The sequence below is a fragment of the Martinezella sp. CNPSo 3957 genome, from assembly GCF_057784395.1.
On the sequence record NZ_JBXSOU010000004.1, the window covers coordinates 401,672 to 499,250 of the forward strand.

96 protein-coding genes and 1 pseudogene (1 of these 97 only partly in view) are annotated in these 97,579 nt (G+C 59.8%); 46 read left to right on the forward strand and 51 right to left on the reverse strand.

Annotated elements, in window-relative coordinates; translation table 11 throughout:
- The 7 genes in view from AC13QE_RS13250 to atzF (AC13QE_RS13280) are tightly spaced (at most 53 nt apart) and all read left to right on the forward strand, a layout consistent with a single transcriptional unit that may run on beyond the window.
- A protein-coding gene (locus AC13QE_RS13250; protein ID WP_015343544.1) for a putative urea ABC transporter substrate-binding protein crosses the window boundary here: on the forward strand, positions 1–526 show its final stretch. Its footprint begins 548 nt before the window's first position; the window shows 526 of its 1,074 coding nt (coding positions 549–1,074); its start codon lies off the left edge, out of view; the stop codon is at positions 524–526.
- Positions 527–579: 53 nt separating this feature from the next.
- Positions 580–1,398, forward strand: a complete 819-nt coding sequence (locus tag AC13QE_RS13255; protein ID WP_488484020.1) for an ABC transporter permease — start codon at positions 580–582, stop codon at positions 1,396–1,398.
- Complete coding sequence (locus tag AC13QE_RS13260; RefSeq protein WP_488484021.1) at positions 1,395–2,216, forward strand: ABC transporter ATP-binding protein; 822 nt, start codon at positions 1,395–1,397, stop codon at positions 2,214–2,216. Before AC13QE_RS13255 ends, AC13QE_RS13260 begins: the two co-directional genes overlap by 4 nt.
- A gap of 2 nt (positions 2,217–2,218) precedes the next feature.
- On the forward strand, positions 2,219–3,037 hold the full coding sequence (locus tag AC13QE_RS13265; RefSeq protein ID WP_488484022.1) for an urea amidolyase associated protein UAAP1: 819 nt from the start codon (positions 2,219–2,221) through the stop codon (positions 3,035–3,037).
- Positions 3,038–3,052: 15 nt separating this feature from the next.
- On the forward strand, positions 3,053–3,703 hold the full coding sequence (locus AC13QE_RS13270) for an urea amidolyase associated protein UAAP2 (RefSeq protein WP_488484023.1): 651 nt from the start codon (positions 3,053–3,055) through the stop codon (positions 3,701–3,703).
- A 1-nt stretch (position 3,704) separates the two neighbouring features.
- Entirely contained in the window at positions 3,705–7,241 is a 3,537-nt protein-coding gene (gene uca, locus AC13QE_RS13275; protein ID WP_488484024.1) for an urea carboxylase, read from the forward strand.
- The gene (atzF, locus tag AC13QE_RS13280) at positions 7,241–9,052 is read left to right on the forward strand and encodes an allophanate hydrolase (RefSeq protein ID WP_488484025.1); all 1,812 of its coding nucleotides are present in this window, start codon (positions 7,241–7,243) and stop codon (positions 9,050–9,052) included. The genes uca and atzF (AC13QE_RS13280) overlap by 1 nt, the downstream gene beginning before the upstream one ends.
- A gap of 235 nt (positions 9,053–9,287) precedes the next feature.
- Here atzF (AC13QE_RS13280) and AC13QE_RS13285 read toward each other — a convergent pair whose 3' ends face one another.
- From AC13QE_RS13285 to AC13QE_RS13300, 4 genes are all read right to left on the reverse strand, one after another.
- Positions 9,288–10,079: an amino acid ABC transporter ATP-binding protein gene (locus AC13QE_RS13285; protein WP_488484026.1), complete on the reverse strand. Its 792-nt coding sequence runs from the start codon at positions 10,077–10,079 to the stop codon at positions 9,288–9,290.
- Positions 10,076–10,744, reverse strand: a complete 669-nt coding sequence (locus AC13QE_RS13290) for an amino acid ABC transporter permease (RefSeq protein ID WP_112608565.1) — start codon at positions 10,742–10,744, stop codon at positions 10,076–10,078. The genes AC13QE_RS13285 and AC13QE_RS13290 overlap by 4 nt, the downstream gene beginning before the upstream one ends.
- The gene (locus AC13QE_RS13295) at positions 10,741–11,382 is read right to left on the reverse strand and encodes an amino acid ABC transporter permease (protein ID WP_488484027.1); all 642 of its coding nucleotides are present in this window, start codon (positions 11,380–11,382) and stop codon (positions 10,741–10,743) included. The genes AC13QE_RS13290 and AC13QE_RS13295 overlap by 4 nt, the downstream gene beginning before the upstream one ends.
- A gap of 97 nt (positions 11,383–11,479) precedes the next feature.
- A complete protein-coding gene (locus tag AC13QE_RS13300; RefSeq protein WP_015343554.1) occupies positions 11,480–12,307 on the reverse strand; it encodes a transporter substrate-binding domain-containing protein in 828 nt (275 codons plus the stop codon).
- Between the two features lie 230 nt (positions 12,308–12,537).
- Between AC13QE_RS13300 and hutC the strand changes: the two genes are divergently transcribed.
- The 4 genes from hutC (at position 12,538) to AC13QE_RS13320 (ending at position 16,206) form a co-directional block, all read left to right on the forward strand.
- A complete protein-coding gene (gene hutC / locus AC13QE_RS13305; RefSeq protein WP_488484028.1) occupies positions 12,538–13,281 on the forward strand; it encodes a histidine utilization transcriptional repressor HutC in 744 nt (247 codons plus the stop codon).
- Positions 13,278–14,219 (forward strand): LysR substrate-binding domain-containing protein, encoded by a 942-nt coding sequence (locus AC13QE_RS13310; protein WP_488484029.1) that lies wholly within the window; start codon positions 13,278–13,280, stop codon positions 14,217–14,219. The genes hutC and AC13QE_RS13310 overlap by 4 nt, the downstream gene beginning before the upstream one ends.
- Before the next feature lie 110 nt (positions 14,220–14,329).
- Positions 14,330–15,670, forward strand: a complete 1,341-nt coding sequence (locus AC13QE_RS13315) for an LLM class flavin-dependent oxidoreductase (protein ID WP_488484030.1) — start codon at positions 14,330–14,332, stop codon at positions 15,668–15,670.
- Positions 15,671–15,681: 11 nt separating this feature from the next.
- Entirely contained in the window at positions 15,682–16,206 is a 525-nt protein-coding gene (locus AC13QE_RS13320) for a flavin reductase family protein (RefSeq protein ID WP_488484031.1), read from the forward strand.
- Here the strand turns inward: AC13QE_RS13320 and AC13QE_RS13325 are convergent.
- Positions 16,198–17,361, reverse strand: a complete 1,164-nt coding sequence (locus AC13QE_RS13325) for an aminotransferase (protein ID WP_488484032.1) — start codon at positions 17,359–17,361, stop codon at positions 16,198–16,200. The genes AC13QE_RS13320 and AC13QE_RS13325 overlap by 9 nt on opposite strands.
- A 96-nt stretch (positions 17,362–17,457) precedes the next feature.
- Between AC13QE_RS13325 and speB the strand changes: the two genes are divergently transcribed.
- Entirely contained in the window at positions 17,458–18,513 is a 1,056-nt protein-coding gene (gene speB / locus AC13QE_RS13330) for an agmatinase (RefSeq protein WP_488484033.1), read from the forward strand.
- 154 nt (positions 18,514–18,667) lie between these two features.
- Entirely contained in the window at positions 18,668–18,964 is a 297-nt protein-coding gene (locus AC13QE_RS13335; RefSeq protein ID WP_488484034.1) for a hypothetical protein, read from the forward strand.
- An 88-nt stretch (positions 18,965–19,052) separates the two neighbouring features.
- Here the strand turns inward: AC13QE_RS13335 and AC13QE_RS13340 are convergent, their stop codons facing one another.
- Both AC13QE_RS13340 and AC13QE_RS13345 read right to left on the reverse strand, forming a co-directional pair.
- The gene (locus tag AC13QE_RS13340; protein ID WP_015343562.1) at positions 19,053–19,427 is read right to left on the reverse strand and encodes a VOC family protein; all 375 of its coding nucleotides are present in this window, start codon (positions 19,425–19,427) and stop codon (positions 19,053–19,055) included.
- Positions 19,428–19,648: 221 nt separating this feature from the next.
- A complete protein-coding gene (locus AC13QE_RS13345) occupies positions 19,649–20,560 on the reverse strand; it encodes a LysR family transcriptional regulator (protein WP_488484035.1) in 912 nt (303 codons plus the stop codon).
- A gap of 154 nt (positions 20,561–20,714) precedes the next feature.
- Here AC13QE_RS13345 and AC13QE_RS13350 point away from each other — a divergent pair, with 154 nt between their 5' ends.
- The gene (locus AC13QE_RS13350; protein WP_488484036.1) at positions 20,715–21,563 is read left to right on the forward strand and encodes an alpha/beta fold hydrolase; all 849 of its coding nucleotides are present in this window, start codon (positions 20,715–20,717) and stop codon (positions 21,561–21,563) included.
- A gap of 225 nt (positions 21,564–21,788) precedes the next feature.
- On the opposite strand, the gene AC13QE_RS13355 is transcribed toward AC13QE_RS13350, so the two are convergent.
- From AC13QE_RS13355 to AC13QE_RS13395, 9 genes are all read right to left on the reverse strand, one after another.
- Complete coding sequence (locus AC13QE_RS13355; protein ID WP_488484037.1) at positions 21,789–22,244, reverse strand: hypothetical protein; 456 nt, start codon at positions 22,242–22,244, stop codon at positions 21,789–21,791.
- A 103-nt stretch (positions 22,245–22,347) separates the two neighbouring features.
- Entirely contained in the window at positions 22,348–22,536 is a 189-nt protein-coding gene (locus AC13QE_RS13360; RefSeq protein WP_488484038.1) for a hypothetical protein, read from the reverse strand.
- A gap of 86 nt (positions 22,537–22,622) precedes the next feature.
- A complete protein-coding gene (locus tag AC13QE_RS13365) occupies positions 22,623–23,618 on the reverse strand; it encodes an aldo/keto reductase (RefSeq protein ID WP_488484039.1) in 996 nt (331 codons plus the stop codon).
- Positions 23,619–23,892: 274 nt separating this feature from the next.
- Positions 23,893–24,792, reverse strand: a complete 900-nt coding sequence (locus AC13QE_RS13370; RefSeq protein ID WP_488484040.1) for a carbohydrate ABC transporter permease — start codon at positions 24,790–24,792, stop codon at positions 23,893–23,895.
- 15 nt (positions 24,793–24,807) lie between these two features.
- Positions 24,808–25,743 (reverse strand): carbohydrate ABC transporter permease, encoded by a 936-nt coding sequence (locus AC13QE_RS13375; RefSeq protein WP_041678257.1) that lies wholly within the window; start codon positions 25,741–25,743, stop codon positions 24,808–24,810.
- A gap of 65 nt (positions 25,744–25,808) precedes the next feature.
- Positions 25,809–27,125, reverse strand: coding sequence for an ABC transporter substrate-binding protein (locus AC13QE_RS13380; protein WP_488484041.1), 1,317 nt, complete (start codon positions 27,123–27,125; stop codon positions 25,809–25,811).
- 154 nt (positions 27,126–27,279) lie between these two features.
- On the reverse strand, positions 27,280–28,347 hold the full coding sequence (locus tag AC13QE_RS13385; protein WP_112335954.1) for a sn-glycerol-3-phosphate ABC transporter ATP-binding protein UgpC: 1,068 nt from the start codon (positions 28,345–28,347) through the stop codon (positions 27,280–27,282).
- A gap of 169 nt (positions 28,348–28,516) precedes the next feature.
- Positions 28,517–29,260 carry a FadR/GntR family transcriptional regulator gene (locus tag AC13QE_RS13390; protein WP_132719096.1) on the reverse strand — a complete coding sequence of 248 codons (744 nt, stop codon included), beginning with the start codon at positions 29,258–29,260 and terminating at the stop codon, positions 28,517–28,519.
- Positions 29,261–29,420: 160 nt separating this feature from the next.
- Complete coding sequence (locus AC13QE_RS13395) at positions 29,421–30,584, reverse strand: GGDEF domain-containing protein (RefSeq protein ID WP_488484042.1); 1,164 nt, start codon at positions 30,582–30,584, stop codon at positions 29,421–29,423.
- Between the two features lie 187 nt (positions 30,585–30,771).
- Here AC13QE_RS13395 and AC13QE_RS13400 point away from each other — a divergent pair.
- A pseudogene (locus AC13QE_RS13400) lies at positions 30,772–30,896 on the forward strand (amino acid ABC transporter substrate-binding protein); the annotation flags it as partial.
- A 75-nt stretch (positions 30,897–30,971) separates the two neighbouring features.
- Here the strand turns inward: AC13QE_RS13400 and AC13QE_RS13405 are convergent.
- The 10 genes from AC13QE_RS13405 to AC13QE_RS13450 are packed head-to-tail and all read right to left on the reverse strand — an operon-like array spanning position 30,972 to position 38,335.
- On the reverse strand, positions 30,972–32,006 hold the full coding sequence (locus AC13QE_RS13405) for a Gfo/Idh/MocA family protein (RefSeq protein WP_488484043.1): 1,035 nt from the start codon (positions 32,004–32,006) through the stop codon (positions 30,972–30,974).
- A gap of 5 nt (positions 32,007–32,011) precedes the next feature.
- A complete protein-coding gene (gene aroQ, locus AC13QE_RS13410) occupies positions 32,012–32,461 on the reverse strand; it encodes a type II 3-dehydroquinate dehydratase (RefSeq protein WP_112335959.1) in 450 nt (149 codons plus the stop codon).
- 30 nt (positions 32,462–32,491) lie between these two features.
- Entirely contained in the window at positions 32,492–32,860 is a 369-nt protein-coding gene (locus tag AC13QE_RS13415) for a 5-carboxymethyl-2-hydroxymuconate Delta-isomerase (protein ID WP_488484044.1), read from the reverse strand.
- A 15-nt stretch (positions 32,861–32,875) separates the two neighbouring features.
- A complete protein-coding gene (locus AC13QE_RS13420; RefSeq protein ID WP_488484045.1) occupies positions 32,876–33,736 on the reverse strand; it encodes a shikimate dehydrogenase in 861 nt (286 codons plus the stop codon).
- 12 nt (positions 33,737–33,748) lie between these two features.
- The gene (locus AC13QE_RS13425) at positions 33,749–34,510 is read right to left on the reverse strand and encodes an amino acid ABC transporter ATP-binding protein (RefSeq protein ID WP_112398945.1); all 762 of its coding nucleotides are present in this window, start codon (positions 34,508–34,510) and stop codon (positions 33,749–33,751) included.
- 19 nt (positions 34,511–34,529) lie between these two features.
- The gene (locus AC13QE_RS13430; RefSeq protein WP_488484046.1) at positions 34,530–35,354 is read right to left on the reverse strand and encodes a transporter substrate-binding domain-containing protein; all 825 of its coding nucleotides are present in this window, start codon (positions 35,352–35,354) and stop codon (positions 34,530–34,532) included.
- A gap of 44 nt (positions 35,355–35,398) precedes the next feature.
- The gene (locus AC13QE_RS13435) at positions 35,399–36,049 is read right to left on the reverse strand and encodes an amino acid ABC transporter permease (protein ID WP_015343583.1); all 651 of its coding nucleotides are present in this window, start codon (positions 36,047–36,049) and stop codon (positions 35,399–35,401) included.
- Between the two features lie 9 nt (positions 36,050–36,058).
- Positions 36,059–36,727, reverse strand: a complete 669-nt coding sequence (locus AC13QE_RS13440; RefSeq protein ID WP_112341966.1) for an amino acid ABC transporter permease — start codon at positions 36,725–36,727, stop codon at positions 36,059–36,061.
- A gap of 49 nt (positions 36,728–36,776) precedes the next feature.
- Entirely contained in the window at positions 36,777–37,598 is an 822-nt protein-coding gene (locus AC13QE_RS13445) for a sugar phosphate isomerase/epimerase family protein (RefSeq protein ID WP_488484047.1), read from the reverse strand.
- Entirely contained in the window at positions 37,598–38,335 is a 738-nt protein-coding gene (locus AC13QE_RS13450) for a GntR family transcriptional regulator (protein WP_112335964.1), read from the reverse strand. The genes AC13QE_RS13445 and AC13QE_RS13450 overlap by 1 nt, the downstream gene beginning before the upstream one ends.
- A gap of 252 nt (positions 38,336–38,587) precedes the next feature.
- On the opposite strand from AC13QE_RS13450, the gene AC13QE_RS13455 reads away from it, so the two are divergent.
- From AC13QE_RS13455 to AC13QE_RS13470, 4 genes are all read left to right on the forward strand, one after another.
- Positions 38,588–39,481 carry a dioxygenase family protein gene (locus tag AC13QE_RS13455; RefSeq protein ID WP_132719082.1) on the forward strand — a complete coding sequence of 298 codons (894 nt, stop codon included), beginning with the start codon at positions 38,588–38,590 and terminating at the stop codon, positions 39,479–39,481.
- Positions 39,482–39,501: 20 nt separating this feature from the next.
- Positions 39,502–40,284: a 2-oxo-hept-4-ene-1,7-dioate hydratase gene (hpaH, locus tag AC13QE_RS13460; protein ID WP_488484048.1), complete on the forward strand. Its 783-nt coding sequence runs from the start codon at positions 39,502–39,504 to the stop codon at positions 40,282–40,284.
- A 7-nt stretch (positions 40,285–40,291) separates the two neighbouring features.
- Entirely contained in the window at positions 40,292–41,056 is a 765-nt protein-coding gene (hpaI, locus tag AC13QE_RS13465; RefSeq protein ID WP_488484049.1) for a 4-hydroxy-2-oxoheptanedioate aldolase, read from the forward strand.
- Between the two features lie 126 nt (positions 41,057–41,182).
- The gene (locus tag AC13QE_RS13470) at positions 41,183–41,881 is read left to right on the forward strand and encodes a transporter substrate-binding domain-containing protein (protein WP_488484050.1); all 699 of its coding nucleotides are present in this window, start codon (positions 41,183–41,185) and stop codon (positions 41,879–41,881) included.
- 42 nt (positions 41,882–41,923) lie between these two features.
- On the opposite strand, the gene AC13QE_RS13475 is transcribed toward AC13QE_RS13470, so the two are convergent.
- On the reverse strand, positions 41,924–42,949 hold the full coding sequence (locus AC13QE_RS13475) for a questin oxidase family protein (protein ID WP_488484051.1): 1,026 nt from the start codon (positions 42,947–42,949) through the stop codon (positions 41,924–41,926).
- Positions 42,946–44,409 (reverse strand): FAD-dependent oxidoreductase, encoded by a 1,464-nt coding sequence (locus AC13QE_RS13480; RefSeq protein WP_488484052.1) that lies wholly within the window; start codon positions 44,407–44,409, stop codon positions 42,946–42,948. The genes AC13QE_RS13475 and AC13QE_RS13480 overlap by 4 nt, the downstream gene beginning before the upstream one ends.
- 250 nt (positions 44,410–44,659) lie before the next feature.
- On the opposite strand from AC13QE_RS13480, the gene AC13QE_RS13485 reads away from it, so the two are divergent.
- From AC13QE_RS13485 to AC13QE_RS13495, 3 genes are all read left to right on the forward strand, one after another.
- Positions 44,660–45,934 (forward strand): ABC transporter substrate-binding protein, encoded by a 1,275-nt coding sequence (locus AC13QE_RS13485; RefSeq protein WP_488484102.1) that lies wholly within the window; start codon positions 44,660–44,662, stop codon positions 45,932–45,934.
- 170 nt (positions 45,935–46,104) lie between these two features.
- On the forward strand, positions 46,105–47,049 hold the full coding sequence (locus AC13QE_RS13490; protein ID WP_488484053.1) for a carbohydrate ABC transporter permease: 945 nt from the start codon (positions 46,105–46,107) through the stop codon (positions 47,047–47,049).
- Positions 47,049–47,867, forward strand: coding sequence for a carbohydrate ABC transporter permease (locus AC13QE_RS13495; protein WP_488484103.1), 819 nt, complete (start codon positions 47,049–47,051; stop codon positions 47,865–47,867). Before AC13QE_RS13490 ends, AC13QE_RS13495 begins: the two co-directional genes overlap by 1 nt.
- A gap of 135 nt (positions 47,868–48,002) precedes the next feature.
- Here the strand turns inward: AC13QE_RS13495 and atzF (AC13QE_RS13500) are convergent, their stop codons facing one another.
- The 7 genes from atzF (AC13QE_RS13500) to AC13QE_RS13530 are packed head-to-tail and all read right to left on the reverse strand — an operon-like array spanning position 48,003 to position 55,241.
- Complete coding sequence (gene atzF, locus AC13QE_RS13500) at positions 48,003–49,841, reverse strand: allophanate hydrolase (protein ID WP_488484054.1); 1,839 nt, start codon at positions 49,839–49,841, stop codon at positions 48,003–48,005.
- An 11-nt stretch (positions 49,842–49,852) separates the two neighbouring features.
- A complete protein-coding gene (locus AC13QE_RS13505; RefSeq protein ID WP_488484055.1) occupies positions 49,853–50,485 on the reverse strand; it encodes a cysteine hydrolase family protein in 633 nt (210 codons plus the stop codon).
- The gene (locus tag AC13QE_RS13510) at positions 50,478–51,149 is read right to left on the reverse strand and encodes a cysteine hydrolase family protein (RefSeq protein ID WP_488484056.1); all 672 of its coding nucleotides are present in this window, start codon (positions 51,147–51,149) and stop codon (positions 50,478–50,480) included. Before AC13QE_RS13510 ends, AC13QE_RS13505 begins: the two co-directional genes overlap by 8 nt.
- Positions 51,146–51,757: an HAD family hydrolase gene (locus AC13QE_RS13515; protein WP_488484057.1), complete on the reverse strand. Its 612-nt coding sequence runs from the start codon at positions 51,755–51,757 to the stop codon at positions 51,146–51,148. Before AC13QE_RS13515 ends, AC13QE_RS13510 begins: the two co-directional genes overlap by 4 nt.
- Positions 51,754–53,241 carry an FGGY-family carbohydrate kinase gene (locus tag AC13QE_RS13520; protein WP_488484058.1) on the reverse strand — a complete coding sequence of 496 codons (1,488 nt, stop codon included), beginning with the start codon at positions 53,239–53,241 and terminating at the stop codon, positions 51,754–51,756. The genes AC13QE_RS13515 and AC13QE_RS13520 overlap by 4 nt, the downstream gene beginning before the upstream one ends.
- Positions 53,242–53,255: 14 nt before the next feature.
- Positions 53,256–54,419 carry an ABC transporter ATP-binding protein gene (locus AC13QE_RS13525; RefSeq protein ID WP_488484059.1) on the reverse strand — a complete coding sequence of 388 codons (1,164 nt, stop codon included), beginning with the start codon at positions 54,417–54,419 and terminating at the stop codon, positions 53,256–53,258.
- Positions 54,420–54,461: 42 nt separating this feature from the next.
- Entirely contained in the window at positions 54,462–55,241 is a 780-nt protein-coding gene (locus AC13QE_RS13530; protein WP_488484060.1) for an SDR family NAD(P)-dependent oxidoreductase, read from the reverse strand.
- A gap of 185 nt (positions 55,242–55,426) precedes the next feature.
- On the opposite strand from AC13QE_RS13530, the gene AC13QE_RS13535 reads away from it, so the two are divergent.
- Together AC13QE_RS13535 and AC13QE_RS13540 are read left to right on the forward strand one after the other, a co-directional pair.
- A complete protein-coding gene (locus AC13QE_RS13535; protein ID WP_488484061.1) occupies positions 55,427–56,281 on the forward strand; it encodes a DeoR/GlpR family DNA-binding transcription regulator in 855 nt (284 codons plus the stop codon).
- Positions 56,282–56,335: 54 nt separating this feature from the next.
- The gene (locus AC13QE_RS13540) at positions 56,336–57,136 is read left to right on the forward strand and encodes a BtpA/SgcQ family protein (protein WP_132719059.1); all 801 of its coding nucleotides are present in this window, start codon (positions 56,336–56,338) and stop codon (positions 57,134–57,136) included.
- Between the two features lie 377 nt (positions 57,137–57,513).
- On the opposite strand, the gene AC13QE_RS13545 is transcribed toward AC13QE_RS13540, so the two are convergent.
- Entirely contained in the window at positions 57,514–58,362 is an 849-nt protein-coding gene (locus AC13QE_RS13545; RefSeq protein ID WP_488484062.1) for an oxidoreductase, read from the reverse strand.
- Between the two features lie 192 nt (positions 58,363–58,554).
- Here AC13QE_RS13545 and AC13QE_RS13550 point away from each other — a divergent pair, with 192 nt between their 5' ends.
- Complete coding sequence (locus AC13QE_RS13550; protein ID WP_488484063.1) at positions 58,555–59,490, forward strand: AraC family transcriptional regulator; 936 nt, start codon at positions 58,555–58,557, stop codon at positions 59,488–59,490.
- Positions 59,491–59,705: 215 nt separating this feature from the next.
- Positions 59,706–60,632, forward strand: coding sequence for an alpha/beta fold hydrolase (locus AC13QE_RS13555; protein ID WP_488484064.1), 927 nt, complete (start codon positions 59,706–59,708; stop codon positions 60,630–60,632).
- Positions 60,633–60,762: 130 nt separating this feature from the next.
- Here AC13QE_RS13555 and AC13QE_RS13560 read toward each other — a convergent pair whose 3' ends face one another.
- Together AC13QE_RS13560 and AC13QE_RS13565 are read right to left on the reverse strand one after the other, a co-directional pair.
- A complete protein-coding gene (locus AC13QE_RS13560) occupies positions 60,763–61,944 on the reverse strand; it encodes an epoxide hydrolase family protein (RefSeq protein ID WP_488484065.1) in 1,182 nt (393 codons plus the stop codon).
- A gap of 180 nt (positions 61,945–62,124) precedes the next feature.
- On the reverse strand, positions 62,125–62,472 hold the full coding sequence (locus AC13QE_RS13565; protein ID WP_132719053.1) for a winged helix-turn-helix transcriptional regulator: 348 nt from the start codon (positions 62,470–62,472) through the stop codon (positions 62,125–62,127).
- Between the two features lie 149 nt (positions 62,473–62,621).
- Between AC13QE_RS13565 and AC13QE_RS13570 the strand changes: the two genes are divergently transcribed.
- The 6 genes from AC13QE_RS13570 (at position 62,622) to AC13QE_RS13595 (ending at position 67,885) form a co-directional block, all read left to right on the forward strand.
- On the forward strand, positions 62,622–63,476 hold the full coding sequence (locus tag AC13QE_RS13570; protein WP_488484066.1) for an SDR family oxidoreductase: 855 nt from the start codon (positions 62,622–62,624) through the stop codon (positions 63,474–63,476).
- Positions 63,477–63,953: 477 nt separating this feature from the next.
- A complete protein-coding gene (locus AC13QE_RS13575; RefSeq protein ID WP_075852595.1) occupies positions 63,954–64,163 on the forward strand; it encodes a cold-shock protein in 210 nt (69 codons plus the stop codon).
- A gap of 110 nt (positions 64,164–64,273) precedes the next feature.
- Complete coding sequence (locus AC13QE_RS13580; protein WP_132719050.1) at positions 64,274–64,555, forward strand: DUF1918 domain-containing protein; 282 nt, start codon at positions 64,274–64,276, stop codon at positions 64,553–64,555.
- A gap of 28 nt (positions 64,556–64,583) precedes the next feature.
- A complete protein-coding gene (gene rpsU, locus AC13QE_RS13585; RefSeq protein ID WP_488484067.1) occupies positions 64,584–64,826 on the forward strand; it encodes a 30S ribosomal protein S21 in 243 nt (80 codons plus the stop codon).
- A 43-nt stretch (positions 64,827–64,869) separates the two neighbouring features.
- Complete coding sequence (locus tag AC13QE_RS13590; RefSeq protein WP_488484068.1) at positions 64,870–65,079, forward strand: hypothetical protein; 210 nt, start codon at positions 64,870–64,872, stop codon at positions 65,077–65,079.
- Between the two features lie 631 nt (positions 65,080–65,710).
- Positions 65,711–67,885 (forward strand): CHASE2 domain-containing protein, encoded by a 2,175-nt coding sequence (locus AC13QE_RS13595; RefSeq protein WP_488484069.1) that lies wholly within the window; start codon positions 65,711–65,713, stop codon positions 67,883–67,885.
- A 136-nt stretch (positions 67,886–68,021) separates the two neighbouring features.
- Here AC13QE_RS13595 and AC13QE_RS13600 read toward each other — a convergent pair whose 3' ends face one another.
- A complete protein-coding gene (locus tag AC13QE_RS13600) occupies positions 68,022–69,062 on the reverse strand; it encodes a FecR family protein (protein WP_488484070.1) in 1,041 nt (346 codons plus the stop codon).
- A 397-nt stretch (positions 69,063–69,459) separates the two neighbouring features.
- Here AC13QE_RS13600 and AC13QE_RS13605 point away from each other — a divergent pair, with 397 nt between their 5' ends.
- From AC13QE_RS13605 to ehuR, 5 genes are all read left to right on the forward strand, one after another.
- Positions 69,460–71,139 (forward strand): FAD-dependent oxidoreductase, encoded by a 1,680-nt coding sequence (locus AC13QE_RS13605; RefSeq protein ID WP_488484071.1) that lies wholly within the window; start codon positions 69,460–69,462, stop codon positions 71,137–71,139.
- 279 nt (positions 71,140–71,418) lie between these two features.
- Positions 71,419–71,913, forward strand: a complete 495-nt coding sequence (locus tag AC13QE_RS13610) for an Lrp/AsnC family transcriptional regulator (protein WP_132719044.1) — start codon at positions 71,419–71,421, stop codon at positions 71,911–71,913.
- A 119-nt stretch (positions 71,914–72,032) separates the two neighbouring features.
- The gene (locus AC13QE_RS13615; RefSeq protein WP_488484072.1) at positions 72,033–73,529 is read left to right on the forward strand and encodes an NAD-dependent succinate-semialdehyde dehydrogenase; all 1,497 of its coding nucleotides are present in this window, start codon (positions 72,033–72,035) and stop codon (positions 73,527–73,529) included.
- Between the two features lie 30 nt (positions 73,530–73,559).
- Positions 73,560–74,939, forward strand: a complete 1,380-nt coding sequence (locus tag AC13QE_RS13620; RefSeq protein ID WP_488484073.1) for an aminotransferase — start codon at positions 73,560–73,562, stop codon at positions 74,937–74,939.
- A gap of 148 nt (positions 74,940–75,087) precedes the next feature.
- Positions 75,088–76,518 carry a MocR-like ectoine utilization transcription factor EhuR gene (ehuR, locus tag AC13QE_RS13625; RefSeq protein WP_488484074.1) on the forward strand — a complete coding sequence of 477 codons (1,431 nt, stop codon included), beginning with the start codon at positions 75,088–75,090 and terminating at the stop codon, positions 76,516–76,518.
- Between the two features lie 38 nt (positions 76,519–76,556).
- On the opposite strand, the gene ehuA is transcribed toward ehuR, so the two are convergent.
- The 9 genes from ehuA to AC13QE_RS13670 all read right to left on the reverse strand — a co-directional run bounded on the left by ehuA (position 76,557) and on the right by AC13QE_RS13670 (position 84,964).
- Complete coding sequence (ehuA, locus tag AC13QE_RS13630) at positions 76,557–77,321, reverse strand: ectoine/hydroxyectoine ABC transporter ATP-binding protein EhuA (protein WP_488484075.1); 765 nt, start codon at positions 77,319–77,321, stop codon at positions 76,557–76,559.
- Positions 77,318–78,010: an ectoine/hydroxyectoine ABC transporter permease subunit EhuD gene (gene ehuD, locus AC13QE_RS13635; RefSeq protein WP_488484076.1), complete on the reverse strand. Its 693-nt coding sequence runs from the start codon at positions 78,008–78,010 to the stop codon at positions 77,318–77,320. The genes ehuA and ehuD overlap by 4 nt, the downstream gene beginning before the upstream one ends.
- Positions 78,007–78,672, reverse strand: a complete 666-nt coding sequence (gene ehuC / locus AC13QE_RS13640; protein WP_488484077.1) for an ectoine/hydroxyectoine ABC transporter permease subunit EhuC — start codon at positions 78,670–78,672, stop codon at positions 78,007–78,009. Before ehuC ends, ehuD begins: the two co-directional genes overlap by 4 nt.
- Before the next feature lie 93 nt (positions 78,673–78,765).
- Positions 78,766–79,623: an ectoine/hydroxyectoine ABC transporter substrate-binding protein EhuB gene (ehuB, locus tag AC13QE_RS13645; protein WP_488484078.1), complete on the reverse strand. Its 858-nt coding sequence runs from the start codon at positions 79,621–79,623 to the stop codon at positions 78,766–78,768.
- Between the two features lie 104 nt (positions 79,624–79,727).
- Entirely contained in the window at positions 79,728–80,747 is a 1,020-nt protein-coding gene (doeB, locus tag AC13QE_RS13650) for a N(2)-acetyl-L-2,4-diaminobutanoate deacetylase DoeB (RefSeq protein ID WP_488484079.1), read from the reverse strand.
- A gap of 9 nt (positions 80,748–80,756) precedes the next feature.
- Positions 80,757–81,935, reverse strand: coding sequence for an ectoine hydrolase DoeA (gene doeA, locus AC13QE_RS13655; protein WP_488484080.1), 1,179 nt, complete (start codon positions 81,933–81,935; stop codon positions 80,757–80,759).
- A complete protein-coding gene (eutC, locus tag AC13QE_RS13660) occupies positions 81,932–82,948 on the reverse strand; it encodes an ectoine utilization protein EutC (RefSeq protein ID WP_488484081.1) in 1,017 nt (338 codons plus the stop codon). The genes doeA and eutC overlap by 4 nt, the downstream gene beginning before the upstream one ends.
- Positions 82,945–83,931: a hydroxyectoine utilization dehydratase EutB gene (eutB, locus tag AC13QE_RS13665; protein WP_488484082.1), complete on the reverse strand. Its 987-nt coding sequence runs from the start codon at positions 83,929–83,931 to the stop codon at positions 82,945–82,947. Before eutB ends, eutC begins: the two co-directional genes overlap by 4 nt.
- 469 nt (positions 83,932–84,400) lie before the next feature.
- Positions 84,401–84,964, reverse strand: coding sequence for a flavin reductase family protein (locus AC13QE_RS13670; protein ID WP_488484083.1), 564 nt, complete (start codon positions 84,962–84,964; stop codon positions 84,401–84,403).
- 288 nt (positions 84,965–85,252) lie between these two features.
- Between AC13QE_RS13670 and AC13QE_RS13675 the strand changes: the two genes are divergently transcribed.
- The 6 genes from AC13QE_RS13675 to AC13QE_RS13700 all read left to right on the forward strand — a co-directional run bounded on the left by AC13QE_RS13675 (position 85,253) and on the right by AC13QE_RS13700 (position 91,719).
- A complete protein-coding gene (locus tag AC13QE_RS13675; protein WP_488484084.1) occupies positions 85,253–86,263 on the forward strand; it encodes a LacI family DNA-binding transcriptional regulator in 1,011 nt (336 codons plus the stop codon).
- Between the two features lie 46 nt (positions 86,264–86,309).
- Complete coding sequence (locus AC13QE_RS13680; protein WP_488484085.1) at positions 86,310–87,584, forward strand: ABC transporter substrate-binding protein; 1,275 nt, start codon at positions 86,310–86,312, stop codon at positions 87,582–87,584.
- Between the two features lie 72 nt (positions 87,585–87,656).
- Entirely contained in the window at positions 87,657–88,508 is an 852-nt protein-coding gene (locus AC13QE_RS13685) for a carbohydrate ABC transporter permease (protein WP_488484086.1), read from the forward strand.
- Positions 88,505–89,365, forward strand: a complete 861-nt coding sequence (locus AC13QE_RS13690) for a carbohydrate ABC transporter permease (RefSeq protein ID WP_488484087.1) — start codon at positions 88,505–88,507, stop codon at positions 89,363–89,365. Before AC13QE_RS13685 ends, AC13QE_RS13690 begins: the two co-directional genes overlap by 4 nt.
- Positions 89,366–89,378: 13 nt before the next feature.
- Entirely contained in the window at positions 89,379–90,437 is a 1,059-nt protein-coding gene (locus AC13QE_RS13695; RefSeq protein WP_488484088.1) for an ABC transporter ATP-binding protein, read from the forward strand.
- A gap of 31 nt (positions 90,438–90,468) precedes the next feature.
- Positions 90,469–91,719 (forward strand): MGH1-like glycoside hydrolase domain-containing protein, encoded by a 1,251-nt coding sequence (locus tag AC13QE_RS13700; RefSeq protein WP_488484089.1) that lies wholly within the window; start codon positions 90,469–90,471, stop codon positions 91,717–91,719.
- Positions 91,720–91,809: 90 nt separating this feature from the next.
- Here AC13QE_RS13700 and AC13QE_RS13705 read toward each other — a convergent pair whose 3' ends face one another.
- Positions 91,810–92,709: an AraC family transcriptional regulator gene (locus AC13QE_RS13705; protein ID WP_488484090.1), complete on the reverse strand. Its 900-nt coding sequence runs from the start codon at positions 92,707–92,709 to the stop codon at positions 91,810–91,812.
- Positions 92,710–92,883: 174 nt separating this feature from the next.
- Between AC13QE_RS13705 and AC13QE_RS13710 the strand changes: the two genes are divergently transcribed.
- Positions 92,884–93,837 carry an aldo/keto reductase gene (locus tag AC13QE_RS13710; RefSeq protein WP_488484091.1) on the forward strand — a complete coding sequence of 318 codons (954 nt, stop codon included), beginning with the start codon at positions 92,884–92,886 and terminating at the stop codon, positions 93,835–93,837.
- Between the two features lie 118 nt (positions 93,838–93,955).
- Here AC13QE_RS13710 and AC13QE_RS13715 read toward each other — a convergent pair whose 3' ends face one another.
- Positions 93,956–95,179: a multidrug effflux MFS transporter gene (locus AC13QE_RS13715; RefSeq protein WP_132719009.1), complete on the reverse strand. Its 1,224-nt coding sequence runs from the start codon at positions 95,177–95,179 to the stop codon at positions 93,956–93,958.
- A 193-nt stretch (positions 95,180–95,372) separates the two neighbouring features.
- Between AC13QE_RS13715 and AC13QE_RS13720 the strand changes: the two genes are divergently transcribed.
- Positions 95,373–96,023 (forward strand): TetR/AcrR family transcriptional regulator, encoded by a 651-nt coding sequence (locus AC13QE_RS13720; RefSeq protein ID WP_488484092.1) that lies wholly within the window; start codon positions 95,373–95,375, stop codon positions 96,021–96,023.
- Positions 96,024–96,255: 232 nt separating this feature from the next.
- Here the strand turns inward: AC13QE_RS13720 and AC13QE_RS13725 are convergent, their stop codons facing one another.
- Positions 96,256–96,834, reverse strand: a complete 579-nt coding sequence (locus tag AC13QE_RS13725; RefSeq protein WP_488484093.1) for a TetR/AcrR family transcriptional regulator — start codon at positions 96,832–96,834, stop codon at positions 96,256–96,258.
- A gap of 139 nt (positions 96,835–96,973) precedes the next feature.
- On the opposite strand from AC13QE_RS13725, the gene AC13QE_RS13730 reads away from it, so the two are divergent.
- Positions 96,974–97,579, forward strand: a 606-nt coding sequence (locus AC13QE_RS13730; protein ID WP_488484094.1) for an SDR family NAD(P)-dependent oxidoreductase, incomplete at its 3' end; no start/stop codon positions are given.

The following is a 97,579-nucleotide window of genomic DNA, read 5'->3' on the forward strand; positions in this document are numbered from 1 at the left end:
CTCGGCTGTTGTCACCTGGAACCCGCTGGTTTCGACCATTCTCGAGGACCCCAGCGCCAAAAAAGTCTTCGACAGTTCGCAGGTCCCCGGCGAGATCATCGATCTGATGGTCGCCAACAGCAATGTGCTCAAGGACAACCCGAATTTCGGCAAGGCACTCGCCGGCATCTGGTATGAAACGGCCGCGCTGACGAAGGCCGACACGCCGGAGGGCAAGGCTGCCCGCGAGGCCATGGGCAAGGCATCGGGTACCGACCTCAAGGGCTTCGAGGCGCAGCTCGCCGCAACCCGGCTTTTCGACAAGCCTGCCGACGCGCTTTCCTTCACCGCCTCGCCAAACCTGCCGAAGACCATGGATCTGGTGCGCAACTTCCTTTTCCAGAAGGGGCTTCTCGGCAATGGCGCGCCTTCCGCCGATGTCATCGGCATCGAAATGCCCGACGGCAAGGTCCTCGGCGACGGCAACAACGTCAAGCTTCGCTTCACCGAAGCCTACATGAAGTCGGCCACCGACGGGTCGCTCTGAGCTTCCTTGAACGGCGGCGCGCCAGCGCCGCCAGCCTTTTCGCGGAGCCTTTCATGCGCTGGATCAATACCAAGCCAAGTCCCGGTGCGCAGCTTGCCTTGACGCTTTTGCCGTTTGCGCTGCTCATCATTGCCTATGCGATCGGCTCTGCCTCAAGGCTTGCCGAAAACGCCAATGACAAGCTGCTTCCAAATTTCGCCGGCTTTGCCGACGCCATCAACCGCATGGCCTTCCTCGCCGATCCGCGCACGGGAGATTACCTTCTGTGGTCCGATACCGGGGCAAGCCTCGTCCGGCTGCTCTCCGGCCTTGGCATCTCCACAGCGATCGCGCTTTGCCTGGGCATGCTGATCGGCATGCTACCCTATCTGAGAGCGCTTCTGTCTCCTTTCGTCGCCGTCATTTCCATGGTCCCGCCGCTGGCATTGCTGCCCATGCTCTTCATCGTCATGGGCCTTGGGGAAACCTCCAAAATTGCCCTGATCGTCATCGGTGTCGCACCGACGATGGTCCGGGATCTGGCCCTGAAGGCGCTGGAACTGCCGCGCGAACAGATCGTCAAGGCCGAGACGCTTGGCGGCTCATCCTGGCAGATCGCCCTTCGTGTCGTGCTGCCGCAGATCCTGCCTCGGCTGATAACCTGCCTCAGGCTGCAGCTCGGGCCGGCCTGGCTGTTCCTGATCGCCGCCGAAGCGATCTCATCCGATTCCGGCCTCGGCTACCGCATCTTCCTCGTTCGCCGCTACCTCTCGATGGACGTGATCTTTCCTTATGTCGTCTGGATCACCCTACTTGCCGTGCTCATGAACTACCTGCTCGATCGCATCCGCATTGCCGTCTTCCCCTGGTCCGAACTGGAGAAGCAGGCATGAGCGAACTCAAAATCGAGAAGGTCTGGAAGGAATATGGCGACCAGATCGTGCTCGAGGATGTCTCGCTGACGGTCGACTCGCGTGCCTTCGTCGCGCTCGTCGGGCCCTCCGGCTGCGGCAAGTCCACCTTCCTGCGCATGCTTTTGGGGCAAGAGCAGCCGACACGCGGGACGATCCTGCTTGATGGCGCGGTCTTGCCTGCGGAACCCGGCGCCGATCGCGGCGTGGTCTTCCAGCGCTATTCGGTCTTTCCGCATCTGACAGCACTCGGCAACGTGCTGCTCGGCAAGGAGCTCGCCGCTTCGCGCTACAAGGCGAGGTTGTTCGGCTCGGCACGCCGGAACGCCATTGAGGAGGCGCGTGGGCTTCTTGCGGAAGTCGGTCTTGCCGGCGCCGAGAACAAATATCCGGCCCAGCTTTCCGGCGGCATGCAGCAGCGCCTGGCGCTCGCCCAGGCGCTCATCATGCGGCCGAAAGTGCTGCTGCTCGACGAACCCTTCGGTGCGCTCGATCCGGGCATCCGCGCCGAAATCCATACGCTGATGAAGCGCCTCTGGCACGAGACGCAGATGACCGTAGTCATGGTGACCCATGACATGCGCGAGGCCTTCACGCTTGCGACCCGCGTCGTCGCCTTCGAGCGCCGCCGCGACAGGCCCGAGGAGAAGGAGCGCTACGGCGCCACCATTACCAAGGACATTTCCATCTGGCCGCCGCGTATTGCCGGCGCAGCCTCGATCTTTGGCCCCGACCGGGACGGCCCGGTCTCTTCCCTGGGGCACCGCCGGGACGACCTGGCACCGTCGGGAGATATTTAGCCATGCAGCACGTCAGACGTTCGCCGGAAGAAATCGCCGCCAATCGCGCGCGGTATGAAGACCACCAAAGGAAGGGGCTGGAATTCGCGCCAAAGGCATTGCCGGCGCCAAGCCCGCTTCCCGCCCCGCCCATCGACCCGGCCCTTGTCCTCCACCGCGAGACGCTGCCCGGCGGCTGGTACTGGTCGACGCGTGTCAAGACGGGCGAGACGCTGCGCATCGCGCAGGAGCAGGGCTTTTCCGCCATATCGCTGATTGCCTGGAACGCGGCGGATCCGAGCGAGCGGCTGAACCTTGTCGATACGGTCAAGGTGCAATGGACGACGGCGCTGTCGAAGGGCCGCGTGATCTTTTCCGACATGGGCCGCGTCATGTTCTCGGTGACGGAAGATTCCTCCGGCGCCCATGATTGCCTGATGGGAGGCTCCACCGCCGCCTCCAACGAGGCAAAATATGGCCAAGGCCTGCGCAACAGCCGCGATAACTTCATCCTGCTCGCAACGAAAGCAGGCTTGGATCGGCGCGATATTCCCGCCGCCTTGACGCTTTTTGCACCCGTCCGGGTCAATGCGAACGGCAAGTTCGCGTGGAAGCCGGAACTACTGCACGATGGCGACTATATCCATCTTCGGGCCGAAATGGACATGATCGTCGGCTTTTCCAACTGCCCTCACCCGCTCGATCCAAACCCGCATTACGCGCCGAAACCAGTGACCGTGACCCGCATTGCCGCCCAGCCTATCGCTGAAGACGATCTGTGCCGGACAGCTACCGCCGAAGCCGTGCGCGGCTTTGAAAACAACGCCTTCGCCAATCTTTGAGCCGGGAGAACGATCATGAGCGATTTCATTCAGACCGCGCCGTCCCGCACGCTCGACAAGGCGGTGCAGGATCATTTCATCGCTGCCGAGGCGCCATTTTCGACGATCGTGCGCAAGGGCCAGACGCTGCGCATCGAGGATAGCTACGGCCAGCAGGCGATCGACACGCTGTTCTACAATGCCGGGGATTATTCCGAGCGCTACTCCAACCAGGATACGATGCGCGAACAGGGCGCCGCCTATATCACCACGGGCACCCGGATCATCTCCAACGAGGGGCGCGTCATGCTGACGATGACTGCCGACAGCTGCGGCCGTCATGACACATCGGCGGGCGCCTGCTCCTGCGAGAGCAATACCGTTCGCTTCGGCCATGACACGAAATATCTTCACGCCTGCCGAGACAATTTCGTGCTGGAAGTCTCAAAACATGGCATGGGCAAGCGCGACGTCGTGCCCAACATCAATTTCTTCATGAACGTGCCGATCGAACCATCAGGTGAGATGACGATCGTCGACGGCATCTCCGCGCCTGGCGACTATGTCGAGCTCAAGGCCGAAATGGACGTGCTCCTGGTCATCTCCAATTGCCCGCAGATCAACAATCCCTGCAACGGCTTCGACCCGACGCCGATCCGTGTTCTCGTATGGGACGGTGAGGCCTGAGATGTTCAAGAAAATATTGATCGCCAATCGCGGCGAGATCGCCGTCCGGATCATCGGGACGCTGCGGCGCATGGGCATTGCCTCCGTCGCCGTCTATTCCGATGCAGACCGTTTCTCAAAGGCATCCCTGATGGCCGACGAAGCCGTCAGGCTCGGCCCGGCGCCGGCCTTGGAGAGCTATCTCAATATCGACGCCGTCATTGCCGCCTGCAAGGCAACCGGCGCCGAGGCGGTGCATCCTGGCTATGGCTTCTTGTCGGAAAACATCGGTTTTGCCGAACGGCTGGCAAAGGAAGGCATCGTCTTCATCGGGCCGACGCCGGACAATATTGCCGCCTTCGGGCTCAAGCACACGGCGCGCGAATTGGCGCGCACAAGCGGGGTGCCGCTGCTTCCGGGTAGCGACCTCGTCGAAACCAGCGAAGCGGCGCTCGCTGCCGCGGCGGAGATTGGCTATCCGGTTATGCTGAAGTCTACGGCCGGCGGCGGCGGCATCGGCATGCAGCTCTGCGACGATGCCATGAGCCTGAAGACCGCCTTCGACAGCGTGCAACGCACGGCAAAAGCAAGCTTTGGCGATGCCCGTGTCTATCTGGAGCGCTTCGTTTCCAAGGCTCGGCATGTCGAGGTACAGATCTTCGGCGACGGCAAAGGCGGTGTGATCGCGCTTGGCGAGCGCGATTGCTCGTTGCAGCGCCGGAATCAGAAGGTGATCGAAGAGACGCCCGCGCCCGATCTTTCGCCTTCGGTGCGCAAAAATCTCCATGCAGCGGCGGTGGCACTCGGCACCTCCGCCCACTATCAGTCCGCCGGCACGGTCGAATTCATTTATGACCCCGCGCGCGAGGAATTCTACTTCCTCGAGGTCAATACGAGGCTTCAGGTCGAACATCCGGTCACCGAGGCCGTCTACGGCATCGATCTCGTCGAGTGGATGATCCGCCAGGCGGCCGGCGAAGAGGTGATCACAGGCAACGATCGACGTGCTCCGAGGGGCGCGGCGATCGAGGCGCGCATCTATGCCGAGATGCCGCATGCGGGCTTCAGGCCAAGCGCCGGCCTTTTGACCGAAGTTACTTTTCCGGAGGGCACGCGCGTCGACGGCTGGATCGAGACGGGTACGGAGGTCACTCCCTATTACGACCCGATGCTTGCCAAGGTGATCGTTGCGGCCGAAGACCGGCCGGCCGCGATCGAGAAACTCAAAACCGCACTTTCGCAAAGCTCCATCTCCGGCATCGAGACCAACCTCGACTATCTGAAGGCTATCGCCGGATCGGAACTGCTCACCAGCGGCAAGGTGGCAACGACGGCGCTGAAGGATTTTCCCTTCGTGCCCGACGTCATCGAGGTGGTGGCACCCGGCGCGCAATCGAGCATTCAGGAGCTTCCCGGCAGGCTGGGGCTCTGGCATGTCGGCGTGCCACCGAGCGGGCCGATGGACGAACGCTCGTTCCGCCAGGCAAACAGGCTGGTCGGCAATGCCGATGAGACCGCGGCTCTGGAGCTGACCGTCTCGGGCCCGGTGCTCAAGATCTTCTCCGACGTCACGATCGCGCTTGCGGGCGCCCATATGCCGATGAGCCTCGATGGCGTTCCATTACCTCATGGTGAGGCCGTCATCGCAAAAGCAGGGCAGACGCTTGCCATCGGCGCCATAGAAGGCCCGGGCCAGCGCTCCTATCTCGCCGTTGAGGGCGGTTTCGCCGCGCCGCTCATGCTCGGCTCCAGGGCAACCTTCGGCCTCGGCCGCTTCGGAGGCCATGCGACCGGTACTCTCCAGACCGGCCATGTATTGCGACTGGCACGCGCACCCCAGCCTCAGGCCAAGCCGGCGGACATGCCGGCAGCCCTCACGCGCACCTGGGAGGTCGGCGTCGTCTATGGACCACACGGCGCGCCGGACTTCTTTCTGCACGAAGACATCGAAACGCTGTTTTCGACCGAATACGAAGTGCATTTCAACAGTGCCCGCACCGGCGTGCGCCTGATCGGCCCTGCCCCCAAATGGGCACGCAGCGACGGCGGCGAGGCTGGTCTTCACCCCTCCAATCTTCACGACAATGCCTATGCGATCGGCGCGATCGACTTCACCGGCGACATGCCGATCATTCTCGGCCCGGATGGGCCGAGCCTTGGCGGCTTCGTCTGCCCGGCCGTCATCGCGCGCGACGAGCAATGGAAGATGGGCCAGTTCAAGCCGGGCGACAAAATCCGTTTTCACCCGGTGGCGCGCAGTCAGGACGCTATCGCCGGTCCGACAGTTCGCCGTGCACTCGAGGAAACCGGATCGGCGATCGTTGGCCAAAGCCAGGATGGGCCGGTGCCTGTCGTCTATCGCCGGCAGGGTGATGACAACCTGCTTATCGAATACGGGCCGATGACACTTGATATCGCCCTGCGTTTGCGCGTGCATCTGCTGATGCAGGCAGTCGTCGAGGCACGCCTGCCGGGGATCATCGACCTGACGCCCGGCATCCGTTCGCTGCAGATCCATTATGACGGTACGACGCTGACGCGGAAACGCCTCGTTGGCCTTTTGACCGAGATCGAGGCAAAACTGCCGCCGGCGCAGGAGGTAAAAGTCCCAAGTCGGATCGTGCATCTGCCGCTTTCCTGGAACGATCCGCAGGCCGAGCTTGCTATGCGTAAGTATCAGGAGCTCGTACGCCCGAATGCGCCATGGTGCCCTTCCAACATCGAGTTCATCCGCCGCATCAACGACCTGCCCGATGAGCAGGCGGTGCGCGATATCGTCTTTGATGCAAGCTATCTTGTGCTTGGCCTTGGCGATGTCTATCTCGGGGCGCCGGTTGCCACGCCGATCGATCCGCGGCACAGGCTGGTGACCACCAAGTATAATCCGGCGCGCACCTGGACACCGGAAAACGCCGTCGGCATTGGCGGTGCCTATATGTGCATCTATGGCATGGAGGGACCGGGCGGCTACCAGCTCTTCGGCCGCACGATCCAGGTCTGGAACAGCTGGCGGCAAACGCCGGTCTTTGCCAAGGACAAGCCATGGCTTCTCAACTTCTTCGACCAGATCCGCTTCTTCCCCGTCACGCATGAGGAACTGAATGAGGCGCGTGCGGCCTTCCCGCACGGTGGCTATCCGATCAGGATCGAGGAGACGGAATTCTCCTACGCTGCCTATGAGGCGGACCTCGCACGCGAGGCTGTAGCGATCGGTGTTTTCAAGTCCAGGCAGCAGGCAGCCTTCGAGGCGGAACGGCAACGCTGGAAGGAGCTAGGGCTCGACAGCTTCTCGGTCGACGAAGGTGCCGGCCCTGCCCTTGCCGGAGATATACCGGAAGGTTGCTTCGGCATCGAAAGCGCGGTGCCCGGCAATGTTTGGAAGATACTTGTCGAGGAAGGCCAGCCGGTCGCAGCCGGCGATACTTTGGCCATCATCGAGTCGATGAAAATGGAAATCAACGTCACCGCCCACGCTGCGGGACGCGTCCGCGATCTGCGCGCAGCACCTGGGCGCAACGTCAAGGCCGGCGACGTGCTTGTCATTCTGGAGGAAATCTGATGCTGCCTACTATCCTCGACCTAACCTCGTTGAAAGAGGCTTATGGAGCAGGTCTATCGCCGCTCGACCTCGTGGAGGAGATTATCGCCCGATGCGGGGCGTCAGATGATCCGGCAATCTTCATCACGCCGACATCTCCTGAGGCCTTGCGAGCGGCGGCGACGGAATTGCTGACGACGGCACCCGAGCCCAACAGCCTGCCGCTTTGGGGCATACCTTTTGCGGTCAAGGACAATATCGATGTCGCAGGCCTGCCAACGACGGCCGCCTGCCCAGCCTTTGCCTATCATCCTGAGGAGGACGCGGCGGTGATAGCGCGTCTGAGGGCCGCCGGCGCAATCATCATCGGCAAGACCAACCTCGACCAGTTCGCAACCGGCCTCAATGGCACACGCTCGCCCCATGGCGCACCCCGCTCCGTTTTCGATCGCGCCTATGTCTCCGGCGGCTCCAGCTCCGGCTCCGCCGTAGCGGTCGCTGCTGGTCTTGCGAGCTTCTCGCTCGGAACCGATACTGCAGGCTCCGGCCGGGTGCCGGCTGCTTTCAATAATCTCGTCGGCATAAAGCCGACGCCGGGCCTCGTTCCCAATGTCGGCGTGGTGCCGGCTTGCCGCAGCGTCGATGTCGTCACAGTGTTCGCCGCAACCGTCGGTGATGGCATCGCCGTTCGCCGGATCATGGAAGGCTATGACGCACGAGATCCGTTCTCGCGGGAGGCAACACCAACGACCCTGCCATCAGCACGCCCTCGCGTCGGCGTGCTCGCCGGAGCCGAGCGCGAATTCTACGGCAACAGCCAAGTCGAAGCCCTCTATGATGCCGCAATCGACAGGGCGAGATCGCTCGGCGCGGAGATCGTGCCTTTCGACTACACCCCTTTCCGGCAGGCCGCCGAACTGCTCTACAGCGGCCCCTGGGTTGCCGAGCGCCTGGCGGCGGTCAAGGATTTCCTCGCAAGCAATGCCGACGATTTCGATCCGACGGTCAGAACCATCATCGAGGGCGCGAAAGGCTACGACGCGGTCGCCGCCTTCGAGGGCAAGTACCGGCTGGAAGCATTGCGGCAAAAGACGAAGGGGGAATGGGAGAAGGTCGATTTCCTGATGCTGCCGACATCGCCCACGACCTATACCGTCGAGGAAATGCAGGCCGATCCGATCGTCAGGAACAGCCATTTCGGCCGTTATACCAATTTCGCCAATCTGCTTGATTGCGCAGCGATCGCCATACCCGCGGGCTTCGACGGCGACGGCCATCTGCCAGCCGGCGTGATGCTCGTCGGGCCGGCCTTTACCGACGATGCTTTGGCGCCTTTCGCCGATGCCATGCATCGAGCGGCAAATAGCGGAATGGGTAGGGATCGCATGGCGGCACTGCCGGTCAGAAGCCGCGTGACACCCGAAGCCGCTGACGTCGTTCCGATCGTCGTTGTCGGCGCGCATCTGACCGGTATGCCGCTCAACCACGAGCTCACCGGAAAAGGCGGATACAGAATGAAGACGGGTCGAACGGACGGCAGTTACCGACTTTTCGCCCTGCCGGGGACGATACCACCCAAGCCGGGTTTGGTGCGCGATCCGAACTTTGCCGGCAACGGTATCGAAGTCGAGGTATGGGCGTTACCGCCGGCCGCATTTGCCCACTTCGTCCAGAATATTCCCGCCCCGCTGGGGATCGGCAAGATCCAGCTTGAGGACGGCAGCCATGTTTCCGGATTCCTCTGTGAAGCCCATGCCACAGCCGGCGCCAGGGATATCACCGGATTTGGCGGCTGGCGAAATTTCATTCGCGACGCGAATGCCACGGCTTAAAGGAGATACGAGATGAGAAAGATTCTCCTGCAGGCATTGCAGATCGTCCTTCATGGCCTGATCGCGAGAACCCAGGCAATTGGCAGCCATGAGCTGCCTCGCTCGCAGCAAAGCAGTCTCGGAAACCGATAAAATACTTTGTACTGAGCGGGTTCACCGATGCCGAAGGGAAAACGCCGACGAGTGAGTGCCGTCATACGGGATGATTGCACTCACTCCGGTCACCACATCAGCATCAGAGCAACATCGATGCACCACGGTCGAGATAGGTGTCGAGGAATTGCTCGAGACGAGGATTTCTCGGCTTCTTGAACACTTCTTGGGGCGGCCCGCTAAACAGCACCTTGCCGTGATCGAGAAAGATGATCTGCTGGCCGACGGTAGCAGCGAAACCGATTTCGTGTGAAACGACAACCATGGTCATGCCTTCGGCTGCCAGGTCGCGCATAACGTTCAAGACCTCGCCGGTCAGTTCCGGATCGAGCGATGATGTCGGCTCATCAAACAGCATGATCTTCGGCTTCAAAGCCAAAGCGCGGGCGATCGCAACGCGCTGCTGCTGCCCGCCGGAAAGCTGCGAGGGATAATGCCCCGCCCTCGCTTCGAGCCCGACCTTGACGAGTTGCACCATGGCCGCATCCTCGGCTTGCTTTCGGTTCATCTTGTGAACCATCTTCAATGCCTCGCTGACATTGCCGAGCGCCGTCATATGCGGCCAAAGATTGAACTGCTGGAAAACCATGCCGATCTGGGCGCGGATAGAACGATTGGCGGCTGCGGAGATACGTTCACGACGCCCCTGAGAATCCTCGGCAAAGCCAAGGACCTCGCCATTGATGGAGATCGTCCCGCGCGTTGCCTCTTCAAGAAAAGCCATGCATCGCAAGAGCGTGCTCTTGCCGGAACCGGATGGACCGATGAGGCAGGAGACCTGCCCCGGCTCGATGGCAAGATCGATGCCGTGAAGGACGGTGGTCTCTCCGAACGTCTTGACGAGATTCCTGACTTCTATAGCGGGGACGCTCATGCGTTGAAAAACCTGAATCTGGAAAGTTTCGTTTCGGCAAGGTTGCCAAGCCAGCCGGTGACTTCGACCAGCACCCAGTAAAAGAGCGCCAGGGCCGAAAGCGCCTCGACGAAGGCATATTGCTGCGATCCGATCGCGCTCAGCGTCGCCGTCAATTCCGGCACGGTGATGATGGAGAGGACCGCCGTCTCCTTCATCAGGATGACGGTCATGTTCACGCAAGGCGGCAGCACCAGCATCGTCATCTCCGGCAAGAGAATGCGCCTGATGATCTGCCCGCGCGTCAAGCCGACGCATTCGCCAGCTTCGATATGGCCTTTCGGCACGGCCCGAAATCCGGAACGAAAGATTTCGCTGAAATAGGCCGCGCCATAGATCGAAATGCCGATCAATCCTGCAGGCACTGGATCGAGCTCGAGGCCGACGAAAGGGCCGCCATAATAGACGAGGAAGATCTGGATAAGAAACGGCGTGCCGCGCAGCACCGCCACGATGGCACCCAGCACCTTGTCGACCACCACGCCGCCATATTGCCGGGCAACCGCCATCAGGAAACCGATAACGGCCGCGGCAATGGTGCCTATAATCCAGATCATGATCGTTACGCCGGCACCGCTGAGGATGGCGGGCCACTGCCCGATCAGGACGTTGATGTCGAAGGTCATCGCGGCACTCCGGGCAATCTGCTTTCGATCAAGCCGCCGGCAAGCGCCACCACCCAGTTGATCACGAGATAGATGAGGCCTGCCGAGGCGAAGATCTGCAGTGGCAGAAAGGTGCTACCGGCAAGATCCTGGGCCATACGGGTCAGTTCGACGATACCGACAACAGAGACCAGCGACGATGCCTTCAGAATGAGAATCGCCTCGTTGACAAGAGCCGGAAATGTCAGGCGCAGTGCAATGGGAACTTTGATGCGGCGGAAGATCTGGCGCGGCGTCAGGCCAACCATCTCCGCCGACTCCACAAGGCCGACAGGCACGCTGGCAAAGCCACCGCGCAGGTTCTCTGCCTGGTAGGCAGCCGTGCAGAGCGACAGGCCGATGACGGCGGCAACGATGCTCGGCACGTTGAGGCCGACAGCCGGGAGCAGATTGTAGATCAGCAGCAACTGCACCAGCAGCGGCACGCCGCGAAAAAAGCTGATGAAAAACTGGGCAGGTCGCACGAAAAGGCTACGCCCCGTCAGCAACATGCCCGAAATCAGGATCGCAATTGCAAAACCGATAAAGATCGACACAAAGCTGATCGTCACCGTGTAGATGGATGCCTGCACAAGCAATCCAAAGAGCTCGATGGACATTGTTGAGTGTTCGCCCGTGTGGTGACCAGGAAGCTGGGATCTCGGTCGTCAGCCGTGCCCGACAACAAAGTGGGCACGGCCGGTTTCCGAGGGCTGATCAGAATGCCGGGTCCTTAACGGCATCAGGCGTATCGAAGCTTGCGCCGAACCACTTCTTCTGCAGCGTCGCCATGCGGCCGTCAGCCTTGATCTTCAGCATGGCTGCGTCGATAGCGTCCATCAACGGTGCATGATCGGCGTCCTTCAGGCCGATGAAGCCGAAATAGGACTTCTTGCCGAAGGGCGGCAGCACGACTTCGAACGTGCCTTCGCGCTGTTTGGCAACGAACGCAATATTCGGCAACGAGTTGGCTACGCCGGCGATACGGCCGGCTGCGAGGTCGGCGTAAGATTCCGTAAAGGCTGGATATTCGCGGATATCGACCTTGGTCGGCAGGGTTTCGGAAAACTCCTTCAGCTGATCGAGCTGCGCTGTTGCCTTGCCGACGCCGATCTTCTTGCCGGCGATGTCTTCCGGTTTGCTGATCGTCTTGTCACCGGCCTTTTTCAGGATCGCGATGGTTGCTTCGGCCAAAGGCGGCGTGAAGCGATAGCGCTCCATGCGCTTCTTGGTGATGGTTGCCGGGCCGGCAACGACGTCGAACTTGCCGGCTTCAAGCGCTGGGAATACGCCGTCCCATGGAAGCGTGACCCATTCGATCTTCACGCCCAACTCCTTGCCGATCTCATCGAAGAGGTCGACGTTCAAGCCGACATGCTTGCCTGCATCGATGAAATCGAACGGGGCGAAGGCCGTCTCGGTGCCGACCTTCAGGGTGCCGGCGGCCTTGACCGCGGCAAGCGTATCAGCCGCATGGGCCGAAATCGTTGCGCCAAACAAAAGCGCGGCGCCAACCAACCCCTTCAGAAGCGAATTCTTCGTCATGTCTTTCTCTCCAGTTTTGTACCCTTCCTTCGGAAGGTTCAGGTTCCCCAAGCATTGTCCCGTCAGGCCGATTTCTATGACCTTTTTTGTCTATACAAATAGATACAGCCTCGCCTACACTGTCAAATACAAAACATAACGAACGCAAGAATTATGCCGTATGATGCCCGATGGATCTGGCAGAAGCGGTTTTCACGGACATTGAATTCATTGCCGGAGCAAGGCGAGCGTTGGTCCCAATTCATCAGAGAATTCTGAAGGATATCGAAAGCAGGATCGTGAGCGGCATCTGGCCGCCGGGGTACCGAATACCTGTCGAACATGAGCTGCTGAAAGAGTATCGATGCTCTCGGATGACCGTGAACAAGGCGCTTTCAACCCTGGCTGAGCGTGGCATGATCATACGTCGTCGCAAGCTCGGCTCCTTTGTCGCTTCGCGGCAAATCGACCGCACGGTCATGGACATCCAGGACATTTCCACGGAAGCGGAGTTGGCGGGACATGAACATAGCCACACGATGTTGATGCGGAAAGTCGAAAGGCTCGATTCTGCCACGGCGATGCGGCTCGGCGAAACCATGGGAGCGGAGATCCTGCGGCTCCATTGCCTGCATGCAGTCGACGGCAAGGCGAATGCGCTGGAGCGGCGCATCATCATGCTGGACCTGGTGCCATCAGCAAGAACCGAGAGTTTCGCGTCGGTACCACCAGGCAAATGGTTGCTGGACAGGGTGCCCTGGTCGAAGGCCCGGCATGTCATTCGTGCCGTCTCGGTCGATGCCGCGACGGCACGCCTGCTTGAGACCGAACGCGGTGAAGCCTGCCTGACGCTCATCCGTCAGACGTGGCAGAGCAGTCGCACGGTCACCTATGTCGAATTCATCCATCCCGGCGATCGTTTCCAGTTCGCCGGCGACTTTCATCCCAATGAAAGAGGTGTCATCGATCAACGACCGCAAGGAAGCACTTCTTGAACGACAAACGGATCAACAGGGCAGTTCCGCTCAAGGGCTTGCAGGCCTTCGAAGCCGTCGGCCGTTGCGGCGGCGTGAGCGCCGCAGCCTTGGAGCTGAAGGTTTCGCCCGGAGCGATCAGTCAGCAGATCCGCAAGATCGAGAGCTTTCTCGGCGTCACCTTACTCGAACGCAATGGTCGCACGGTGGAGCTCACCCAATGGGGACGGCTCTATCATCAGGAAATATCGAAAGGTTTCGAACAATTCGCAGCCGCGGAGCAGATCCTGGAACGGGCTCGCAACGAGAATGCCCTGGTTCTCAGCGCGCTATCTTCCGTCGTCAACAAATGGATCGGGCGCCGGATCTTCGACTGGCAAGCCCTGCATCCAAACGCGCATGTCAGGATCGTCGGTCGCGACAAGGAACCGCGCATGGGCTTCGACGACATCGATTTCCGTATCAGCTACGGATCGGACGTATTGCAGCATGAACATTATACCGAGCTGTTCCGCGATTGGGTGGTTCCCGTCTGTTCACCGGCCCTGATCAAGGGCAAGGCGCCTTCCGCAGCACAACTTCTTCAATATCCGCTCTTGCATGTCGAATGGGAGCGGCATTTCACGCCCTATCCAAGCTGGCTTGAATTCGCCGCGAAGACGGGGGCGACGCTCGAGGAAACCGCCGCCGGCCTTTCCTTCACCCTGTCGAGCAGCGCAATTGATGCCGCCGTCAACAAGCGCGGCGTCGTTCTCGCGCAGATGTCGATGATTGCAGATGAGCTCGAGGCGCAAACGCTGGTCATTCCCGTCGACATACGCATTCCCCTGCGCGAAAGCTACTTTCTCGCCTGGGACAGGGCCGCCCTGGAAAAACCGCACGGACGCCAGTTTCGCGATTGGCTCGTCGCCATATCCCGCCAGCAGGGCCTGGTATCGGCGCCCGCACCAACATTTTAGAAAAACTAAAACGGAACTCAGCTCTACGATATTGATGAAATTTTGCGCCTGGCGATAATTTACGCATCCGCCTTCAAAGGAATGCGAGACCGACATAAAGGGAGAATTCGATGGCACGGACCGACAAGATGAAACTGGGAACTTTCGTCTACACGTTCGGCTTCCATCCGGCCTCCTGGCTGCATCCGGCAAGCGATGTCAACGGCGCCAACGACTTCGCGCATCTGCTCGATGTCGCCAAACGATCCGAGGCGGCGAAATTCGATTTCATGTTCATGGCCGATTCTCCGGCAGCGGCCGTCGGCGATCCGAACGCACTCGCCCGCATTCCCACAAAGATGAACCGCTTCGAGCCCCTATCGCTGCTCTCGGCACTCGCGGTGACGACCAACGATCTCGGTCTCGTGGCAACGGTCTCGACGAGCTACTATGAGCCCTACAATGTAGCCCGTCTGTTTGCCTCGATCGACCATCTGAGCAAGGGCCGCGCCTGCTGGAATGTCGTCACGTCAGACCATGACGAAACCGGCTACAACTTCAATCGCGAGGGGCTGGATCCGCACGCGCTGCGCTATGAGCGTGGCAACGAGTTCGTCGACGTCGTCTTCGGCCTTTGGGACAGTTTCGAGGAAGGCGCACTCCTTCTCGATCGCGAATCCGGCGTCTACTATAACAAGGACAAGCACCACACGCTCAACCACAAGGGCAAGCACTTTCAGGTTCGCGGCCCCCTCAATATCGCGCGCACGCCGCAGGGTCGCCCCGTCATCGCCCAGGCGGGCGGTTCCGAACCCGGAATGGATATGGCGGCACGCACCGCCGAGATCGTCTTCAGCCTCGCATCGAACATCGAGCGGAACCGGTCCTTCTACGACAAAGTCAAAAGCCGGATGGCGGCCTATGGCCGTGATAGAGACGATCTGAAAATCATGCCGGGCATCGTCATCAATGTTGGTGAAACCGAAGCCGAGGCAAAGGCGAAGGTGGCCTATCTGATCGACAAGATGCATCCCGATGTCGGGCGGTTGATGCTCTCGGAGTTCCTGGAGGCGGACTTGCGCGGCGTGGCTCTCGATGAACCCTTCCCGATGGACCGGCTGCCGGCGGCGCCAAAAGGATCGCGCGCCTTGTTCGACGAGTTGGTCGATTTCGTGAAGAGCGGCCACACGGTCGGCGAACTGATCCGGCACTATGCAGAGAAGCACACCGGCAATGGCATAACGGGTACGCCAGCCCAGATCGCCGACTACATGGAAGAGTGGTTCGAGACGCGAGCCGCCGACGGCTTTATCCTGATGTTTCCGACCTTGCCGTCCAGCCTCGACGATTTCGTACGGCTCGTCCTGCCGGAGTTGCGCCGCCGCGGACTGTTCCGCGAGGAATATGAAGGCAAGACCCTGCGCGAAAACCTCGGCATTTCAACGCCGGCAAACCGCTTTGCCAACAACTGAGGGCCTGTCCAATGGGTGAAGAGGCTCTGATCAGCGATGCGGAATTCAGACTATCGATGCGTCATCTGGCCGGTGCGGTCAGCGTGATAACGGTCGGTGATAGCCAAGACCGCACCGGCTTCACCGCAACATCGGTTTCCTCATTTTCGGCTGATCGGCCTTCCGTCATCGTCAGCATCAACAGGACCTCTTCCTCCTGGCCGGCGCTGCAGCGGTATGGCTGTTTCTGCGTCAACGTGCTTGCGGCCGACCAACAGCACGTCGCGCAATCCTTTTCCGGCATTGGCGGACGCAAGGGCGCCGACCGCTACGAGGGTGCCGGGTGGTATCGCCTCAAGACAGGTGCCGCCGCACTTGAAAATGCCCTGACAGTCCTCGACTGCAAGCTCGAAACCGCATTCCATCACCATTCCCATGCCATTCTGATCGGGCATATCTGCGCGATGGAAATCCGGCGGGACGCCGGGCCACTGCTCTACTGGCAAGGCGGCTATCATGACCTTCCGGCGGCGGTTGATGAGCGCTGTCTAGCGTAGACGATCCGGCAATAACCTGATCGAGGCAACATCGACATTGGCAAAGGCAAATCTAAGATAGCGCTCCTGCCCCTGGCCGAAATATGCCCCGGGTATGCAGACCACGCCGCGTTCCCTCGCAAGTTCTTCGGCCACCTCGGACGACGATCGGCCCTCGAAAGGATGGCGAACAAAGGCGAAATAGGCGCCGATCGCTGCAATCTCCCAGCCAGCCAGCTCGGAAAACGCTCCCCTCAAGGCATTGGCACGACGGGTGATTTCCAGCCGGTTGCCGGCCCGCCAGTCGGCAAGGATAGGCAGAGCCGAGGCAACGGCGATCTGAGCCGAACGCGGGGCGCAGATCTGCATATTGTCCATGACCTTCGCGATCTCTGAAATGAGCCCAGGACCTGCCGTGACGGCACCGAGGCGATGACCTGGGATGCAGAAGGATTTCGAAAAGCTGTAGAGAAGAACGAGCGTATCCTCCCAGCCCGGCTCCGACAGCAGGGCGTGCGGCGGGCCGTAATCTTCGGCCAGGAAATCGCGGTAGGTTTCGTCAACAACCAGCCAGGCGCCATATTTTCGGCAGAGCCTGAAAAGCGCGTGAAGCAGCTCGGGCGGATAGACTGCTCCGGTAGGATTGTTGGGCGTAACGACGGCAAGCATCTTCACGCCGGCGGAAAGCGCGGCCTCAGCTAAACCGAGATCCGGAAGAAAGCCGGCTGCGGGATCGCAGTCGACCAGCATCCGCTCGATTCCCAGCATCGATAGCGTCGTGTCATGATTGAAATAGAAGGGATTGGTGAGCGCGACCGTATCGCCGGCGCCAGCAAGAGCAATCGCCGTGCACATGAACGCCTGATTGCAGCCCGCCGTGATATGGATGTTGCCGGCAGATATGTCCGCGCCGTAGATTTCTGCGACATGGGCGGCGTAGGCCTGCCGCAGCAAAGGCTCGCCCTCGATCGGGCCGTATCCCGTCATCGCCTGTTGTGCAGCCGTCTCGCCGAGAAGACGCAGCATTTCAGGATGCGCTGGATAGCCGGGAACTGCCTGCGACAGATCAATGAGTGGACCCTTCAATCCCTTGTATTCGCGACCCCAGGCAACGACGGAAGGGATGGGTGGAGGGGAGAGGCGGGCAACGAGCGAATTGGATTTTGCAGCGGTCATATCGATTTCTCTTTGATACCGATTGCTACAACGATACCAATTGCTTTCTCAACCTCTTTGTTGAGTGATACGGATCTCAAGTGGAGACGGATGCGCATGGTGTGGGACAAGATGCGGCTCGAACAGCTGCGCGCGGAATTTGCAGATAGCAATGGCGGCGAGATATTCGACGAGAAGTTTCGCAAAGTCGCGGAGAAGATCATCTCCAAGAGCGGCACGAGACTGGCACCATACGCCGGTGTGCCGACTTTCCTCAGCGCGCCCTACATGCAGGTCGCAGCCGACGAGCCGGATTTCGGCAATCTCCAGGTCGCGATCACGGGAATTCCGATGGATCTCGGCGTCACCAACCGCCCCGGCTCCCGCTTCGGACCACGCGCCCTTCGCGCCATCGAGAGGATCGGTCCTTACAACCATGTTCTGGGAACGGCGCCGGTCTTCGATCTTCGCGTTGCCGATATTGGCGACGTGCCGTTCCAGAGCCGCTACCGGCTGGAACTCAGCCACGACGATATAGAGAAGCGTATCGGCCAGATTGTCGACGCCGGCGTCGTGCCGCTCTCGGTCGGAGGTGACCACTCTATTACCCATCCCATTTTGAAGGCGGTCGGACGGAAGGAGCCGGTAGGCCTCATTCATATCGATGCGCACTGCGACACCAGCGGCGCCTTCGATCAGACGAAGTTTCATCATGGCGGACCGTTTCGCAACGCCGTGCTGGACGGCGTGCTCGATCCGACAAGGACCATCCAGATCGGCATCCGTGGTTCGGCGGAATATCTATGGGAATTCTCCTATAAGTCGGGAATGACCGTGATCCACGCGGAAGACCTCAGCGGAATGGGGATGGAAGCCGTCATTGCCAAGGCCAAATCCATCGTCGGTGACGGCCCGACCTATCTCTCCTTCGACATCGATAGCCTCGATCCAAGTTTTGCGCCCGGTACGGGCACGCCCGAAGTCGGCGGGTTGACGACGCGCGAGGTTCTTGAACTGATACGCGGGCTGAAGGGTATAAATCTCGTCGGTGGCGACGTCGTCGAGGTTGCTCCCCAATATGACGCGACGACCAACACCGCACATGCCGGAGCTCAAGTGCTCTTCGAGATCCTGAGCCTCATGGTGTTCAGTCCGTCGATCGGCAACCGCTGAGCATTGTGTTCAGCGAAAGACAATTTCGCTGCATAGGCTGGGTTTTCATGGCGATACGGAACAGACAACAGTGTGTCGCCATCGATCCTCCTGGAACGCATGTCGAATTCTGTTGTCGCGACGTCTTTGAGTCAGTGGACATTGGGGTGACGCGATGAGTGATACGTTGGTCTGCATCTCATGCGGACTAGACAAGACCGAATCGATCGTCCACGGAGGCTCATACATACTTCGATGCGCCGCTTGCGGCGAAGCAATCGTCGCAACGTCGTTCATGGCGATGCTCGATTCCGAACACGACTGGGCCGCCTTTATCGATGCGGGTCCTGGAAAAGTCCCCCAACCCGAGGCGCTCGTCGCGCGTGGACCGCTTCGTGAGATATCGACGGCGATCAAGGTCTCGGCACGTGACGGAAATCAGATACGCCTGATCCCCGAAAGAAGGGGTTGACCACTATCGGCGTGATGCTGCCATGACAGAGATCCGCTCGAACTCGACATTATTGTGGCTGTCCACCAGGCACGGATTGACGCCTATTTCATTTCGTCGGCTGAGATCGCGCGGACAATTTATTGCCGTCAGGATCGCGAAGATATGCGACGAATGCTCCGTTCGGACGCTCGGAGGGCGGGCTTTCGATTGCCATGCCACCATGCGCGACACCAGCGGCATGCCACGCCAGAACGTGGCCGGGGCTCGCGGCGGCTATACCGATAGTCCCACCGTTGGCCGCGGTCGCCGGCTTGCCATCGATCGGTTTCGTAATCATCAGCCGACCACCCTCGTGGATATAGACCAGCCTGCCTCGCTCATCCATCTCGCCGGGATTGCCACCTAATGCAGCGAACGTGGCGTCGTAGAAACTTCTGGCTCGCTCCAAATCGTTGCTGCCGATCATGACGTGAGTGAACATGCTTCATCTCCGGTAAATACCCAATAGGTCTCATCCAATGCCACCCCAACCTCGCTACGGGCCAGCCGCAAAGCTCCCGATTGAGGGCCATATCCTGCTCATTTTGCTTATCTCGGCGATGAAGTCGAGGCCATTATGGCCCAGTTATTTCGGCTGCCGATCATGATGATGGGATAATCTGCAGTTGATGAAAATAGAACTCGCGCGCCCAGGTGGCGCCTCTAGGCGTAAAGTGCCTTATCCGCAAATCGGGAATGCGTTTGGATGTAGTGCCAGAGTCGGTTGGCGACGGGTCCGTGCGGGCGGTCGCGGCGGCGTGCCGCCACAAGGTCGATATCCATGCCCGGGAAATGCTGTCCCGTGATGGAGAGCAGACGTCCGTCACGCAACTCCTCCTCGATCATGAAGCGGGGCAGATGCCCCCATGCCATGCCGCGAAGGACGATCTCCTTCTTCATCGCGTGATCGGCAACCGTGCATTGCGGTGCCCCCTCGACCACGTAGAAACTGGGTTTTGCAATATCGCGCGCCGTGTCTCGGATGATACATTGGGTCAGCCCACGCATTTGTTCGGGAGTGATCGATCGCGAGGGTGCGAATGGCAGGAAGCCGGGAGCTACCACCGGCACGAAGGAGATCGCACCAAGATCGATCCATTCGAGCCGCGGATCGGATTTATCGATCCAATGGAGGATCAGGTCGGCTTCGTCTTCGAAAAGCCGCTCGGATGGTCCACCGATCGTCTCGAAATGCAGATCGAGCCGCGTATTCGCACAGCCGGCGAAGAAGCCGCCCAGCAATTGCAGGCCATCATGCAACGGGCAGGTGTCGCCAAGGATCACGCGCAGATGCGTCTCCTCTCCCATCGTGAGCTGACGGGCATGCACCCTTAGCGCTTCCATTTCGCCGAGCAGGGCCTGCGCCTTGCGATGAAAGGAGCGACCCGCTTCGGTGAGATCGACGCGATAGCCGGTACGATCGAGGAGGACGACGCCGAGATTGGCCTCAAGCTTGGCGATCGCTGCAAACACGGCCGTATGCGACCGGTTCAACACGGAGGCTGCCGCTTGAAAGCCGCCTTCGCGGACCACCGCATCGAAACATTGGATTTCCTGGAGCGTGAATGGCTGCATTGTAGATTCTATTTACAATGACTTTCCAATCTTTTCAATTTTTTTGGAAGGAAGAGAGAATTAGCGTCGGACTGTTCTCGACCCCGCCCCGCTTTCCGGAACCAGGTTCTGCGGCGATGCGGCAGGTGCCAACAACAAGAGAAGGACCATATCGATGACGAATAATTCCGCGGAACTCGCCACGCTCAATTCCGAAGACCCGGCCGCCCTGTCGTTCTTCACCACCGGCGATGGCGTCCGGATCGCCTACAGGATCGATGGGCGAGACGACCGCCCGGCATTAATCCTTGCCAATTCCATTGCAACCACTCTGCAGATGTGGGATCTCCAGATTCCCAAATTCGCCGAGCACTTTCAGGTCATCCGCTATGATTACCGCGGTCATGGCGGCTCGGACGTGCCGGCTGGCGCCTATTCCGACGGAAGGCTCGGCCGCGACGTGCTGGAGCTGATGGACTGGCTCGGGATTGAGAGAGCGCATTTTCTTGGCCTGTCCCTCGGCGGCTGGGTCGGCCAATGGCTTGCCATTCACGCACCGGAACGGATCGACCGCCTGATCCTCAGCAATACCTCTTCCTACCTCGGCCCCGCCGAAACCTTCGACAGGTCGATAGCCGCAACACTCGCCGCGCCGGACATGAGGGAAGCCGCGGAGACCTTCCTCGGCAACTGGTTTCCGAAAGCGATGATTGCGGCGAACGGACCGGTTATTCGCCAGTTTCGAGAGATGTTGCTGAACATATCGCGCCAAGGCCTTGCCGGCCTATTTGCCGCCGTACGCGATGCCGACATGCGCCGCACGAGCGCCCTCATCCAGAGCCCGACGCTCGTAATCGCCGGCGAGTTCGACACTGTGACATCGCATGCCATGGGTGAAGCAATCGCCACCACGATCCCCGGAGCAAAGCTGAAAACCTTTCCGTCTGTGCACTTCTCTAATATCGAGTTTGCGCAAGCCTTCAGCGAAGAGGTGGTGGCGTTTCTCAACCAAAAATCCGACTGAGGTCCTGGCAGAACCGAGACAAGCATCGTCTGCGGAATCCATGCAGGCGGCGCTTGTCCAGATCAGCATCTCGCCGACTTCGTTGTCGCCTACAACTTCGGTCGCCGACCCAGGACAACCCAGCGCCTCACATTACCTCCAACCCATAGACCAGCCTCTGTCGGACTAAGAAATGTCGGTTCGCAAACATAGTTCGGGATTCACAGGCGATCGTTAGCCGGCCGCCTAATCATATTGTTCGCCATGACCGATCTGCTCGCGTACAACATCGCTGATGGCCGGATCTTCGGCGGGATCAGGATCGGCGGCGCTGGCTTTCTCGAGGAACCGTCCTGCCTCGAGGATCGCGACAACAATTTCGCGCGTGCTCCAGCCCGCTTCATTCGCCGATGCGACCAGACTGTCCAAAGCATCGCGCACGGCAGTCTGTGCTTCCTTGGCGCGATCAGCCTCTATGTTAGTGGTTGGTGAAGGAAATACACGATTTGCAGCGTCGTGACCGACCACGGGTTTTAACGCTTCACGGTCGCCAGTACCTGGGCCGCCATCCGAGGGAGAGACCACGACATCAAGATCATCCGAAAGTTTGGTCGCCTGGCTGGCGTTCATGATGCCCATCGGCACCGCTTCGCCCTTGTCCGTCCTCACCTTCACTTCAACGATCTTCTTTTTCTCGGTCATGGCAGTCTCCTTCAAGGGGAAACTTCCCGCGCTGTCGTCGGTTCCATTGGGCGGCACCCGATCATGTGCACAGAGCGATGACTATGGCGGTCCCAGCAGGGCTTCAAAGCGATCGAACGACCTCCACAAGACGCTTCATATCGGTGGGTTTCCCGAGATTGGGCACCTTGGCGAAAACATCATGCCGGGCAAGTTCGGCCGGATCGCTCGCACTGGCGAGGACGAGCGGGACGCCCCATGACTTTAAAAGGAGAGCGACAGGCGTGATCTTCTCGCCACTGACCATTGCCAACCGGCTCAGCCGCCGGATGGCGAAGGACGAGTTTTTGGGAATATGTGATACCGACGATCCGCCTCTCGGCATATGTATGGACCGCTCTACAAGCCGGCCAACGCTTGATCGATCGCCGCCATCACATCTGCTCGCAACGATCCCTTTGCCAGAGCACCGGCGTTTTCCTCGACTTGGGCAACCGTACGGAAGCCGGGAATTGGCAGCGTGCGGGGCGAACGCGCCCATAACCAGGCAAGCGCACCCTGCGTAAGCGTGCGTCCGTCCTCGGTCAGCAGATTGCGGACCGCCTCTAAGCGAGCAGCAAATTCAGGCGCGATCCTGCCGTCTTTGAAGTAGACCATCCAGTCAAGGCTTGCACCGCGCACATCCTTCTCGCCGATAGCCTTGTCAGGCGTGAACTTGCCGCTAAGAAGCCCCATGGCAAGCGGACCGCGATTGATGGAAATCAAGCCGTTGCGCTCGATGACATCGATCATCGCCGGAACCGGCTCGAAGACGTTCATCGTATGTTGAACCGAGACGAACCCTCCGCGATGCACATGACGTGCCGCACGATCCGGGTGGTCAGTGCTCCAGCCGAACGCGTCAATCTTGCCTTCAGCCTTGAGCGTTTCGAGTGTCTCAAATACCTCGTCAGACGCTTCAAGCGGAAAATCGTTGAGATGGAACTGCAGCAGATCCAGACGATCGCGGCGCAGACGGCGCAAGGATGTCTCGGCGGACCGCCGGATAAAGGCGGGATCGGAGAAAGCGCCTGTCGCCTGCTTGGTCTTCTCGTCCGTCGCGAAGCCGAATTTGGTGGCGATGATGACATCGTCGCGATTGCCGAGCGCTCTGCCGACCACCTCTTCAGAATGCCCGGCCCCGTAATTCGAAGCAGTGTCGAAGAAGCGAATGCCGAGATCCACCGCCCGGTCGATAGCGCGGATCGATTCATCGTCATCGACTTCGCCCCAGCCGAGAGGCACGTCGCCAGCGTAAAATGGTCCACCGATTGCCCAGCATCCCATGCCAAGGCGTGGGATTTCCCGGTCATTCCAGAGCGTTATTGTGGTCGCCCTATCGGCTTTGGTCAGCATGTCACCCTCCACGATCATCCACCGTTGCAAGCAGACATAGGCAGAGATCCCCGAGTGATAAACAGCCAAATCTGCAGGGTGTTTTTCATTCATGAAAAGCATTTGGCTCGATCGGTCCGAGGGGCGACACAACCAAGACAGACCGCCGGTGTTTAATGGTTATGTCGAACGAAGCCTTCACCTTGTCTGGCAACGATATCGGAGCGATGGCCTGAAGCCAGAAAGCCCCGAGGAAGCGGACCGCTGCATCAGCGATCCGCCGTGGCGGTATTCGTCATTCCTTCACGGCACCGGTCATCGACGAAACGTAGTAGTCGACGAAGAAAGAGTAGAGGATGACGACCGGCAGTGAACCGAATAATGCACCTGCCATGAGCGACCCCCACTCGAAAACATCGCCGCGAACCAACTCCGTCAGAACACCGACCGGGATCGTTTTGTTTTCCGACGATTGAATGAAAGTGAGCGCATAGATGAACTCGTTCCAGGACAGCGTAAAGGCGAAGATACCGGCCGAGATCAGCCCGGGTACCGCCAACGGCAGAATAATTTTGACAAGGATCTGCCAGCGGCTGGCGCCATCGACCAGTGCGCTTTCTTCCAGCTCAAAGGGTATCGACCTGAAATAGCCCATCAGCAGCCAAGTGCAGAATGGAATGAGGAAGGTTGGATAGGTGAAGATGAGAGCAAGTCTGGAATCGTAAATTCCCAGCTTGAAGACGATGAAAGCCAAGGGGATGAATAGGATCGAAGGCGGAACGAGGTAGGCCAGAAAAATCAGCAGCCCGATCGAACGGGAGCCGGTAAAGCGCACGCGCTCGATTGCGTAGGCGCCAAAAATTGACGCCAGCAGCGACAGCGCCGTCGATCCCACCGCCACCAATATCGTATTCCAGAGCCAGCCTGGATAGGAGGTCTCAAAGAACAGGTACTTGATGTGATCGAGCGTCGGCTGCACGACCCAGAAGGGGCTGTAGTTATTGTAGTCGGTCAACTGTGCGTTCGGCTTGATCGCCGTTATGGCCATCCAGTAGAAGGGAAACAGAAGAACGAAGACAAAGACCGCCATCGGCAGATAGAGCATGACGATACGGCGAGGCAGGCGGTTCAGATAGCCCATGCCTTGGATGTCGTCGGTCAGAACGGCATTCGCCGTTTCGGTTTTTATGGTCATGACATTCTCCCGATCTCAGTCCTGTCCGCCCTGCTGCCATTTGCGGCGCTGCAGACCGAAGAAGCTGAACATGATGGCGGCAAGCAGGAAGGGGATCATTGCCACAGCGATTGCCGCACCTTCGCCGAGCTGACCGCCCGGAATGCCGCGCTGAAAAGAAAGTGTCGCCATCAGATGCGTCGCGTTGACCGGCCCGCCCTTGGTCAGCACATAGATCAACTGGAAATCCGTGAATGTGAACAGCACGGAGAACGTCATCACGACGGCGATGATCGGCGTCAACATCGGCAGCGTTACATACCGGAAACGCTGCCAGCTTGTGGCGCCATCAAGGGACGCCGCCTCCTGCAGCGAAGCGGGAATCGTCTGCAGGCCGGCAAGCAGCGAGATCGCGACGAAGGGAATGCCGCGCCAGACATTGGCGATGATCACCGAGATCCGTGCATTGGTCGGATCGCCGAGGAAATTGATCGGACTATGGATCAGGCCAATTTTCATCAGGGACCACGAGATAATGGAAAACTGGGAGTCGTAGATCCACCAGAATGCCAATCCCGAAAGTACCGTCGGCACGACCCAGGGCAGGAGCACGATTGCCCGGAAGAAGGATTTGAACGGGAGGTGCTGATTGAGAAGCAGCGCCAACCAAAGGCCCAGCACGAATTTCAGGACGGAAGCTACGAAAGTGTAGAGCAAGGTATTGAAGACCGACAGCCAGAAGACGGAATCATTGGCCAGATATTGATAATTCTCCAAGCCGATGAAACTGCCGGCGCGTCCGATCCGCGTGTCCGTGAAGCCAAGCCAGACCCCAAGTCCCAGTGGGTAGGTGAGAAAGCAAACCAGAAAGATGGCTGCCGGCAACATGAAGAGAAAGCCGAGCATATTGTTGTTCTGCATGAGCGATCTGATTGGGCCGCGCGTCGTATCGCCGGATGTCACGGTCGACATGGCATTATCTCCTGATGAACGGTCGCAGCATGCCGGCGCCGGCATGCTGCAGATCTTCTGGGGGATCAAACCTTGTAATAACGGTTTGCGCGCCGCTCAGCCTCTTTCATCGCATCCTCCGGCGTCATCTGGCCGGTTACGGCAGCCGCGAACATGTCGACGAGCACGTAATCGGCCATCACACCTGCCGAAGCATAGCCCAGTGGACCGGCATAGCCGTTCGGGCGCAGCGTTTCCGAGGCGCGTGCATAGGGTGCGTGGACGGGATCGGCGGTCCAAACAGGATTGTTGGCAAAGGCCTTCAACGGTTGGCAGCAATAGGCGCTCGATCCTTGGATCCAGGCGTTCATCTGGTCGCCTTCCATCATGAACTTGATATAGGCCTTGGCTGCTTCCGGATATTTGGTATGGCTGAACAGGACCAGCGAGCTCGTCTGGTGCAGTTCGACACTCTTGCCGACCGGGCCGATCGGGAAGTTTGTGGTTCTGATATCGGCCGCGATTTCGGCAAGCTTAGGGTCTTTTTTAGCGGCATAGTAGACGGAAACGCCGTTTGCGATCAGCGATACCTGCCCGGCAAGGAAGGCCCGGTTGTTGTTGATGTCCTGCCAGCTTTCCGTGCCGGGGATGAAGGTTGCATAAAGGGCTTGCGCATAGTGGATGGCCGCCAGCGTTTCAGGGCTGTTGATGGTCACCTTGCCGCTTTCATCCACCATCTTGCCGCCATGACTCCAAAGCAGCCAATGGGCGTAATTGTTGCCGTCACCGACCGCCTTGCCATGCGGGAAGCCGGCGGGCGTGCCTTTCGCCTTCATGGCCTTGCAAAGCTCAAGGAACCCCGCGGTATCCTTGGGGAATTCGCTGAAACCGGCGGCCTTTACATGGCTGTCGCGATAAACGACGGCGTTGCCGATCGCCGTCAGCGGCATGGCGATGAACTTGTCGCCGCGGGTTGCATAACCGCGCACGCCGTCATACCAGCCGCCGTATTTATTGCCGAGATAGGTGGCGAGCTCCGTCAGGTCGACGAGTTTGTCAGGATACTGATGAGCATCGTCGAACCAGCACATCACCATGTCAGGCCCGGAACCGACATTGGCGGCGACGGCGGCCTTCGGTCGGATGTCTTCCCAGCTTTCCTTGTCAACACGAACCTCGACACCCGTCGCCTCGGTGAACTTCTTGGTATTGGCAAGCCAGGCATCCTCGTCTCCCTTGACGAAGGGTGTCCAGCGAAGCAGCCGGAGACTTGCGCCCTTTTCGGGCGTGTAGCCGGGTTCGGCTTGGGCGAAAGATGGGCGTATTCCGAGCGGCGCGAGGCCGGCGATACCGGCGGCGGCCGCCGCCGATGCGGCTAGAAAGTCACGTCTCTTGAATGGCATGATACTCCTCCTTTGAAAAACGGGAGCAAATTCCCCCGGCGCCCACCTTCCCGTTTGGTGAACGACGACTATCGCATTCGAACCGGCCGAATGCTTCCGCATCGATGGGTGAGCAGGAAGACTCCTCTTCTTCCGGCTCCGCGCCGAAGCGGCATCAAATCGTCAATCTCTGACCGCTTTCGGCGTCGAAGAGATGGACATGCGGCACATCGATGGAAATGCGCAGCGTATCGCCGGGCTTGGCATTGATCCTCTCCCGGAAGATGCAGTTGACATCGCTGCCGCCAAACCGAACCGTCATCTGCGTTTCATAGCCCGTCGGTTCGATCACGATGATTTCCGCGGGAAGCCCCTCGGGGTCGAGCGTGATGTATTCCGGACGCAACCCATAGACGAGGTCGCGCGCCCTGGCGCCAGCGGGCGGATTTGCGATGGGCAGGACAGTTCCGTCCGACGCGATGAACCGACCATCGCTCTCCGTATCGAGGCGGCCTTTGATCATGTTCATCGCCGGCGAACCAATGAAGCCCGCGACGAAAAGATTGGCAGGCGTGTCGTAGAGATCCAGCGGCTTTCCCACCTGCTCCACGACGCCGTCATGCATGACGACGATCTTGTCGGCCATCGTCATGGCCTCGATCTGATCATGCGTGACGTAGACGGTCGTGGTGCCGAGACGTTGGTGAAGCTCCTTGATTTCGGCGCGCATGGCGACCCGGAGCTTGGCGTCAAGATTGGAAAGTGGTTCGTCGAAGAGGAAGACCTGGGGATCGCGCACGATCGCGCGGCCCATGGCGACACGCTGGCGCTGACCGCCGGAAAGCTGGCGGGGATAGCGGTCGAGAAGTTTGGTCAGACCCAGGATTTCCGCCGCCTTCTTGACACGCTGATCCATGTCCGCTTTCGGCGCGCGTTTGAGCATCAGCGAGAAAGCCATGTTCTGGGCCACCGACATATGCGGATAGAGCGCATAATTCTGAAACACCATGGCTATGTCGCGGTCGCCCGGGGCCATTCCATTGACCACGCGATTGCCGATACGGATCTCGCCGGCGGAAATATTCTCGAGCCCGGCGAGCATTCTGAGAAGCGTGGACTTTCCGCATCCGGACGGTCCGACGAGGATTACGAATTCCCCGTCCGCAATATCGATATTCACACCCTTGATAACCGGGAACGCCCCGAATGATTTCCTGACATCGACAAACTCGACACCTGCCATAAAAGTCCCTCCCAGAACCTTTTACCTGCCTGATTTGCGATCAGCCCTCCTCCGAGGCACGAACCGCCAGAATGCATTAATCCGACTTCGATGTCCTATCCCCCGCCGCCAACCGGCATCTTTATCTCTCTCACGTGCATCTCAGCCATATCTCCTCATACTGGCCAGATCAGACCGAATTGCCGCTTGCCAGTTGAACCTTGGTCGTGTCGTAAATACGCGTCAGATGATGCTCGAACGCCGCGACGACGGCATCTTGGTCATGGCGAGTGAGCGCCTCAAAAATCGCCAGATGATCGCTGTAGCTCGCCTCGACGGCACCCGGCTTAGCCATGGCGTGGCGGCGGTAATTCATCATGTAAGTGTATAAATCGGTGACGAAGGCGGCGAGGAGCGGATTTCCGCAGGCCCGATAGATGGCCACGTGGAATTCGCGGTCGCAGATCAGGAAACGCATCGCATCGTCGCCCCCGAGACGCTGGGCCTCCAAGAGCGCCTGCAGCTTTGCCAGGGTGACGTCATCGATGCGCTCGGCGGCGTCGCGGACGACCTTGAGTTCGATATGAAGACGGGCAGCGTGGACGGATTCCAGATCATAGCCGTCGATTGCATTGGGAGAGGCGATCGTCACCGTAATATGGCTGAGATCGACCTCACAGACGCGGCTGCGGCTGCCATGCGAAACTTCGATAATGCCCTGAGCGGCGAGCGCCTGAATAGCGCCACGCACCGTTTCGCGGCTGACATGAAGAACGTTGGCCAATTCACGCTCGCCCGGCAGCTCGTCGCCCGGTCGCAACATGTTGGTGGCGATCAGGACCATCAGCTTCTCGGCGATGACATCACGCGCCGTTCGGCGGGCGAGACTCCGCGCGATATTCGGCACCTCTGTCAAGATCGGACTTTCGTCCATAGCGCCCCCCGGTCCACTGGTTGGTCCAGCAGATCAGTTAATTAAAGATCGTTGAGGAAATCCGTCAAGACAATTTCGTTGCCGCAACCAACGGTACGATGGGCTAGGTCTTGATTCCACAATTAACCCGATCAAAAAGCGCTGCCGCCTCGGTCTTGCGTTAAGCCAATCGCAGGCGGTTTTGCGGAACTGCGTCGAGGTCAGCGTCGCATATGCGATTTCGTCCCGCAGCTTTCGCCAGATACAGTGCTCGGTCAGCCTCCCGACAAAGGCTCGCAAGTTCAGTCCCGTGGAAAGCTCTTGCAACCCCGCCACTTATCGTCACCGTAATCTCGGGATCAAGTGTAGGAAAGCGGAGTTCGGCCACGGTCTTGCGGATTCGCTCCGCGTAAAATAACGCGTCCCCCGCCTTTGCCGGAAGGAAGACGATAAACTCTTCTCCCCCTTGGCGCGCTAGCAACGCCCCTTTCGGTAAGGTTGACTGCATCGCCTGCGCCATCGTTGAAAGAACCTCGTCGCCCGCTGCATGCCCCCAGCGATCGTTCAATTGCTTGAAATGATCTATATCCAGAAAAAGAACCGCGTCTCCCGGATGTGGCTGGCTAGGCGCGTTTGCGTTAAAAAAGCGACGATTGTAGAGGCCTGTGAGGTGATCGCGGTCAGCAAGGTTTTTAATCTTGGCATGCTGACGCTCGCTGATGAAGATCACGATTGCAATCGCAAGCACGAACTTGGAAATGATCATTAGTAGGAAGCCGTTAGCCACATCGAGCACAGGAAAGGACCTGGAGGAGAATTCCAGCGCCATAATTAACGAAAGCAGACTGGCGGCGGCAAGCAGTCCTACAATCCACCTGCGGATCGGCAGCGGCTCACGATATGCATCCCGAAACACGACAACAGCAGTGGCAGCCATCGTCAAACAACCGAGAACCGTGAAAGTTGTCGCCCGGTAGGTGTTAGTCAGATGGAATGCTGTGATCAATCCAGCCGCCAAAGTTCCGATTGCTGGCAGGAATACAAGCCATGGGTTGATTTTACGATCGGGATCGCTGATCAGGACAAAGGCCAAGGCAAGAAGGCAATACCCCAAAACCGCAAGCACGATATTGACGAGACTTAGAAGGCCGTAAAGTGCTGGATAAAGCTCTGCATACCCCGCCAGTGTCGATCCCGCCGCAAGCACTATAAAGCTCGCTGCGAGAAGCCCGACCCCACGGCTTTCCGCCGAGGTGAGCCGCAAATAACCTAAAGTCAAAGCGCCAGCAATATAGGACGTTTTCTGCAAGAAGAGGACAGTCGGAAGATCAAGTTCGTTGGTCATTCAACACCAAGGGGTCATTCGTCAGCACCGCAATATCCAGTATTCTTGAATTTTTTGCGAATATCCCAAGAGGAATGGAATTTTGTTCTAATTCTGAGGGCTTTCTGGAATTACAATTGATGTGACGCGCGATCTCGCGTCGGCCCTCGTCGGTTAGGCGGGGCGATCGCATATGAACTGACGTAGGTTCACTGGCCAGGAATTTTCCGCCCCGCTGCCGTCGGTTGCTAATCGGCGCTTCGACATCGCTGTGGCTGTGATCGGAGCGACCGAGGCAGGCAAGAGAAGGTCGATTTCCCTGATGGCTATCTCACTTACACGCCTTTTGCGGCGAGGAGCTATTATGGAACAGCTATGCGTTTTCTCGCCGCTTGCCTTCACTGCTGGCTAGAGGACGATGCGTCCTCCCATCGCGGCCGACCGTTTGACGGCCTCAATGACTTTCAATGTCTCCAAGCCTTCCCGGCCGCTGACTAAAGGAGCTTCCTCGCCCCGGATGACGCTGCAGAACTGACGGATCTGCATGACAAGCGGGTCCTCGTTTTCGAATGCGGCCCTGTCGCGCTCAAATGCCTCGGTCCAGCTTCGCTTCTCGGCATTGCTCCATATTTCCAGCGACGGCACGGCCAGAGATCCGTGTGTTCCGCCGATCATGTAGCAAATCTCCCGAGTTTTCGGATAAGCGGGATTTTCTCCCGTCGTCATCTCCCAACTCCATGGCGCGACAACGGAATCGGACACGGAAGCAGTACCGAGAACACCGCTTTTGAACTCGATGAGGATAACAGCGGTTTCCTCGACGGCATTGCCTCGCACAGCGTTGGATTCACGCGCCTGTACCGCGTTTATATCGCCGCAAAGGAAACGGAGGTTGTCGATATCGTGAATTAGGTTGAGGAAGACCGGCCCCGCTCCACGCTCTCGCCGCCAGGGGATGTCAAAGTATTCGTCCGGCTTGAACAGCCAGAACATCGCATTCACGATCAGGATCCGACCGAGCGTCCCGCTGTCGATGATCTCCTTCGCTTTCTGCATCATCGGATTATGCCGGCGGTGATGTCCCGTCAGCAGCGCCACGCCTTTGGCCTCAGCCATTTGCACAAGCTTCTCGCCGGCAGCGATATCGTCCGCGATCGGCTTTTCGATCAGCGCCGGGACGCCCGCCTCCACCGCTTCCAACCCATTTTGAACATGCACCTGGTTCGGCGTCGCGATGATCACTCCGTCGGGGCGCTCGGAAATCATCATGTCGGCAAAACTGGGGAACCATCTGACACCAGCCTCACTCGCGATCGCCTGGCCGACTGGCGTGGGATCCACAACTGCCATCAGCTCTGCCGCGGGCTCTTCCATCACGTGCTTGATATGACGCTTGCCGATCAGCCCCGCCCCAAGGACTGCCAGCTTGACCCGGGTCGCCATCGCTATCAGTCCTTCTTCGCAGTCTTGAGCATGGTCGCAACTCTGCGGATGCCGAGTTGATAGCCTTCGGTGCCGAGACCAGCGATGACGCCGTCGGCCCGGTGGGACACGAAGGAATGGTGGCGAAAGCTCTCGCGCTTGTGAACGTTGGAGATGTGGATCTCGATGACGGGGCCCTCGAAGGTATTCAGTGCATCGAGGATAGCGAGCGAAGTGTGCGTGAACGCGGCCGGGTTGATGACAATGCCGGCGCCGTCCTCGCGTGCCTGGTGGATCCAGTCGATGATCTCGTATTCGCGATTGCTTTGATGGAAACGGATCTCGTGCCCCAGTTCCGACGCCAACTTTCGGCAGTCCGCCTCGACGTCAGCCAATGTCTCGTGCCCGTAGATATGTGGTTGGCGCTTGCCGAGGAGGTTTAGGTTTGGGCCGTTGAGAACGTAGATGATGCTCATTGCATTTATCCTTGTTGGGCGTTGCCTTGATCAAGCGAACGCTATGTCCTGAAATGCGAAATTTGGGTCGGATTCGTAGAGATCTGCACGAAGCCCGAGCCGGCCGGTTTCCAGTGCGGAAGCCGCGACGGCACGCGCAGCTTCGAGCACCGATTTCAGCAGCTCTCGTTTGACCTCCGCAGGACGGCCTGGGGCCATGCGTACAATTATCTGTACAAAGTGGTTGTCGGGATGCTCGTCCCCGACGCAGGAGACGGTGGCTTCTCTAGCGAAGGTGCGCACCACGGTTGGCTTAACCAGCCCTCCGTCGCGGACCCGGCGATGAACAGCGTGGGTCAGCTCTTCGATGGCGACGCGTTTCGCTGCGCCTCGGCTGTAGTCGATGATAATATGCGGCATGGAGTAGTCCCCCGATCAGGCTGTTACCCTGCATAGCTCGTCGAAATGGCGCGACATTCGTTCAGTATCGGGCGACAGGCCTGTGAAAAGCTCGAAAGCTGCGGCCGCCTGAAACACGGTCATTCCTCCGCCTGGGAGCGTTCGGCACCCCTTCTGCTTTGCCAACGCAAGGAGCTCGGTCACCAAGGGCATATAGACAATATCCGCCACCCAGTGATGATGCTGTATCCAATCGGGATCTATCGGGAGCCCCGGATGGCTTGGCATACCGGTCGGCGTGGCGTGGATCAAGCCATTCGCGGTGGCGAGCGCAGCACCGACGTCCCGGACCGACCTCGCAACCTCTCCTGAAAATCTCTCGTTGAGCTGGTCGGCGAGCGTGGAGGCGCGGCGCTCGTCCTGATCAAAGATCGAGAGTCTTTCTATGCCGAGTTTCACGGCAGCGTGCGCAACGGCCACCCCAGCACCACCAGCGCCGAGCAGAACAGCATGAGCCTTCGCGACGTCGGGCAAGCCGCGCTCGAAATTCTTGTAGAAGCCATACCAGTCGGTGTTGTGTCCGATCCGCTCGCCGTTGCGAAGCACGACCGTGTTTACGGCCCCAAGCATCTTAGCGTCCTCGGACAGGCGGGTCAGGTGAGGCAGCACGGTCTGTTTGCATGGATGGGTGATGTTGGTTCCGGCAAAGCCGCGGCTTTCCAGTTCGCTCAAGAGATCTGGCAGCGCGGAAGCAGGCAATCCGCGCTCCGTCAGGTCCACGAGCTCGTACTCGTAATCAAGCCCCAGGTGGCGCCCTTCCGTTCTATGGAGCGCCGGCGACTTTGACATCTGGATGTCGGCGCCGATGAGGCCGACCAGAAATTTGTTGTTGTCCATGTCTCTGCCCGATCAGTGATGCGCAAGGATTTCGCCGAGAAATGCCTTCGTCCGTTCATGCGTGGGGTTCTTGAAGAAGGTTTCGGGCTCCGCCTCCTCGATGATCTCTCCGGAAGCCATGAAAATGACCCTGTCAGCGACTTGCCGGGCGAAGCCCATTTCATGGGTCACGCAGATCATGGTCATGCCGTCTCTTGCGAGGCCGATCATGGTGTCGAGAACCTCTTTGACCATTTCGGGATCCAAGGCGGATGTGGGCTCGTCGAAAAGCATCGCTTTCGGCTCCATGCACAGGGCACGCGCGATGGCGACGCGCTGCTGCTGTCCGCCGCTGAGTTGTGCCGGATACTTTTCCGCCTGATCGAGGATACGGACGCGCTCGAGATATTTTCGTGCCAACTTCTCTGCGTCGGCACGGCTTGCGCCCCGCACTCTCATGGGTGCAAGCGCGCAGTTTTGCAGAACGGTCATGTGCGGGAACAGATTGAAGTTCTGGAAAACCATTCCGACTTCACGTCGAATGGCGTCGACCGCCTTGGCGGTGCCGTCCAGAAGTTGACCTTCCACCACGATCTTGCCGCCCTGGATCAGTTCAAGAGCGTTGATACAGCGGATCAGGGTGGACTTGCCGGAACCGGACGGTCCGCAAAGAACGATCTTCTCTCCCTTGCGAACCGACAGATTGATGTTCTTCAGGGCATGGAAGGCGCCGTACCATTTCTCCACTTTATCAAGGGATATCAAGGTCGACTGATCGTTGGGGGAATTGAGCACGGCGCCCTCCATTTATGCTTTACTTGACCGTAAACGGGATGTTGGGGATGGATTCAGGGAACTTGGGAAGATCGATTGCCATCCACTTCTTGGTGATGGCTGCGAGTTCGCCATTGCCCTTGATCTTGTCGAGGAAGGCGTTGACGGTCTCATTCCAGTCCTTCTCGCCGAGCCGCGTTCCCACGCCGTTGTAAGTCGTCAGGAAGTCGATCTTTCGTTCATACGTGCCGGCACTGGCTGCATCGAGCCTCTGCCCGTAGAACTGATTGCCACCCACTGCCTTTACCTGTCCGGAAATCAGGGCCTGGATAGTGGCCGCGTCATCGTCGAAGCGGCGGATGGTGGCCTTCGATCCGACCGCGTCGGTTACGGCCTTGTCCTGCGAGCTGGACTTCGGCACGCCTATTTCCCAACCAGCCACATCGGCCGGTGATTTCACGGCGTCGGCTTTGGCGGCATAAAGCGAAATCGTGTTGGCCGCATAAGGTTTGCTGTACTGGATTGCCTTGGCGCGCTCTTCCGTCATTGCCATCGTTGCGAAGAGAATATCGACTTTGCCGGTCGTCAGCGCGGGGATACGGTTCGCTACCGCGAGCGGTTGGAACTGGACTTTCACGCCGAGCTCCTTGGCGAACAGCGTCGCCACATCGGCGTCGAAGCCGTCCTGTTTGCCGCTCGAGTTCACAAAGCCCCAAGGCGCATTGTCGCCTTGAATGCCCACGACGAGTGTTCCCTTCGACTTGATCTCCTCAACAGATGCCGCGGTGGCTGCCGCAGCGCCAATGGCGGCGAAGGTAGCGGTCGCCAGCGCTAGGCCGAGAAATTTCCGACGATTGGTATTCATTGCACTTTCCTCCTCTTGTGCTGTTTACTTCTCCCGAAGCAGGTTTAGCGGGCGGCTTTTGCCATCCGTTTCTCAAGGCCGCTTCCGACGTGGGAAAGAGGCCAGCAAATCATGAAGTAGATTATTCCGACGATCCCGAAGACGAGCAGCGGGCGGTAGGTCTGGTTCGATATGATCTGGCCAGCCCGGGTCAGCTCGATGAAGCCCACGATCGCAGCAAGCGACGTCCCCTTAATGAGCTGCACGAGAAAGCCGATGGTCGCCGGCATCGAAATCTTCAAAGCCTGTGGCAAAACCACGTCCTTCATTCGGGAGACGTAATGCAGGCCAAGAGCGTTCGCGGCTTCGGTCTGTCCTTTGGGAACGGCTTCAATCGAACCGCGCCATATCTCGCCGAGGAAGGCGCTTGCATGGAGAGTGAACGCGATCGCAACAGCGACCCAGGCGTTGACGTCGATGCCAAGCAAGGCAACGCCGTAGTAGACGACAAAGAGCTGCATGAGGAGTGGTGTGCCCTGGAAGAGCGCGATGTAGCCGGATGATGCAAGCCGGGCGAACTGATGCTTGGACGTGCGCGCAAGCGCGATCAAAATGCCGAACACGCCTCCGCCGATGAAACCGATAACCGCCAGCAATACGGTCCATTTCAGACCTTGCAGGATGAAGAACAGCTCATTTTCGCCGATGGGACCCATGAGCGCCTCCTATCGAGTCGGATAGTTGAAGTAGGAACGGGAGATTAGGGCGAAGATTCCCATCATCAGGCTTGAAATGACCAGGTAGATTGCGGTCACGGTGAAGTAGACTTCGAAGCTTCGGAACGTGTCTGACTCGATGCGCTGCGCCGCGGAAGTCAGCTCATAGGCGGCGATCGAGGTGCACACCGACGTGGTCAAGGTCAGCATCACGAACTGGCTCGTCAAAGAGGGGTAGATCGCTCGCAGTGCCGGCTTCAGAACGATGAGCCGGAAGACGTCGGCCTTGTGCAGCCCGAGCGCAAAACCGGCTTCGATCTGTCCCTTGTTGATGCTCTCAACGCCGCCGCGGATGATCTCGATAGCGTAGGCGCCTCCGTTGATCCCCAGCGCGATGATTGCGGTGACCGTCGGGTTCAGGCGGATGCCCATAAGCGGGAGGGCGAAGTAGATGAAGAAGATCTGCACCAGGAACGGCGTGTTGCGGACGACTTCGACGAACGCGATCACCGGAGCGCGAACCCACGCGGTCTTCGACGTTCTTGCAGCAACGCCCAGGATTCCGATCACGAGAGCGAGCAGCATCCCGGCGAAGGCGAGACCCAACGTTCCGAGCGAACCCCAAAACAATTCCGGGGCGCGGTCGAAGACCGCGCCAAAATCAAACCTGTAACCCATCTGTTGGCTTCCTCCCTTCGGCGCGGCTCTCGCCTCGCCGGCGCCGCAATCACTGACCCGGCTTAAATATTCGTAAGGCCCCTTCGAACAGGCGTTTCAAATGCTCCTCCGCGTCTGCCGAGCCTGAAAGGGGTACTTCGACCGAGACCGATGCTGCCCCGTTGACTATTGCGACCAGTTCGCCCAAGGGCAATTCGCCCTCGCCAGGGGCAAGACGCTTGCCTCGGGCTTCAGCGATCATGGCCTCCGCCGTGCTCGGAGCGGGTCCGATGACGTCGCACAACTGAATGTGCTTGACCCTGTCGATCTCGGCGCGCAGCGACGTCAACGTTCCGCCGTTCCTGAAGAAATGAACTCCATCAACGAGTGCGCCGGCATTGGACGCGCCGCTCGATTTCAGGAGATTGACGCTGTCAGCGAAAGTCCTGACCGTCCGCCATCCCATGTTCTCGATATCGACTGCCAATCCGTAGCCGCTTGCAAGGCTGCAGAATTCGGTGAAGTTCGACTGCAGCCTGCTCCGCTCCGGATCGTCGCCGCACACGCTTAGACGCTGGGCCCCGATGTTGGCAGCCGCCGCCACTATGGGCTCCAGAGACGAGGCGTTGAACGATGGGTCGATGACAAAGAACTCGATATCGAAGACCTCGAGCGCTTCGCCGCGCAATACGGCTTTCAATTCTTCCGCTGAGCGGCCGCCTACAGGCAGCTCGTAATATGGCGCTCCAGGAAATGCCGGGTTCAGCCTCAATCCAATCCTGGAAAAGCCCGCCCCCGCCGCGGCCTTCGCAAAATCGCTCGGCGCCAGGGAGATGGCGGAGAAGTGCGCTGCGCCAATCTGTTGCTCTGATTTCGATCCAGACGTCACCATCACACGATCCCTTTCGTCGCGAGATGATTTCGAAGGTTCGTTCCCGTGCGGTGGATGTGCTGTCGGAGTTTCTCGGTGGCGTATTCGATATCCCGCGCGACCGCTCCTTGCGCGATCTCGCTGTGCTCCTGCCCGACGTTCCGGTCGCCGGAAGTCCTGATGAGGAAGACCCGGCGGTATCGGTCATTCAAGTTCAGCAAGAGGCCGCAGAAATGCAGCAGAAGCGGTTTGCCGCAACCGGAAATGAGCGTGAGATGGAATTCCCGGTGAAGAGTTTCCCATTGCTCGAGCGTCTCAGGTCGTGAGGCATCTCGTTCCGTGCGGTTCAGGCGATGGAGCGAGCGCATTATATTGCCCTCCCACTCGACATCGCCGATACGCATGGATTCCCGCAGTGCGAAGACTTCGAGCTCTTCGCGCAGCGTCGTGATTTCTTCCAGATTCGCCAGCGAGATCGGAGCTACGCGATAGCCGCGATTGTCCTGAAACTCCACCAGGCCGTCGGAGATCAAGCGGGCAAGCCCCTCCCTCAGAGGGCTTAAGCTGACGTTGAACGTGCGGCGCGCCTTGTCGAGATTGATCTTGCTGCCGGCTTCCAGTTCACCAGAGATGATCGCCTCGCGCAGCCGCGACGCCAACTGGCTTCCGATAGTGTTCTTGCCATCATCGGAAAAACCCGCGGACGCCGTCTCCTCGTCTGTCATTGGCGCAGAGGCGCTGTCGTCGGTCGAGCTCATCCCTACTCCCTGACAATTCTGATCAACTGTCGATGATCGATATGATAAACGATTATTTATGTCAACGAGAAAGCGAAGAAGAGCCCGTTTTGTAGCTAAAACTCGATCGCCTCTAGGATTTAATATAATATATTCAGTACTTTAATACAGTATTGAGCAAATTTTCTTCCCGCCAACCGAAAAAGTCGTCGCAACATTCATTGACAGATAATCGATTATTTTTAATAGTCAGCGCCAGTGGGAGGTACCCTTATGGCCATAAAAACTGAAAGCGAGTTGACGCCTGCCGTCCTCGCGGTGATGAACAAAACCGAGGATCCACGTCTGCGAGAAATCCTCATGGCAATGGTGAAGCATCTCCATGCATTCGTGCGCGAGGTGAGATTGTCCGAAGTCGAGTTCCGCGAAGCCACGGCGATACTCAACGAGATCGGACAACTGCAGACGGACAGCCACAACGAGTTTGTTCTCATGGCCGGATCTCTCGGCGTGTCCTCGCTGGTTTGCCTTTTGAACAACGGCGACGGCGGCCAGACGGAGACGTCGCAGTCTCTTCTTGGCCCGTTCTGGCGGCTGAACTCTCCCCGTGTCGAAAACGGCGGCACGATCATCCGCTCCGACACGCCAGGCACGCCGCTCTATGTCCGCGCCAGGGTCGTAGACCGGGACGGCAGGCCGATCGCGGGTGCCGAGGTCGATGTTTGGCATGCTTCTCCTGTTGGGCTCTATGAGAATCAGGACCCCGATCAGGCTGAGATGAACCTTCGGGGCAAGTTCACCACGGACGCCGACGGCCGCTTCTGGTTCAGTACCGTGAAGATGGTCGGATACCCGATCCCGGTCGATGGCGTCGTCGGCCGACTGCTAAAGGCGCAGGGACGTCACCCGTACCGACCAGCGCATCTTCACGCCCTGATCTTCAAGCAGGGATACAAGACGCTGATTTCCCAGGTCTTCGATCCAAGCGATCCCAACATCGATTCCGACGTTCAGTTTGGAGTGACGGCAGCCCTGACCGGCGACTTCGTCCGCCATGACGAACCGCATCCGTCCGAACCCGGCATCGAGGGACCCTGGTTCTCGCTCGACTACACCTACGTCATGGAGCCCGGCGAAGCCGTGCTGCCGCGCCCGCCAATCAAATAACCAACGACAGAGCCGAACCGATGATCACAGAACAGGAACGCCGAGAGGCGGCCAACGCCCTTCTGAAGGCCGAAACCGATCGCAAGCCAATCGTTCAACCGAGCAAGACCTATCCCGGTCTGGAGCTTGAAGACGCCTACAAAATTCAAGCACTCTGGGCGGAGGCTCGGACTGCTAGGGGTGCTCGGGTCGTAGGCCACAAGATCGGCCTTACGTCGCGCGCGATGCAGATGGCATCCAAGATGACCGAGCCCGACTATGGTGTCATCCTCGACGACGCTCTCTACAACGACGGAGCGCAGATCAAGGCGGAGCTCTTTATCAAGCCCCGCCTCGAAGTCGAACTCGCCTTTGTGATGGGCGAGGATCTCGAGGGGCCTAGTACGCGGATCTACGACGTGATGAGGGCGACCGAATTCGTAGTCCCGGCTCTCGAGATCATCGACTATCGCACCGAGGTTCCAAGAGCGATCACCGACACGATCGCCGACAATGCCGCTTTCGGGGCGATCGTTGTTGGCGGGCGCATCATTCGCCCAATGGACATCGACATCCGCTGGGTGGGCGCCACCCTCTCGAAGAACGGCATTATCGAGGAATCCGGTGTTTCCGCAGCGATCATGGGCCATCCGGCAGCCGGGATCGCCTGGTTGGTAAACAAGCTCCATGCGGTGGGCGGCGGTTTGAAAAAGGGGCAGATCGTGCTGGCCGGCTCCTTCACCCGCCCTGTGGACATAGCCCAGGGCGACGTGATCCAGGCCGACTACGGTCCCGTCGGCTCAATTGGCGTCTCATTCGTGTGAGGATCTAATGGAACTCCCCATCAACAGCTTCAAGCGAAAACTCCAGGCCGGTCAAAGTCAGATCGGATTGTGGTGCGGCCTTCCGGGCAGTTATACAGCAGAAATCGTCGCACCGTCCGGTTTCGACTGGCTGCTTTTCGATACCGAGCATTCTCCCAGCGACGTCCTTACTGTGCTTCCACAGTTACAGGCGGTCGCGCCGTACGACGTCGCCCCCGTGGTGCGCCCGGCCTTTAACGACTCCGTATTGATCAAGCGCTTTCTGGATATCGGCGTCCAGACGCTTCTCATTCCATATGTGCAGAATGAACAGGAAGCGAAGGCGGCCGTGGCGGCGGCGCGTTACGCACCGCGAGGTATCCGCGGCGTATCCGCCCTCACCCGCGCCACCCGTTTCGGGCGCGTGCCGAACTACGCGCAGATTGCCGAACAGGAGATCTGCCTCTTGCTGCAGATCGAGACACGAGGGGCGCTCGATCAGCTTGAAGCCATTGCAGGAGTCGACGGAGTCGACGGGATCTTCATCGGTCCGGCAGACCTTGCAGCCAGCCTCGGTTATCCCGGCCAACCGGGACATCCCGAGGTAATCTCGGCAATCGAGAATGCGATCGAGCGCCTGAAAGCCGTCGGTAAGCCTTCGGGCATCTTGACGCCTGACGAGAAATTTGCGGCTCGCTGCATTGCGCAGGGAACGCTGTTTACGGCAGTCGGCGTCGATGTTGCCCTTCTTGCCAGAGGATCGGAAGCACTTGCGTCTAGGTTTTCGCGCTAGAACCGGATGATTTTAGGTCCGTTTGACCTAAAATCTGAATCCGCTCCAGAATCAAAGAGGTAGAGCGCGATGTCGTCCGAAAACCGCCCGCACGCTTCGGCGTCACGCTCTAGGGAGACGTGTAGCATGTTCACTTTGGAGCAGGTACGGTCGGAAATAGCCCCGGCTGGAACCATTAGGGCCGCCGTCAATATGTCGAACGCAGCATTGATCCGCTGGGACGAAAACGCGGGCGCCTTAGTGGGACCGAGCGCGGAAATTGCGGATGGGATCGCCCGCGAACTTGATCGGGGGCTTTCCCTCATACGATACGGATCCGCTGCGGATATTCTTTCCGCTGCGGACGGCGACGAGTGGGACATCGCCTTCATCGCGTCTGACCCATCAAGAACCGATCGCTTCAGCTTCTCGCCTCCCTACATCTCCGTCGAGGCCACCTACCTGGTTCCGGCAGCTTCACCCTATCGGACGGTGGATGAGCTGGATTCCACCGGAACTCGCATCGCTTCCGCGCGTAGCGCCGCCTATACGAAGCAGCTCGAACGAATACTCCAACGGGCGACGGTGCTGCATGTCGACAACCCCACGGCGGCCCTCGACCTTCTCGCCAGCCGAGAATGCGACGCGGCGGCTGGACTGACCGAATTCCTCTTCAACGCCTCCGAGCGGATGGAAGGCTTCCGGGTGGTAGATGGAGTGTTTTCGCAAATTCCTCAGACCATCGCGGTGCATAAACGGGCCACTAACGCCTCGCTGTTCTTCGCGGACTTCGTGCGGCGGCTCGGCGGCGCGGATGCTGGGGAAGAAAAAAACGGAGTTCCGTGAAACCCGCCTCTATGCATAAACCCGCGCGAGCAGAGTTTACCCCTAGATCAGCCGAACGCGCCGTGCCGCCACAACCCGATAAAGCGGATCACCCCAGACCAGTTGTTCCTGTAATGCCGAAAAGACCAGGCTAATGTCGTGTTCGTCGTTGGAGGCGACGGCCGCGGCCCTTATCTCTGGCCAGTCTGGTACCCGCATTTCACGCATCGCCTGAAGCGTTTCGGCGGTCGGAAGCGCCGGGAAGCCGATTTTCGGAACGAGTGCGGCAATCACCTGCCAGAAGGCACGGTAAAGCGGCAGCGGATCATCCAGATGCGCCGCGACCAACCGAGCCCAATGCAAGCCGGTAACGGCGTGGAGCGCCGAAAAATCCATGGTCGAGGCGAATAGGGCGAGCGCCGTCTCCGCCATGCGCTTGGGCGTCGCTTCATCAATGCGCAAACGATCGATCACCGGCGGAAAGTCCGGCAGGGCGGCGACTTCGCGTATATTGTGCCAGAGAAGATCGGTCTCAGGCACATAGTCGTGCGCGCCGGCAACATTATTCATGGCAGCGAGAATGGCTGCCGGATCGTCAGTGTCGGGCTTTATTCCAGTCGGATCCGGCATGGGCAGATAACAGGTCGTCCAGTATCCGAGCGCCGTTCCCACTTCCTTCGTGTCGGCGTTGAGCACCGCATAAGCCAGCCGCATCAGCGGGTGCAGCGCACTGCCGGCCACACCCTGGATCAACCGGGGCAAATAATGGCGGATCGCGGCATCGGTTCCGAGCCTTTCGACTTCGGCGATGAAATAGGCGCGATAATCGGATTCCCGCGTCCGGTCACCCAGCGCCGCATCCCAACGCGCACGCTCGATCGGAGCCCCGGGCGGCGGCGCGGGAACAAGCTGGTTTGCCACGCGGTAAATCTCATACCATTCGTCGAGACGCTCAGGGGTCGCGCCCATGCGATCGAGTGCCACGAGGACCATCGGAGCGTGATTGGCCAGCAGATAGGGAAATTCCACACTCTCACACCGGGCCTTTTCCAAAACCCGGTCGAGCTGAAACCTTGGTATGATTGTCATGATGACACTTCCTTCATGCCTTCAAAGTCTCCACCGTGGCCGCGCGGATCGAAATGATGCTCCTGATAGGCCGCGAGGTCACGGAGAAAATCGTCGGCCGCCTCGTGAAAGAGACCGCCCACCACCGCATCGACGATACGCGGCAGACCGTATTTCATGCCGGTCACACCGTTACTGATCGGGCCGAGGCTGGCAAGGGCCGAGCAGTTGAACAAATGGATATGCGACAGCCATCCATGGGTCGCGGCATTCTTCGGCGTCAGCTCGAAGCCGCGCCCGAGATAGGGATGGGCCGCGATCTCGGCCGATGCCTCGCCATCCGGCGGCGCAAAGTGATCAGACCAGAAAGCCATATGCGGTGCGATGCTCTTCAATTCCGCGCGTCGGGTGAAATCGATCGTATAACCGGTGCCAAGCAGAAGATGATCGGCGCTGAATGTGCCGCTGTCGCTTTCGATCACAACCCGCCCAGCATCCAATGTCACGGACCGCACCTTATGGCCCAGCGCCATCGTGAAACGCGGATTAGACACTGCACGATCGAATTGGTCCTGTGTCGGCGGGATCTTGAAGCCATTGTAGAGCCGGATATAGCGCCATTTCTGCAGGTCCGACAGGTCGCCGAAATGACCAAGGAAGCCCGGAAAATTGGTCCAGGCCAAGACTTCCGTCCGGCCGAAATTGCGCGAGCGGCCGATCATAACAACGCTTTTTGCGCCCTTTTCCAAAGCCGTTGCCGCCCAGTCGAAGCTGGAAGTCGCCGAACCCAGAATGGCGACATCTCGATCCTTGAGATGGCCATCGTCTGCGATCTCGGCACTATGGGTCCAGTATTGCTTGGGCAAGGTACGAACGAAATCGGGAATCATCGGCGCGCCGCCGCCATCAATACCGGTGGCCAGCACAAGCCGCCGGCATTCGATCTGTTGCGTTTCACCATCCGCTTCAAGCACAAGCCGCAACCAGCCATCGACTTGCGATATCCCGACAAGGCTCGTGCCGTTCAAGACATCCGGCTCCGTCACCGCGCGATACCAGCCGAGATAGGCCATCCAGTCTTGCCGCGACATCTTGTCGAGGCTTTCATAGGCGTCCGTGCCATAGACGGCTTCGTACCAGGCACGCGGCGTCAGCGACGGCAGGCCAAAATCCGGCCCGGCGAGATGTTTCGGCGAGCGCAGCGTCTTCATGCGCGCACAGCCGATCCAAGGCCCTTCCCGCCCCTCCCCGGCCCTGTCGATCACCTGAACGCCCACAACCCCGCGTCGTTTCAGGCCAAAGGCGATAGCAAGCCCGGACATGCCGGCTCCGCAGATCACGACATTATAGCGCGCCATACAAGCAGGCCCCGGCTCCGGTGCCGGAGCCCACACCCGTCCGAGCGCTTCCGTCGCCTCCATTTCGCCGACGAGCCGCTTTTCAAGCGCTTCAAGTCGCGATGTGCTGAGGCCACCGTTCATGTTCGATCCTGACACTTCTTTGTTCAACGACGCCTCGGACTAAGCCCGGCACGAGTGCAAGCCTTTTAAGCAACCCGACGAATGCGCAAAAACGAGGCATACTGCACAGCGATCAAGCAAAACATGCGCGATATTGTTCAATTTTGTTATATTCAGGCCATTGTTGCATTTTTGTCAAGTGCACTTGAGTGCGTTTTTGTTTGATGTATAGTGACGATCAATCATGAAAAGGAGAACACTAATGACATTCATGAAGGGGAATTTTCAGAAGTTTGCTACCGTTTGCGTTATTGCCCTGACAGGGGGCATGGCGCAGGCCGCCGACAAGCCACTGGCCGGCGTCACTCTCAATCTGGCATCCATGAACGACCAGTATTCGGCCGTGCTGGCGCAGATCGCGCCCGAGTTCAAGGAAGCGACCGGCGCAGAACTCAAGGTCGACATCATGGACTACGGCTCTCTGCTGACGAAAACGACCGCCGATTTCGTGGGGCACACCGCCGGTTATGACCTGATCACCATGGACATCGTCTGGGCAGGGCAGTTCGCCGCCAATGGCTATACGATCGATCTCAACGACCTGATGAAGCGCGATGCCAAGGAGCTCGATGCCGCCGACATCTATCCCAAGCTCACGGAAGCGCTCGGCAACTACAAGGGCAAGCAGGTCGCCTATCCCTTTGCCGGCTATGCCAACGTTCTCGCCTATCGCAAGGATCTCTTCGATGCCGCCGGCCTGAAGGCTCCGGAAACGATGGAAGATCTGGTTGCCGCCGCCTACAAGCTGACCGACCCGGCCAAGAAGCAGTATGGCTTTGTCGCCAACGGCCAGAAAGGCCCGGCGGTCGCCCAGGACTGGATGCAGTATAACGCCGAAATGGGCGGCGCAATCCTCGACAAGGACGGCAAGCCGGCGCTCAATTCCGAAGCCAATATCAAGAGCCTGACTGTTTATCGCGACCTCTTCAAGAAGGCAGCCCCTCCCGGTGCCGCCGACTATGACTGGGGCGGCCGCGAGGAAAGCTTCCGGCAGGGCATCGCCGCCACGATGCAGACTTGGTCTGTCGGCGCGCCTGGCTATTACGATCCGAAGACATCCAAGATAGTCGGCAAGGTCGATGTCGCGCTCGCCCCGCGCGGTAAGGGTTTACCGAAGATCTACGGAATTGGCGGCTGGGGCCTGGCCATCAATGCCGATGCGAAGGACAAGCAGAAAGAAGCCGCCTGGACCTTCATCAAGTGGGTCACCAGTCCGAAGATCCAGAAGGAAATGAACCTGCTCGGCGCTGGCAGCTATATCCGCAAGAGCACGGTCGCCGACAAGGAGCTGAACGCCAAGTATCCGTTCCTGCCCGTTCTCAACGAAGTCTTCGAGAACGGCGACGGCGACTATCGCCCGCGCATTCCGGAATATCCGGAAATCCAAGACATGCTAGGCACGGCAGTCAACTCCGTCCTAGTCGGTACGGCCGAGCCCAAGGCCGCGCTTGATGCGGCGCAGGAAGCAGCCGCCAAGCTGTTCTAAGAATAGGCCCGCTTCACGAAAGACCGTGAAGCGGGCCTTTCATTTCGAGGGCGATGGTCGGGCCGGCTTTAGCGGCACGCTGAAGGCAAGATTCCGTTTGCGCACCGGCCCGTTTTCCTCTCAGATCGAAACGCGAACCAATTGGCCATTCGGTGATGACGAATTACGCGATGAACCTGACCAGTTCCGTTGACAGCAAGGCGGCCACGCGCCTCCCCTCCGTCTCTTTTGCCACGCGACGAAAATTCTTCCTGTTTGCCATGGCGCTCCCCGCCGTCGCCTACGTGATTGCGCTCGGCGTCTTCCCGCTCGTAAAGGGCATCTGGTACAGCCTCTACGAATACAATCTCCTGAAGCCGGCGCGGACGCATTTCGTCGGCATCGACAATTACATCAACCTGCTGGCGGACGCCGATTTTCGCGGCGCTATTGCCAACACGGTGATCTTCACTGTTTTTTCTGTCGCCATCGAACTTGTCTTCGGCTTTATCATCGCGCTGGCACTCTGGCGCGACGACCGGTTCAATCGCGTCTGCCTGACGTTGATCCTTGTTCCCGTCACCATTACGCCGCTGGTCGTCGGCCTCATCTTCAAGGGCTTGCTGCTCGCCGACTACGGCATGGTCGGCTATTATCTTGCCCAATGGGGCATCACCGATCCGCGCGGCCTCTTCGCCACACCATCGACCGCGCTGGCCACGCTCATCTTCATAGACGTCTGGGAGTGGACGCCGCTCGTCGCACTTATTCTACTGGCCGGCCTAAAGGCGCTGCCCGGCGATCTCCTGGAGGCCGCCGCCGTCGACGGAGCAACCGCCTGGCGCACTTTCCGCTCTATCACCCTGCCGCTCATGCTCCCCGCCGTGATGCTGGCGCTGACGCTACGCACCATCGACGCCTTCCGCGTCTTTGACAGCGTGTTCGTGACGACCGGTGGCGGACCGGGCAATTCCACCAACACGCTCATGGTCTATGCGGTGAAGGAGGGCCTGAGCTTCTTCAATATCGGCAAGGCATCGGCGATTTCCAACATCGCGCTTCTCTGCGTAGCGATCATCGCCGCCTGCTTCATCCTCATGATCCGCCATTTCGACAAGAAGGCCAACGGCCGATGATGACACGCTCCATAGCCTTCGATATGGCACGCCGCGGGTTCCTGCTGCTTACGCTCGCCTTCTTCCTGCTGCCCTTCCTGTGGCTCGCAATGACCGCCTACAAGCCGTCGAACGCGATCTTCTCCATTCCACCCCATCTCTTCTTCACGCCGACGCTGGACCAGTTCCGCAACGCGCTGCGTATCTTCGATGTCGGCAGCCTCGTCATTTCCAGTCTCCTGATTGCTGGCGGCTCTATGCTGCTTTCGCTGATACTCGGCGTTCCGGCCGGCTATGCGCTCGCCCGCTCGACACATCCTGCCGCCATGGGCGTTGCCTATTTCTTCATGACGATCCGCATGGTCCCCGCTGTCGCGGCGCTCATCCCGTTCTATCTGCTCATGCGCGATATCGGCCTCATCGGCAGCTGGTTCAGCGTCGTCCTGATCAATTGTGTGCTCAATACCGCCTTCGTGAGCTGGATGATGTTTTCCTACTTCCGCGGCCTGCCGAAGGAACTGGAAGAGGCGGCGCTGACGGATGGCTGCCGGCAGTTCGGTGCGTTCTGGAAAGTATCGCTGCCAGCGGTGCGCTCCGGCATCATCGCCTCCGCGCTTTTCTGCGTGCTCTTCTCGTGGAACGACTTCCTCTTCGCCATGTTCCTGACGCGGCTCGATTCCAAGCCGATCTCGGTGGCGTTGCTGTCGGCCTACGGCACAAAGGACATCACCTGGGGGACGCTCGGGGCGTTGGCGCATTTCTCGACCGTGCCAATCGTGCTCATCGTGCTCGTCCTCAACCGCTATTTCGTGCAGGGACTGACCAAAGGCATCAACTGAGCGAGCAAACCTTGGCGATTAAAAAGGCGTCACCTCGCGGAGCCGCCTTTCGTCATTTCGAACACGTCAAACAAAACGTAAAGAGCGCTTCAGGCGATTTCGTTTTCACCGGAAACCCTCCCCCGAGAACCTTTCTCAGGCCGCTTTCGAAGCCAGGTAATTCTTCCAGCCGGCATGCGCCGTAATATCGATCGCGCCGTCCAACGCCACGGTCTCGCAGAGAAAGCCGGATACCTGGCGACCGTTCTCAAGCGCGAGCTTACCGATCCCCAGCGGCTGCGGAATGCGCTCGACGAAATCGGCAAAGCCTGCGAGTGGCAGCGACCAGATCTCGACCTCGATGCCCGGTCCCTTGGCGTTTGGATCGCGAACGAGACCGGGCTTGGCCGGTGTCGTGCCGGCGAGTGCATAAAGCCGATAATCGCCTGTAGTGCGGGTCTTGCCGCGGAATACGCCACCGCGCTCCGTCAGTTCATGATTGAGCGGCATGCCGGACAGATGCGCGCCGACAACGGCAATCTCGCGGTGACCAGCGGGAATTTCCGTCGGTGCGCCATAGGCCGGATAGGGATTGAGGTTCATGCCGAGCCCGATGCCGGCGCGACGGTGGAATTCGGCCGCGATCGCCGCCGCTTTCGCTTCGGCCATGCCGGGGGCGAGGAAGGTGACGCCCGAGGGCAGGCCGTCGGCGCGGAAACCGTTCGGTACGGCGATCCCGCAAAGGCCCATCAGATTGACGAAATTGGTATAGATGCCGAGCCGCGCATTGAGAGCGATCTGATCGGCGAGAATCTCGCTTTTGCGATAGATAGTCGGCGTCGTCGGCACCAGAAGCACTTCGATACCGTCCCAGATCGGGCGTGTCGCGCATTTCAACTCGGCAATGCGGTGAATGGCGCGGAAGGTATCAACGGATGAATATTGCCCGCTGTTTTCGAGGATCTTCTTTGTCACCGGATGGATCGCGTCGCCATGTTGGGCCAGCACCTTGTCGAGGCTGAGTGCGCGCTCCGAAATCCAGGGGCCTTCATAGAGAATACGCTGAGTTTCCTCGAACGCGGCGAAATCGACCGCGACCGCGACGCCGCCCATGGCATGCAGTCGCTTGACGGCTTCCTGGAACAGCCGCTCGGCCTCGCTGTCGCCGAAGAAGCGAACCGCCGCGCCGGCCGGAATACCAAAGCGAAACTTCGGCGGGGCGGGCCGCATGTCGAGCGCGACATGATCGGCCTCGGGCTTGGAAAAGGGATAGGACGGATCGTAGCCGGTGATGATGCGCATGACCGCCATGCCATCCTCCACCGTCAACGCGAAGACCGATACGGTCTCGATCGTCTTCACGCAACCGCCGCCCGATACGCAGGCATTACTGACAATGCCCGGCGTCGGCTTGATCCCGACGATGTTGTTGAAGCCCGCCGGTACGCGGCCGGAGCCGGCGGCATCATTGGCGATCGAGAAGCTGGAAAGCCCGGCCGCCACCGAAACGCCCGAACCGGAACTGGAACCGCCGGAAATATAGTCGTCGTTGAACACCGACGAGCATGCACCATACGGCGTGCGCATGCCGACAAGGCCGATGCCGAACTGGTCCATATTGGTCTTGCCGATCAGGATCGCCCCACTATCGAAAAGGCGCGTCACCACCTGCCCGGTACTTTCGGCGATATAGGCCCCCTCTTTCAGCGCATTGGTCGTCGGCAGGCCGATGACATCGTTGCAATCCTTGATCGAAAAAGGAATACCCCAGAGAGGACGACCGTCATAGCCGGCATTCTCCAACTCCGCGGCCGCCCTCAGTGCATCGGCGCGGGAGATGAGATAGATCCAAACATGGTCGTCGCCTCGCGCCTCAATCCGGTCATAGATAGCGTTGACGACCGTTGAGGGCTTAAGCTGGCCAGATGCATAGGCAGCGGTCAGCGTATGGAAATCGAGGCTGCCGGTCTCGGTCGGCCAATGAAAATCAGACATGTCGATCCTCTTCAGGTCGGGATGGGCGCCCTCAGCGCCGAGAACAGTTGATCCGAGCGCGCCACGGTGCCGAAAAGCCCGTTGCCGAAGACGGTGATGCGCAATTGCCCGGCATGACGGGCATCCGTCGTTCCCTTACACGCATCGGAAACAGCGATGCATTCGAAGCCCATATCGTTGGCAGCACGCTGGGTCGCGTGCAGCAGGCCCTCGGTCGGAACACCTGCCAGCACCAGATTGCGGATGCCGCGCCGCCGCAACCAGGCATCTAGCCCGGTCGAATAGAAGGCATTGTCGCCCGGATGGTCGAAGATCGAAGCCTCCGCCGGCAGGCCAAGCGTGTCTGAAAGCTGCCATTCCGGCGTCCCGGGCGCAAAGACCGGATCGCCCATGGCAGCGCGACGGGCGGCAACCGGGGAAAGCGCCTCGCTGCGGCTACGCCGGCTCGCAATCACCGGAAGGCCGACCTCCTGAGCGCATGCGATTAGCTTTGCCGCGACAGCAGCCTCCGGTTCCGCACCGAGTGCGGCGATCGTACCGTTCTGGAACCCCAGAATGAGAAGCGCGCTATCGGCAGCGCTCCATTGCCCATCGAAAGGCCAGGAATAGGGAGTGGCGGCAACACCGGGGAAGTTGTCAGCCATGGAGCGCCTCCACGGCGGCGCGGAACCCCGCGAGATCTGACGCCGTCCCCCAGCGCCCACCGAAGGCTTTCAAGATATCCATCGTCGCTTCGTGATTGGCCGTTTCGACCGCGGCTGTGCAATCTTCGAGAATGACGCATTCATAACCGCGTTCGAATCCATCGCGGAAGGTCGATTGCACGCAGCAATCGGAGGTAACGCCGATGACGATGAGATGGGTGATGCCTTGAGCCTTCAGCTGCGCATCGAAATCGGTCGCGTGGAAACTCGACTTGCCCGGCTTGTCGATCACCGTTTCACCAGCAAGCGGCGCAAGTTCCGGAACGATTTCGAAGCCAGGTTCACCGCGCACGAGGATATGCCCCGAAGCACCTTCATCACCGATGCCGAGCCCATGGACGCGGGTACGCCATTGCTTGTTAGCGGGCAGATCAGACAGGTCGGGCGTATGGCCCTCCCGGGTATGGAAGACGGCGAGGCCCCCGCGCCGTGCGATTGCCAGAGCCTCCGCAACGGCCGGGATGACGGAGCGCGTATTGTTGATATCCTCGCCCAATTGATCGACCCAACCGCCCGGCGCGCAGAAATCGACCTGCATGTCAATCACGACAAGTGCCGCCTTAGCGGCGCGTTCAGGCGGGTTGCATGGCCAGAAATTCATCATGCACGAAGCCTACGCTCTTCAACGAGGTCGAGGATTGCCGAGAAGTCGGTGAAATCCGCGCCATAGCGCAGCACCGGCATGCCCGCCCCCCGCGCCGACGCCGCGCCCACGACGCTATCTTCGACGGCCAGCACGTGCGAAGCATCAAGGCCAAGACGCTCGCAGGCAAGCCGATAAGGCTCGGGATCAGGCTTGCCATGCACCACATCCTCGCGCCCGATCGCAAAGGCCATCGTGCGATCGAGCCCCATAGCCTTGAGATTGGCCTCGACAATGCGACGAGACGAGTTGGAAACCGCACATTGAACAAGCCCGGCTGCGGCAAGCGCAAGCACCGTCTCCGGCGCGCCCGTAATCGGCTGCAATTCGGCGGTCCGCTCAATATAAGCCTCTACAATCTCCGAAAGCCAAGTATGGGGGCCAAGTCCGGGTGGATAGAGCGGCGCGAGCACCGTCCAGACATCACTCATCGCCATCCCGATGAAACGCGTATCGTTTGCGGCGATGTTGACGCCATAACGCTTCGAGACGGCCATCAACGCCTTATGATGAACCGGTTCGCTGTCGATCAGCGTCCCGTCGACATCCCAGGCGATTGCCTTGATCATGGCTGGCCTCCATGCGCGAAGAAGGGTTTCAGCGACCGATAGAGATCGCGGTAGTCGGCATAAATCCGGTCGCCGGCGGCAACGCCTTCCGGCGAAGGCTGAAGCACCGCGCCAAAACGCACGGAAGCCGCGGCATCGTCCCACGCCGCAATGCCGGAGCCTGCCGCCGCCACCCAGGCCGCGCCAATCGACGAGCCGAAGGCGTCAGACAAGACATGAACCGGCTGGCCGCAGATATCGGCGACGATCTGCATCCAGACATGGCTTCGGCTTCCGCCGTCGGAGGCGATCAGCCGGCTTGCGGGGCGCCCCGTTTCCGAAAGCACATCGAGATGATGGCGGAAGCCGCAGGCAATCGCCTCCAGCACCGCGCGCCACATATGGCCGCGCGTGTGACCGAGACTGAGACCGGTGATCGTACCACGCGCCAACGGGTCATGAATCGGTGTCTTCTCGCCGAGAAAATAAGGCAATGCGCGCACGCCGTCCGCGCCAGCAGGCACGGTCGCCGCTTCCTGGTCGAGCTGCTTTAAAACATCGTCGCCTTCCGAGCCGCCGATGATGGCGGCAAGCCATCTGAGAAGCGAGCCTGAGGAAGCCATGCAGCCGTTCGGCGCATAAAGGCCGGGAACGAGATGGTAATCGAGGAAAAGCCGGCGGTCGGGCTCCGGCTTGCCGGCAATGGCGATGATGTCGCCTGCCCCGCCAAATTTCAGGAGGACATCCCCGGCCTGCGTCAGGCCGGCCGCTAGCGCAGAGGCGATATGGTCGGCGGCCCCACCGAAGACAGGTAGGCCTTCCGGCAGGCCGGTCAGGCCCGCCGCTTCCGCCGTCACCGCGCCGATAACCTCATGCGAGGCGACCAGCTCCGGCAGGACGCCGGAGCGAAGTCCCGACAGCGCCACGAGGTCATCAGCAATCCGGTGATCGCCAAGATCGATGAAGCCCGCTTCAAGCGCCCAGTTACGCTCGACCGTCAGGCGGCCGGTCAGATGCATGTTAATGAAATCATAGGAGCCGAAGACATGGGCGATCCGGCCAAAGACATCCGGCTCATGCGCCCTCAGCCATTGCAGTTTCGGGGCAACCAATTGCTGGGTCAGGCCCTGGCCGGTGCGGCTGAGGAAACGCTCCTCGTCCAACGCCGCTTTCATGGCTTCGACTTCCGTCCCGCAACGCGCATCGCTTTGCTGGATGCTCGGGCGCAGTACGCGGCGTTCGCGATCGAGCAGCACCACAGCCGGAAGCATGCCGGTGACGCAGACGCCGGCGAGTTCGCATCCTTCAGGCAGGCGTGTGATCATGTCCCGCACCACGACCTGCGTGTTCGCCCACCATTGCCCGGGATCGGCCTCGGCAAAGCCGGGATGCGGCGAGGACAAGCGCGAGGGACGCGAGGCCGAGGCCAGGGGTTCGCCGGCCTCCGACATCGCTACCGCGATCGTCGAGGTCGTACCGATATCGATGCCGATGAATACGGGCATGGCGGAAGAACCTTTCAGTCGCGGATCGCGTTTTCGGTCTCGGCGTCGAAGAAATGCAGTTCTGCGGGATTGACCGACAGGGATAGCGTCTCGCCGAGGCGAAGCGGATACGTCGCGGGAACAGAGGCGCGCAATCGAGGGCCGGAAAGCGAAACCTCATCGGCTTCCGCCGTTACCTCCTCCAGCTCGCCGGCCCCGCCGATATCGAGATGGACAAGTTTCGTGGCACCGAAATCCTCAATGAAGGCGATCGTTCCTTCAATGCGCCCGAGACCGGGATCAACGGCGTCTGTGGCGCTCAATGCCTCGGCACGCACACCGACAATGATCTCCTTGCCGACATGACGCGCAAGCGCCGGACGCGCGGCAACGACAGGCTCGGGTACCGGCAGGCTGAACCTGCCGGCGGCGGCAGCCAGACTGCCCTCGCTGCGCGCCAGGGTGGCTTTCAGGAAATTCATCGACGGCGTGCCGATGAACCCGGCAACGAACAGATTGGCGGGAGTGTCGTAAAGCGCGCGCGGCGTGCCGAGCTGCTGCAAAGCGCCGGCGCGCATCACGGCCACGCGATCACCCATGGTCATGGCCTCGATCTGGTCATGCGTGACATAGACGGTGGTAATACCGCTCAACTTCTGCAGCCGGGCGATTTCAGCCCGCATCTGGCCTCGCAGCCGCGCGTCGAGATTGCTTAAAGGTTCGTCCATCAGAAACGCCTTCGGCGCGCGCACCAGTGCCCGGCCCATCGCCACGCGCTGTCGCTGACCGCCGGAAAGCTGCCCCGGCTTGCGGCCGAGATAGGCATCGAGTTCGAGAAGCTTGGCCGTTTCCCTGACCTTGCGGTCGATCTCGGTCTTGTCGACGCCGCGTACGGACAGGCCGAAGCCGATATTCTCGGCGACCGTCATATGCGGATAAAGCGCGTAGGACTGGAAGACCATCGCAATGTCGCGATCGCGGGGGGCAAGGCCGTTGGCAACGGTATCGCCAACCAACAATCGGCCGCCGGTGATATCCTCAAGACCGGCAATCATTCGGAGTGCGGTGGACTTACCGCAGCCGCTCGGGCCGACTAGAACCAGAAACTCACCATCCTCGATGGTGAGATCGAGGTGCTGGATTGCCGCATATCCGTCCGGATAACGTTTTTCCACTCCCTCAAAGACGATGGATGCCATGATCTCTCCGATATGATGCGGCTTGGGCGGCCGGCTGGCCCGTCAGGTCATATAGACGCCGCCGGTGACATTGACGCCTTGGCCGGTCATGAAACGGGCGGAATCTGAGCAGAGGAAAACGACGACATCGGCGACGTCCTCGGGCGTCTCCAGCCGTCCGAGCGGCGTCTGGGCGATGTAGTCTTCAACGACACGTTCAGGACTGACGCCGCGCAGTTTGGCTTCCCAGTCGATCTCGCGCTCCTGCATGCCGGTCTTGACGAAACCCGGGCAGACGGCATTGACGCGGATGCCTTTCGAGGCCAATTCGCGGGCAAGCGCCTGTGTCCAGCCGAGAACGGCGAACTTGCTGGCAGAGTAATGGGCCAGAAGCGGCGCGCCGACTTTTGCGGCGAGCGAGGCCGTGTTGACAATCACCCCCTGGCCCTGCGCCACGAAGCGGCGCGCCGCGATCTGGTTCGTCAGGAAGATGCCGCGCGTATTGACGTCGAAGTTAAAGTCCCACTCCTCGTCGGTGATCTCCAGCGCATGCTGCATGGTGGAGACGCCCGCATTGGCAATCAGTATATCGTGGCCGCCCATGATATCGGCGGCTTGCTCGAATGTCTTTTCCACGGAGGAACGTGAACGAACATCGATCTCCAGAGCGTGGCCGGAAATCGATTGTGCGACTGTGTTCGCCGCGTCCAGATTGATGTCGCAAATAGTGATCTTGACGCCTTGTTTCGCCAGCGCCTGCGCGATTGCGCGGCCTATTCCACTGCCTCCGCCGGTAACGATCGCCTTTAATCCCTCGAGCTCCGCGAATTTAGGATGTCCCACGAACCATATCTCCGACCTAAACAACATCGCGATCATATAGCAACAAAAACTTACAAATCAATCGAAATTTATGTTTGAATTTGTTCACTTTCTGAGTTAATCACTGATTACGTAATAGGAGGCCGGGCTTCGGAGGTATGCGTATGCAAACACCAACCGACCTTATCTAAATGAAAGACAGACCAATGATCACAGGCCATGACGCTGAAACGCTGACAATCGAAAAGACGAAAGTTCTGGCGCGCACGCGCCGAGCTTTCATCTTGGATGCGCTGGCCGAAACGGGCGCTGTATCCGTCTCGGAAATCGCTGCGCAACTCGGCGTGTCCGAAATGACTGTGCGGCGCGACCTGACGGAACTGGAAAAGGAAGGTCGGCTTGCCCGCACCCATGGCGGAGCAGTGAGCACCGACCTTACCGCAATTGCCGAACCCAGCCTTTCTGCAACCATCTCGCGCCTCAACGAGCCGACCTTTCAGGCTCGTCTTGCCAAGAACGCATTGCCGAAGCGGTTGATTGCGGAAGCGGCGGCACAGGTTGCCGCTGGGCTTCGCACCATTGCGCTCGATGTCGGCACGACAACATTCCTGCTTGCCCGGTTGCTCGCCGGCCAGCAGCATGTGAAATTCTTCACCAACAGCGTGCGCAACGCCACCCAGCTTGGGGAAGGCCTGGCGGAAGTTTACCTGCCGGGTGGACGTATGAGAAACGATGAGTTGTCGATCTCCAATGCGACGGCGATTTCCCAGTTCGAAGCACTTTGGTTTGACATCGCCTTTGTCGGCGTTTCCGGGCTGACGTCCGATGGTATTTATGACTATTCCTTCGATGATACGGAGATGAAGCGCGTCTATCTCCGCCGCTCGACAAAGAAGGTCGTTCTCTGCGACGCATCGAAATTCGATTGCATGTCGCTCGTCCACATCGCACCGCTTTCACAATTCGACATGCTGATCACCAACGCATCGCCGCCGCCCGAACTGGCCGAAGCGCTGGAGGCTGCCAAGGTCGAAGTGATGGTCGCGGGCTCGCCCTCCTGAAACATCCGGTCTGTGAAAACCCGCTTTCTCTAACGCCCAATTTCGGAGCTTTCGATGGTTTTTGAATTTTTTGGTGACAAGAAGAAGGTCATCATTGCCATGGCGCATATCGGCGCCCTGCCGGGTTCGCCGAATTATGATCCGAAGGGCGGCGTCTCAAAGCTCATCGACGACGTGATGGAAGATATTCGCGCGCTGCAGGAAGGCGGCGTCGATGCCATCATGTTCGGCAACGAGAATGACCGGCCTTACGAGTTGAAAGCGCCTCCGGAAGGTATTGCCGCGATGACGGCGATCGTCCAGGCTGCAAAGGCAGAACTCAAGATTCCCTTCGGCGTCAACTATCTCTGGGATCCGACAGCCAGCGTCGCCATCGGTGCCGCCACCGGTGCAAGCTTCGTACGCGAGATCTTCACCGGCGTCTTCGCCTCCGACATGGGTATCTGGGCGCCGGATTGCGCTACGCCGGCACGGCTGCGCGCCAAGCTCGGCCGTACCGACATGAAGATGCTGTTCAACATCAATGCGGAATTCGCCCATTCGCTCGACCAGCGCCCGATCGAACTCCGCGCAAAGAGCGCCGTCTTCTCCTCGCTGGCCGATGCCATCCTTGTATCCGGCCCGCTGACCGGTCAGCCAGTCGACCAGTCCGGCCTGCGCAAGGTCTGCGAAGCCGTGACGGATGTTCCCGTTTTCGCCAATACAGGCGTTAACAAGGATAATGTCACCGACATCCTCTCCTGCGCCAGCGGCGTCGTCATCGGCACGCATTTCAAATACGAGGGCAATACCTGGAACAAGGTCGAGCCCGCCCGCGTCAAGCGCTTCATGGATGTCGTCAGCACTATCCGCTGACGACGCTCTGGCTCAAAAGTCTCCATCTCATAAAGTCATGAGTGGAGTGACGATGTGGATGCCTCCACAGCAGCGACGGAGTCCACATAGGGGAGTACCCGAGGAGGAAGCTTGGAAAATCATCATAGTTCCAATCTCTTCGCGGGCTCGGCGGTTTCTGAGAGTGGCGTCCGCGCGGATACACGGCCGACCCTATTTATCATCATGACGCAATCCCGATTTCCACCAGAGCTTGCCTCTTATTCGCCATGACCTGCTCGATCCCGCTTCCAGCGAACAGGCCGACAATCTCTATCAGCAGCCGTCCGGTTGCTGGCCGCGGCGGGTATCGAACGTTATTTCTCCTGCCGAAATACAAGCTTGCATGATACGGGGTATCATCTTTGAAACTCAGGAAAATCGGCGCTGCGGGTCACGTCGCTCCACTCGTCGAAATTCTTCCGAAGTGTTTCAAGGCGCTTGTAGGCCAGATCCAGAGCAGAGCCTCCCAAGAGAAGCCGCAGGGGAGGCTCTTTCGATTCAACCGCCATCTGGATAGCCGCTGCGGCGCGGGCGGGATCGCCCGGCTGATTGCCGGAAACCGCCTTCGTCGATATCCGACGCTTTCCTGCCGTCTCGGCATAATCATCAATAACGATGGGGGATTCCGCCATCGAGCTTCCAGCCCAGTTGGTGCGAAATGCGCCGGGTTCGACAATGGTTACCTTGATGCCGAGCGGAGCGACCTCCTGGGCGAGAGACTCTGAAACGGCCTCGACTGCAAATTTTGTGGCATGATAGTAACCGGTCGCCGCGAATGCCATGAGCCCGCCAAGCGAAGAGATGTTTACAATATGACCGCTTCTGCGCGCCCGCATGGCAGGCAAGGCTTCTTTCGTAACATCGATGAGCCCGAAGAGGTTGGTGTCGAACTGGCTGCGAACACCTTCCTCGTCCCCCTCTTCGATCGCTGCGAGATAGCCGTAGCCGGCATTGTTGACGAGAACGTCCATCTGACCGAACGTCGAGAGCGTTTCGGCAACAGCGCTCCTGATCGTCGAGCGATCGGTGACATCGACTTTCAGCGCGAGCGCTTGCTCCTTGAACTGGTTGGCGAGCCCGGCCAGTTGCGCGGGATTCCTTGCCGTCAGGACCACCCGGTAACCGAGACCGAGCACGTGTTTTGCGATCTCGAAGCCGAGGCCATTCGAGGCGCCGGTAATGAACCATACGGGTTTATTCGTCATTTTTCGATCATCCTTCTGATTTGCTAACGACCATGGCTGCAGAGCCGGTGTCGGGACCTGCCGCCTTTAACGAAAGATACGAACCGGAAAACGGGCGCGTTATGGCGAAACACCCAATCTTTCGTACGATCCTACCAAATCTCCTGGCACTGCCTATATTGGAGGCTCTGCCGGGAAATCGTGGAGAAACGGGTGAGTATCAAGGAAGAGCTTGTCGCGATCATTGATCGACACGCTGCCGCGCCGAAACAAAAAACCCCAGTCGCTGGTCTTTCGATCTTCAAGGTCGAAGCGCCGACCCTTCCTGTTGAGAGCATTTACACTCCCCGCCTCTGCGTTGTGATCCAGGGCCGAAAGGAAATTTTGCTGGGCGGTCGCGCGTTCGAAGTTGATGACACGCAATACTTCATCGCTTCAGTGAATTTGCCGGTTTCGGCCCGGATAACCGCTGCTTCAAGCGACCACCCGCATTATGCACTCTCATTTGAACTTAACCGGCAGGACCTGGCCGAACTGCTTCCGAATGTCGCGGTCCGCCCTGCTGCGGCGCACAGAGAGGGTCTGTCGCTAGGGCGGCAGACAGAAGACATCTTGGGCGCACTTCATCGCCTCATACTGCTTCTCAACCACCCGGAGGATCTGCCCGCGCTTCTCAAGCCAGCAACGACTGAACTCTATTACCGGCTTCTCCGGAGTGAGCATGGTGCAACATTAAGAGACTACGCCACAATGGACACGAAGATCGCCCAGATTGGGAGGGTCACCTCGTGGATAAAGGAGCATTACAATAAGCCTATGACGATCGGCCTGCTTGCCGACCTCGCAGGCATGAGTGCGACATCACTTCATCGCCATTTCAAGGCGACAACACTGATGACCCCGCTTGAATATAGGACGCATGTCAGGCTTCAGGAGGCGCGCAAACGCTTGCTGACTGGCGGATCGAGTGCCCGAACAGTCGGCTTCGAGGTCGGCTATGACAGCCAGACGCAGTTCACGCGCGAGTACAGACGCTTGTTCGGCCGACCACCCGCCCGGGACGCCGCCTATCTGAAGGGCATCGGACCGTCTAACCCTGCCCGACAAGGCGTGACGGAAACGCCAGTGGAGCTCCCGTTAAAGATCTGAGCGAGTGGAGTCTTTTAACGATGAGATCTAAGCTTCAATTGACGCGTTCTGCAGCTGGACTGACGCTTGACCGATGCTCCTCCGTTGGAATGGGCGGCGCGGCCCTGGCAAGCCATGCATGGGCGATACCCCGCTCGCCTCTGAATCCGCGCACTCTGATCACGCCGCGTCAGACAACCCACTTCATCGAATGCGGACCTACGGAGGGTCCGCTGATGATCTTTCTCCACGGCTGGCCGAGCATCGGTTTGATGTGGCGCGCCCAGATGGATGCTTTCGCCGCCGAGGGATGGCACTGCGTTGCTCCTGACCTGCGCGGCTACGGCGGGTCTTTCGCACCTGCAGCCAACGACGCTTACACAATCAAGCAAGTCGCTTTGGACATGTCGGAACTCCATGATCATCTGGGCGGCAGGCCGGCGATCTGGGTTGGCCACGACTGGGGCAGCGTCGTGGCCGGCGCGTTGGTCGCCCATGAGCCCAATCGCAGTCGTGGCGTCGTGCTGACCTCGCTTGCCTATCAACCAGGCGGCCACGCCCTACGCACGATCGTTCCGTTGGTCGACAGGACAATTTATCCCGCCGACCAATATCCGGATGGCCAATGGGATTACCACCGCTACTACACAACTCATTTCGACGCCGCGGTGGCCGACCTCGATGCCGACAAACGGGCCTCGCTGGCATCGATCTTTCGCTCAGGCAGCCCGGAAGGCATCGGCAAGGTTTCGCCGAACGCTGTAATCACCCGAAACGGTGGCCGTTTCGGTGCTGCTCACAAGGCTCCGCCGATCCAACCCGACCCCGCTTTGTGGCCCGCCCTGGATTTCGAGGTCTTGGTGAGGGCGTTCGAGACTCACGGCTTCCGCCCCGCCTGCGCCTGGTACATGAATGACGACGCCAACATTGCCTATGCTCGCGAGGCCTCCGATGGCGGCCGCCTGTCGCAGCCGGTCCTGTTTATCAACGGTGACTTCGATCAGATCTGCACCATCAACGGAAATCACCAGGGCGATCCGATGCGCGGCGCTTGCCCTGACCTCACCGTGACGAGTGTGGCCGGCGGCCATTGGCTGCCACTGGAGCGCAAGACTGAACTCGTCGAGATCATCCGCACATGGCTGCAGAACGAAAAACTTTAATGGCGAAGGGACGAGCATCAGAACGGATTTGAAAGGCATGAGCAGCAAAGTGCATAACACGCTCGTCGATGCGCCAAAGCAGTCCGTTACCAAAGGCCCCGCCTTTCAAACCGGCAGGGCGCAAGAGCATTTACCGAGGCAAGGCGCGAAAATGTGACCTGATATCCGCGACCAGCTCGCCGGGCTTTTCCATCGCCGCGAAATGGCCGCCCGCCGCATGCTCGCTCCAACGGACAACGTTGTAGACCCGTTCAACCCAAGACCGAGGCGGCTGCGGCAGTTCCTTGGCAAAGTGCGAGATGGCGACAGGGGGAAGAATCCGCTGCCCTTTTTCGAATGACAGCGGATGCGCACGGCTCTCCTTGTAGAGCCTGAATGAGGCGTCGAGAGAGCCGCTGAACCAATAGAGGCTGATTTCGGTCAGCAGAGTATCCATGCTGAAGACGTCAAGGACATTGCCATCGCAATCGCTCCACGACCGGAATTTCTCAACGATCCAGGCAGCCAATCCGACGGGTGAATCGGACAATCCATAGGCCAGCGTCTGCGGCTTGGTGCCTTGGACATGTGCATAGGCGCCCTCTTTGTCCGCCCATTCCGCTGCAACTTTCTTAAACTCCGCTTCCTGAGGGGTAAGAGGCGGCAGACCATCGCCGATGGGTGGGCGGAAGCTGCCGGGAATGTAGTTCAGGTGAATGCCGACCACGTCCTTTGGAAAGCGGAAGGCAAGCCAGCTGGAAACCGCCGCGCCGATATCGCCGCCCTGCGCACCGAAATTTGTGTATCCTAATCCAAGCATGAGCTTATGCCAGAGGCCAGCGATCTCAAATGGGCTGATGCCCGCTTTGGGTGGCGCCGACGAAAAGGCGTAGCCGGGAAGCGCAGGAACAATGAGGTCGAATGCATCCTCAGGATCGCCGCCATGTGCGCCAGGATCCGTCAATAGCGGGATGACGCGCTCCATCTCCAGGAAAGACCCCGGCCAGCCATGTGTCATGATCAGTGGGGTTGGTGACGGTCCCCGGCCTTTGACATGGATGTAATGGATTTTGAAACCATCGATCTCGGCAACGAAGTGCGGCAACAGGTTCAGGCGGCCTTCTTGAGCCCGCCAATCGAATTCGCCCTGCCAATAGTCAACGAGCTTACGCATGAAGCGCAGGCTGCTTCCGTCATCCCAACCCTCTGGGTCGATGGAGGCAGGCCATTTGGTTTGAGTGACGCGACGGCGCAAATCGTCAAGGGCATCATCGCCGATATCGATTCGAAACTCTATGGTTTGCATTCGGGCCTCCAAAATGCCGTCAGGCAATTGGGATTTGCAGGTGAAGGGATACGAACCAACGGCATGTTGACCAGTCTGGATAAGCCTCTGATTAGCATGCAATTTTTGGCGCGATCTTTATGGTCGACTGCGGACTCTGTAGGCGATCACACCGCACGCAAGAATGCCATCTGAGGCCTGATCGCATAAGATCTTTCGGAGGATGGTCTAGCCTGAGGACTCGCGTAGCAGCAGGCGGGAGCCAACTTCCACGATGGACCTGATCGCGGGGAGGAGTTCCTTTCCCAATTCGGTCAATTCATAGTCCACTGTCGGCGGCGATGTCGGCATCACGTTGCGGGTGAGCACGCCGCGCTGTTCGAGATCGCGGAGCCGGCTCGTCATCACCTTCGCCGAGATGAAGGGATTGTCACGCCGCAGTTCGGAGAACCGGCGCGGACCTTCGCTTAAGGACCAGAGCACCTCTGGCGTCCAGCAGCCGCCGAGCAGATCCATGCACTTCGACATGGGGCAGCCGGGGAGTGCCATCACCTTCTTTCGCACCTTGAGAACCATTGTACATCCTTGGGCCCATCCTTGGCGGGCAGTTTCCAGTTGGTTACCGGAAAATTGCGGTAACCGCAAGATACCTGGTTTCCGAAGGTAACGACGGCCGCTATGTAGAGGCTCTCGAAATCATCCCCAACCACGAAATGGACTGAACGATGTACGCAGTAACCGGAGCAACAGGACAACTCGGCCGCCTCGTGATCGAGGCGCTGCTGAAGACCATTCCCGCCAACAGGATCGTTGCGGCAGCTCGCAATCCCGCCAAGGCCGGCGATCTGGCGGAGCGCGGCGTGATCGTGCGCGAGGCTGACTATAGCCGCCCCGAGACGCTTAGCCCGGCGCTGGTCGACGTGGAGAAGCTGCTGCTGATTTCCTCGACCGAAGTCAGTGGCCGCCTGCCGCGGCACAGGGCCGTGATCGACGCGGCCAAGCAAGCCGGGGTTTCGCTGATCGCCTATACGAGCATGCTGCATGCCGGCTCGTCACCCGCGACGCTCGCGGTCGAGCATCGCCAGACGGAGGAGGTCATCGCGGCTTCTAGCCTACCCGCCGTGATCCTGCGCAATGGCTGGTACGCCGAGAACCATCTCATGGCGCTACCGGCAGCGCTTGAGCACGGCGCCTTCGTCGGCGCTGCGAAAGACGGACGCTTTTCGTCCGCGGCGCGGCAGGACTATGCCGAGGCGGCCGCTGTGGTGCTGGCGACCGATGGACATGTCGGGAAGACCTATGAGCTTGCAGCCGACCAGGCCTTTACCCTTGCCGAGCTTGCCGCGGAGGTCTCGCGGCAGTCGGGCAAGACGATCGTCTACAACGATCTTTCCGAGGCCGCCTATCGCGATGTGCTGACGGGCGCCGGCCTGCCGGCCGATCTCGCTGCCCTTCTGGCCGATGCCGACGCCGCAGCCTCGCATGGAGCGTTGTTCGACGACGGAGGCGCCCTTGGTCGGCTGATCGGTCGTCCAACCACATCGATGCAGAGCCTCGTCGCGACGACTTTACGCGGCTAACGACATAGGGACGTTGCTCGCTCACCTTGACCGGCCTCGGACCGATTGATCCGCAGGTTTTCAAGGTGATCGAGTCGGCCGCCGAGACACCACCAGCTCCAGGTTTCCGAACAAGTTGGTCCGTATCTTGAGAGAACCTTTGAAGGAGACGATGAAGCAGCCTTCGCGGAGAAGACAAGCCAATCCCGGGTCGGTTCTCCGCGCAAATCAGCAGCGCCGGCCGATGGTGGGGAAGTCATGCATCACTTCGCACCCGATGACGGCGGCGGCTCGACAAGCATCGCGGCCTGCCGAAAACCTTCTCTTCCACAGCCTCTGTTGCCAATATTTCAATTCAACCTATATAAGGTCTATCGACCATTGCTTGCGACGTCGTCGAGGAGCCTCTGCGCCCTCGCCGGATTTCCTCTCAAATAATCGATCTAATCCCGCAAGGTATCGCGGGGCAAACAACGATTGCTATGAAAGGAAATCGTTATGAACACTGGTACAGTTAAGTGGTTTAACTCCACCAAGGGCTTCGGCTTCATTCAGCCTGATGATGGCAGCACGGACGTTTTCGTCCATATCTCCGCAGTAGAGCGCGCCGGCATGCGTTCGCTCAACGATGGTCAGAAGATCACTTACGACATCGTGCAGGATCGCAGATCCGGCAAGAGCTCGGCTGACAATCTTCGGGCCGCATAAGTTTGTCACGGCTTCGCGCGACCACGGATGTACTGGCGCGCTGAAACCATGACCGAGGAAGGTCGGGATACGTCCCGGCCTTTTGTTTTTCATTTCGAACGGAGAACGACATGGCAAATGGTCGTTACCGGCCAGGCGACAGCATCGTCCTGAAGTCTGGAATTTTCGGAAACGCCCAGCCGGCCGGCCGCATCGTGTCTGTGCTGCCTGTGTCACAGGGCGTTGTCCATTATCGCGTCCGCTTCCAAAGTGAGAGTTTCGAGCGGAGCGTCCGTCAGGACGATATCGATGCCGGGGCTTCACCATCGTCGCTTTCACCGGCGCAAGCCGAGATATCGCAAACATCGAAATCGAGCTGGATCAACTCGAATTCAATCCGCACCAAGAAATAAACCCAGCGCGAGCTGAGAAGGAGAAGTTTTGCAGGTTCTGGTCAGAGACAACAATGTCGATCAAGCGCTCCGCGTTCTGAAAAAGAAATTGCAGCGCGAAGGCGTATTTCGGGAAATGAAGGCACGCAGCGCCTATGAAAAGCCGTCCGAAAAGCGCGCTCGCGAAAAGGGCGAGGCGGTCCGCCGCGCGCGGAAGCTTGCCCGTAAGCAGGCACAGCGCGAAGGCTTGCTGCCGGCGCCGAAGAAGAAAGTCATTGCGCGAGCTCGCTGACGTCCAGCGTCTTTTGGAACGCACCTGCTGAAATGGAGGAAGCATGACAAAGACGAAAGACAACCTGTTCAAGCCTGAAAAGTTGTCAGCGCAGACTAAGTCCGAACAGACGACGTCGATTGCCAAGGATATCTTGGCCGATGAGGCCTCTGCTCGACAGAAGAAGACGGACAGGCTTCGCGCGCTTCGTTTGGCGCAGGAGCCTGCGCCTGCGCCAGCGCCGAAAGCAAAGAAGAAAGACAGGAAGGGATAGCGGGTTGTCTGGCGGTTCTTCGCCAGACAATCGCTCGCTTTCCCGCGGCGGAGCACTATGTGAGGATTGGGGCAATGTCGTTGTCCGGCGGCACGAGGCCCAACAGTTGGGCCGGCCTCATCAGGTCTGGTCAAGCGTCGCGCTCGTACCAACCGCGCGACAACACCTAAGCAATGTCTCCATTTCCTCCAAGCATCATCACCTTTTAGACGATGCACTTCGCTCGCACTGAGGCTGCGGTCACGAGCGCCCTGCCGGCCTACTTCGATGTTGACGCCAGATCCAGCGCGCTCTTGTCGTCAAAGATGTACAGTCATGTCTTTCGACATTAAGATTTGGACCCGCTCTTACAAACGCCTCGACAGCCCGAACAGCCATGTTCGATTCCCGGGAATGGACGCATGGCTGGGCTGAAGCGCCGGATTTCGTGAAGTCTTCGCTAACCTGCGGCATTGCTTCAACTATCGCCGTGCAAAATTCTTCTCTCCATCTCTTCAATATTTTCATCATTGCATCGTGCACGGGAACAAAGCAGCGTATTATTCCCTGGTGCAGCAGACCAATAGATTTTTGTATTTCTTCGAACCGTTACTTATTGCCGGAGATGCAGGGCAAAGGGGCTGACACCATAATGGTGACGCGTGCGCAGCAAATTGGCGTCGTTATCGGCCTGGCTTTCGTCACGGCATTGACGACCCTGCGGGCAAGCGATCCTCCGTTGCTAAGGCTCGCCCGCGATTTGACATTCGACCAGTATCAGCGCCTGGTGCCCCGGACGTTCGAGAACCAGCCTGTCCGGGTCGTCGACATAGACGAGGCGTCGCTGCGGGAGTTCGGTCAATGGCCCTGGCCAAGAAACCGGATTGCCGCGCTCGTCGACAGGCTTTCCGATCTGGGCGCGGCCGCCATCGCTTTCGATATCCTCTTCGCCGAGCCGGACCGTCTGTCGCCACGCAACGTCGTTCGCGATGTCATTGGCATCGATCCGTCACTGCTTGGCAAACTGCCTGACAATGATGAGATTTTTTCCCAATCGCTGTCGGGAAGGCCGGTGGTTCTGGGCTTCGGCCTCTCCAACGAAGGAAACTATCTGCCGCCGGTCAAGGCAGGGTTTGCCTATACCGGCGAAACTCCCTTCGGTGCGCCGCCGGCGATCAAGGCCGCGACGCCGTTGCAGCCGCAATTGCAAGCCAATGCTGCGGGACTCGGCCATATCAGCCTCAATCCGGGCGCTTCATCGGCGGTGGTGCGTGCGGTTCCGCTTTTTCTCAGCGACGGCAAGCAGCTTTATCCCAATCTCGCGCTTGAGGCGCTTCGCGTCGCACAGGGAGCCTCCACCTATGTGCTTGACGCTGCGCCGCACACGCCCAATACGCTCACCCGGGTCAAGATCGGCAATTTCGTCGTGCCGGTAACGGCCGCGGGCGAGCTGTGGCTCTATGTCAGCCGCGATACCGCGGCGCGCTATATTTCGGCAAGCAAGATACTCGCGACCGAAGGCGCCTCCGCTGATATGAGAGCCGCCATCGAAGGCAGTATCGTTTTCGTCGGAACCTCCGCTTCCGGGCTCCAGGATGTTCGCACGACGGCCCTTGACGAGAATGTGCCGGGTGTCTCCATCCACGCGCAGATCGTCGAGCAGATCCTGTCAGGCCGCTTCCTGTCCCGACCGGATTGGGCAGACGGACTGGAAATTCTGTCCATCGCCGTCCTGGGCAGCCTTTTGGTGATCGTCACCACCTTCGTCAATCCGGCCGCGGCCCTCGCCTGCGGCCTGCTGATTACCTTTTTTGCCCTTGTGGCCTCCTGGGTCGCCTTTCTTTATGGGGGGCTTCTCTTCGACCCACTGGCACCGATCGTCTCGGGATCGATCACACACTTCGCTGCAACGGCATTCCGCTTTCTCGTGACGGATCGGGAGCGGCGCGACGTGCGGCGGGCTTTCGGCCATTACCTCTCGCCATCGCTGCTCCATCGCATCGAGCATACACGCAATGCACTACGCCTCGGGGGAGATGAACGCGAGCTGACGGTCATGTTCGTCGACGTGCGAAACTTTACCCAGATTAGCGAGGAGATGAGCCCGAGCGCCGTCGTCGCGTTTTTGAACACGCTGCTCGATGCGCTCAGCCACCATGTCATCGCCAATGAAGGCACGCTCGACAAGTTCATCGGAGACTCGATCATGGCCTTCTGGAATGCCCCCGTCGATGTCTCCGATCATGCCGGCAAGGCCGTGCGGGCGGCTCTCGGCATGCGCGAAACACTCGCCCGCCTCAATGGCGACGATGCCTTCGGTTTCGGAGACACGCGACGGGTCGGGATAGGCATCGGCATCCATACGGGGCTCGCCTGCGTCGGCAATATGGGGGCCGAGACCCGTTTCAATTACACGGCAGTTGGCGATGCCGTTAACATTGCCGCGCGTATCGAATCCGCCTGCAAGGACATCAATTTCGACATTCTGGTATCCGAGCCGACGGCGGGCTTGCTGCCCGACTGCGCCCTGCTCGAAGCGGGAGCGCTGACGCTGAAGGGTAAGAGTATGCGAACCAAGCTCTTTGCGGTGGTCGGCGACGAACCCGTGGCGAGATCCGCTGGATTTGTCGAATTGCAGGCTACACACAGGCAGCTTGTTAATGCCCTGCGAACTCGGTCAGCGAGCAGCCGCAAACTCATCAGCGCCGCCAAACTTAAGGCGCAAGCCGCGGCAACAGGACTGTTGCAGGACTTTTACAGCCACATTTCGCGACGAGGCGGACACTTCGCCGACGAGGCTGCGGAGAACAAGGCAGCCGACATCTAGAGCAGTTCCAGCAAAAGTGCCGAGCGGTTTTGCGTCCGGAACTGCGTGAAAACAAGAAGATAGAGCGTTTTCGCGATTCGAAGAAAAGCAGAAATGCTCTATCTGATTTGAAAGCCATCCTGCGCAACTCACGGCGCTATCGCTGGTGATGCCCGCCACCGTGATCGCCATGGTTGCCGCCATCGCCCTGGCTATCCTGGTCGTCTCCTTGATGATCACCCGATGCGTGATCGCCTCTGCCATGATGGTCGTGATGTTCATGGTGATCGTGATGCTCGCCTTCGTCGCCATCACGCTCGTCCGGTTTGCCTGACTTGTCGGGCGCACTTGGCGGGCTTGAGACATCCGGCGTGCTGGGAGTTTCGTGTGGTGCGGCAGGCGCCTCGGCGTGTGGCGATTCCTGGGGGCTGGGTGCGCTCGGCGTATCGTGCGGTGCCGGTGCAGGACTATTCGCCGGAGCGCTGCGCGGAGAGATCCCGTTAGGCTGGTCCCTCATCGCCGTCGACAGACCGCAACCACCGCTCCCGACAAAACCCATTCGCCCTGAAAGTTGCTGGCTCCCGGACAGAAAAGGCAGAGCCCGCTGATTGCCCAGCGTTTTGAGAACGTCGCGATTGACCCGGCGAGGTTCGCTGATCTGACCGTTGCGCTTCGCAACGACACAATCACATTGCTGTTTCAGTTGCCTGCAGCCGCCAGCGCCGCAGAATTGCGCAGCGCCGTTCAGCAGCACGACCGCTGTCGTGCCGTTCGCCCCGACATAAAAATCAAACGCGGTTCCGCGCACGCCGATCGTTCCGGCGGGCGTCACGATCTGATAGGCTGAGTGGTTCGAATTTCCGCTCATCCAGCGAAAGCTGCCCTTTGCTGCATTTATGGTCAGCTTTTTCACTGCGCCCGAGTCATCGAACACGAACTTGTCGATGGTAACGGACGATCCGGCTCCGACAGCCAGTCTCGTGCCGTCCCGAAATGTGAACTGTCCGAGGCCCGAAATCGAGGTGCGAATTTGCTCGTCCCGATGAACGGGATCGTCGACCGCGAGCGGACCACCAGCACCCGTAACTTCGGTTTTAATCAGCACCGCCTGGCCGACCTTCTCGGCGGCTTTCGAAGACAATGGTGCGAGCAGCATGCAGCCCAACACAACGGTCACGGCGTGACGCAAATAAAACACCGCACCCTCCCAATATTATTTATATATTATCATAATATTTTTATAAATACAAATTGTAATTCATGATTACAAATGTGTATATTTTTATACTTTCGAATTAAAATTCGCCAAGTCGCGCGTATATTCCGCTGAATATGTTTTTAAACATATTATGGAAGAAAATTTATACAGTAGTTACAATAATATGCCCGGCGGCAGCGCTTGCGGATAGCTCGAAAAAAAGGTGCTATTCAAGGCTGCTGAGCTCGAAGAATTTGAGGCAGGCTCCTTGAACAACGCGTATGAATATCGGCTAGCAGAGGCCCTCGAAAGAGTTGGCTTTGGTCGCGCGCAATGTAGACTGGCGAACTGTTCCGGATGTTGTCATACAAGTATAGACCGATACGGGGTTCACATCATGGCGATCAGCGATGCTCGGTGGGAGCAAACATACCCAACACTTTCAGCTCTTCAAATCGGTGCGGCGCGACGCTTCGCGAGCGGTGAGCCGCACCGCTTCGGCCCAGGTGATGTGCTCTACGAGATTGGCACTCGCAACGTCCCTGCCTGGCTAGTTCTGGAAGGCTCGGCCGATGCAATTCAGCGTGGCGCGACTGGGAGATCATCCGTGATCGGCACCTACGGTCCTGGCCAGTTCACCGGCGAGACCAATCAATTGTCTGGCCACGCAACCCTCGCATCGGTCGTCGCGGGCGATAAGGGCGTATTGGCTATACCTTTCGATGCGCCGCATCTGCGTGCACTGGTGATCGGGTCAGCGGATGTGGGTGAAGCGATCATGCGCGCCTTTATACTCCGTCGCGTTGCGCTGATCGAAGAAGGGCGGATCGGAGGTGCGGGGTCTATTCTGGTCGGACGCCGGGATGCTCCCGACATCGTAAGGTTATCTGGATTTCTCACCCGGAATGGCTATCCCCACGCCCTTATCGCCGCGTGCGAGGTCGAGGGGCGCGAGCTGGTCGAACGGCTCGGCATCGCACCGGAAGATCTGCCATTGATGATCTGCCCAAACGGGACGCTGCTCAGAAATCCGAGCGACGCGGATGCCGCGTCTTGTCTCGGCATTATGCCGGATCTCGATCCGAAGAATGTCTATGACGTGGCAGTTGTCGGTGCAGGACCGGCTGGGCTGGCCACTGCCGTCTATGGGGCTTCCGAGGGGCTTTCTGTTCTCGTTGTCGATTCCCGGGCCTTCGGCGGCCAGGCGGGCGCATCCGCCCGGATCGAAAATTATCTTGGCTTTCCGACCGGTATCTCGGGGCAGGCTCTTGCAGGTCGGGCCTTTAATCAGGCGGCGAAATTCGGCGCCGAGCTTGCGATCCCGCTGACCGTCGGAAAGCTTTGCTGCCATGGAACCGATTCGGCGGCTCCATTCTCCCTTGAACTTAGCAACGGATATACTGCACGGGCGCGTTCCATCGTGATCGCGTCAGGAGCGCGCTACCGTCGGCCCGATATTGCCAATGTCGAAGAACTGGAGGGCGCCGGCGTCTCCTACTGGGCATCCCCGATTGAGGCTCGCCTTTGCGCCGGAGAGGAAATCACTCTGGTGGGCGGCGGAAACTCAGCCGGCCAGGCCGTTGCTTACCTCGCACCGCAGGTAAGCCGCCTGCACCTCGTGGTCCGGCGGCCGCTCGAGCAAACCATGTCCCAATATCTGATCGACCGGATAGCGGCATTGCCCAATGTCGAACTCCATGTGGGTATCGAGATTGTGGACTTGCATGGTGATCGAGAGACAGGTCTGACCGGTGCCACCTTCCGTGACGTTCGCACCGGAGAGACCGAGGAATGTGCCTCGCGCCACCTCTTTCTGTTCATCGGCGCCGATCCCTACACCGGATGGCTGGACGGCTGTGTCGCGACTGATGGAAAGGGCTTCGTTCTCACAGGAGACCGCATCAGTGATGGCGAGCGACTGCCGCTGGAGACGAGTTGCCCAGGCATTTTTGCTGTCGGAGACGTGCGCGCCGGCTCCACCAAGCGGGTCGCCGCCGCCGTCGGTGAGGGTGCGGCCGTCATCGCTCAGATCCATTCCTTTCTGGCGCGAAATGTCGGAGGTCAAAACAGGCACTAGCCGACCACGGGTCAACACCGGCTGGCTATTGTCGGCATCCCCACTTTTTTCACGCTTGGCTGCATGCCTAGAGCATTTCCGCTTTTCTTCGAATCGCGAAACGCTCTATCTCCTTGTTTTTACGCAGTTCCGGACGCAAAACCGCTTCGCACTTTTGCTGGAGCTGCTCTCGGATCATTTTCTGGGGAGAACACGTAATGGACTCTACTGCCATCTGCCTTTAGACCCGCATGAGGATGCGGCCTGACGCGCAACGGATGACACATAAGCAGCTTCCCTATGAGACTTGATGCAATTGACCTTCGGATACTGGATGCGATTCAACGGGATGGTCGCATTACCAAGCTCGCGCTTGCCGAGAAAGTTGGTCTGTCGCCGACGCCATGCTGGCTACGCCTTCGCAAGCTTGAAAAGGCCGGGATCATTACGGGCTACCACGCCCGTCTGGCGCTGCGTCGCCTCGCGCCGGTCGCAAGCGTCATGGTGGAGCTGACACTGGCAAATCATCGGCAGAGCGACTTCGAGCGCTTCGAGCGGGCGGTGGCGGCCACTCCCGAAATCGTAGCCTGCTGGGCTGTCGGCGGCGGCGTCGATTATATCTTGAAGATCATGGCGGCCAATATCGATGCCTATCAGCGCCTGATCGACAATCTCCTCAATCGCGATCTCGGCATCGAACGCTATTTCACCTACATCGTGACCAAGACCGTGAAGGAGGAGACGGTGCTTCCCGTCATCGACCTGCTCTCTCCTGGCACACCAGGCGGTGAATAGAGAGTCTCTCTAGCGAGGCTAGTCACTTTAGATCCTTTCTCTCTTCCAACTGCCAGCAATGGACAATCTCTCGCGGCGTTCCGTGACAGCATCGGGTATCTGGAAAGAGAGGCCCGACCATGACTGCGCTCCACGCCCGCGCCACCTATCATGAAGCCCTTTCACGGCTGAACGACCGTCATCTGCTGCGAGACCTCTCCTATGTCGCCGGCCGTTGGGCCGCCGGCAAAGCCAATCAGAGTTTCGCGGTCACCGACCCCGCATCCTCTGCAACGCTTGCCTGGGTTGCCAGCCTCGACCAGCGAGATGCCTTCGAGGCTATCGACGCTGCATCTGGCGCCTTTACCGCCTGGCGTTCACTGCTGCCGCAGCAGCGGTCATCGATCCTGCGCAGATGGCATGATTTGATGATCGAGGCGCGCGAGGATCTAGCGCTGATCATGACGCTGGAACAAGGTAAGCCCTTGGCCGAATCCCGTGGCGAGATCGATTATGCCGCAGGCTTCATCGAGTGGTATGCCCAGGAATCAAAGCGCATCAATGCGGAGAGTGTGACCAGCCACCTGGCCGATGCTGAAATGATCGTGCGCAGGGAAGCGCTTGGCGTCACCGCCATCGTCACGCCCTGGAACTTTCCTTCCGCCATGATCACGCGCAAGGCCGCTGCCGCACTTGCCGCCGGCTGCACCGTCGTCGCCCACCCGTCGTCCGAAACCCCGCTATCGGCACTGGCGCTCGCCGAACTCGGCGAACGCGCCGGGCTCCCCGCCGGGGTCTTCAACGTGGTGACCGGCGATGCCGCAACCATCGTCGGCGCCTTCTGCGACGATCCGCGGATCAGAGCATTGAGCTTCACCGGCTCGACGGAGATCGGCAAGCTGATCGCCGGCCAGTGTGCGGGGACAATGAAGCGTCTTGTGATGGAACTTGGCGGTCATGCGCCGCTTATCGTCTTCGACGATGCCGACCTCAATCGCGCCGTCGATATCGCCATCAATGCCAAATTCGCGACCTCCGGCCAGGATTGCCTCGCCGCCAACCGCATCTTCGTGCAGCGCCCGATCATGGACGCTTTCGTTGCGGCGTTCGCCAAGCGCATCGCCGCCTTGAAGGTTGGAAGCGGACTGGACGGTGCCGTCGATATCGGACCTCTCATGCACGAACGCGCTATTGCCAAAGTCGAGGAGCATGTTGCCGACGCATTGAAACACGGCGCAAGGCTTGTCACCGGCGGTAAACGGCATGCGGCCGGCTCTCTCTTCTTCCAGCCGACCCTGCTCGTCGAGCCCTCGCCGGATGCATTGATCATGCACGAGGAAACCTTCGGACCGGTCGCAGCCGTTAGCGTCTTCGACAGCGAGGACGAGGTCATCGCCCGGGCCAACGACACCGAGTATGGCCTGGTCGCCTACGTTGTCACGGCCAACGGTGCGCGCCAGATGCGGCTCGGCCGGGCGCTCGAATACGGCATGGTCGCCATCAATCGCGTGAAGATCACCGGCGGCCCGATCCCGTTTGGCGGCTGGAAGCAATCGGGCCTTGGACGCGAAGGCTCCCGTCACGGCATCGAAGCCTTCACCGAGCTCAAATATCTCTGCGTCGACACGACAGCCTGACGCGCCCGATACGAAAGAAGGAACCATAACATGTTGGACAAGCGCAACGAACTGAACGCCTGGGACCGGGATCACTTTTTCCATCCTTCGACGCATATGGGCATGCACGCCCGCGGCGAGACGCCGACGCGCGTCATCTCGTCGGGCGAAGGCGCCTACATCACCGATACCAACGGCCGCACCAGCCTAGATGCCTTCGCAGGTCTCTACTGCGTCAATGTCGGCTACGGCCGCCAGAAGATCGCCGATGCGATCGCCGAGCAGGCAAAGAACCTCGCCTATTATCACGCCTATGTCGGCCACGGCACGGAAGCCTCGATCACGCTTTCGAAGATGATCATCGATCGCGCGCCGGAAGGCATGAGCCGCGTCTATTTCGGCCTTTCCGGCTCCGATGCCAATGAGACCAACATCAAGCTCATCTGGTACTACAACAATATTCTTGGCCGGCCTGAAAAGAAGAAGATCATCTCTCGCTGGCGCGGCTATCATGGCTCCGGCGTCATGACGGGCAGTCTCACCGGCCTCGAACTGTTCCACAAGGCCTTCGACCTTCCGCGCGCGCCGATCCTGCATACAGAAGCGCCCTATTTCTTCCGCCGCGCCGACCGCTCGATGAACGAGGAACAGTTCGCGCAGCATTGCGCCGACAGGCTGGAGGAGATGATTCTGGCGGAAGGTCCGGAAACGGTCGCAGCCTTTATCGGCGAGCCGATCCTCGGCACTGGCGGCATCGTTCCGCCGCCGAAGACCTACTGGCAGAAGATCCAGGCCGTTCTCGACAAATACGACGTCCTGCTCGTCGCCGACGAGGTCGTCACCGGCTTCGGCCGTCTCGGCACGATGTTCGGTTCCGATCATTACGGCATGAAGCCGGACCTGATCACCATCGCCAAGGGCCTGACATCTGCCTATGCGCCGCTTTCAGGCAGCATCGTTTCCGACAAGATGTGGCAGGTGCTCGTCCAGGGTTCCGATCAGATGGGCGCCATCGGCCATGGGTGGACCTATTCCGCCCACCCGATCTGCGCGGCTGCCGGCATCGCCAATCTCGAGCTCGTCGATGAACTCGGCATCGTCGAAAATGCGGGTTCCACCGGCGCCTATTTCCGCTCCGAACTTGCGAAAGCCGTCGGCGACCACAAGCATGTCGGCGAGGTTCGTGGCGATGGGCTGATGGCTGCCATCGAATTCGTCGAGGACAAGGATGACCGCAAATTCTTCGATCCCGCGCAGAAGATCGGTCCACAGGTGGCGGCGGCGCTACTCGATCGCGGTGTCATCGGCCGTGCCATGCCGCAGGGAGACATCCTCGGCTTTGCACCGCCGCTGTGCCTGACTCGCGAGGAAGCCGATATCGTCGTCAAGGCGGCGGCCGGCGCGATCGAAAGCGTGCTTTCGAACCGCTGATCTGGCACCTGACGGGAAAAATTCCGCTCCACTTTGCGAGATAATCACCCGGCCCGTTGTGAACAATGGGCCGGCCGGCCCCATTCGCTCATCGCCATCCAGCATTGGATAGTGTACATGGATCTCGATAATTGTACCGGATCAATCCATGTACCGTCATGATTCCAAAGACCAGGACAATGGCGCCTGGAAGCCCGTCCTTCAGCATCGCAAGGGTGCGACTAAGCACAAGCTGCTTACCGACAAGATTATATCCGACATCGATGACGGCATCCTGCCGGTGCACGCGCAGATGCCGACCCATCGCGATCTCGCCCATGCGCTTGGCATTTCGGTCCAGACCGTGAGCCTGAGCTACAAGGAAGCGGAGCGTCGCGGCTATCTGCGCGGGGAAGTCGGACGCGGTACCTTCGTGCGCAGCCGCGTCACCGAACGCGCAGACAGCTTCATGCTTGATCGCGATCCGAGCGGCAGCGCCGATCTTTCCATCATCCGTGCCGTTTATACCGAGGCGCATGAGCGATCGGCCCGTGAACTGATGCAGGCGCTTGCCGAAAGCGACAATAGCAGCTTCATGCGGCCCTGCCGTCCGATCGCCGGCCTCGACGCCCATCGCGCGGCAGCACAGGTCTGGCTCGCCGGCTTGTCGGTCACAACCGATCCGGATCGCATCCTCATCACAAATGGCGCCGCTCACGGCCTCTTTCTTGCCGTCGCCTCGGTCGTTCGACCGGGCGAAGTGGTTTTGACCGAGAACCTGACCGATCACGGCATCATCGGCCTTGCCAACGTCCTGGGCTTCACGCTGCGTGGCCTTCCGACCGATCGCGAGGGTATCCTGCCTGACGCATTTGAGGCGGCCTGCGCCATCGGCGATGTAACGGCGCTTGTCATCGTTTCCTCGCTCGGCAATCCCACCAGTCACGTGATGGGGGCCGAGCGCCGGCGCGCAATCGCCGATATCGCTCGTCGGCACAATATCTTCGTCATCGAGGATGAGGTCTACAAACCGATGCTGCGGGATCCCCTTCCCTCGATGGCGGATCTCATACCCGAGCTCGGCTTCTTCGTGACCAGCTTCACCAAATCCGTCATGACGGGATTGCGCATCGGTTATCTCGTCGTGCCCGCCCACTACTCGATCCGCGCCGCTTCGATCCTACGCGTCACCGGATGGAGCGCCACCAACGTCGTTGCCGAAATGGCGTCGCGCTGGGTTCTGGATGGGACGGCGCAAGCCCTGCTTGCCGTCCAGCGAAGCGAGGCCGAGGCGCGGCAGGCAATCGTCTCCGATGTACTGGCGCCGTTCGTCGCCGGCAGCCATCCGCTGTCACTTTGCGCCTGGTTGTCCGTTCCGGAACGTTGGACCGAGGAAGGGCTCGTGCGGGCACTTGCCCGCAAGGGTGTCGCGGTCACGCCATCCGACCCCTTCGTCGCAGGTGGGGAGCGGCCGGTCGGCGGCATCCGCATCTGTCTCGGCGGCCGTCTGTCTCACTCCGCCCTCCGCTCGGCACTCGAAACCGTTCGCGGCACCTTCGAACAAATGCCGCCCGTTTTCGATGTGGGATCGATCGTTTAATCGCAACGGAAGGCGTCGATTTCAATCGCTGCACCCGATCAAAGAATGGAGTGCAGAAACTCCTTGGTGCGGTCTTCCTTTGGCGCGCTGAAGATCTCTTCCGGCTTGCCTTGCTCGCAGATACGGCCCTTATCGAAGAAGCAGACCCGGTCGGAGACTTCGCGGGCAAAGCGCATTTCGTGCGTAACCAGCAGCATGGTCAGATCGTGCTCATGGGCGAGATCGCGGATGACGCCGAGCACCTCGCCGACAAGCTGCGGATCGAGCGCCGATGTCGGCTCGTCAAACAGCAGCACGCGTGGTCGCATGGCAAGCGCGCGGGCGATCGCCACGCGCTGCTGCTGGCCGCCGGAAAGCTGGCTCGGATAGTGATCCTTCTTCTCCGAAAGTCCGACCATGCGCAAAAGCTCGACGGCGCGGCACTCGGCCTCCGCCCGGCCAAGCCCGAGCACGCGTGTCGGCGCTTCGACGACGTTGCGCAGCACGGTCATGTGTGGAAACAGATTGAAGCTCTGGAAGACCATGCCGACATGCGTGCGGATCTGGCGCAGATGCGCCTCGCTGGCGAGGAAACGACCACGGCCGTTGTCCTGATGATAGGACATGCCGGCCAGATGCAGAGTTCCCTCCTGGAAAGGCTCGAGCGTCATCAGGATACGCAGGACCGTCGATTTTCCGGAGCCGGAAGGGCCGATCAGCGTCACCTTCTCGCCGGGCGTGACGTCGAAGCAGAAATTGTCGAGGACGGTCAGGTGGCCGTAGCGCTTGGTCACATCTTGAAAGCGGATCAATGGTTGCGTCATTTGAGAGCGATTCCGTTTTTCGGCAACGCCTTTTCGAGCCAATGAATGGCCGCCGAGCAGACGAGCGTGAGGATGAGAAAGATCAGGCCGACAAGGGAAAGCGGCACCAGATACTCGAACGTCCGATCCCCGATGAGATTGGCGAGATTGAGCATGTCCACCACCGTGACGACCGAAAGCACCGGCGTTTCCTTCAGCATGGAGACGAGATAATTGCCCATGGCCGGAACGATGCGAGGAATAGCCTGCGGGATGATGATATCCCAATAGGCGCGGCCACGGCTGAGATTGAGCGCGGTCGCGGCTTCCCATTGCCCGAGCGGCACGGCATCCAAGCCGCCGCGATAGACCTCCGACGTATAGGCCGAATACTGCAGCCCCAGCGCCAGCGCGCCGGTCAGGAAGGCAGGCAGGACGATGCCGTAGATCGGCAGCACGTAATAGAGGAAGAAGAGCTGGACGAGCAGCGGCGTATCGCGCAGGAACTCAATGACGAAGGCCGTCGGCCAGGAGATCGCGACAAAGCGGCTGCGCCTGAGCAAGGCGAAGACCAGGCCGAGAACGAGCGCGATCGCAAAGCCGGCGGCTGCCGCCTCCAGCGTGACGATCAGGCCGATGCCGAGGATCGGCAGGATCGACAGTGCGAAGGACAGCGTCGTCGTCGTATCCCAGGTGAAACCATACATCATGCCGGCGCCCTCCCTGGGAAAGCGACGCCACGACGAAGGATCATCTCCAGCCAGCGCATGAAGGCAACCAGAATGAGCGCCATGATGAAATAACCAATCAGCGTCAGCGAGTAGATCGTCACGCTGTCGAGTGTGATGTTGCGCAATTGCTGCGCCTGGAAGGTCAGATCACTGATCGAGATCAATGAGACCAGTGCCGTATCCTTCAGGTTCTGGACGGCAAGATTGCCGAAAGCCGGCATCATTTCGACAACGGCCTGCGGCAGGACGATATGGAAGAGCGCCTGGCCCTGCTTGAAATTCAGGGCGAGAGCCGCCTCATGCTGCGTGTCGGGAACCGCCTGCAGCGCGCCGCGCACCACCTCTGCGCCATAGGCGCCGATGTTGAGCGCCAGGCCGGCAATGCCCGTGGTGATGGGATCGAAGGAGATCCCGATCAGCGGCAGCGCGTAATAGAGCCAGAAGAGCTGCACCAGAAGCGACGTGCCGCGAAAGATCTCGATATAGACGATCGCGATTCCGGAGAGTAATCGCCCTCCGGCAAAGCGTGCAAGGCCGGCCGCAAAGGCGAAGATCGCCCCAAGAAACATAGAGGCGATGGCGATGAGCGCCGTCACCTCAGCGCCCTTCAGCAATGCGGGCAGATAATGTGTCCAACTCATTCTTAGGTCACCTCCGTTTCAGGATGGGAGGGGCCGAGCGACCTGGCGATTGTCCGCAGACCACCGCCAGATCGTTCCCGATTATCACTAGGCTCACTTGCCCGCGCACAGGTCTTCGGTGCTCTTCGTCCGTGCGGCCTCGACGCTTTCGGCGCTCAGACCATAGGACATGAGGATCTTCTTGTAGTCGTCGGTCTTCTTGAAGGCCTCGAGAGCGATATTGAAAGCCTTGTAGAGCTCCTTGTCCTCGGGCCGGAAATCAAAGCCGCCATAGCTTCTGACCGACTTTCCGTTGATGACCGGATCGGTAAACGGCTCCGCGTGCTCGACATTCGTGCTGCCCTGAACGAGCTTGGCGACGGTCAACTCGGTTGCCGCATAAGCGTCGGCGCGGCCGGTCTGGATTGTCGACAGCGCATCCGCATTCGCCTGGATCATGACGATCTGGGACTCCGGAATGCCGAGACCATGGAAGAAGTCCAGTTGATCGGCACCCGATACGATCGCGACCTTGAGCGAGGGATCCTTCTTGATATCCTCATAGGAATGCAGCTTCTTCGGATTGCCCTTCGGCACCAATAGTCCCTCGCCATAGCTGGAGTTCGGCGTCGTGAACTGAACCTGCTTGCAGCGTTCGGGCAGGATGTTCTGCTCGGCGGCAACGAAGTCGAAGCGCTTGGCCTTCAGGCCGGGGATCAGCGAGCCGAAAGGCGTCACGGTCCAGTCGACTTCCTTGACGCCCATCGACTTCAGAACGGCAGCGGCAACATCTGGGCCAATGCCCTTGGCGGCACCGCTCTCGTCCATATAGCTATAGGGAACCTCGTTGGCGCTGGCGCCGCGGATGTAGCCATCCTTCTTGATCTGCTCGAGGCTGGCCGCATGGGCTGAAACGGCGAGACCAATGGTCAGGCCCATGGCGGCGAGGCTGCGGTAGAAATTCGATCTCATGGTTCACTCCTCTGTGGTTGAAATTCGTCATCGGCTGTCCGGTTTTCCGGATCTTTGCCCATAACGGGGTGGTGACCCGTGCCGCTCTGTCACGGCACGGGAATTCAAGGCGCCTCCGTCAAAGTTGCGACGACGGCCAGGCAATCCCCGGTCTTGATGAGCCCGGGGAAATGACGTGCGGCGAGAACACCGTCCAGCGCCGCCCGATAATCAAAGGGCTCGGATCCGGTGCGGCCGATCGGATGGATGCGGGCGATGATCTCGCCCCGGATAATCGTGTCGCCAAGATCCTTCAGCGGCTCGAAAAGCCCCTCAGCCTCGGCGAAGACGAAGCAATCGGAGGACGGCATATCAAGCCATTGCGTCGCTTCGACCTCCGGGGCGCCTGCAACGATGCCCGCGTGCTTCAGCACATTCAGAACGCCGCGCTTGGCAATGGAAGCCGTACGCGCCGATATGGTTCCACCGCCCGAAAGCTCCGTGGTCACAAAGACCTTGCCCATTTCCTCGGCCGTTGTGTCGTACATGCCGACGGCATCGATCTCGATCATCCGCATGGAATAGGGGGCGGAGAACGCGGCAACGCCCTCGAAGCAGGCCTTTTCCTGCCCCTTGTCCGGCAACTCGTGGGCCGCGGCATAGGGCAGGAAATCAAGCGTACGGCCGCCCGAATGAAAATCGAGCACGATATCGGCAAGCGGCAGCAGGTAACGGGTAAAATAGTCGGCAATCTTCTCGGTTACGCTGCCATCAGGCCGGCCGGGGAAACTTCGGTTGAGGTTGCCCTTGTCGATCGGCGAGGTACGAGTAGCCGCTCGGAAAGCAGGGTAATTCATCGCGGGAACGATGATGATCCGCCCCTTGATCTCCTCCGGCTTCAGCGTGCGGGCGAGATCGAAGAGGGCAACAGGCCCCTCATATTCATCGCCATGATTGGCCCCGGTCAAAAGCGCCGTCGGTCCCTCGCCGTTCTTGATGACGCAGATTGGGATCATGATCGAACCCCAGGCAGAATCGTCGCGCGACCAGGGAAGGCGCAGATGCCCGTGCTGGATGCCGTCGCGATCGAAATCGACTGTCGGCGTGATCGGCGATGGACGTTTGGATATGCTCATGCTGTTCATCTCACGCGATCACTTCACGACAAGCCGCCGGGGAACGTTCGAGAGGCACTCGACGCCGCTCTCGGTGATGACGATGCTTTCGGTGATTTCCATGCCCATGTCCTCCAGCCAGAGCCCGGTCATGAAATGGAAGGTCATGCCCGGTAACAATTCGGTGCGATCGCCGGGGCGCAGGCTCATGGTCCGCTCACCCCAATCCGGCGGATAGGAAAGGCCGATCGGGTAGCCCGTGCGGTTGTCCTTGACGATCCCGTATTTCTTCAGAACCGCAAAAAAGGCGTTGGCGATATTCTCGCAGACGTTACCCGGCTTGGCGGCGGCAAGGCCGGCCTCCATGCCCTCGAGCGTCGCCTTCTCCGCGTCGAGAAAGGCCTGCGTCGGCTTGCCGAGAAAGACGGTACGCGACAGCGGGCAATGATAGCGGCGATAGCAGCCGGCGATCTCGAAGAAGGTACCCTCGCCGCTTTTCATCGGCTTGTCGTCCCAGGTCAGATGCGGGGCGGAGGCATCGGCGCCCGACGGCAGCAGAGGAACGATCGCGGCATAGTCTCCACCAAAGCCATCGACGCCACGAATGCCGGCATCGTAGATTTCGGCGACCAGATCGGATTTGCGAATGCCCGGCTCGACTTTCTCGACGATCCGCTGGTGCATGGCTTCGACGATACGACCTGCCTTGCGCATATAGTCGAGCTCGGTCGGGCTTTTGACCGCGCGCTGCCAATTGACGAGCCCTCTCGCATCCGTGAAACGAGCATTCGGCAGATGCTTGACGAGCGAAGCGTAGGCTGCGGCTGTGAACCAGTAATTATCCATCTCGACGGCGATCGAGGCATTGGCCCAGCCGCGCTCCTCGATAATCTTCGAGAGCAGGTCCATCGGATGGCGCTCATTGGACTGCACGTAGTGATCCGGATAGCCGATGATATTGTCATGGGCGAGATAGGCCGTGCGCTTGGCGCCATTGGCATCCTGGCCGCGGCCGTACCAGATCGGCTCGCCGGAGCCTGGCACCAGGACGCATTGATGCACGTAAAAGGACCAGCCGTCATAACCCGTAAGCCAGTGCATATTCGACGGATCCGTCACGATGACGAGATCGACACCGGCTTTTTCCATGGCGCGGCGCGTCTTTTCGAGCCGCGCGGCATATTCGGCGCGGGTGAAATTGAGGGTCGGTTCGCTCACGCTTGATCTCCTGATGCTTTGGTCGTTTCGATTGCTTGGCCCACGCCCGCCGAGACGGCGCGGCGATGGGCAAGCGTGGCAATGGCGGTATCCTGGACGCCGGTCCCGGTGAGATCGCAAAGCGTGATCGCCTCGCGCGACCGGCGGCCGGTAATCTGACCCGAGACGATGGCCCCGAGTTCGGGAAAATCGTTGATCTCGCTCACAAGCCCAGCGGCGATCGCATGATGAAGTTCGCCCAGCCGCCGCGTTTGCTTCAGGCTGTCGGCTACATAAAGGGAGACTTTCAGAATGGCGGCTGGATCGATTTCGTTCTTGTGTTCGGCGTCGGAACCCATTGCGGTGACGTGCTGACCCGGCTGCAGCCAGGCGGCTTTGAGGATCGGCTTATCGGAGGGCGTGGTGGTGACGATGATGTCAGCGCCACGGCAGGCCTCTTCGGCATCCACCTCCGCCGTAACGGGAAAGCCGAGTTCTGCCGTCAATTTCCGAGCGAGCCTTTCGGCCTTCACCAGATCGCGCGCCCAAATCCGTGCCGCCTCGATCGGCCGAACCAGCGTGAGCGCAAGCAATTGCAGGCGGGCCTGCATGCCGGCTCCGAAAATTGCGGCAATCCGTGCGTCAGGACGGGCTAGATGCCGTGCTGCCACGGCACCCGCAGCGGCGGTACGCACGTCCGTCAAATAGCCGTTATCGAGCAGGAGCGCCTCGACCAGACCGGTGCGCGCCGACAGGAGCATCATCAGCCCGTTGGTGCTTGGCAACCCAAGTGATGGATTATCGAAAAAGCCGGGGCTGACCTTGATCGCGAAACCATCGAGATCGGGAACATAGGCCGTCTTCACATCGACCTCGCCACGATGGGCGGGAATATCGAGCCGCATGATCGGCGGCATTTCCACGGCCTTTGTCGCCAGTGCCGCAAAAGCCTGCTCAACGCAATTGACGGCATCGCTATCGAGCTGAACAATCTTGCGAAGATCTGTTTCCGTCAGGATCAGCACACGGGTCATGGCGCCACTCCCCCATCGAGACCACTGACGATTGCCCGATGGGTCGCCGGATCGATATTGCCTCCGGACACGATAACAACCGTCGGACCATGGGGCTTGATCTTGCCGGCGAGCAGGGCCGCTATCCCGACAGCGCCCGCCCCTTCGACGGTCAATCCCTCAATCAAGGCAGCGTGGCGAATGCCGGCGGCGATCTCTTCCTCACTGAGGAGGATCACATCATCGAGAAGCGAACGGCACATCGGAAAAGTCAGCCGGTTGTTGAGCCCGATACCGCCGCCCAGCGAATCCGCCAGGGTCTCGACCTCTTGCACATCGATCGGCCGCCCTGCCGCAAGGCTCGCCGCCATCGCAGCCCCCTGTTCCATGGACACGCCGACGACCTTGGCGCCCGCCAGGCGCCCCTTGATCGCGGCTGCGACACCCGAGGCCAGCCCGCCTCCCGACAGTGGTACGAGAACAAGCGTCGTCTCAGGCAGATCGTCGGCGACCTCGAGCCCCACCGTACCTTGGCCAGCAATGACGGCGGCGTCATCGAAGGGCGGCACGAAACACATTCCCTCTGCGTTGGTCAGACGCTCGACCTCTTGCATGGCATCATCCTGTGAATATCCGACAATGCGCACATCCGCTCCAAGGCTTCGGATAGCTTCGACTTTGTTGGCGGGAACAAGTGCGGAAAGGCATACGGTCGCGCGGGCACCCATAGATTTAGCGGCATGGGCTACGGCCCGGCCGTGATTGCCGGTGGAGGCCGTCACCAGGCCGCGGGCGCGAGCCTCCTCGGTTAGCCCAAGAAGCGCGTTGGTCGCACCGCGCAGCTTGAAACTGCCCGTTTGTTGATGATTTTCGAGCTTCAGATGGACCGGAACGTTCAGTCGTAGAGAGAGAGCTTGCGAGAGCCGCAACGGCGTATGCAACACATATGGCGCAATGCGCCGCCGCGCTGCCTCTACGTCCGGCATGGCCACCATCATTGCCATGACGCGCACCAGTGCCTTGCCGATGCCCCAGCCGGCGCCATCATGATTTCCATTCCTTTCTTGCGCTTGATGTTCATGACATCAGCGTGAAAGAGACAATGGATCATGTCAATCTGTATATTGTTCCATTACAATTATAGATATCCTTACCGCTATTAAGCGCGCGCCGAACCCTGAAACTGTCAGGAAGACGCTACGGTGTCATTCCATTTTGGGGGCCGGCGGCGCCATTTCCCGCTGTCACAGATTTATCTAAGCAAGGCGCGAACTTGGGTTGACTGGCATGGCTACGCGGAGGCTACATGTCACTCGCCGCATCAGCCTGGTTGGCGCTGGCTCGCGAATTTCATTCGTGAGAGAGACCTCGGAACATCAGGCCTCCTCTTCAGTCCTTATCGCCTTGCCACTAACACCAGAGAGCCCGAAGCCGAAAAGACGTTAGGATCTCCGTCTGGTTCGAGCGGCAGGATCACGACCTCGGCGTCAACATCTCGAACCAATCCCGGATCGTGCAGCAGGTGTCGCCACCGAGCTGGGCGATCGCGTCGATGCCGGCCGGATCCACATGAAGGTCATCATCGACAACGCCATCCTGATAATGCGCAAACAGGATTTCGCCCATGATGATCTGACGCGACTTTCCGAGTTCAAGCGTGATGTGGCGGCGGCATTCGAAAGCCGCCGGGGCTTCCTTGATGTAGGGAGCGGCGATCTTCGTTCCCGGCATGGCCGTCAGCCCGGCTTCCTTCAGTTCGTCGACCCCGCGCGGATATTTCGCAGCACATTGATGCGTCGCCTCGGCGATGGCGAAGGACACGATATTGACCGTGAAGACTTCGGTCATGCGGATATCGTGGCTGGTGTCCTTAAACGACATGTCGGGATTGGTCTCGACGCCAAGAGCAAGAATTGGCGGGTCGGCAGACAGGCAGTTGAAGAAGCTGAACGGTGCTGCATTGATGCGGTCACCCTCATCGGGCCAGCCCAATCTCGTTGAGATCGTGATCGGAACATCCTGATAATGCGTGGCCAACGGAGGCATCATTCTACGCCAGCAACTAGCACTAATTTCTCGACGAAAGTTGACGATGAAGCCGACAAGCGCCCGGAAAACTATCTCGCAGGCCTCAAACTCCTCGCGGCAAGCATCTAGTGCCAGAGTTTATGAGTCTATGGCCTAGCAGAGCCGATAACGGCATTACGTCCGGGCGGTAATGATAACGAATGATCGTGGCGACCGTGCATGAAAGATACCCAAAACGTTTTGGCTTGACTCCCAAAACGTTTTGGAGAATCCTTTGTGCCATTCGGGAGGACGATCTTGGCAAATCTCAAGCAGCTCGCGCAGTCACTCGGACTGTCGATTACCACGGTTTCCCGCGCACTCGACGGTTACGACGATGTCTCTGCAGCAACCCGGAAGCGGGTGAGAGAGGCTGCAGACATGGTGGGCTACCGCCCGAACGCATCGGCGCGCAGGCTCAGAAAACAACGTGCGGAACTGGTTGCCATCACGCTGCCGAGCGACCCCGGCCATATCGGTCCGCCGCATTTCCTCGACATGCTCTCCAGCTGTGCCGAGCATCTTGCGAGTGCCGGCCTCAATCTGGTCATCGCGCCTGTGCCACGCGGTGAAAGCGAGCTCGACATCTGCCGTCGTTTCGTTGATGGCCGCCGCGTCGATGCCATGCTTCTTGTGCGCACCAGGCGGCAGGACGAACGCGTCGAATTTCTCCAGTCGCGCGGCATTCCCTTCGTCACCAACGGACGCACCGAAAGCCTCGTCCCGCATCCCTTTATCGACGGCGACGGTTTTGCCGGGTTCCACGCGGCAACGATCCGTTTTCAAGCCGCCGGCCACCGCCGCATCGGCCATATTGCCGGGCCGCAGGACTATTACTTCGCGCATGTGCGCTGCACGGGCTGGAAGGCCGCGATGGACGAGGCAGGTCTGGATGCGGATCTCTGCGCCGAAGGCGCGCCCACGGAACAGGGCGGTTATCTCGCCGCACTGGAATTGCTCCGGCAGCCTTCGCGTCCCACCGCGCTCGTCTGCTCCACGGACGAAATGGCGATCGGAGCGCTCAGAGCGCTACGCGAGATCGACGGCGGCGACGCGATCAGCATTGTCGGTCACGACGACCTGCCGACGGGCGCTTTCACCAGCCCTTCCCTCTCGACCATGCGCATGACCGGCGAAAACCTCGGCGCGAGCTTCGCCTCGCTGCTGTTGCGGGCAATCGCCGGCGAGCCTGCGGAGGAACTGCAGGAGCTTCACGCGATCGAATTCATCGATCGCGACAGCCATCGCCGTCCGATGAAGGCGGCATGATCCGACACAGTGCATCACAGATAAAAACAATGAAGGAGGAGAGAATATGAAACGCATCACGTCATTCGGAATTCTGGCTTCCACCGTGCTGGCCTTCGCTTCGCCGGTGCTTGCCCAGACGGTTTTCGTATCCACCCAGCTTCGCCCGATCGAAGAGGCGACCGTCGTGCGGCAGGACCTGCTGAAGGATGCCGGCAAGGTGGATTATGTAGTCGAAGAACCGCCGCAGTTCGCCGTGCGCATGGAAGCAGAGACCAAGGCCGGCAAGCACACCGTCAGCCTGATCGGCGCGCTGCATGGTGAGCTTTCGCCACTTGCCGACAAGGATCAGCTCGAACCGCTTGATGATCTCGCTAAGAAGCTCGCTGCCGGCGGCATGCCGCAATCGCTTCTCGACCTCGGCAAGCTCGGCAAATCCACCCAGCAATACATTCCGTGGATGCAGGCAACCTATGTCATGGCCGCCAAGAAGGAAGCCCTGCAATACCTGCCGAAGGGCGCCGATATCAACGCCATCACCTACGATCAGCTGATCGAGTGGGGCAAGAACATGCAGCAGGCGACGGGCCAGCCGCAGATCGGCTTCCCGGCGGGTCCCAAGGGCCTGATGGCACGTTACTTCCAGGGTTATTTCTACCCGTCCTTCACCGGCGGCGTAGTGCGCACCTTCAAGAACGCCGATGCCGCGGCAGGCTGGGAGAAACTCAAAGCCCTCTGGGCCTATGTAAACCCCAACTCGACCAATTACGACTTCATGCAGGAGCCGCTGGCCGCGGGTGAAGTCATGGTCGCCTGGGATCATGTCGCCCGACTGAAAAATGCCATTTCCGCCTCGCCGGACGACTATGTCGTATTTCCGTCTCCGGCCGGCCCCAAGGGCCGCGGATACATGCCCGTTCTCGCGGGCCTTTCGATCCCGAAGGGTGCCCCGGATGCGGCGGGCGCGATGAAGATCATCGAAACACTGACGACCCAGAAGATCCAGCTGCTCACCGCGTCCAAGGTCGGCTTCTTCCCGACGCTGAACGTCCAGCTGCCGCCGGATCTCGACAAGGGCGTCGCACTTCTCGCCGGTGCCGTCACCAAGACCCAGGCGGCCAAGGATGCAGTGATCTCGCTTCTCCCAGTCGGCCTCGGCGACAAGGGCGGCGAGTTCAACAAGGTCTATATGGACAGCTTCCAGCTGATCGTGCTGCAAAACCAGCCCGTCGGCGACGTGCTGGCCAAGCAGGGCGCCGTCATGACCAAGCTGATGACCGATACCAAGGCTCCCTGCTGGGCACCGGATGCCAAGAGTGATGGCGCCTGTCCGGTTCAATAATCCCCCCTGGAGTGCCTGGGCGCGAATGTCCGGTCATTCTTTCCGCAACCCTGCTTTTCGAGGCGGGAGTCCATGACCCAAAACCGACCCTGGATCCCCTATCTCCTGATCCTGCCATCCGTCGTTTTCCTCGGCCTGCTTTTCATCGTGCCGCTGGTGCAGACGATCTGGCTGGCGGTCTCGGATGACGGCATGCCGTCGCTTGCAAACATGCAGCGCATGGTGACGGACATCAATTTCATGCAATCGGTGCGCAACACGTTCCTGCTGACGATCGTGGTCGTACCGGTCCAGATCGCCATCGCGCTCACCATGGGCACGATGGTCGCCAAGATCGGTCGCGGGCGGGAGACGATTCTGTGGATTTGGACGATCCCGCTCGGCATTTCCGATCTCGCCGCCGGCCTCGTCTGGCTGTCGATCCTTCAGAATACCGGTTATTTCAACTCGCTGCTCTTCAGCCTCGGCGTGATCAGCCGCCAGGCGAGTTGGCTCTCCTACCAGACGCCGGTTGCGCTTTTCATCGCCATCGCGGTGGCGGAGATCTGGCGCGGCACGGCGATCGTCATGGTCATCATCGTCGCCGGCCTCAACCAGGTGCCGAAGGAGTTCAAGGAAGCCGCCGAAATCTTCGGGGCCGGTCCCTGGACGCGCTTCAGGAAAATAACCCTGCCGTTGATCCGTCCGGCGCTGCAATCGGCCCTTATCCTGCGCACCGTGCTCGCCTTCGAGGTCTTCGCTGTCGTCTATGCACTGGGCGGCCGTAATTTTCCGGTTCTCGTGGGCGAAGCCTACAACTGGCAGAACCAGAACCAGAATTACAGCGTCGCGGCCGCCTATGCGGTTCTGATCATGGTCATCTCGCTCGCCGCAACCCTCGTCTATCTCAAGGCCTTCAAGGTCGATCCGGAGCGCCTGCCATGAACATGCAAGCCATCCGTTCCGAAGCAGCCGCCACCGCCAATCCCGCAAGCTTCGTTTCATCGCGCCGCTGGTTGCTCTGGAGCGGTATCGCCGCGCTCTGCGCCTGGGTTCTGGTGCCGATCTATCTCGTGGCGCTAGGCGCATTTGGCGGGCGACAGGGCGTCTACATCTGGCCGAAGACCGGCCTGCCGACCGGCATCTCGCTCGAACCCTTCATCCTCTTCCTGCAGACGGAAGGGGTCGTCCGCTCCTTCCTCAATTCGCTGGGCGCCGCAGGCATCACGGTAGCCCTCTCCATCCTGCTCGGGGCGCCCGCGGGCTATGCACTCGCCCGCTATAATTTTCCGGGCAAGGACAGCTACCGGCTGCTGGTCCTGCTGACGCGCGCCTTCCCGTTGGCGATCCTAGCGCTGCCGCTCACCGTCTCCTTCATCCGGCTCGGCCTTTACGATACGATCGTCGGCGTCGGCCTGATCCATACGGTCCTGGCGCTCCCCTTCGCGGCTCTAGTGACCCAGGGCATTTTCCTCGGCGTCCCGAAAGAGCTGGAAGAAGCCGCATGGGTTTTCGGCTGCACCCGCATCCAGGCCTTTTTCAAGGTCGTTGCGCCGCTCGCCTTGCCAGGCATCGTCGCAACGGCCGTCTTTGCGTTCGTCATCTCGTGGAACGAAGTCTTCGCCGCCTCGGTGCTGACGGTGCGCAACCGCACACTGACGGCCTATCTGCTGACGGTGCTTTCCGAAAGCCCGATGCATTATCGCTTCGCCGGCGGCCTGATGCTCATCCTTCCCTCGGTTGTCTTCATCTTCGCGGTCAGGCGCTACCTTTTCGCGATCTGGGGCATCTCCTCCAAATAACGGGACCAATTCCATGGCCAATATTGTCATCGACCGTGTCGGCAAGAGTTTCGGGGCATTCCAGGCCCTAAAAGAGGTCTCGCTGACGATCAACGACGGTGAATTCGTCTCGCTTCTCGGCCCGTCCGGCTGCGGCAAGACCACGCTCCTGCGTATCATCGCGGGTCTCGAAACCGCATCCGGCGGCGATGTCCGCATCGGCGACAAGTCGGCCCTCGGGCTCGCTCCCAAGGATCGCGGGCTCGCGATGGTCTTCCAAAACTATGCGATCTTCCCGCATATGACGGTCTACGAAAACGTTGCCTTCGGGCTGCGCATGCAGAAGGCAGACGAGGCGCGCATCAAGGCGCAGGTCGAAAAGGCCGCCGGCCTGCTGCATATCGAACAGTATCTCGACCGTTATCCGAACAAGCTTTCGGGCGGCCAGCGCCAGCGCGTCGCCGTTGCCCGCGCGCTTGCCGTCGAGCCCAAGGTCCTCCTCATGGACGAACCGCTCTCCAACCTCGATGCGCTGCTTCGCCTCGAAATGCGCACCGAACTCAAGACGGTGCTGCAATCGGCCGGCACGACGACGATCTACGTCACGCATGACCAGACGGAGGCGATGGGCCTTTCCGACCGCATCGCCGTCATGCATGGAGGGATCGTCGAGCAGGTTGGCTCGCCGGTCGATGTCTACAATCATCCCGCAACGCGCTTCGTCGGCGGGTTCATCGGCAATCCGCCGATGAACTTCATCAAGGTACCCGTCCTGAACGGCCAGGTCTCCGCCGGTATCGAGCAACTGAACGCACCGCAGGAAGCCGGCAGGGAGATCATCCTCGGCCTGCGCGGCGAGGCGGTCGAGCTTGCGGGCCTGCCCGAGGGCCTCGAAATGAAAGTGCGGGTCGCCGAACCGATGGGCTCGCACCTGCTCCTGACCGGCTCGATCCACGATCAGCCCGTGCGCGTCATCCTGCCTGCCTCCGAAACCGTTGGGAGCGGCGATACGATCGGCCTGAAGCTCGATCGCAAGCGCATCACCTGGCTTTCCCCCGAAAGCGGCAAATCCTTTCCGGCCGTAACGGCCTAGGGGCGTCCCTCCCCGATACCGGAGTACCGACATGAACCGGCACATCGATCAAGCCAAGCGTATTCTCGTCGCCAACGACCGCGGCGGCTATACGGTGCCGACGGACCGGCTCTACCCCTTCCAGTGGAACTGGGATTCCGCCTTCGTCGCTATGGGCTTCGCGCTCTACGATACGGACCGCGCCTATCGCGAACTGGAGCGGCTGGTCGAGGGCCAGTGGGCGGACGGAATGATCCCGCATATCGTCTTCCACCAGCCGAGCGATACCTATTTTCCGGGCCCGAACGTCTGGCGCACCCGCCATACGATCCCGACCTCCGGCATCACCCAGCCGCCCGTTTTCGCCATCGCGCTCCGCAAGCTGCACGAAGCCACCGGCGACAAGACCCGCACCCTGCCGCTCTATGAAGCGGCCCTGAAATGGCATCGCTGGTGGTATGCGGCTCGCGACCCTGAAGGGACCGGCCTCGTTGCCCTGCTTCATCCCTGGGAAAGCGGCAGCGACAATTCTCCCGCATGGGACGTCGCGCTCGCCCGCGTCCCCACCACCACCGACACGCCGGTCGTGCGCAAGGATACCGGCCACGTGAACGCTTTGATGCGTCCCCGCAACGAGGACTATCAGCGCTTCATCCACCTGGTTGATACGTATGCCGCCTGCGACTGGGAGCCGGCCAGACAGTGGGCGAAGGCCCCCTTCAAGGTCGCCGAGATCCAGACCACCGCGATCCTGCTCAAGGCCGGCGAAGACCTCCAAGCGCTCGCCCACGAATTCGGCCGCATGAAAGACGCATCCGAGATCGCCGCGCTCAATGAAAAAACTCGTAACGCGACCCTCGCCCAGTGGCGACCCGATCTATCGCGTTTCGTATCCCGCGATCTCGTTTCGGGCAGGGATATCGAGGCACCGACACAAGCAGGCTTCATCCCGCTTCTGTCGCTCGATCTCGACAAGGCGGTCGTCGGCGCTCTCGTCGATGAAATGAAGGCATGGTCCAAGGGGATGAAAGTCGCCTTCCCGACAGTAAAGCCCGGCGCCGCCAGCTGGGAGCCGAAACGCTACTGGCGCGGCCCCGCCTGGGCGATCATCAACTGGCTGCTGATCGACGGCCTGAAGCGCAATGGCCGCGTCGACGATGCCGAGAAGCTGCGCAAGTCGACCATCTCGGCGATCGAGGCGGAAGGTTTTGCCGAATATTTCGACCCGGTCACCGGGGAAGGCTGCGGCGGCCTTGGCTTCTCCTGGACGGCTGCAGCTTATATGTGGCTCGTCGCATCATAAATTTAGGTGCCGGTCACGCGACGCATAAATCTTAGATTGTGCAAGCAAATCAAGGTAGTAGAAGCAGAGACGCTCGCCGGTAAGCGGAACTCAAGCCACCACCGGCAGACTTGGCGAAGCCCGCAAGCGGGCTATGTCGCGCGCCGGCGGTTCTCCAAAGTGGCGGCGATATTCGCGAGTGAACTGCGACGGGCTTTCGTAACCCACGCGGAAGGCGGCGGTCGTAGCGTCGATGTCCTGGACCAGCATCAGGCTGCGCGCGTCCTGGAGCCTTAGCTGCTTCTGGAATTGCAACGGCGTCATCGCCGTCACGGCACGAAAATGCTCGTGCAGGCTCGACGGGCTCATGCCAACTTCCGCGGCAAGCCGCTCGATGCTGAACGGTTCCCGGAAGTTCTGCCCGATCCACGCAATGGCGCGGCCGACTTGGGCCACCCGTCCCTGGCTGGAGGTGATCTGGCGCATCCTCGCGCCGTCCGGGCCGGCGAGCAGGCGATAGAGAATTTCCTGCTCAGTAAGCGGTCCGAGTATCGGCAACGCTGCCGGATCGTCGAGCAGCAGCAACAGGCGCAGCACCGGATCGAGCAGACTGGCGCCGGCGTCAGACACTGTCTTGCCTATGGGCCGAGAAGGCACCCCCGGCGACGGCGGCACGTGCAACGCCAACTGTCCCAACATGACCGGATCGAAATCGAGGTACAGGCATAGATAGGGCTTGTCAGGCGTCGCCTCGACCACCTGGCCCGTGACCGGCAGGTCGTAGGTCACGACCCCGTAACGGCCCGGTGCATATCTGAACACGCGCTCGCCCAGCGTAACCTCCTTTTGCCCTTGTGCGACAAGGCATAGTTGCGGCCGGTATACGTTCGGCATCGGCATCGTCACTGTGGAGGATCGAGCAAGCGTCACACGTTCGAGTGAGGTGGCGTGGAAGCCATCCTTCGAGACGTGCCGAGCAATTATCGCAGAGATTTCGGTCAGTATTTCCATGAAGCGGACCATCGCACGCGTGCGGGAGGGCAGCAAGGCGGATCGGCGCGGCTTCTGGAGGATTGGGCAGTAAATGCGGCGCATCGGGCTAACGGTTCGGCTTCGCCACCCATCATAGCGTCTGCAGCGCCTGAGTCACAGCGAACCTGGCCGCAGAACAAGTATGGAGCAAACATGACAATCGATAATCTGAAGACCCCCGCGGTCGCACTAGGCACCTGGGCCTGGGGCGACAGCGGCGAGGCTGGCGACGGCTACTTCGGCAGCCGCCCCACTCAGGCTGACCTGGAAGAGGTCGCGGAAAAGGCGCATGCGGCCGGCTTTACCCTGTGGGATACTGCCATGGTATACGGCATGGGCCGTTCAGAGACCACGCTCGGAAAGATACTGGAGCGCTACGCTCGCAGCGACTACCAGCTCTCCACGAAGTTCACCCCGCAAGCGGCAGAGACCAGTGATGATCCGGTGGCGGACATGCTGGAACAGAGCCTGGCGCGCCTCGGCACCGACTACATCGACCTCTACTGGATTCACAATCCAGCCGATGTGGCGCGGTGGACTCCGCGCCTGATACCGTTGCTGAAGAGTGGAAAGGTCAAACATGTCGGTGTTTCGAATCACAACCTGAGCGAAATCGAGCTCGCCAACCGGATCCTCGGGGAAGCCGGGTTCCAGGTCGATGCCATTCAGAATCACTACAGTCTCCTCTACCGCAGCTCCGAGCAAGCCGGCATTCTGGATTACTGCCGCAACCGAGGTATCCCGTTCTTCGCCTACATGGTGCTTGAGCAGGGCGCCCTGACAGGCAAGTACAGTCCGGAGAACCAGCTGCCTAAAGGAAGCCGACGGGCGGAGGCTTACAATGGCATGCTGCCTCAGTTAAAGGCGCTGACGGACAAGCTCGCATCGATCGGAGAGAAGCAGGGTGCGGCAGCGCCCGATGTCGCGACGGCATGGGCCATCGCCAAGGGCACGACGCCGATCATCGGCGTCACCAAACCCCATTATATCGATGGTCTTGTCCGAGCCGGCAGCATCACCCTTACCGACGCCGACATCGCAGAGCTGGAGGCTCTCGCAGGCGCCACTGACGTGGACACCCGCGGCTGGTGGGAAAAAGAGATGTAAGCTCGTAGCTCCGCTATCCTAAGATCTCGGAGCCGTTCTGAAGGTGCACTTCGCTCGCGCTGAAGAAGCCTTGGCGCGAGCGGCCTATATAGGCCGCTGCAATCGGTGGCAGCAAAATCTATTCAGCCGCCACCACATGCCTGCTCTTCAGCACCGCGATCGAAAGGAGAAGCACGATGGCCGAGCAGATAGCGATGACGACCACCATCGGTCTCGCCGTACCGTCCATAAACATACCACCGATGCCAACCACCAGCGCCGATGTCATGAACTGGACCGTCCCCATCATCGCCGAGGCCGTGCCAGCGATGCGGCCATGGTGTTCAAGCGCCAGCACCGCCGCATTCGGCACGATCATTCCAAGGAAAGCGTAGCCCGCAAACAGGAAGGCCGCCATAATGTCGAGGCGATCGACTCCACCGACCATCACGACAGCCAGCGCCAACATCGTCAGCGCATAACCCGAAACCGCACCGCGAATGACCTTGCGCAAACCGATCCGGCGGGCAAGCCAGCCGTTCATCTGCGACATGCCGATGAAGCCAACGGCATTCACCGAAAACACGACGCTGTAAAAGCTCGGAGAGAGCCCATAATGGCCGATGAGCACGAAGGAGGAGTTGGCGACATAGATCATGTAGCTCGACATGCCGAAGGAGGCCATCAGCACCAGACCGAGATAGTACGGGTCCTTAAGGAGTGTTCCGTAGGCCTTCAATGCCCCGCCAAGGCTGCTTTCACTGCGCGCCGCAACCGGCCGGGTTTCCTCAAGGAAAAAGCGGCCCGCGACGAAGCCGACAACGCCGGCGAAGACCATGACCCAAAAGATCAGTCGCCAGTTCCCGAACATTGTCACGATGCTGCCCGCGAGTGGCGCCAGAATGGGTGAGATACTGAAGACCAGCATAAGCCGCGACATCAGTTGCGCGGCTGCCGCCCCGGTATGCAGGTCGCGCACGATGGCGCGAGCAATCACGACGCCGGCACAGGCGCCTGTACCCTGAATGAAACGGAAGGCGACCAGCCAGCCAATATCGGTCGAAAGCGCGCAACCGATCGCGCCGATGACATAGAGCACCAGACCGACATACAGAGGCCGCTTGCGGCCAAACATGTCCGACAGTGGACCATAGACAATCTGCGACACGGCCATGGCGGCGAAGAAAGAGATCAGGCTTGCCTGAACTGCATGGGTGTCAGCGCGAAGATCCAGGCTGATCGTCGGCAACGCGGGTAGATACATGTCGAGGGCAAAGAGACCCACGGCTGAAAGAATGCCAAGGACGATGGCATGGTGGGAGCCACCGGCCCCGAGGGATGAAACGGAATCCTTGCTCTGCACGGAAGAAACCTTTCCCGCACACCATTCCCCGGACGAAACAAAGTCTCATACAAAAAGCATGTGACGGGGATTGAGTGGGCGATTATAGATGGGACAGCGGAAAGACGGAGATGGTTCCAACGCATGACCCGTCATTCCTGTAAAATATTTTGGACAGTATTGTCCAATTGGTCAAGTCCTATATGATGGTGTCATGAAAACTTCGCCCGCAGCGGTTTCTTCCGAGACAGAGAGTCCACCCGCCACCAGCAAACGTCAGGCAATCCTGACCGCGGCCGCAGACGTTTTTGCCGAGGAGGGGTTTGCGGCGGCGAGCATCGATGCTATCGCGGCAAGAGCCGGCGTGTCCCGTCAGACGGTGTACAATCAACTCGGCGATAAGGATAATCTGTTCAAAGTTGTGGTTGCGGAGATCACCGAGAAGTCGAGTGCCGGCTTCTTTCGGGTGTTGGACACATTTCCCGTTGCGCCTATCGATCTCGAAAAGGAACTGACTGAATTTTCGGCGCTGCTCCTGCGCAAGGCGGTCTGCGATCCGAATGGTCTCTGGCTACGCAAGCTCATCGAGACGGAGGGCGGCAGATTTCCCGAACTGTTCGAGACCTGGAAGGAATACGGACCGGGCAAGAAATACCCCGCCATCGCGGCTCGCCTGGCGCAGCTCGCGCTCGCTGGTCATCTCGACATAGAGGATCCGGCACTTGCCGCGCGCCAGTATATGGCGCTGCTCGCAACAGATCTGCGGATCAACCAACAGATCGGCCGTCAAACTCCAGAGGAAGAAGTCGACCGCATGGCAAGAGAGGCAACGAAGACCTTTTTGCGCGCATTCGCCAAGCGCTAAGCACCGGGTGTTGGCTCCGCCCCTGTGACTAACGCCGAGTAGTTTTCGAAGGCTCTTGAAGGGAATAGACCGGCGACGCTGTTGTTGCAAAAGCCCTCCGCTCGAGTTTCCTCAATATCGGCGCATTGATACCGTCGACGGGTAACATGGCAGCGTCGGTTTTTGGAAAAGAGCCACTGCGGGCTTTTCGACCGAATGGGGACGCATTGCTGCCCTCGGATACCGATCTAATTTAAGTCATTCCCTTCTTGCCATCAGCGCCAGGCCGACTTGTCAGGATGGCGCTTGTAATAAGGTTGACAAGATGGTCCGCCCGTGGCGCGAATGAGGGTTGATCGGCCGCCCAGCCGAGAGCCGTTATCAGAGCGAAAAGGTCGTCCCCATTCATATCGGCGCGCGCTGTTCCCTCGCCCTGAGCACGGAGCAATAGTCGCGCGCCTGCCGAGTGCACCGCTGCGCACGAAGCATAAAGAGCGGAGTCGGGGTTCGTGTGGGCGGCCGCCATCATGGCGACAACGCCCCTAGAGCTTTGGGTGAATTCCACCAATTCTCGAAACCAGGAGAGAAGCGCTTCGTCGGCCGAAGTCGACCGTTCGAGTTCGGCTGCCCTCCGCGTCAGTGCATCCAGATGGGTACACAGCAGCGCTTCGAACAACGCCTCTCGCGTCGGGAAATGACGGAGCAGCGTAGCCAACCCGACGCCGGCCCGGCGGGCAATGTCACGCATCGACGCGTCCACACCATGCTCGGCGACAACGTTACGTGCGACGGTGAGAATTTGACTGCGATTTTTTTCTGCGTCGGCTCGCATGGACTACCTTGTTATATGGATCAGTGATCCATATATGTGGATCGGCGATCCGGTTATGAAACGGATCAATGATCCACTGAGGTAGCGTCCGTCTGCGCAGATGGCAACAGGCGCTCTCCGACGCGACAAAGGAAAAGTCATGGGAAAGCTTGAGGGTAAGACCGCCGTGATCACAGGCGGCGCGACCGGCATCGGCCTTGCCGCAGCAAAGCGCTTCATCGAGGAAGGTGCCTTCGTGTTCATTTTCGGCCGCCGGCAGGAAGCACTCGATGCGGCTGTGGCCGAGCTTGGAGCCAACGCCCGCGCGGTGAAGGGATCGGTTTCCGATGAAGCCGATCTGGATCGGCTCTACGCGGCAGTGAAAGCCGAGCGCGGAAGCCTCGACATCGTCTTCGCCAATGCCGGGGCGGGCAGCCCGCTTCCTCTCGGCCAGATCACCGCCAAGCACATCAACGAAACTTTCGACACCAATGTGAAAGGCACGATCTTCACGGTCCAGAAGGCGCTACCGCTGATGAGCGACAGCGGTTCGATCATCCTGACCGGATCGAGCGCCGGCACCACGGGCGCCCCGGCATTCAGCGCCTACAGCGCGAGCAAGGCAGCGGTGCGCAATCTCGCGCGGACCTGGGCCGAGGACCTGAAGGGCACGGGCATCCGGGTCAACGTGCTGTCGCCCGGGGCGACGGCGACCGAGCTTGCGAAAGAGGCGCTCGGAGAGGAGGGCCAGAAGGCCTTCGCCGCA

Bases quoted from the DNA above. Each gene is read 5' to 3' on its own strand.
- AC13QE_RS13255 (WP_488484020.1), top strand. From the start codon at position 580: ATGCGCTGGATCAATACCAAGCCAAGTCCCGGTGCGCAGCTTGCCTTG.
- AC13QE_RS13260 (WP_488484021.1), top strand. From the start codon at position 1,395: ATGAGCGAACTCAAAATCGAGAAGGTCTGGAAGGAATATGGCGACCAG.
- AC13QE_RS13265 (WP_488484022.1), top strand. From the start codon at position 2,219: ATGCAGCACGTCAGACGTTCGCCGGAAGAAATCGCCGCCAATCGCGCG.
- AC13QE_RS13270 (WP_488484023.1), top strand. From the start codon at position 3,053: ATGAGCGATTTCATTCAGACCGCGCCGTCCCGCACGCTCGACAAGGCG.
- uca (WP_488484024.1), top strand. From the start codon at position 3,705: ATGTTCAAGAAAATATTGATCGCCAATCGCGGCGAGATCGCCGTCCGG.
- atzF (WP_488484025.1), top strand. From the start codon at position 7,241: ATGCTGCCTACTATCCTCGACCTAACCTCGTTGAAAGAGGCTTATGGA.
- AC13QE_RS13285 (WP_488484026.1), bottom strand. From the start codon at position 10,079: ATGAGCGTCCCCGCTATAGAAGTCAGGAATCTCGTCAAGACGTTCGGA.
- AC13QE_RS13290 (WP_112608565.1), bottom strand. From the start codon at position 10,744: ATGACCTTCGACATCAACGTCCTGATCGGGCAGTGGCCCGCCATCCTC.
- AC13QE_RS13295 (WP_488484027.1), bottom strand. From the start codon at position 11,382: ATGTCCATCGAGCTCTTTGGATTGCTTGTGCAGGCATCCATCTACACG.
- AC13QE_RS13300 (WP_015343554.1), bottom strand. From the start codon at position 12,307: ATGACGAAGAATTCGCTTCTGAAGGGGTTGGTTGGCGCCGCGCTTTTG.
- AC13QE_RS13315 (WP_488484030.1), top strand. From the start codon at position 14,330: ATGGCACGGACCGACAAGATGAAACTGGGAACTTTCGTCTACACGTTC.
- AC13QE_RS13320 (WP_488484031.1), top strand. From the start codon at position 15,682: ATGGGTGAAGAGGCTCTGATCAGCGATGCGGAATTCAGACTATCGATG.
- AC13QE_RS13325 (WP_488484032.1), bottom strand. From the start codon at position 17,361: ATGACCGCTGCAAAATCCAATTCGCTCGTTGCCCGCCTCTCCCCTCCA.
- speB (WP_488484033.1), top strand. From the start codon at position 17,458: ATGGTGTGGGACAAGATGCGGCTCGAACAGCTGCGCGCGGAATTTGCA.
- AC13QE_RS13335 (WP_488484034.1), top strand. From the start codon at position 18,668: ATGAGTGATACGTTGGTCTGCATCTCATGCGGACTAGACAAGACCGAA.
- AC13QE_RS13340 (WP_015343562.1), bottom strand. From the start codon at position 19,427: ATGTTCACTCACGTCATGATCGGCAGCAACGATTTGGAGCGAGCCAGA.
- AC13QE_RS13345 (WP_488484035.1), bottom strand. From the start codon at position 20,560: ATGCAGCCATTCACGCTCCAGGAAATCCAATGTTTCGATGCGGTGGTC.
- AC13QE_RS13350 (WP_488484036.1), top strand. From the start codon at position 20,715: ATGACGAATAATTCCGCGGAACTCGCCACGCTCAATTCCGAAGACCCG.
- AC13QE_RS13355 (WP_488484037.1), bottom strand. From the start codon at position 22,244: ATGACCGAGAAAAAGAAGATCGTTGAAGTGAAGGTGAGGACGGACAAG.
- AC13QE_RS13365 (WP_488484039.1), bottom strand. From the start codon at position 23,618: ATGCTGACCAAAGCCGATAGGGCGACCACAATAACGCTCTGGAATGAC.
- AC13QE_RS13370 (WP_488484040.1), bottom strand. From the start codon at position 24,792: ATGACCATAAAAACCGAAACGGCGAATGCCGTTCTGACCGACGACATC.
- AC13QE_RS13375 (WP_041678257.1), bottom strand. From the start codon at position 25,743: ATGTCGACCGTGACATCCGGCGATACGACGCGCGGCCCAATCAGATCG.
- AC13QE_RS13380 (WP_488484041.1), bottom strand. From the start codon at position 27,125: ATGCCATTCAAGAGACGTGACTTTCTAGCCGCATCGGCGGCGGCCGCC.
- AC13QE_RS13385 (WP_112335954.1), bottom strand. From the start codon at position 28,347: ATGGCAGGTGTCGAGTTTGTCGATGTCAGGAAATCATTCGGGGCGTTC.
- AC13QE_RS13390 (WP_132719096.1), bottom strand. From the start codon at position 29,260: ATGGACGAAAGTCCGATCTTGACAGAGGTGCCGAATATCGCGCGGAGT.
- AC13QE_RS13395 (WP_488484042.1), bottom strand. From the start codon at position 30,584: ATGACCAACGAACTTGATCTTCCGACTGTCCTCTTCTTGCAGAAAACG.
- AC13QE_RS13405 (WP_488484043.1), bottom strand. From the start codon at position 32,006: ATGGCGACCCGGGTCAAGCTGGCAGTCCTTGGGGCGGGGCTGATCGGC.
- aroQ (WP_112335959.1), bottom strand. From the start codon at position 32,461: ATGAGCATCATCTACGTTCTCAACGGCCCAAACCTAAACCTCCTCGGC.
- AC13QE_RS13415 (WP_488484044.1), bottom strand. From the start codon at position 32,860: ATGCCGCATATTATCATCGACTACAGCCGAGGCGCAGCGAAACGCGTC.
- AC13QE_RS13420 (WP_488484045.1), bottom strand. From the start codon at position 33,736: ATGGACAACAACAAATTTCTGGTCGGCCTCATCGGCGCCGACATCCAG.
- AC13QE_RS13430 (WP_488484046.1), bottom strand. From the start codon at position 35,354: ATGAATACCAATCGTCGGAAATTTCTCGGCCTAGCGCTGGCGACCGCT.
- AC13QE_RS13435 (WP_015343583.1), bottom strand. From the start codon at position 36,049: ATGGGTCCCATCGGCGAAAATGAGCTGTTCTTCATCCTGCAAGGTCTG.
- AC13QE_RS13440 (WP_112341966.1), bottom strand. From the start codon at position 36,727: ATGGGTTACAGGTTTGATTTTGGCGCGGTCTTCGACCGCGCCCCGGAA.
- AC13QE_RS13445 (WP_488484047.1), bottom strand. From the start codon at position 37,598: ATGGTGACGTCTGGATCGAAATCAGAGCAACAGATTGGCGCAGCGCAC.
- AC13QE_RS13450 (WP_112335964.1), bottom strand. From the start codon at position 38,335: ATGAGCTCGACCGACGACAGCGCCTCTGCGCCAATGACAGACGAGGAG.
- AC13QE_RS13455 (WP_132719082.1), top strand. From the start codon at position 38,588: ATGGCCATAAAAACTGAAAGCGAGTTGACGCCTGCCGTCCTCGCGGTG.
- hpaH (WP_488484048.1), top strand. From the start codon at position 39,502: ATGATCACAGAACAGGAACGCCGAGAGGCGGCCAACGCCCTTCTGAAG.
- hpaI (WP_488484049.1), top strand. From the start codon at position 40,292: ATGGAACTCCCCATCAACAGCTTCAAGCGAAAACTCCAGGCCGGTCAA.
- AC13QE_RS13470 (WP_488484050.1), top strand. From the start codon at position 41,183: ATGTTCACTTTGGAGCAGGTACGGTCGGAAATAGCCCCGGCTGGAACC.
- AC13QE_RS13475 (WP_488484051.1), bottom strand. From the start codon at position 42,949: ATGACAATCATACCAAGGTTTCAGCTCGACCGGGTTTTGGAAAAGGCC.
- AC13QE_RS13480 (WP_488484052.1), bottom strand. From the start codon at position 44,409: ATGAACGGTGGCCTCAGCACATCGCGACTTGAAGCGCTTGAAAAGCGG.
- AC13QE_RS13485 (WP_488484102.1), top strand. From the start codon at position 44,660: ATGAAGGGGAATTTTCAGAAGTTTGCTACCGTTTGCGTTATTGCCCTG.
- AC13QE_RS13490 (WP_488484053.1), top strand. From the start codon at position 46,105: ATGAACCTGACCAGTTCCGTTGACAGCAAGGCGGCCACGCGCCTCCCC.
- AC13QE_RS13495 (WP_488484103.1), top strand. From the start codon at position 47,049: ATGACACGCTCCATAGCCTTCGATATGGCACGCCGCGGGTTCCTGCTG.
- atzF (WP_488484054.1), bottom strand. From the start codon at position 49,841: ATGTCTGATTTTCATTGGCCGACCGAGACCGGCAGCCTCGATTTCCAT.
- AC13QE_RS13505 (WP_488484055.1), bottom strand. From the start codon at position 50,485: ATGGCTGACAACTTCCCCGGTGTTGCCGCCACTCCCTATTCCTGGCCT.
- AC13QE_RS13510 (WP_488484056.1), bottom strand. From the start codon at position 51,149: ATGATGAATTTCTGGCCATGCAACCCGCCTGAACGCGCCGCTAAGGCG.
- AC13QE_RS13515 (WP_488484057.1), bottom strand. From the start codon at position 51,757: ATGATCAAGGCAATCGCCTGGGATGTCGACGGGACGCTGATCGACAGC.
- AC13QE_RS13520 (WP_488484058.1), bottom strand. From the start codon at position 53,241: ATGCCCGTATTCATCGGCATCGATATCGGTACGACCTCGACGATCGCG.
- AC13QE_RS13525 (WP_488484059.1), bottom strand. From the start codon at position 54,419: ATGGCATCCATCGTCTTTGAGGGAGTGGAAAAACGTTATCCGGACGGA.
- AC13QE_RS13535 (WP_488484061.1), top strand. From the start codon at position 55,427: ATGATCACAGGCCATGACGCTGAAACGCTGACAATCGAAAAGACGAAA.
- AC13QE_RS13540 (WP_132719059.1), top strand. From the start codon at position 56,336: ATGGTTTTTGAATTTTTTGGTGACAAGAAGAAGGTCATCATTGCCATG.
- AC13QE_RS13545 (WP_488484062.1), bottom strand. From the start codon at position 58,362: ATGACGAATAAACCCGTATGGTTCATTACCGGCGCCTCGAATGGCCTC.
- AC13QE_RS13555 (WP_488484064.1), top strand. From the start codon at position 59,706: ATGATCTTTCTCCACGGCTGGCCGAGCATCGGTTTGATGTGGCGCGCC.
- AC13QE_RS13565 (WP_132719053.1), bottom strand. From the start codon at position 62,472: ATGGTTCTCAAGGTGCGAAAGAAGGTGATGGCACTCCCCGGCTGCCCC.
- AC13QE_RS13570 (WP_488484066.1), top strand. From the start codon at position 62,622: ATGTACGCAGTAACCGGAGCAACAGGACAACTCGGCCGCCTCGTGATC.
- AC13QE_RS13575 (WP_075852595.1), top strand. From the start codon at position 63,954: ATGAACACTGGTACAGTTAAGTGGTTTAACTCCACCAAGGGCTTCGGC.
- AC13QE_RS13580 (WP_132719050.1), top strand. From the start codon at position 64,274: ATGGCAAATGGTCGTTACCGGCCAGGCGACAGCATCGTCCTGAAGTCT.
- AC13QE_RS13590 (WP_488484068.1), top strand. From the start codon at position 64,870: ATGACAAAGACGAAAGACAACCTGTTCAAGCCTGAAAAGTTGTCAGCG.
- AC13QE_RS13595 (WP_488484069.1), top strand. From the start codon at position 65,711: ATGGTGACGCGTGCGCAGCAAATTGGCGTCGTTATCGGCCTGGCTTTC.
- AC13QE_RS13605 (WP_488484071.1), top strand. From the start codon at position 69,460: ATGGCGATCAGCGATGCTCGGTGGGAGCAAACATACCCAACACTTTCA.
- AC13QE_RS13610 (WP_132719044.1), top strand. From the start codon at position 71,419: ATGAGACTTGATGCAATTGACCTTCGGATACTGGATGCGATTCAACGG.
- AC13QE_RS13615 (WP_488484072.1), top strand. From the start codon at position 72,033: ATGACTGCGCTCCACGCCCGCGCCACCTATCATGAAGCCCTTTCACGG.
- AC13QE_RS13620 (WP_488484073.1), top strand. From the start codon at position 73,560: ATGTTGGACAAGCGCAACGAACTGAACGCCTGGGACCGGGATCACTTT.
- ehuR (WP_488484074.1), top strand. From the start codon at position 75,088: ATGTACCGTCATGATTCCAAAGACCAGGACAATGGCGCCTGGAAGCCC.
- ehuA (WP_488484075.1), bottom strand. From the start codon at position 77,321: ATGACGCAACCATTGATCCGCTTTCAAGATGTGACCAAGCGCTACGGC.
- ehuD (WP_488484076.1), bottom strand. From the start codon at position 78,010: ATGATGTATGGTTTCACCTGGGATACGACGACGACGCTGTCCTTCGCA.
- ehuC (WP_488484077.1), bottom strand. From the start codon at position 78,672: ATGAGTTGGACACATTATCTGCCCGCATTGCTGAAGGGCGCTGAGGTG.
- ehuB (WP_488484078.1), bottom strand. From the start codon at position 79,623: ATGAGATCGAATTTCTACCGCAGCCTCGCCGCCATGGGCCTGACCATT.
- doeB (WP_488484079.1), bottom strand. From the start codon at position 80,747: ATGAACAGCATGAGCATATCCAAACGTCCATCGCCGATCACGCCGACA.
- eutC (WP_488484081.1), bottom strand. From the start codon at position 82,948: ATGACCCGTGTGCTGATCCTGACGGAAACAGATCTTCGCAAGATTGTT.
- eutB (WP_488484082.1), bottom strand. From the start codon at position 83,931: ATGGCAATGATGGTGGCCATGCCGGACGTAGAGGCAGCGCGGCGGCGC.
- AC13QE_RS13680 (WP_488484085.1), top strand. From the start codon at position 86,310: ATGAAACGCATCACGTCATTCGGAATTCTGGCTTCCACCGTGCTGGCC.
- AC13QE_RS13685 (WP_488484086.1), top strand. From the start codon at position 87,657: ATGACCCAAAACCGACCCTGGATCCCCTATCTCCTGATCCTGCCATCC.
- AC13QE_RS13690 (WP_488484087.1), top strand. From the start codon at position 88,505: ATGAACATGCAAGCCATCCGTTCCGAAGCAGCCGCCACCGCCAATCCC.
- AC13QE_RS13695 (WP_488484088.1), top strand. From the start codon at position 89,379: ATGGCCAATATTGTCATCGACCGTGTCGGCAAGAGTTTCGGGGCATTC.
- AC13QE_RS13700 (WP_488484089.1), top strand. From the start codon at position 90,469: ATGAACCGGCACATCGATCAAGCCAAGCGTATTCTCGTCGCCAACGAC.
- AC13QE_RS13705 (WP_488484090.1), bottom strand. From the start codon at position 92,709: ATGGAAATACTGACCGAAATCTCTGCGATAATTGCTCGGCACGTCTCG.
- AC13QE_RS13710 (WP_488484091.1), top strand. From the start codon at position 92,884: ATGACAATCGATAATCTGAAGACCCCCGCGGTCGCACTAGGCACCTGG.
- AC13QE_RS13720 (WP_488484092.1), top strand. From the start codon at position 95,373: ATGAAAACTTCGCCCGCAGCGGTTTCTTCCGAGACAGAGAGTCCACCC.
- AC13QE_RS13725 (WP_488484093.1), bottom strand. From the start codon at position 96,834: ATGCGAGCCGACGCAGAAAAAAATCGCAGTCAAATTCTCACCGTCGCA.